Genomic DNA, 115,343 nt, shown 5'->3' with positions numbered 1-115,343 from the left:
CGCACCTCATCGCCATGCGGGAGGGCGAGGTGATCGCCGAGGGGGCGCCGGGAGAGGTCGTGACCGCGGAGCTGGTGGAGCGGGTCTTCGGGCTGCGCTGCCAGGTCATCGACGATCCGGAGACGGGGACGCCGTTGGTGGTGCCGGCCGCGCGCAGGCCGCGGAGCGGCGGGGTGGGCGTACAGGGCAAGGCGTCCGCCGGGGTATCGGTCGGGGGCTGACCGAGCCGACCGCCCGGGGCCGCTCCAGGGAAGCGGACCGTCCCGCGGCTACAGCAGCGACCTGAGCCTCAGCAGATCGCGGAAGCCGGCCTCCAGCCGGACCCGGCCCGAACCCCAGGCCCTGGCGAAATGCAGTTCGCCGTTCACCATCGCCACGAGGTCGTCGCCGGTCATCGCGAGCCGGATCTCCGCCTGCTCCCGGGGCGGGCCGTCGACCGTGTCCAGGACCTGGATCCGGCCATTGGCCAGCCGGCCGGTGAAGGTGATGTCGAGATCCTTGATGTGGCAGCTCAGGGAGCGGTCGAGGGCGGCCGCGCTGCGCACGTCGCCGTCGGCCCCCGCGAGGTTGTCGGAAAGTTTATCGAGTGCGCTGCGGCACTCCGCCATGGTCGCCATTGTGCTCGACGGTACCGCAGGCCTTCGCGGTAGCGTTTCCCGCATGAGCGACTCGATGCCGGGGCCCGGAACAGCGCCCGGAGCGGCCCCCGTGGATGTGGCGGAGGACCCGTTCGCGGGAACCCCGGACGACGAGGGCGCGACCCCGGCCCCGGCCGCGGCGCCCTCTCCCGAACCCGCCGCACCCGCGCCCCTCGGCATCGGACGCACCCCCACCGGCAACGCCGAGGTCGACGCGCGGCTGGAGCGTCTCGCCGATGCGGACCACCTACCGGCGGACGGACACATCGAGGTGTACGAGGATGTACATCGTGGGCTGCGCGACGCGCTGACCGCGCTGGACGCCAGGCCCGCACCCGCACCGGTACCCGCACCGATGCCCTCGTACGACAACAGGAGCTGAACCGAACGTGGCAGGAGTGGCACGACGCCGCCTCGACGCCGAGCTGGTACGCCGTAATCTCGCCCGCTCGCGCGAGCATGCGAGCCAGCTGATCGCCGCTGGGCGGGTGACCGTAGGCGGCAACACCGCGACCAAACCCGCCACCCAGGTCGAGACCAGCGCCGCTGTCGTCGTGATCAAGGACGACAGCGACCCCGAGTACGTCTCGCGCGGCGGGCACAAGCTCGCCGGCGCCTTCGCCGCCTTCGTGCCCCTCGGGCTGGAGGTCGAAGGGCGCCGGGCGCTGGACGCCGGGGCTTCGACCGGCGGCTTCACCGACGTACTGCTGCGGGCCGGCGCCGGTCATGTCGTCGCCGTCGACGTCGGCTACGGGCAGCTCGCCTGGTCGCTCCAGTCCGATGCGCGCGTCACCGTGAAGGATCGGACCAACGTACGGGAGTTGACGCTCGAAGCGATCGACGGGGAGCCGGTGGACCTGGTGGTCGGCGATCTGTCGTTCATCCCGCTGGGTCTTGTCCTGCCCGCCCTGGCGCGCTGCGCCGCTCCCGACGCGGACCTGGTCCTCATGGTCAAGCCGCAGTTCGAGGTCGGCAAGGAGCGGCTCGGCAGCGGCGGAGTGGTGCGCAGCCCCGAGTTGCGGGCAGAAGCGGTACGGGAGGTGGCGCGCCAAGCGTGGGCGCTGGGCCTCGGAGTGCGGGGGGTGACGGCGAGCCCGCTGCCGGGGCCCGCGGGAAATGTCGAGTACTTTCTCTGGCTGCGGGCCGGAGCACCTGAGCTGGATCCCGCGGATGTCGACCGTGCAGTGGCGGAGGGGCCTCGTTGACGACGAATGCGGCACGAACTGTCTTTCTTCTGGCACACACCGGCCGCCCGGCTGCGATCCGCAGCGCCGAGCTGGTCGTGCAGGGTCTGCTCCGCAGCGGCCTCGGCGTTCGTGTGCTGGCCACCGAGGCGGCCGATCTGCCGCTGCCGCCGTCCGTCGAGACGGCCACGGACACCACATCGACGGCCGTGGACGGTTGTGAGCTGCTGGTCGTGCTCGGCGGGGACGGGACGCTGCTGCGCGGCGCCGAGCTCTCCCGGGCCTCCGGGGTGCCGATGCTCGGCGTCAACCTCGGCCGGGTCGGTTTCCTCGCCGAGGCCGAGCGCGACGACCTGGACAAGGTCGTCGACCGGGTCGTCACCCGGGCGTACCAGGTCGAGGAACGCATGACGCTCGACGTCGTCGTGCGCAGCAACGGTGACATCGTCCACACCGACTGGGCGCTCAACGAAGCGGCCGTGCAGAAGGTGTCGCCCGAGCGGATGCTGGAGGTCGTCCTGGAGATCGACGGCCGGCCGGTGACCGGGTTCGGCTGCGACGGGATCGTCTGCGCGACCCCGACCGGATCGACCGCCTACGCCTTCTCGGCGGGCGGTCCGGTCGTCTGGCCCGAGGTCGAGGCGCTGCTGATGGTGCCGATCAGCGCCCACGCGCTGTTCGCCAAGCCGCTGGTGACCTCGCCGACCTCGGTGCTCGCCGTCGAGGTCCAGCAGCACACCCCGCACGGGGTGCTGTGGTGCGACGGACGCAGGACCGTGGAGCTGCCCGCCGGCGCGCGGGTCGAGGTGCGGCGCGGTGCGGTGCCCGTACGGCTGGCAAGGCTGCACCACGCCTCGTTCACGGACCGGCTGGTCGCGAAGTTCGCACTGCCCGTCTCGGGGTGGCGGGGCGCGCCGCACTGACCGGCGGACATCTTCCCGGAGGCGGTGCACATTCCGAAGGTGCACACGGGAGAGTGAACCCTGGAGGGCGGGGTCCGTCGCACATCGGGGCCCGGACCTCGTAAGGTCATGTCCGTGTTGGAGGAGATGCGGATACGGTCGCTCGGAGTCATCGACGACGCGGTGGTCGAGCTGTCGCCCGGTTTCACCGCGGTGACGGGTGAGACCGGCGCGGGCAAGACCATGGTCGTCACCAGCCTGGGGCTGCTGCTCGGCGGGCGTGCCGATCCCGCCCTGGTACGGATCGGGGCCAAGGCCGCGGTCGTCGAGGGGCGGATCACGGTGTCCGACGGCGACGCCGTGGCCCTGCGGGCCGAGGAGGCCGGGGCCGAGTTCGACGACGGCGCGCTGCTGATCAGCCGGACCGTTTCCGCGGAGGGGCGCTCCCGGGCGCATCTCGGTGGCAGGTCCGTTCCGGTGGGGGTGCTCGCCGAGCTCGCCGACGAACTCGTCGCCGTGCACGGCCAGACCGACCAGCAGGGGCTGCTCAAGCCCGCACGGCAGCGGCAGGCACTCGACCGGTACGCGGGCGACGGTGTCGCCGTGCCGCACGCCGAGTACGCGACGGCGTACCGGCGGCTGCGGGCCGTCGTCACGGAGCTCGACGAGCTGACCACGCGCGCCCGCGAACGCGCCCAGGAGGCGGATCTGCTGCGCTTCGGGCTGGGCGAGATCGCCGCGGTCGAACCACGAGCGGGCGAGGACGGCGACCTGGCCGCCGAGGCCGAGCGGCTCGGCCATGCCGAAGCGCTCGCCTCCGCGGCGTCCCTCGCGCACACCGCGCTCGCGGGCAATCCGGAGGACCCGGAGGGTGTCGACGCGACGACCGTGGTCGCTGCCGCCGGACGGTCCCTGGACGCCGTACGCGCCCACGATCCGGCGCTGGCCGCACTCGCCGACCGGATCGGCGAGATCTCGATCCTGCTCGCCGACGTGGCGGGCGAACTGGCCGGGTACGCCGACCAGCTGGACGCCGATCCGCTGCGGCTCGCCGCGGTGGAGGAGCGGCGCGCCGCGCTCACCGGCCTCACCCGCAAGTACGGCGAGGACATCACCGCCGTGCTCGCCTGGGCCGAGGAAGGGGCCGTCCGGCTCACCGAACTGGAGGGCGACGACGACCGCATCGGCGAGCTGACAGCGGAGCGGGACGCGCTGCGCGCCGAACTCTCCGGCCTCGGACAGGCGTTGACCGATGCGCGTACGGGGGCGGCGGAGCGCTTCGCCGAGGCGGTGACCGCGGAACTGGCCTCGCTGGCCATGCCGCACGCCCGGGTCTCCTTCGACATCCGGCAGACCGAGGCGGCCGACGAGGCGTCCGGCATCGAGATCGGCGGGCGGAGCGTGGCTTACGGGCCGTCCGGCGCCGACGAGGTCGAGCTGCTGCTGGCCCCGCACCCCGGTGCCCAGCCGCGGCCGATCGCCAAGGGCGCGTCGGGCGGTGAGCTGTCCCGGGTGATGCTCGCCGTCGAGGTGGTCTTCGCCGGCTCCGATCCCGTACCCACCTACCTCTTCGACGAGGTCGACGCGGGGGTCGGCGGCAAGGCCGCCGTCGAGGTCGGGCGGCGGCTCGCGAAGCTCGCCAGGTCCGCGCAGGTCGTCGTCGTGACGCATCTGCCGCAGGTGGCGGCCTTCGCCGACCGGCAGCTGCTGGTCGAGAAGACGGTCGACGGGGCGGTGACCAGCAGCGGGGTCACGGTCCTGGAGGGCGAGGACCGGGTACGGGAGTTGTCCCGGATGCTCGCGGGCCAGGAGGACTCGCAGACGGCACGGGCCCATGCGGAGGAACTGCTGGCCGCGGCGCGGGCGGACGGGTAGCGGGTTCGACGCGCACAGGTTGCGGGGGGTTGCGCGGCCGGTCGGCGCGCGGCTGTGCCGAGTTGCCGGGGTCCGCCCGGTGGTCTCCCGTACCGGGCGGCCGCCGGGCGGAGCCTGCGGACCGGTGCCTAAGGGCTCTCCCGTAATCCCTGGTGGGCGCGCGACGACAGCTGCGGCACCTCGCCGCGTTGTCGGAACGCCCGAATACATCCAGTATGCGGGCGTCCCTCCGCCTTGCGATGCACCACATCTGACGCCGCGCGCTGATCCACCACGGATTACGGGACAGCCCTTAGCCTGGCCCGTATGGGAGCAGCATTCAGCAGGGCCGCCGTGTCCGGTGCCGTCGCAGCCGCCGTCGCGGGGGGTGTGTACCGGGCGTTGCGGACCCGGTCGCGCAGGGGCTGGCAGCGCACCAACCACGCGGGCCGCACCGTCGATCTGTACGCGGGACCGGCCGTCGCCCTCGGCGCCGCAGCCGGAACCGCCGTCCTTCCGCTCCCGGCTCCCACCAAGTACGCCGCAGCACTCGCCGTACTCGCGGCAGGCGGCTGCGGGGCGTACGACGACCTCGTCGGTGCGGGCGATCCGCGCCGCGGTTTCCGCGCCCACCTGGGGGCTCTGCGGGACGGTGAGGTGACCAGCGGCGCGGTGAAGCTGTTCGGGATCGGGGCCGCCGGGCTCGCCGCCGGTGTGCTGCTCAAGGACCGGCCCGTCGACCGGATCCTCGCCGGGGTCGTGATCGCCGCGACCGCGCACCTCGTCAATCTGACGGACGTACGGCCCGCCACGGCCGCCGTCACCGTGCTCGCCCTCGGGGCCCCGGGCCTGTTGGGCGGCCCGCTCGCCGCCGCGCCGATGGGGGCCGTGGCGGCTCTCGTCGCCGACGACCTGGGGGAGCGCACCATGATCGGGGACACCGGGGCCCACGCCCTGGGCGCCGCGGTCGGGGTCGCCATCGTCGCGGGCCGTGGCCGGGCCGGGCTCGTCGCCCATGCGGTCGGACTCGTCGCGGCGACGGTGTACGGGGACCAGGTCAGCCGGCTCGTCCGGTTGACGGCGGACCGCTGACGGGGAGTCCCGAGCACACGGCCGCGACAACATCGTGCCGCTTCGTCACCCGTGCGAGTGGTACGCCACGACCGGTTGCCCTTGTGTGCACCGCGACAGTGGCCCGACTGTGCCGGAACGTGCGTACGGACTGGCATCCTTGGCGGTGCCATCACCCCTACTAGTGCCGTGACCGGCAAGGTTTTGCCCGGAAGGAGCGTCGTCCAGTGCGTGCGAGGGTGCGTGCTGGACAACGCGACGGGGCAAACCCTGCCGGGAGGGACACAGGGACCCCCGGGAGCCATTCAACGTGTCACAGCTGCGTACGGTCCAAGTCCTGGGCGGCGGCAGCGCGGGCAGCAGCGCCCACGTCAGCTCGCTGGCCGCTGGGCTGGTGGCGAGAGGCGTGCACGTCACCGTCTGCGCCCCGGCCGAACTGGACCACGCCTACGACTTCTCCGGTACGGGCGCCCGGTTCACCCCCGTGCCGCGGCGCAGCGATCCCGCGGCCGTCGCCGCGCTGCGTACCGCCTGTCTGACGGCGGACGTGGTCCACGCGCACGGTCTGCACGCCGCCGTGCGCGCCGCTCTCGCGCTCGGCGGCCGGCGTGTCCCGCTGGTCGTCACCTGGCACGCCCGCGCGCACGCCGAAGGTGCCCGTAGCCGGCTGCTCCACCTGATGGAGCGAAGGGCCGCCCGTACGGCGGCGGTTGTGCTCGGTACGACATCGGACCTGGTCGACCGGGCGCGGCTCCGAGGCGCGCGCGATGCCCGGCTCTCGCCGGTGTCCGCCCCGGTGTCGCCCGCTGCCGACCTCGTCCACGAAAACAAGACGCGGGCCGAACTCGGTGCGGTGGAGCGGCCGTTGATCATTTCCTACGGGAGTCTCGTGCCGCACCACGGGTACGACATGCTGCTCGACGCCGCACGGGTATGGCGCGAAATCGACCCTGTACCGCTGCTGATCATCGTGGGGGAGGGGTGCGAGCGGGCCGCTCTGCAGCGCCGGATCCGGAACGAGGAACTGCCCGTGCGGATCGTCGGCAGCCGCGACGACATCGCGGAACTCCTTGCCGCCGCCGATCTGGCCGTGTTGTCCAGCCGGTGGGAGGCGCGCTCGGTGCTCGCCCAGGAGGCGCTGCGGCTCGGCGTTCCGCTGGTCGCCACCGCGGTCGGAGGGGTGCCCGAACTAGTTGGGGACGCGGCGGAGCTCGTACCGTACGGGAACGCTGTGGCGCTCGGGCGGGCGGTGGTCAGGCTGCTCGGCGATCCGGAGCGGCGTGCGGACCTGGTGGCCGCGGGGCGTGCGCAGGCCGCGAGTTGGCCGACGGAGGACGACACGATCGCTCAGGTTCTCAGCGTCTACGACGAGTTGACACAGCCGCTGGCGGCAGCCCGGACACGGTGAACGGGCCGCTCGTCGGACCGCTCCGGCGCTACGACGTGTGGCGGCGGGCGCGCAGGGCCAGGCTCAGGGCCAGGACGGCCTGGGGGTCGTCCAGATCGGTGCCGAGGAGCTCGCCTATGCGGGCCAGCCGGTTGTACAACGTCTGGCGGTTCAGGTGCAGTTCGCGTGCCGTTTCCGCCTTGCGGCCGGCGTGGGCCAGATACGTCTCCAACGTCGGCAGCAGCGGAGGGCGCGAGGTGCGGTCGTGATCGCGCAGCGGACCGATCGCCCGGTCCACGAACGCCGCCAGATCCGGATGGTCCCGCAGCCGCCACAGCAGCAGATCGATGTCCAGACGCCGGGCGTCGTACCAGGGCCGGTCGCTGAGACCGTGCGCGGCCGTCGCCGTCTCCGCCGCGTGCCGCAGCCCCGCTCCGGCCGCCGCCCAGCCGCCCGCCACACCCACCACCACGACCGGCGGATGCGATCCGGCACGCTCAAGACCGGCCCGCTCCACGCCGGCGCGCAGCGCCGCCGCGACCCGGTCCGCGACCGCCGTGCGCTCCGTCTCCGACCGCAGCCCGAGCAGCACCGGAACCCGTCCCTCCACCGGCCGCACTCCGAGCAGCACCGGCACACCCACAGATGAGAGTTCCTCCAGCACCGCCCGAGCCAGCAGCGCCCAGTTCCCCGACACGGACAGTTCGGGAGCCAGCCGCATCACCACCGGCAGCAGTGGCATCTCACCCGGCTTGAAACCCAGCACGCGGGCCTGCGCCGGCGCGTCCTCAGGCGTGATCCGGCCCTCCGCGAGGTCCGTCAGGAAGTCGCCCCGGCCGCGTGCCGCGAGCTCCTCCTCCTGGCGGGCCTGCATCAGCACGACGGCGAGAATCCCGGCCGCCCGCTCCGCCGCCATCCGGTGCACCGGCACCAGAGGCCCGGACACGGCCAGCAGCACCAGCCTGGCCCGTACCGAACCCGTTCCCGGACCGCCACCCGGCACATCCACCAGCACCGAACCGGCGGGCGGCGACTCACGGGCCGCCCGGCCGCCGCGCATCCCGTCCCACACCTGGAGCGGGTCGGCGCCGACCGGGCCGGACGTGGGTCCCGCCGCATACAGCAACTGGCCGTCCGCCGTCTCCAGAAAGACCGGATTGGCCGCGAAGTCCGCGAGGATGCTCAGCACCTGAGGCACGCCACCGCCGCCGAGCAGAGCCTCCGTGCACCGCCGGTGCACATCCTCGGCCTGCCGCAGCAGCGCGTAGTGACCGTTGACGATCTCGGTGTGGATCTCCTCGGTCACCGTCACGAACGGCACCTCCCGGTGCAGCTGGACCAGCGGCAGACCGGCCGCGCGGGCGGCGTCCACGATCGACGCGGGCAGCCTGCTGAACCGCGGCCCCAGCTCCACCACCAGGGCGGCGATCCCGCGGTCGGCGAGCCTGCGGACGAAGGCACGCTGCTCGGCGGGGCGCGTACCGAGCCCCAGGCCGGTGGTGAGCAGCAGCTCGCCGCCCTTGAGCAGCGAAGCGATGTTCGGGACCTCGCCCGCGTGCACCCAGCGCACCGTACGGTTCAGCCGGTCCGCGCCGGCCACCACCTCCGGCAGCCCGCTGCGCAGCCCCGGCAGCTCAAGGGCCCGCTGCACGGTGATTCCGCCCTGATTGTCCATGGGATCGGACGCTACCCGGGCTTGCGCTCCGGAGACATCACCGGATGGTCACGGACCGGACGGTGAGGCCTTTTTCTCCCGGCAACTCGTCGCGCAGCCAAGCGAATTGAATGACCCCCTGTCGATTGTGGCGTACGCCACAAGGGGTCAGGTCGTGAATGGCGCAGCGAGTGTCTCACGCGCTGCTTGATCTCGCGGCGGGTGAGCAGCTCCGGCTGCGGCCGAGGCGGGGCGGCCGCCGGCCGCCGGAAGCCCTGGATCCCACCCCCGTGTCCTCTTGGCCGTGCGGTGGGCACAGCCGCTGGGAGAGAACACGGGGATGGGCCCCACCCGGCGGTCAGCCGACGTACGCCCCGCTCGCCGTCAGGCGCAGTGCCGTGTCGATCAGCGGCACATGGCTGAACGCCTGCGGGAAGTTCCCCACCTGGCGCTGCAGCCGGGGGTCCCACTCCTCCGCGAGCAGGCCCAGATCGTTGCGCAGGGACAGCAGCCGCTCGAAGAGCTGCCGTGCCTCGTCGACCCGGCCGATCATCGCGAGGTCGTCGGCCAGCCAGAACGAACAGGCCAGGAACGCGCCCTCGTCTCCCTCCAGACCGTCGACGCCCGCGTCCTCGCCCTTGGTGGGGTAGCGCAGTACGAAGCCGTCCTCCGTGGACAGTTCGCGCTGGATCGCCTCGATCGTGCCGATCACACGCTTGTCGTCCGGCGGCAGGAATCCCATCTGGGGGATCAGCAGGAGGGAGGCGTCCAGCTCCCTCGATCCGTAGGACTGGGTGAAGGTGTTGCGTTCCTTGTCGTAGCCCCGGTCGCAGACATCGCGGTGGATGTCGTCGCGCAGCTCGCGCAGCCGCTCCAGCGGCCCTTCCGCGTCCCCGGACTCGATCAGCTTGATGGTGCGGTCGACGGCTACCCAGGCCATCACCTTCGAGTGGACGAAGTGGCGGCGCGGGCCGCGCACCTCCCAGATGCCCTCGTCCGGCTCGTCCCAGTGCTTCTCCAGGTACTCGATCAGCTTGAGCTGGAGGCCCGTCGCGTAGTCGTTGCGGGTCAGGCCGGTCATATGGGCGAGGTGCAGTGCCTCGGTGACCTCGCCGTACACATCCAGCTGGAGCTGGCCCGCGGCGCCGTTGCCGACCCGGACCGGGCCGGAGTTCTCGTAACCGGGCAGCCAGTCCAGCTCGGCCTCGCCCAGCTCGCGCTCGCCCGCGATGCCGTACATGATCTGCAGGTTCTCCGGGTCGCCGGCGACCGCCCGGAGCAGCCACTCGCGCCAGGCGCGGGCCTCCTCGCGGTAGCCGGTGCGCAGCAGGGAGGAGAGGGTGATCGCCGCGTCGCGCAGCCAGGTGTAGCGGTAGTCCCAGTTCCGGGAGCCGCCGATGTCCTCGGGCAGGGAGGTGGTCGGCGCGGCGACGATGCCGCCGGTCGGCGCGTAAGTCAGGGCCTTGAGGGTGATCAGGGAGCGGACCACGGCCTCGCGGTAGGGCCCGTGGTACGTGCACTGCTCGACCCATTCACGCCAGAAGTCCGCGGTCGCGTCCAGCGAGCCCTCCGGGTCCGGCAGGCCCGGCGGCTCGTGGTGCGAGGGCTGCCAGCTGATCGTGAACGCGATCCGGTCACCCGGCGCGACCGTGAAATCGGAGTACGTCGTCAGGTTCTCGCCGTAGGTGTCGACGGAGGTGTCCAGCCAGACGGAGTCCGGGCCCGCGACGGCGACCGTGCGGCCGTCGACCTTGTGCACCCACGGCGTCACCCGCCCATAGCTGAACCGCATCCGCAACTCGGAGCGCATCGGCACCCGGCCGCTGATTCCTTCCACGATTCGGATGACCTGCGGGGCACCGTCACGCGGGGGCATGAAATCGGTCACTCTGACCGTTCCGCGCGGTGTGTCCCACTCCGATTCCAGGACGAGAGAGTCCCCGCGGTAGCGGCGGCGGTTCGCGGACGGCGGCTCCGCCCCGTCCTCCCGCGCCGGTCCCAGGCGCCAGAAGCCGTGCTCCTCGGTACCCAGAAGTCCCGCGAAAATGGCATGCGAATCGAAGCGGGGGAGGCACAGCCAGTCCACTGTGCCGTCCCGGCAGACCAGGGCGGCGGTCTGCATGTCTCCGATGAGTGCGTAATCCTCGATGCGCCCGGCCACGTGCATCTCCAGTCGAACGGCCATGTCGCCCCGTAGGGCATTACTGCGGGTCAAGAGGTCGTCGCAAGGGGTTGTTGTGGGGGAACCTGCGAGCTCGGTACCTCGCCCGGAGCGAGTGTCCGAGCAGGATACGACGCACCGGAATGATCTGCGCGACTGTCTCAGTAACGTCCGTCGAAACGCCTGAGCCGAACGGGTGTGGCGTGAGGGACCCGTGGTGATCACGTGGGGTGATTGTGCGGGGCGTGGCCGGAAGCAGGCCCCCTTCGTCGCTGATACCCTGGTAGCCCGTGGACCGGTGGTCGTTCGCAACAGCAGACGAGGCCCCCGAACCGCAGCGACGGCACCTCCGGAATTCTCCGGACGGCAACGCCGGCACGCACCTCACGATCGCGACCACGGGAGCCCCCTTTGGCTATGCAGCCCACATCCACGACGACCAAGCACATCTTCGTCACCGGGGGTGTCGCCTCTTCCCTCGGCAAGGGTCTGACTGCGTCAAGCCTCGGTGCCCTGCTCAAGGCGCGCGGCCTCCGGGTCACCATGCAGAAGCTCGACCCGTATCTGAACGTCGACCCGGGCACGATGAACCCGTTCCAGCACGGTGAGGTGTTCGTCACCAACGACGGCGCCGAGACCGACCTGGACATCGGCCACTACGAGCGCTTCCTCGACGTCGACCTCGACGGTTCCGCCAACGTCACCACCGGCCAGGTCTACTCGCAGGTGATCGCCAAGGAGCGGCGCGGCGAGTACCTCGGTGACACCGTGCAGGTCATCCCGCACATCACCAACGAGATCAAGCACCGCATCCGCCGCATGGCGACCGACGACGTCGATGTCGTCATCACCGAGGTCGGCGGCACGGTCGGTGACATCGAGTCGCTGCCGTTCCTCGAGACCGTCCGCCAGGTCCGCCACGAGGTCGGCCGGGACAACGTCTTCGTCGTGCACATCTCGCTGCTGCCCTACATCGGCCCGTCCGGCGAGCTCAAGACCAAGCCGACCCAGCACTCCGTCGCCGCGCTGCGCAACATCGGCATCCAGCCCGACGCCATCGTGCTGCGCGCAGACCGTGACGTACCGACCGCCATCAAGCGCAAGATCTCGCTGATGTGCGACGTCGACGAGGCCGCCGTGGTGGCCTGCGTGGACGCCAAGTCGATCTACGACATCCCCAAGGTGCTGCACACCGAGGGCCTGGACGCGTACGTCGTGCGCAAGCTCGACCTGCCGTTCCGCGACGTCGACTGGACGACGTGGGACGACCTGCTGGACCGCGTCCACAACCCCGACCACGAGGTCGTCGTCGCGCTCGTCGGCAAGTACATCGATCTGCCCGACGCCTACCTCTCGGTCACCGAGGCCATCCGGGCCGGCGGCTTCGCGAACAAGGCCCGGGTCAAGGTCAAGTGGGTCGCCTCCGACGACTGCAAGACCCCGGCCGGTGCCGCGAAGCAGCTCGCCGACGTCGACGCGATCTGCGTCCCCGGCGGCTTCGGCGACCGCGGTGTCAACGGCAAGATCGGCGCCATCCAGTACGCCCGCGAGAACAAGGTGCCGCTGCTCGGCCTCTGCCTCGGCCTGCAGTGCATCGTGATCGAGGCGGCGCGCAACCTCGCCGAGATCCCCGACGCCAACTCCACCGAGTTCGACGCCGCCACCTCGCACCCCGTCATCTCGACGATGGAGGAGCAGCTGGCGTACGTCGAGGGCGCGGGCGACCTGGGCGGCACCATGCGGCTCGGCCTGTACCCGGCGAAGCTCGCCGAGGGCTCGCTGGTCCGTGAGGCCTACGACGGCCAGCCGTACGTGGAGGAGCGCCACCGCCACCGCTACGAGGTCAACAACACCTACCGCGCCGAGCTGGAGAAGAAGGCCGGTCTGGTCTTCTCCGGCACCTCCCCGGACAACAAGCTCGTCGAGTACGTCGAGTATCCGCGCGAGATCCACCCCTACCTGGTCGCCACCCAGGCGCACCCGGAGCTCCGCTCCCGCCCGACCCGCCCGCACCCGCTCTTCGCGGGCCTGGTGAAGGCGGCCGTCGCGCGCAAGACGGGCGTCGGGGCCGGCGCCGAGCAGGGCGCCGCGTCGGGCAAGTAGTCCGGCGGTGCACAGGCACTAACGTTGACCGGGGTACGGATCCATTGAGGTCGCGTGCCCCGGTTTCTGTTTTTCGTGGGAGGACGTAGATGGGTTTCCAGGACACGCCCGAGGAGTGGCAGGTCACCGCGACCGAGACGCCCTTCACGGGCAACAAGACCAGCGTCCGCACCGATGAAGTGGTGATGCCCGACGGCACGGTCGTACGCCGCGACTACCAGGTCCACCCGGGCTCGGTCGCCGTACTCGCGGTCGACGAGGAGAACCGGGTCCTCGTGCTGCGGCAGTACCGCCACCCGGTGCGCCACAAGCTCTGGGAGATCCCGGCCGGACTGCTGGACATCCCCGGTGAGAACCCGCTGCAGGCGGCTCAGCGCGAGCTCTACGAGGAGGCGTACGCCAAGGCCGAGGACTGGCGGGTGCTGACCGACGTCTACACCACACCCGGCGGCTGCGACGAAGCCGTACGGATCTTCCTCGCCCGGCAGCTCTCCGAGGCCGACGGGGAGCGTTACGCGGTCTCCGAGGAGGAGTCCGACATGGAGCTGGCCCGGGTGCCGCTCCAGGAGCTGGTACGGGGGGTGCTCGCCGGGGACCTGCACAACAACTGCCTCGTGGTGGGCGTCCTTTCGCTCGCGGCGGTGCTCGCCGGTGACGGGATCGACTCGCTGCGCCCGGCCGAGGCGCCGTGGCCCGCCCGCCCGTTCGAGGTCTGACGGTGCGCTGCCCGGCGGCTCGTAAGGACCGTGCGTGGTCCGGCGGTCCGCGGGCCGGCCGCTGAACGGTTCACCGAAGCCTCCCGATAGGAAAAGATGCTGATCCGATCGGGGGACCTCCGCGCCCCGCTCCACGGAATCCGTCCACTCGCCTGAACTACGCTCGGAATGCCCTGACCGGAGTCCCCGGCGGGCAATGCGTGCAGCGAAGTGGAGCGTGGCCCGTGACGGATCAGGCGGTGGACACCAGCGGCCCGGCCAAGGCGGCCGGAACCGAGGAGCCCTCCGGCGTCGCACCACCCCGATTCTTCGGCCGTGAACGTGAGTTGAAGGCGCTGCGTGCCGACATCGAGCGGGCCGGACTGGACACCCTGGCCGGCCGTAAGGCCGCCCGCGCCCGGGTTCTGCTGATCGCCGGACGCCCCGGCTCCGGACGCACCGCACTCGCCGGCGAGCTCGCCCGCCGGCTGCTCTCCACCGGCGACCACCCCGACGGTCTGTTCCGGGCCCGGCTCACCGAACCCGGCGGCGCACCGGTTCCCACCGAACGCACCGCCCGGGAACTGCTCGACCAGTTGGGCGTGACGGGCCCGCCCGGCGCCGAAGGGGACGAACTCTCCCAGTTGGTCCGCGAAGCGCTCGCCGGGCGCAGCGCGCTGCTCCTCCTCGACGACGCCGTGGACGCGGAACAGGTCGACCCGCTGCTGCCGGACAACCCCGACTGCCTGGTCGTCGCCACCTCCGAGGGCCCGCTGACCGGAATCCCGGGCGTCCGCCCCTGCACCATCGGCGGCCTGGACGCGGGCTCCGCCGTCCGGCTGCTCGCCCGCACGATCGGCCAGGTCAGGATCACCGTCGACCCGCGGACCGCCGAGACCCTCGCCGAGGAGTGCGGCGGACTGCCGACGGCCCTCGTGATGGCCGGCGGCTGGCTCGCCGCGCACCCCATGGCATCCGTCGCCGATGTCACCAAACAGCTGCGCGAGCTCCCGGACGACCCGGAGCAGTCCACCGGCGCCCGCCCGCTGGCCCGCGCCTTCCGGCTGGTCCACGACTCCCTGTCGCCGGCCGCCGCACGGATACTGCGCCTGCTCGCCCTCGCCCCCGCCGGGCTCGCCGACGCCCACACCGCCTCCGCGCTGGCCGGCTGCTCGGTCTCCGCCGCCCGGACGACCCTCGATGACTTCGTGGCCCTGGGGCTGCTGCGCAGCGATGGGGCGGATCAGCCGCAGTACGAGGTGCCCGGCTGCCTCGCCCCGCTGCTGCGGGCGCTGCTGGAGGCCATGGACCGGCCGACGGAGATCCAGCTCGCCAGGGCCCGGATGCTGGAGCGGACCGTACGGCTGCTGCAGTCCTGCCGGGCGGTCACCGAACCCGAGGGTTCCGCGGCCCGCCGCAAGCTCGCCGGGCTGCCGCGCTCGCTGCGCTTCCCCGGCCCCGATGCGGCCGCCGCATGGCTGCGGATCCGTCGGCCGGCCCTGCTCGCCTCGGCCAGGATCGCCGTCGAGGACGGTGAACTCGACACCCTGGCAAGGCGGTTGGTGGCCGCGTTGGTGCGGGCGCTGGCCGTGCACCAGGGCACCGAGGCCGCCGCGCCCGAGCTGTACGGACTGCACGGTCTGGTCCTGGCCGTCGCCGAGCGGTGCGACCTGCCGCGCGAGCGGGCCGCCGCCCTGCTCAACCTCGCGGACCTCGACGCGAGGACCGGCCGTACGCGGGAGGCGCTGACCCGCTACCGGGCCGCGGCGGACGCCGGACGGGCCGCGAAGGATCCGTACGCCATCGGCCGCGCGATGGAATCCGTAGGCGGCGCCTACGCCGAGCTGGGGGACTTCCAGCGGGCCTCCGACTGGTACGGCCGGGCGTTGGCACAGCGGCTCACCCAGGGCGAGCGGGCCGACGAGGCGCGGCTGTACGGGCGGCTCGGCGCCGTCCACACCTACGCGGGGCGGTACGGCGAGGCGCTGCGGAACTGGCGGGCCGCCGCGGCCGGGTACCGCAGGCTCGGCGATGTGCCGGCGCAGGCGCGGGCGCTGAGCGAGGCGGCCCGGGTGCAGGAGTACGCGGGCCGGCCGCGCGAGTCGCTGCGCACCTGCCAGGAGGCCGTTCACTGGGCCGGGCAGGCGGGGGACGTGCGGCTGCAGGCGGCGTTGGAACTGCGGCTGGCCGACACGTTCGACCGGCTCGGCGACCCGGCTGCGGCCAGGCTGCACCGCGGTCTCGCCGACAGATTGCTGGGCGAGGAGGGTGCAGCCTACGAAATCCGTAGTGTGGTGAGTGAAAATTAATGCTTTATAAGGCTAGACAGGGCGAAACCCTTCATTAAACTGGCTCTACCGCGTGTGTTCGCGGTGTCTCCATTTATTCTGTGTATGTCCGGGTATGTAGAACTGTGCCCGGGTAACCCTCTGAGCCAAGGACCGTGATCGACGTGAAGGTCGGCATCCCCCGCGAAGTCAAGAACAACGAGTTCCGCGTGGCGATCACGCCCGCCGGTGTGAACGAGCTCGTACGCCACGGCCACCAGGTCGTCGTCGAGGAGAGCGCCGGGGCCGGCTCCTCCATCACGGACGAGGAGTACATCGCCGCCGGGGCGCAGATCCTGCCCACCGCCGACGAGGTCTGGGCCACCGCCGACCTGCTGCTCAAGGTCAAGGAGCCGGTCGCCGAGGAGTACCACCGCCTCCGCAAGGACCAGATCCTCTTCACCTACCTGCACCTCGCCGCTTCCCGCGAGTGCACGGACGCGCTGCTGGAGTCGGGCACCACGGCCATCGCGTACGAGACGGTCGAGACCGCGAACCGCGCGCTGCCGTTGCTCGCCCCGATGTCCGAGGTCGCGGGCCGGCTGGCCCCGCAGGTCGGCGCCTACCACCTGATGCGCTCGGTCGGCGGCCGTGGTGTGCTGCCGGGCGGCGTCCCGGGCACGGCCCCCGGTGAGGCCGTCGTCATCGGCGGCGGCGTCTCCGGCTGGAACGCCACGCAGATCGCCGTCGGTCTCGGCTTCCACGTCACGCTGCTCGACAAGGACATCAACAAGCTGCGCGAGGCCGACAAGGTCTTCGGCACCAAGGTCAAGACCGTCGTCTCCAACGCCTTCGAGCTGGAGAAGGCCGTCATGGAGGCCGACCTCGTCATCGGCGCCGTGCTCATCCCGGGCGCCAAGGCTCCGAAGCTGGTCACCAACGAGCTCGTCGCGAAGATGAAGCCCGGAAGTGTACTTGTCGACATTGCGATCGATCAGGGTGGCTGCTTCGAGGACTCGCACCCGACGACGCACGCCGAGCCGACCTTCATGGTCCACAACTCGGTCTTCTACTGCGTCGCGAACATGCCGGGCGCGGTGCCGAACACCTCCACGTACGCCCTCACCAACGCCACGCTGCCGTACATCGTGGAGCTCGCGAACCGGGGCTGGGTCGAGGCGCTGCGCCGTGACGCCGCACTCGCCAAGGGTCTCAACACCCATGACGGGCAGGTCGTTTACCGTGAGGTGGCCGAGGCGCACGGCCTGGAGCACGTCGAGCTGAGCTCGCTTCTCGGCTGAGGGTTCCCCGCAGCCTGAAGGGTGTGGGAGGGTCTCCCCCTTCACTTCCCGTCAACCTCACGCGTCCGGCCGGACCTTGCCGAGCAAGGTCCGGCCGGACGCATGTCGGGCCACTGCGCGTTCCTCGTTCAACTCGTGTCGAACGTAACCCTTCTACCGATTCGTGCACCCGTCAGAAGTGCGCCCGGCTGGCTGCGTGCCCTTGACAGGGAGGTGTTCGATTGCCGACACATCGGGCCGGGTCCGGCGGATTGTGTTGCTGCGGAGCGGTGACACGCCATAGAGTCGCCAATCGTCGGCATGGTGCCACGCTGACCTATCGATAAGTTTCCTGGTCACGTCCAAGGAGGTAAGACGACTTGTGAATGAGTCGACAATTACTCCCGGGGGTGTTCAATCAGGGATGCCTGCACGGGGCCGGAGCCCGCACGGGCTGGAGGCTGTCGGCTCCGTCGCTGTCCGCACCTTCGCCACCAATCAGCACATGACGACAGCCCCCCAGATGATGGACGGCCTACACGTGAACGCCATGGCCGGCAACGAGAGTGGCCGAGAGACCGCCCACTTCGCCGACTTCGACGAGGTGCCCCAGGGGCACTTCTACGACCCCGACGCCGAGTACGAGCCCGATCCGGAGTACGCGGCCACCCTCGCGCCCGACGCTGCCCGCCAGCGCCGCGAGCGGATCGGCCCGACCGGTCGGCCCCTGCCCTACTTCCCGATCCCGGGACCGCTGACCGACCACGGTCCCGCGAAGATCATCGCGATGTGCAACCAGAAGGGCGGCGTGGGCAAGACCACGTCGACCATCAACCTGGGTGCCGCGCTCGCGGAGTACGGGCGCCGCGTCCTGCTCGTCGACTTCGACCCGCAGGGAGCCCTGTCGGTCGGGCTCGGCGTCAACCCGATGGAGCTCGACCTCACGGTCTACAACCTGCTCATGGAGCGGGGCATGTCGGCCGACGAGGTCCTGCTGAAGACCGCGGTCCCGAACATGGACCTGCTGCCCAGCAATATCGACCTGTCGGCTGCCGAGGTGCAGCTGGTGAGCGAGGTGGCCCGGGAGTCCACGCTGCAGCGCGCCCTGAAGCCGCTGATGGCCGACTACGACTACATCGTGATCGACTGTCAGCCGTCGCTGGGCCTGCTCACCGTGAACGCCCTGACGGCCGCCCACAAGGTCATAGTGCCGCTCGAGTGCGAGTTCTTCGCGCTGCGAGGTGTGGCACTGCTCACCGAGACCATCGAGAAGGTCCAGGAGCGGCTCAACCCGGATCTGGAGCTCGACGGCATCCTCGCCACCATGTACGACTCCCGTACGGTGCACAGCCGCGAGGTCCTCGCGCGCGTCGTCGAGGCCTTCGACGATCACGTCTACCACACGGTCATCGGGCGCACCGTGCGCTTTCCGGAGACCACGGTCGCCGGTGAGCCCATCACCACGTACGCCTCCAACTCGGTCGGTGCCGCCGCCTATCGCCAGCTCGCCAGGGAGGTGCTCGCCCGGTGTCACGCCGAGTGAGTCTGCCCGGGGCCGACGAACTGTTCCGTACCACCGGGGGGATGGGCCTGCAGGCGTCGTCCCCGGCGGACCGGCGGCGCAAGGCGAACGGCGACGCCCGGGTACCCGGGCCGGCCGGCGAGAGCGATCCCGGGGCCGACGGGTCCGGGGCGGGCGCGACGGAGACCGAGGCTCGGGAGGAGCACTCCGCGGCGGACGCCGACGCGGGGGAGTCACGCAGCCGCGGCGGTGACGGCGCCCGGGGCGCGGTGGCGGCGCAGTCGGGACGCAGGCCCCAGCAGTCCTCGCCGCCGGAACGGTCGGCCACTCGGTCCGCCACGTCGTCGTCCGCACCGGCGTCGGCTCCGGAGGCGGTTCCCGCTCCCGCCGTTCAGCAGCAGCGCAGGCGCGGAGGCGGGCGCGGGGCGAACCGGCGGCCCAGCGGCCGGGAGCGGCACGACGAGAAGATCACCGTCTATGTCTCGGCCGAGGAACTGATGGACCTCGAACACGCCCGTCTGGTGCTGCGCGGGGAGCACGGGCTCGCGGTCGACCGCGGGCGGATCGTCCGCGAGGCGGTCGCGGTGGTTCTGGCGGACCTGGAGTCGCGGGGCGACGCGAGCATCCTCGTACGGCGGCTGCGCGGCCGCTGACCGGTGGGGCGCCGGTAGCCTGCCCGGAGCGCATCCTTCCGACGGACCGGCCCTTCTCGTACGCCCGCCGCCCGTATCCCGCCGTCCCTGGACCCTCATGCCGACGACCGACGAGCCCGCCCGCACCCCTCGCCGCCCCTTGGGCCGCGGCCCGGGCGGCCGGGCCGCGCCGGTGGAGGGCGGGGACGGCGAATCCGTTGCCCGGGCGGTGGCCGATGCGGCAGCGGCCGCCGCATCCGTCGCGCCCGCCGGGCCCGAGGCGCCCCCAACGCCCGCCGAGACCGTCGTACTGGCAACACCGGGCTCGACCCCCGAGCCCGCCGACGACGGGCGGTTCACCGTACGGCTGGCGAACTTCGAGGGGCCCTTCGATCTGCTTCTGCAGCTCATCTCCAGGCACAAGCTGGATGTGACCGAAGTCGCACTGTCCAAGGTCACCGACGAGTTCATGGCGCACATCCGCGCCATGGGGCCGGACTGGGACCTGGATCAGACCACCGAGTTCCTCGTCGTCGCCGCGACCCTGCTCGATCTGAAGGCCGCCCGGCTGTTGCCGGCCGCCGAGGTGGAGGACGAGGCAGATCTGGCGCTGCTCGAAGCGCGGGACCTGCTCTTCGCCCGGCTGCTCCAGTACCGCGCGTACAAACGCATCGCCGACATCTTCAGTGACCGGCTGGAGTCGGAGGGGCTGCGCTTCCCGAGGACCGTGGGGCTGGAGCCGCACCACGCCGAGCTGCTGCCCGAGGTCGTCATCAGTATCGGGGCCGAGGGGTTCGCCGGGCTGGCCGTCAAGGCGATGCAGCCCAGGCCCGAGCCGCAGGTGTACGTCGATCACATCCACGCACCGCTGGTCAGCGTGCGGGAACAGGCCGAGATCGTGGTCGCGCGGCTGCGGGAGGCGGGGGAGATCAGTTTCCGGGTGCTCACCGAGGACGCCCAGGACACCCTCACCGTCGTCGCCCGGTTCCTCGCGCTGCTGGAGCTGTACCGGGAGAAGGCCGTCGCGCTCGACCAGGACGAGGCCCTCGGGGAACTTCTGGTGCGCTGGGCCGGAGGAGAGGGGGCCGAGCCCGTCGTGACGGACGAGTTCGACACCGAGGTGACCGAGGCGCAGGACGTCCAGGAGGATGTGAAGGCATGAGTCAGCAGGACACCACGGGTTCCACCGTCGCGGACCTTGATCTCAAGCCCGCACTGGAGGCCGTCCTCATGGTCGTCGACGAGCCCGCCACCGAGGAGCATCTCGCCAAGGTGCTCGAGCGGCCCCGGAGGGCCGTCGCCGACGCGCTGCGCGAGCTGGCCGACGAGTACGCCGTGCAGCGCCGCGGTTTCGATCTGCGGCTGGTCGCGGGCGGCTGGCGCTTCTATACCCGCCCGGAGTACGCGGCGGCCGTCGAGGGCTTCGTCCTGGACGGCCGGCAGGCCCGTCTCACACAGGCGGCCCTGGAGACCCTCGCCGTGGTCGCGTACCGCCAGCCGGTCAGCCGGTCGAGAGTGTCCGCGGTCCGCGGCGTGAACTGCGACGGGGTCATGCGGACCCTGCTCCAGCGGGGCCTCGTCGAGGAAGCGGGCGCGGAACCCGAAACAGGTGCGATCCTGTACAGGACGACGAACTACTTTCTGGAGCGGATGGGCCTGCGTGGCCTGGATGAGCTCCCGGAGCTCGCGCCCTTCCTCCCCGAGGCGGACGCGATCGAGGCTGAGACGCTAGAGGGTGTGCCGTCGTTCGATCCGGACGCACCGGACACCCCGGATACTCACGCAGACGACAAGACGGAATTTTGATGCGAAGCAGTGGCAGGAACAGCGGAAGCGGCAGCGGCAAGAGCGGCGGCAACCGGAATCCCCGGGGTGCCGGCGCCGGCCGCGACGGCAAGCAGGAGCAGCGTCCCCGTCGGCCCCGGCCCGAGGAGCGCCGCTACGACGTGGGCTCCACCGGAGAGAAGAGCGGCGAAGGACCCCGCAAGGGCCGCGGCGCGGCGGCCCGTGGCGGCGCCAAGGGCGGCCCGAAGCCCGCGCAGTCCGGCGGCAGGAGCGGCGGCCCGCGTCGCCAGGGCGCCCCGTCCCGTCCGCGCGAGCTCGATGCCAAGATCGAGCAGCGCAACCGGGACAGGTACGCGGGCAAGCCCGACATCAGGACGCCCAAGACCCACCCGGGCGCCGAGCAGGAGGGCGAGCGGCTGCAGAAGGTCCTCGCCAGGGCCGGCATGGGCTCGCGCCGGGCGTGCGAGGAGCTGATCGAGCAGGCACGTGTCGAGGTCAACGGCGAGATCGTCGTCGAGCAGGGCATGCGCGTCGACGTGCACAAGGACGAGATCAAGGTCGACGGTCTGACCGTGGCCGCCCAGTCGTACCTCTTCTTCGCGCTGAACAAGCCCGCCGGTGTCGTCTCCTCCATGGAGGACCCGGACGGCCGCCAGTGCCTCGGCGACTACGTCACCAACCGTGAGACGCGGCTCTTCCACGTCGGCCGGCTGGACACCGAGACCGAGGGCATCATCATGCTCACCAACCACGGCGAGCTGGCCCACCGCCTGACCCATCCCAAGTACGGGGTGAAGAAGACCTACCTGGCCGCCATCCAGGGACCGCTCCCGCGCGACCTGGGCAAGCGTCTCAAGGACGGCATCCAGCTGGAGGACGGGTACGCCCGCGCCGACCACTTCCGGGTCGTCGAGAACACCGGCAAGAACTACCTGGTCGAGGTGACCCTCCACGAGGGCCGCAAGCACATCGTCCGCCGGATGCTGGCCGAGGCCGGCTTCCCGGTCGAGCGGCTCGTACGGACCTCCTTCGGGCCGATCCCGCTGGGCGACCAGAAGTCCGGCTGGCTGCGCCGCCTCACCAACACCGAGGTCGGCATGCTGATGCGCGAGGTCGGTCTGTAAGCGCGTCCGCTCCACGGCCCGCGGCCGGTTCCTGCTTTCGATTTTCGAACAGGAATCGGCCGCGGGCCTTTTGCTGTGCCCGTTCCACCTTTATAGTCAGAATGACTATTAAGGAGGCGGGAGTGAGTCTCGCGGATGTCCTCGATCCCCTGCAGCAACCCCTGGTGACGGTCCTCGACACCCCGGTCAGCTGGACCGAGGTGCTCGGCTTCGGCAGTGGGGCGCTGTGCGTCTGGCTCGTGGCCCGCCAGCACCTCGCCAACTGGCCCATCGGCATCGCCAACAACCTCTTCTTCATCCTGCTGTTCGCCCAGTCCGGCCTGTACGCCGACGCCGGCCTCCAGATCGTCTTCATCGCCCTTGCCGCGTACGGCTGGTGGACCTGGACCCACGGGGGTGGACCAGGTGCACCGGACCTGCCGGTGCGACGCACCACCCGCACCGAATGGACCTGGCTGCTCGCGGCAGGGGCGGTGGGGACCGTCGCCCTCACCGTCCTGCTGGACCACGCCACCGACTCGACCGTGCCCTTCTGGGACGCCCTGACGACCGCGCTGTCCCTGACGGCGACGTACGGACAGTGCAGGAAGCTCGTCGAGTCGTGGTGGCTCTGGATCGCCGCCGATGTGGTGTACATCCCGCTGTACGCGTACAAGGAGCTGTATCCGACCTCCCTGCTGTACGTCGGCTTCCTCACGCTGTGCCTGATCGGCCTGCGCAACTGGCAGCGTGATCTCGCCGTACAGCACCGGCCCGTGGAGGCAGCGGCATGAAGCGCTTCGCGCACGGGCTCGTCCTCGGCAAGTTCTATCCGCCCCACGCCGGCCACCACCACCTCGTCCGCACCGCGCAGGACCGGTGCGAGCGGCTGACCGTGCTGGTGTGCGCCGCCTCCGTCGAGTCCGTACCGCTCGACGACCGGGTGGCGTGGATGCGGGAGGTGCACCCGGACGTACGGGTCGTGGGCGCCGTCGACGACATCCGCATGGATCTCCACGACCCGGCCATCTGGGACGCCCACATGGCCGTCTTCACCGAGGCCGTGCCCGAGCCGGTGGACGCCGTTTTCACCTCGGAGTCGTACGGGGAGGAACTGGCGCGCCGGTTCGGCGCCGAATCCGTCTGCGTCGACCCCGACCGCACGGTCTTCCCGGTCTCCGGAACCGCCGTCCGCAAGGACCCGGTCGGCTGTTGGGACTTCCTCGAACCGCCCGTACGGGCCGCGCTCACCCGCCGGATCGTCGTCCTCGGCGCGGAATCCACCGGCACCACGACGATGGCCCGCGCCCTCGCCGACCACTACCGCAGGCGCGGCGGCGTCTGGACGCAGACCCGCTACGTCGCCGAGTACGGGCGGGAGTTCAGCGAACAGAAGCTGGCCGCGCTGCGCGACCGGTGGCCCGGGGCGCAGTGGGAGGACGTCGCCTTCACCACCGAGGACTTCCCGTTGATCGCCGAGGCGCAGAACGCCAAGGAGGAGGCGGCCGCGCGCACCGGGTCGCCGGTGCTCTTCTGCGACACCGACTCCTTCGCCACCACCGTCTGGCACGAGCGGTACATCGGCGGCCGCAACCCGCTCGTCGAGGAGACCGCCGACCGCGTCGCCCATCACCTGTGGCTGCTCACCGACCACGAGGGCGTCGCCTTCGAGGACGACGGGCTGCGCGACGGCGAGGAGCTGCGGCCCTGGATGACCGACCGCTTCCGGGCCGAACTCACCCGCACCGGAAGGCGGTTCATCGAACTCACCGGAACCCACGAGGAACGCCTGGCCACCGCGCTCACCGCCGTCGACACCCTGCTCGCCGCCGGCTGGAACTTCGCCGCACCCCTCCCGGAGCACCGATGAGCGCCGACGTGCCCGCGGGCTACGACCCGTACGCCTTCGAACCCTTCGCGGTCACCGTCGACCTCGCCGTCTTCACGGTCCGCGACACCCGGCTGAACGTCCTGCTCGTCGAGCGGGGCGAGGACCCGTACAAGGGCCACTGGGCACTGCCCGGCGGCTTCGTCCAGCCCCGCGAATCCGCCGAGGAAGCCGCCCGCCGGGAGCTCGCCGAGGAGACCGGCCTGACCGAGGGCACCGTGTCCGCCTTCCACCTGGAACAACTGCGCACCTACAGCGACCCGGACCGCGACCCGAGGATGCGGGTCGTCTCCGTCGCCTACACCGCACTCGTCCCCGACCTGCCCGAGCCCCGCGGCGGGGGCGACGCCGCCAACGCGCGGTGGTGGGACGCCGAAACCCTCGGCCCGCTCGCCTTCGACCACGACCGCATCCTGGCCGACGCACACGACCGCATCGGCGCCAGACTCGAATACAGCTGCCTGGCCACCGCCTTCTGCCCGCCCGAATTCACCCTGGGAGAACTCCAACGGGTCTACGAGACGGTCTGGGGCGTCGAGCTGGACCGGCCCAACTTCCGGCGCAAGGTCCTCACCACGCCCGGCTTCGTCCAGGCCGTGGAAGGATCGCCGCGCCGCACCGGCGGACGGGGAAAACCGGCCGCTCTCTACCGGGCGGGTGCCGCTACCGCCCTGCACCCCCCACTCCTGCGACCGGAAGGAAGAACCACGTGATCGTGACCAGGACCATCACCAAACAGGCCGCCACCGGCGCACTGACCGGGCTCGCGCTCGGCGATGCACTGGGCTTCCCGACCGAGTTCAACAACGTGCCCTCGATCCTCGCCAAGTGCGGGCCGTGGCGTCAGATGCGGCTGCCGAAGCCGGCGATCGTCACCGACGACACCCAGATGACGCTGGCCCTGGGGCGCGGCATCCGTACTGCCATGGACCGCGGGCTGCTCACCCCGCTGCGGCTGGCCCGCCCGGTGCGCGAGGAGTTCGTCGACTGGTACCACTCGCCCGACAACAACCGTGCCCCCGGCCGCACCTGCATGACCGCCTGCCGCCTGCTCGACAGCGACCGGCTCTGGCAGGAGGCCAGCCAGACCGGCTCCAAGGGCTGCGGCGCCAACATGCGGGTCGCGCCGGTCGGGCTCGTGCCGGGGCTGAGCGACGAACAGCGCTCCGGCGCCGCCCAGTTGCAGGCGGCCCTCACCCACGGACACCCGACCGCGCTCGCCGCGTCCGACCTGATGGCACGCGCGGTGTACCTGCTGGCGCAGGGCGCGGAGCCGATGGGACTGATCGGGCAGCTGCGCAGCTACGCTTACGAGAACAGCAGCCGCTACCTCACGCGCTGGCTCGGCGACCTCTGGCGGTACGCGGGCGACTCCTCCCCGGAGCTGTACATCCAGCGCGGCTGGGACGAATGCCTCACCGCCCTGGCCCGCGTCCAGGACGCCCTGCGCGACCCGTCCCCGGAGACCGATCCCTGCGAGACGACCGGCGACGGCTGGATCGCCGAGGAGGCCCTGGCCACGGCCCTGCACTGCTTCCTGCTCTTCCCCGAAGAACCCGTCACCGCCCTGCGCCGGGCCGCCTGCACCCGGGGCGACTCGGACTCCCTCGGCTGCCTGACCGGCGCGCTCGCCGGGGCGCATCTGGGGGCGGGGGCCTGGCCCAAGGAGTGGTCGGAGCGGATCGAGTACCGGAGCGATCTGCTGTCGCTGGGGGCGCTCTGGGACGCTTGATCCATGAGTACGGAAACGACGCACCTGAGAGAGGCCGGGCTGCCGGTCACCGACTTCGGCCCGGTGCTCGCCGAAGAGCGCGACCCGCTGGTGTTCGCCACGGTCTCCGGAGCGCATCTGTACGGGTTCCCGTCCAGGGACTCGGATGTGGACCTTCGGGGGGTCCATCTCCTGCCCGCGGACGAACTCCTCGGGCTGCGCAGGCCCGAGGAGACGCGCTCACGGATGTGGGACAGGCGCGGGGTCGAGATGGACCTGGTCACCCATGATCTGCGGAAGTTCGTCCGGTTGATGCTGAAACCGAACGGCTACGTGCTGGAACAGTTGCTGTCTCCGCTCGTTGTGCACACGAGTGAGTTGCACGCGGAACTGGTGGAGCTGGCGCCCGATGTGCTCACCCGCAATCACGCGCACCACTACCGCGGGTTCGCCAACACTCAGTGGCGGCTCTTCGAGAAGACGGGCGAACTGAAGCCGCTGCTGTACACGTTCCGGGCGCTGCTCACCGGTATCCATCTGATGCGCAGCGGTGAGGTGCGGGCGCATCTGCCGACGCTCCTCGGGGAGGTGGCCGCTCCGGCGTATCTGCCCGAGCTGATCGCCGCGAAGGCCGAGGCCGAGCACAAGGGAGCGGAGGATGCGGACGGGGCCGTGGTGTCCCGGGACATCGAGATACTGCACGGGGCGCTTGACGAGGCGCAGGCGGAATCCAGGCTTCCCGAGGGGGCCGGCGGGTTCGACGGGCTGCACGATCTTGTGGTGCGTGCGCGGTTGACGGGGCGGGCGTCGTTGTCCTCGATCGCCGGACGGGCTTGAATGTCCGCTCGTCCGCGGGGCGCGCCCGCCGGCGGGGCGGGCCGTTCACCCCTGGTCGGGCCGGAGCGCGGACGACCGGCGGGTGCGGATCAGGAAGTCCTCCACGCGAGCCCGGTCCGGCTGTGGGGGGAGCGGGGAGCACTCGGCCGCCTCGTCGTTCTCCTCGGCCAGGCGGGTCATGCGGCGTTCGACCTCCGGCCATGGCACCTCGCCGCGCTTCACCGCCAGCAGCTCCTCCCGGGCGGGCCCCACCTCGATCACGAGCTCGCCCGTGCGCAGCAGATCCCGGCAACTGGTCAGCAGCCGCAGCAAATGCATGGCGTGCTTCCAGCGCGGCGCCCCGTACTGCCGTACGTCCGCCTCCAGCTTCCGGCGCTGGCCCGACGCGTACCGGACGAAGGTCTGATGGGCCAGACGGGACAGGAACGCCCCGCGCAGGGAGAGGAGTTCACGGCCCACCGCGTCGACGTGTTCCACCAGAGGCGAGTGCAGGCACTCCAGCACATTGGGGTTGGCGCGCAGGGCCAGCTCGCAGAAGCGTTCCAGCTCCCAGGAGAACTGCTCCTCCGCCGGGCCGTCGACGTGCGTCGGTGGCTTGTCGAACCGCCAGAACAGCGGGGTCGGCGCGAGGAAGACGCCGCGCCGGTCGGTGTCGCTGCCGTCCGTGGCGAGGCCGAAGGCGCGTGAGCCCATCACGCAGGAGTAGACCGTGTGGTCGCGTACGAGAGTCTCGGCGTCAGGGGTGATCATGCCGGCGAGGTTACGTGGGCGAAAACATGTTGCACCGGAAGATCCTCGGTGTTCCGATCACCACGACGGTGATCGGAAAGGCTCGCCGCGCCGCCCTCCGGTGAGCGCGATGACGACGCCTCCGCACCCCGGAGAACCTCCGCACCCCGGAGAAGAAGTATCCGTTCTGTACACCAGGTTCGAACGCCTGCCGTACCCGGCCCGTATGCGGGCCATCGCCGAACACATCCGCTCCCTGGCCGGACCAGCCGGCCGCACTGCGGGACAGCGAGCATCGGGATGTCGCGGCGGCGGCGCTTCTGGCCGATGTCCGCCGGGCCGGTCAGGCGACCGCTGTGTGACGGCGGCCCCGCCCAAGTGGCAGGAGCCCCGGTTCTGATCGACATTGTCGATAAATCACCTCATCCGGAAAGGCGGAACCATGGCGGGAAGCGACCTCGGCAGCCTGCTGGGCAGTTTGCTGGGCGGTGGCGGCCAGGGCGGTGGCACCGGCGGCGCCGGAACATAACTCTCCGGCCGCCGTCCTTCTCCCGCCCCACCGCCCTGCCCCGTCTCACTGGGAGAGCACCGCGGCCGCCCCTCGCCCCTCCCCTCTAGGCTGATCCCGCAGAAGGATCACGCAGGCGGACAGCAGGCGCGACCCGTACGAAGAAGCGAGGAGCACGACGTGGCGGTACGAGCGGTCCGTGGAGCCGTCCAGCTGGAGCAGGACGAGGCCGGACACATGGGTGAGCGGGTCAGCGCCCTGCTCACCGCCGTCCTGGAGCGCAACAGCCTCGTCGCGGACGACCTGATCAGCATCTGGTTCACGGCCACCCCCGATCTGCACAGCGACTTCCCGGCCGCCGCGGCGCGCGGGATCGGTATCGTCGACGTACCACTGATCTGCGCCCAGGAGCTGGACATCGTGGGCGCCATGCCCCGCGTGGTACGAATCCTCGCGCACGTCGAGACGTACCTTCCCAAGTCCGAGATCGCGCACGTGTACCTCGGTGCCACCGCCGCCCTCCGCAAGGACATCGCCCAGTGAGAACCGCCCTCGTCATCGGAACGGGCCTCGTCGGCACCTCCGCGGCCCTCGCCCTGGCAGGGCGCGGCATCCATGTTCACCTCGTCGACCACGACCCCGAATCGGCCCGCACCGCGGCCGCGCTCGGCGCCGGTACGGACGAGGCGCCCGAGGGCCCTGTCGACCTGGCGATCATCGCCGTGCCGCCCGCCCACGTCGCCTCGGTGCTGGACACTGCCATGCGGGACGGCGTCGCCCGCGGCTACCTCGACGTCGCCAGCGTCAAGGGCGGCCCGCGCCGCGAACTGGAAGCCCGCGGCGTCGACCTCGGCCCGTACATCGGTACGCACCCCATGGCCGGCAAGGAGCGGTCCGGCCCCCTCGCCGCCACCGCGGACCTCTTCGAGGGCCGCCCCTGGGTCCTCACACCGACCCGTGACACCGACACCGAGGTCCTCAACCTCGCCCTGGAGCTGGTCGCGCTCTGCCGCGCCGTCCCGGTCGTCATGGACGCCGACGCCCACGACCGGGCCGTCGCCCTGGTCTCCCACACCCCGCAGCTGATCTCGTCGATGGTCGCCGCCCGGCTGGAGGAGGCCGACGAGACCGCCGTACGCCTCTGCGGCCAGGGCATCAGGGACGTCACCCGGATCGCCGCCTCCGACCCCCGGATGTGGGTGGAGATCCTCTCCGCCAATCCCGGGCCGGTCGCCGACGTACTGGCCGGGGTCGCCGCCGATCTGGACGAGACGGTACGGGCGCTGCGCGGTCTGCAGTCCGGCGACGACGACAAGCGCCGCGCAGGCACCGAAGGCATCGAGGACGTCCTGCGCCGCGGCAACGCGGGACGGGTCCGGGTGCCCGGCAAGCACGGGACGGCCCCCGCCTCGTACGAGATCGTGTCCGTGCTCATCAGCGACCGGCCGGGCGAACTGGCCAGGATCTTCGCCGACGCGGGACGGGTCGGGGTCAACGTCGAGGACGTCCGAATCGAGCATGCCACCGGGCAGCAGGCGGGCCTGGTCCAGCTCATGGTCGAACCGAGCGCGGCCGCCGAGCTGCGCACGGCACTGCGTGAGCAGGGCTGGTCGATACGCCAGTAGACCCGGGGCGGCAGGCCCGGGAGGCGGTTGTCCACAGGGGTGCAGAGGACCGCTCCGACACTCGGTAACCTTGTGCGGGGCGGGTTCGCGCGTCCCCGTCCCGCCCACCCCGTGTACCAGGAAGGTGTCCACCACCGTGGAAACCGCAAGCGCCGCCGCCCGGACGGCCCCGGCCGCAGTGATCGTCGCCATCGACGGGCCCTCGGGCACCGGCAAGTCGAGCACGTCCAAGGCCGTCGCCGCCCAGCTCGGCCTGAGCTACCTGGACACCGGCGCCCAGTACCGGGCGATCACCTGGTGGATGCTGAACAACGGCATCGACGTGCACGACGCGATGGAGGTGGCGACCGCCGCCGCGAAGCCGGTCATCGTCTCCGGTACGGACCCGGCCGCCCCGACGATCACGGTTGACGGCGAGGACGCCTCGGGCCCGATCCGTACCCAGGAGGTCACCTCCAGGGTCAGCGCTGTCAGCGCGGTCCCCGAGGTGCGCACCCGGATCACCGAACTGCAGCGCACCATCGCCGCCGCGGCCGACCGGGGCATAGTGGTCGAGGGCCGCGACATCGGCACCACGGTGCTGCCCGACGCGGACCTGAAGATCTTCCTCACCGCATCGCCGGAGGCGCGCGCCGCCCGCCGCAGCGGCGAGGTCAAGGGCTCCGATGTCGCCGCCACCAAGGAGGCGCTGATCAAGCGGGACGCGGCCGACTCCGGCCGCAAGACCTCCCCGCTGGCCAAGGCGGACGATGCCGTCGAGGTGGACACCACGGAGCTGACCCTCCAGCAGGTCATCGAGTGCGTCGTCACCCTCGTCGAGGAGAAGCGGGCCGTGAAGTGACCCGAGCCACGGGCTCGCCCTCGCGGCGCGGTGCGGCGGTCGGGCGCGGGATCGGGATCGGCCTGATGTACGGGCTGTGGAAGCCCCGCGTCCTCGGTGCGTGGCGGGTTCCCGCCTCCGGACCCGTCATACTCGCAGTGAACCACTCCCACAACATCGACGGTCCGATGCTGATGGGCACCGCGCCCCGGCCCGTCCACTTCCTGATCAAGAAAGAGGCGTTCGTCGGTCCGCTCGATCCGTTCCTGCGCGGAATCGGGCAGCTGAAGGTGGACCGTACGACCGCCGACCGCACCGCCATCACCGACGCCCTCGGCGTGCTGGAGAGCGGTGGGGTGCTCGGGATCTTCCCCGAGGGCACCAGGGGCGAGGGCGACTTCGCCTCCCTGCGTGCCGGGCTCGCGTATTTCGCCGTACGCAGCGGGGCGCCGATCGTGCCCGTGGCGGTACTGGGAAGCACCGAGCGTCGCGGGCGACTGGTGTCGGCACTGCCGCCGTTGCGCAGCCGGGTCGATGTCGTCTTCGGCGACGCCTTCGACGCGGGCGACGGCAGTGGGCGGCGGACGCGGAAGGCGCTGGACGAGGCGACGGTGCGGATCCAGGCGCGGCTGACCGCCCATCTGGACGAGGCCAGGCGTTTCACCGGGCGTAGGTAAGACTTGAGTAGTGGGCCGCGTGGACGTGGCCCATCGATGATGACGCAAAGAGGAACGGACTTCATGAACGACCAGATTCACTCCGACGGCTCGGACCACGAGCACGGAGCGCTTGGCGACGCCGAGTACGCGGAGTTCATGGAGCTCGCCGCGGAGGAGGGCTTCGACGCCGAAGAGGTCGAGGGCGCGATCGGTGAGGCCGGTCACGGACCGCTTCCCGTGCTCGCCGTCGTCGGCCGCCCCAATGTCGGCAAGTCGACGCTGGTGAACCGGATCATCGGCCGCCGCGAGGCGGTCGTCGAGGACAAGCCCGGCGTCACCCGCGACCGCGTCACCTACGAGGCCGAATGGGCGGGCCGCCGCTTCAAGGTCGTCGACACCGGCGGCTGGGAGCAGGACGTGCTGGGCATCGACGCCTCCGTCGCCGCCCAGGCCGAGTACGCGATCGAGGCCGCCGACGCGGTCGTCTTCGTGGTCGACTCGACCGTCGGCGCGACCGACACCGACGAAGCCGTCGTCAAGCTGCTGCGCCGGGCCGGCAAACCCGTCGTGCTGTGCGCCAACAAGGTCGACGGGCAGAGCGGCGAGGCGGACGCCACCGCGCTCTGGTCGTTGGGCCTCGGCGAGCCGTACCCGGTCTCCTCGCTGCACGGCCGCGGCACCGGCGACCTGCTCGACGCCGTACTCGAAGCACTTCCCGAGGCCCCGGCACAGCGCTTCGGCACCGCGATCGGCGGACCGCGCCGGATCGCGCTCATCGGCCGTCCGAACGTCGGCAAGTCCTCGCTGCTGAACAAGGTGGCGAACGAGGACCGCGTCGTCGTCAACGAGCTCGCGGGCACTACCCGTGACCCGGTCGACGAGCTGATCGAGCTCGGCGGCATCACCTGGAAGTTCATCGACACGGCCGGTATCCGCCGCCGCGTCCACCTCCAGGAGGGCGCGGACTACTATGCCTCGCTGCGCACCGCCGCCGCCGTGGAGAAGGCCGAGGTCGCCGTCGTCCTGATCGACGCCAGCGAGTCCATCAGCGTCCAGGACCAGCGCATCATCACCATGGCCGTGGAGGCCGGGCGCGCCCTGGTGATCGCGTACAACAAGTGGGACACCCTCGACGAGGAGCGCCGCTACTACCTGGAGCGCGAGATCGAGACGGAGCTCGCGCAGATCGCGTGGGCCCCGCGGGTCAACGTCTCCGCCGTCACCGGCAGGCACATGGAGAAGCTGGTCCCGGCGATCGAGACCGCCCTCGCCGGCTGGGAGACCCGCGTCCCCACCGGTCGGCTGAACGCCTTCCTCGGTGAGGTCGTCGCCTCGCACCCGCACCCCGTCCGCGGCGGCAAGCAGCCCAGGATCCTCTTCGGCACCCAGGCGGGCACCAAGCCGCCGCGCTTCGTGCTGTTCTCCTCGGGCTTCCTGGAGCACGGCTACCGACGCTTCGTCGAGCGTCGACTGCGCGAGGAGTTCGGCTTCGAGGGCACCCCGATCCACATCTCGGTGCGGGTCCGCGAGAAGCGTGGCCGCAACAAGTAGCACGCAGGTCCCATGGCGGAGCCCCGGACCGTTTCGGATATGAAACGGTCCGGGGCTCCGTCGTACGGTCAGGCCCCTCGCGATTCCGATCCCGGGGGCAGAGCCGCGGGCTGGGGCCGCCCGGAGTGCCGCCCCACTCGCTGCCAGGAACCGAGACCGCTGGTGTGCGTGCTCGCGCCGCTGCCGTGTCCGGTGACCCCGCTGTGTACGGAGAGTCCGACGGAGAGGGCGGCGGAGTGACCGGAGTGGCCACTCAGCGGCACGCGGCTGCCGAAGAACCCGCTGCCGAAGGCCACGAAGCCGAGATTCTCCTCGCCGCTGCGATCACCGGGAAGCGCCCGGAACGACCGGCGGTACTCGGAGTACAGCGCGTCGTAGATCGGGGTGTGGGACTGACCGCCCGATGGCTCCTGCGCGGGGCGCATGGCAGGGATCGGGCTCGGGCGCTGGCGGGAGGAGTCGTATGAGTGCACGTATGTGCCAACGACCCCACTGGCCGTCGGATGCGGGCCCGGCGGAGAAATAGCTGTTCGCCGCAGGTGCGAGAAACCGACGGCCATGATCAGGTCCCGGCCAGCGGCATCGCGGCGGCGACCAGGAGCCCGCCGGCGGCGGCCTTGTCCAGCGCATCGCGCAGCAGGTCCTCGCGGGGCTGCTGGCCGATCGCCCCCGCCGGGGCGGCGAAGACGAGCACGGTCTGCGACTTGTTGGCCGTGGTCCGCCAGCCCTCGGTGACCTGGAGCGGCGCATGCGCCTGCCACCAGGCGACCTGGGCGCCGCCATCGGCGTCCGGCTGGAGCACGGCGTGCAGCTGGCCCATGGCGAGCAGGATCGACCAGCCGTGCAGCATCGGGGGCATCTGATCCATCCGGTGGACCGGCTGGAAGCCCTGCTCCAGCAGCAGCTGGAGGAATTCGTCCCCCCGGCTGCCGTCCGTGCCCGGGCGGGCGATCGGGCCGGTCGGCTCGACGACGAGGGCCGGGTGGACCTCGTCGTCGATCAGGACGAGGCCGCTGGTGATCCCGAGGACGGCCTGTTCGGTGCCGAGGCCCTCCGGGTGCTCGCGGTGCTCCGCGTCGCCACCGGTGATGCTGCGTACCGCGCCCTGAAGCTGCTCCTCGGCGACCTGGACGACCTGCGAGGGGATGCAGGTCGCGTGTGCGAAGGCGAGGACGGCGGTCTCGTCACCGACGAAGAGCACCGTGCTGGTGCGTTCCTGTTCGGAGTCTCCGGGGGTGCGGCAGGAGGTGCAGTCGTAACTGCCTGGGGCGTTGTCGCCGACGAGCAGCCGGTCGGCTTCGGCATCGCCGATCTCGGCGCGTACGTCCTCGCTGACGTCGAGCATGCGCGGCACGGTTGGCTCCTCGAACTCGGTGCGTGAGCCGGGCGGTTCCCGGCTCATGAAGAAGACAACGGGCGATCCGTGGCCGGGGTCACGCGAGAAGGGGAACGTAATCGAACCATCCGGAGCAGAGGGTGAATCCCGGCATCGGAAGGACCGCTTGCGACCTGTTCGTCCGGATTTTCTGCGCGGTGATGTGGTCGACTCGACCATGGAGCAGGTCACCGATACATCGACAAATCGGGAAAACAGGTGAAAGTGGGAGTGGCTGAATCTGGGCGGTGTCCGGAGTGAACCACAAGCCGGCCTTTGCCGTCATGGCAAGTGTCGTTCGCAGCTGACCCGCCGACTCGGGAGATATGCATTTCATGCACATTTCGTTCCTGCTCCACAACGCCTACGGAGTCGGGGGCACCATCCGTACGACGTTCAATCTCGCCGGGGCCCTGGCCGAGCACCATGACATCGAGATCGTGTCGGTCTTCCGGCACCGGGACGTCCCCGCGCTGGGAGCGCCTGCGGGCGTGCGCCTGAACCACCTCGTCGACCTGCGGAAGAAGAGCCCGACGTACGACGGCGACGCCGCCGAACACGCGCGCCCCGCAAGCGTGTTCCCGCGCGGCGACAGCAGGTACCGGCAATACAGCAGGCTGACCGACGCCCGGGTGGCGGACCATCTGCGCTCCATGGACGCGGATGTGGTGGTCGGTACCCGGCCCGGGCTCAATGTGCAGATCAGCAGGCAGACCCGGCGCGGCCCGGTCCTGATCGGGCAGGAGCACCTCACCCTCGACAGCCACAGCTACCGGCTGCGCCGGGAGATCGGGCACCGCTACGCCCTGCTCGACGCGATCACCACCGTCACCGAGGCCGACGCCCGCGCCTACCGGAGCGGGTTCAAGCTGCCCGGCGTACGGATCGAGTCCATCCCCAACAGCGTGCCCGCGCCGGGGATCGCGCCCGCCGACGGCACCAGTAAATGGGTGATCGCCGCAGGCCGGCTGCACAAGGTCAAGCGGTACGACCTCCTCGTCCGGGCGTTCGCCGGCGTGGTCGCCACCCGTCCGGACTGGCGGCTGCGCATCTACGGCGGCGGCGACGCGACGGGGAACGAGCGCCAGGCGCTGCTCAAGCTCATCGGTGAACTCGGCCTGCACAACCATGTGTTCCTGATGGGGCCGGTCAACCCGCTGGAAGCCGAGTGGCCGAAGGGGGCGATCGCCGCGGTCACCTCGGACCGCGAGTCCTTCGGCATGACCATCGTCGAGGCGATGCGCTGCGGACTGCCGGTCGTCGCCACCGACTGCCCGCACGGACCCGGCGAGATCATCGAGGACGGCACCGACGGACGCCTGGTGCCGGTCGGTGACGCGGCGGCGGTGACGGACGCCCTGCTCGGCCTGATCGACGACGACGAAGCACGGCGCCGCTCGGGACGCGCCGCGCTGGCCGCGGCAGAGCGGTTCGACCCGTCGCGGATCGCCGAACGCCACGAGCGCCTCTTCACCGAACTCACCTCCCGAACCCCGCGCGACCGCTCGCACGGCGCTCTGCGCACCACACTGCACCGCGCCCGCGGCACCGTGCTGGACGGGGCGTACGCCCTGCGTTACAAGGCCGCCGATGTCATCCGCAAGGGGAAGCCCGCATGACCGTCTCCACAGAGCGCCCGACACCACGAGCCGACTGCACGGCGAGCGCCGACGGCGCGATCGTCTTCGACCTCCACCTCGGCCCCGGCCCCGAACGGTACGAGGACGGGGAGGCGCCCGAGTTGCTGCTCCGGCTGCGCGGCGCCAAGAACAAGGGCGGCGACGGCACCACCGTACGGCTGCCGCTGACCCCGCTCGGCGAGGGACGGCTGCGAGCGGTGCTGCCGAGCACCGTGGAGCCCGCCGAGGGCCGCTGGGACGTCCATGTGTGTGCGGCGGGCACCGACGACGCCGGGGCCGTGGCCGTGGAGCCCGGCATCAGGGACGTGCGGCTCCTCATGGACCGCACACCGGACACCGGGCGGATCGCGGTCCGTATCCCGTACCCGACCGCCGACGGCCGGCTCGCCGTGCGCTGCTGGATCCGCTCACCGCACGCCGAGGCGGGGCCGGTCACCTTCGACGGGGACGGAATGACCGTGGAGGGCGCGCTGTACGGGACCGCCCTCGGCGACGACGCCCGCGTCGAGGCGCGACTGGCCGGCGCTCCCGACCGGACCTGCCGGGTGCCGGTCACGGTGAAGGAGGGCACGTTCTCCTTCACGCTTCCCCTCGACCGGCTGGACGCCGGTCCGGTCACCGGGCAGCAACTGTGGACGCTCTGGCTGGTCCCCGGGACGGCCGACGCGGCCCCTTCGGAGCGGACTCGGACCGACGGGAAGCCGGCCGGCGGCGTACGGATCTCCCGCATCCTCGACGACGTCTGGGACCGCAGGAACAGCTTCGTCTATCCCGGCCGCAACGCCGGAGAGGGCGTCCGCGCAACTCCCTGCTACTCGGGCGACAACGACCTGTGTGTACGGATCGAACCGGAGCCGGCACAGGCCCGGTAGGCCGTCGGCGCCGATCGCGGACGCAGGCTGTCCGCAACTCCTGGCAGACTCGCCCCATGTTGGAGACCTCGGCACGGCTGCTGCGCCTGCTCTCACTGCTCCAGGCGCACCGGGACTGGGCGGGCGCCGATCTCGCCGAACGGCTCGGCGTCACCCCGCGGACCGTCCGGCGTGACGTCGACAAGCTGCGCGAACTCGGCTATCCGGTCAACGCCAGCCCCGGCACCGGCGGCGGGTACCAGCTCGGCGCCGGTGCCCAGCTGCCGCCGCTGCTTCTCGACGACGAGGAGGCCGTCGCCGTCGCCGTGGGGCTGCGTACCGCGGCGGGCAACGGCGTCGAGGGCATCGGCGAGACGTCCGTACGCGCCCTGGCCAAGCTCGAACAGGTGCTGCCGGACCGGCTCCGTCGCCGGGTGAGCGCGCTGAACACCTTCACAGTGCCGTTGCTCCGCGGGCCCGGTGCGTCCACCGCCGATCCGGGTGTCCTCACCGAACTGGCCGGAGCCTGCCGGGACAGCGAGCGACTGCGCTTCGCGTACCGGGACCACTCCGGCTCCGTATCGCGCCGGAGCGTCGAACCGCACCGGCTGGTGTGTACCGAGCGCCGCTGGTATCTCGTCGCCTGGGACCTGGACCGCGCGGGATGGCGGACGTTCCGCGCGGACCGGATCACCCCCGCACCGCCGCACGGCCCCCGATTCGTCCCCCGAGACGCACCGGCCGAGGATCTGGCCGCCTATGTCTCCAAGGGGATCTCCACCACCGTGTACGCGAGTCGCGCGGTGATCCGGCTGAAGGCCGGGATCGAGCACGCGGCCGAGCGGATCTCTCCGTCCGCCGGGGTGCTGGAGGCGGACGGAGCAGACAACTGTCTGCTGCGCACCGGAGCCGCGAGTCTCGATGTGCTGGTCATCCACGTCATGTTGCTGGGGATCGACTTCGAGGTCGTCGAACCGCCGGAGCTCAATGACGCGATCAGGGTGGCCAGGGACCGGCTGTCCCGGGCCCTGGACTGAGCGCTGCCACTACAGCCGTCCTGTGACCGATGAGTGGACCGATCGGGGACGGATCAAGGGGCGGCCGGATGGTTCGCAGCGACATCGCGGAGGTTCGAGTTGTCCGATATACGGGCGGCGGCGGGCGGCTGCGGGAGCTTCCCCGGTCCGTGGTCCGGATTTTGTGACCAGAAGATAAGGCTGCCATAAGGAAGCGTGAATTCCCGGTGGCATGCTCATTTACGCGGGTTATTCGGCGAGAGAATTCCAGCCGCTCGGCAGTGGGTATTCTTTCTTGTTTTCGGGCCTTCCGTGTGATCGCTTCCTGCCTTGGGTGATTACTGTGTGTCGGGTCGTGGGCCGCATGTTCGGGTGGCGTGATGCGAGCGACAGGCGTGTCGTGATCCTGTGACACAAGCGTGACCGGCAGGGGATGTGAGGATGCCGCGCGGCGGTCGGTGCCCCGGCTTCCGCCGCGGTCCGCGGCCGCCTACGGTGAGAGGTATGGCACCCTTCCCGACCTCTCCGGTCCAGCCCGACGACACACCTGGTGCGTACGTCGGCCTCGCCGTCGACGCGGCCGAACAGCGGGCCCGCAGACAGGGCTGGACCAGCGTCAGATCCCTGCCGCCCGGCGCGATCATCACCATGGAGTTCCAGGCCGGGCGGATCAACTTCGAGGTCGACGATGCCGTCGTCACCCGGTGCTGGGTGGGCTGAGGATTTCTGCGGCCCGGGCCCCGGGCACGCGCGAAGGCCCCGACCGGAGTCGGGGCCTTCGCGGTGCGGGGCAGCGGTTGTGCGTACCGGCCCCACGGCTTCCGGGGTGTTCAGCCGCCGGACATCGGGCGGGCCGGGGCCGTGCCGCCGCGTGGCGTACGGTCCGCGTGCGGTGGGCGGCGGCTGCCGGCCGGGGTGACAGGGGTCCGTTCCGAGCGCACCAGATGTGACGGGGCCGCCGGGTGTGCCCGCGAGCGGGTACCGGCGACCGTGCCCGTGGTGGTCGCCGTGTGTCCTTTGGCGGCGACCGGCTCCAGCGTCGGGGCCTCCGACGCGGCGCCGACCGGTTGCGGGAGGACCGCGGTCCGGGGTCCTCCGGCCGCGACGGGCAGGGAGGGAACGGGACGGCCGCGTCCACGCAAGGCTTCGCGCTGGGCGAAGATCCAGGCCTCGGCCCGGGTGATCAGCGGTTCGACCCAGGGCAGACTCAGCAGGATCAGCAGCCCTGCGGCCCAGCCGAGCAGTACATCGCTGAGCCAGTGCGTGCCGAGGTAGACGGTGGTGAGCCCGACGCCGAGCGAGACGATCGCCGAGACGGCCGAAAGATAGCGCCTGGCCCTCGGGGTGGTCGCCAGATAGGCGAGGATTCCCCAGGTCACGACGGCGTTGGCGGTGTGGCCCGACGGAAATATATCGCCGCCGGCGAAGAGCTCCGCCGAGCCGATCTGGGTCGCGTAGTGCGGGCCGAGCCGCCCCAGGCCGATCTTGACCGCGCCGACCGTCACATTGAGCAGCAGCAGCGAGGCGCCGAGCATCAGCAGGGGCCGCATCGTGTGCTGCCGCCAGGAGCGCCAGCCGAGCCAGCAGGCGACCATGGTGGCGGTGGGGCCGCGCTGGCCGAGCACGATGTAGTAGTCGAGGAAGGCATGGATTTCCGGCCACTGTTGATACGGCCGGAAGAGCATGACCTTCCAGTCCAGGCTCACCAGCCAGGAAGAGGTCAGCACGGCAACGACGATGGCGAGATAGAACGCCAACGTCCCGCAGAAGAGAGCGATGCGGTGACGGCTCATCCGCGGTGGCTCTATCTTCGGCGGCTCCGGCTCCCGGTCCAGGCGGGCAAAGATGTCGGTACGCACCCAATCGACGTTACAGCGAGTTAGTGCGGGAACCGGTCGATCCGGTCTCTTTGTGATGACGATGTGATGTGGACTATGTCTCAGTCGGTCCTTAATTTCTGATCCGAATAAGTGCCTCGATGAGTCTCTGCGCTATTGATTTCGCACTCATTTCGGAAGGGTGTTTGGGTGCGGGCGGAAAAGCGCAGGAGGTGTCGGTATGAATTTCTCCGGCGTCCGGGGAGGCGAAGCGGACCGTATCCGTCCGGTCACCGAGCGCCTTCCGTGCGGGCCCGGCGCGTGCTCGCGGCATGACCCCGAGTACCTTCTGTGCCGGGTGCGGAGGGTCGTCCGTGCAGGTCCGTGCAGGTCCGAGGGGTCCGGAGCGGCGGCCTGGCGTGGCGTACGCCACACTTCACGGGTCATCGAGGTATGAGGTGGACCACGTGTGAGTGCTCCGAACTCGCGTACGCTGACGGATCACTCGCCCGTCGATGCCGGGCCCCGGGACAGCGAACCGCTGCGTTCCCGGCTGGCCCGCCGAGCGCGAGGGACCTTTTGGGAGGTACATGCATGTCCGGGACGACCAGAGCCCGATTCCGGCTGCGCCCAGCCGCCGACGGTGCCAACCGATGGGTCGTCCTCGTCGTTCTCTGCCTCAGCCTGCTGCTCGTCGCGCTCGATGCGACCGTGCTCCACGTCGCCATCCCCGCCCTCACCGAGGACCTGCGGCCCAGCGCCGTCGGGCTGCTCTGGATCGTGGACGCCTATCCGCTGGTCTGCGCCTCGCTGCTGATCCTCTTCGGCACCCTGGGTGACCGGGTCGGCCGACGCCGCATCCTGCTGCTCGGCTACGCCCTCTTCGGCATCGCCTCCGCGGTCGCCGCGTTGGCCGACAGTCCAGGCGTACTGATAGCGGCCCGCGCCCTGCTCGGTGTCGGCGGCGCGATGATCATGCCCGCGACGCTGTCGATCCTCCGCCAGGTCTTCCCCGACCGCCGCGAGCGGGCCGTGGCGATCGGTGTCTGGACCGCGGTCGCCGCCGTCGGCGCCGCCACCGGACCGGTCATAGGCGGCTTCCTCGTCGAGCACTTCTGGTGGGGCTCGGTCTTTCTGATCAATGTCCCGCTGATGGCCCTGGTCCTTCCGGTCGGCCGCCTGCTGCTGCCCGAGTCGCGCGGCAGTGACGACGGCCCGTGGGATGTGCTCGGTGCGCTGATGGCCGCAGCCGGGGTGCTCGGGGTCGTCCTCGGGGTGAAGCGGGCGGGCACCGGCGGGGGGCTGCTGAGCCCGGCCACGCTGGCCCCGCTGCTGATCGGGGCCGTACTGCTCATCGTCTTCGTACGCCGTCAGAAGCGCCGTACGCATCCGCTGATCGACATCGGGATGTTCGCCAGGCCCGCCTTCTCCACGGCGGTGGGCTGCATCGTCCTCGCGATGCTCGCCCTGGTCGGGCTGGAACTGATAGCGGTGCAGTACCTCCAGCTCGTCCTCGGACTGAGTCCGCTGGAGACCGGACTGCGGCTGCTGCCGCTCACCTTCGCGGCCATGGCCGCGGGCGCCACCGGCTCGTACACGCTGCGCCGCATCGGGCCGCGCCGGATGGTCGGCTGGGGATTCGTGCTCACGGCCGCCTCGGTGCTGGTCCTGACGGCGATGGGGCAGCACGACCGCCCCGGCCTGCTGACCGCGGCCTTCGTCGCACTCGGCTTCGGGCTCCAGTCCACGCTCTTCGGGGCGTACGAATCAATGCTCAGCGAGGCACCGGCCGACCGGGCGGGCGGAGCGGCGGCGATAGGGGAGACCTCGTACCAGCTGGGCGCGGGGATGGGTATCGCCCTGCTCGGCAGCGTCATGAACGCCGCCTACACCCCCGGACTCGCGAAACTTCCCGCGGCGGGTGTCCCCGCCGGCGACGGCGCGGCCGCCGCCCACTCGCTCGGGGAGGCCTACCAGGTGGCGGACCGGCTGGGCGGTCCGCTGGGCGAGACGCTGCGCTCCACGGCCCGCCATTCCTTCATCACCGGGCTGCATGTCACGTTGCTGGTCAGCGCGGCTCTGCTGCTGATCGGGGCGCTTGCCGCGCTGCGGCTGCCGCGGATGATGGAGTGCCTGTCGCCGGTTCTCCGCGAACCTCACGAGGCCGACGCGAGCGAGGCGCCGGAGTTCCACGGTCCGCAGGAGGCGCCCGTCGCAGGATGTGCGCAGCGACCGCTCCAGATACCCGCCCGGCGCCGACGACCCGCCGAGGCGACCGGCTCTGGACGGGCGGGACACTGAGCCGTAACGTCGGTACGACGCCATAACTAACACCGCTAGTTTTAGCATCGTCCGAGCCGCCGGAGGCACCCTCATGTCCACCACTGAGTCCTCGAAGCTCCCGCCCTTCGACATCGCAGACCCGATCGGCATCGACGATCTGCTCAGCACCGAGGACCTCGCCATCCGCGAAACCGTCCGCGACTGGGCCACCGACCGGGTCCTGCCGCACATCGCCGAGTGGTACGAGAACGGCGAGCTGCCCGGCATCCGCGAACTGGCCCGCGAACTCGGGTCGCTCGGCGCCCTCGGCATGTCCCTCCAGGGATACGGCTGTGCGGGCGCCACCGCCGTTCAGTACGGACTGGCCTGCCTGGAACTCGAAGCGGCGGACTCGGGAATCCGCTCCCTTGTCTCCGTACAGGGATCGCTCGCCATGTACGCCATCCACCGCTTCGGCTCCGAGGAGCAGCGGCAGCAGTGGCTGCCGGGCATGGCGGCCGGCGAGATCATCGGCTGCTTCGGCCTCACCGAGCCGGACCACGGCTCCGACCCGGCCGGGATGCGTACGTACGCCAAGCGCGACGGCGAGGACTGGGTGCTCACCGGCCGCAAGATGTGGATCACCAACGGCTCGGTCGCCGGGGTCGCCGTCGTCTGGGCGCAGACCGACGAGGGCGGCGCGGGCGGCGGAATCCGCGGCTTCGTCGTGCCGGCCGGCACCCCGGGCTTCTCGGCTCCCGAGATCAAGCACAAGTGGTCCCTGCGCGCCTCGGTCACCAGCGAACTGGTCCTCGACGAGGTACGGCTGCCGGCCGATGCCGTACTCCCCGGGGTCACCGGTCTGCGCGGTCCGCTCAGCTGTCTCAGCCATGCCCGCTACGGCATCGTCTGGGGAGCCATGGGCGCGGCGCGCGCCAGCTTCGAGGCGGCCCTCGACTATGCGAGGACCCGGGAGCAGTTCGGCAGGCCGATCGGCGGCTTCCAGCTCACCCAGGCCAAGCTCGCGGACATGGCCGTGGAACTGCACAAGGGCATCCTGCTCGCCCACCATCTGGGTCGTCGGATGGACGCCGGCAGGCTCCGCCCGGAGCAGGTCAGTTTCGGAAAGCTCAACAATGTGCGGGAGGCGATCGAGATCTGCCGTACCTCGCGCACGATCCTCGGCGCCAACGGGATCTCGCTGGAGTACCCGGTGATGCGCCATGCGACGAATCTGGAGTCGGTGCTCACCTACGAGGGGACCGTGGAGATGCACCAGTTGGTGCTGGGCAAGGCGCTCACCGGTCTCGACGCGTTCCGGTAGACCGGTCCGGCGAGCGCCCTGCTCAGCTCTGGTTGAAGAAGCCGTCGGCCGGCCGGCCGACGGCTTCGCCGTTGACCACCCGGGTGTCCGCCGGGGTCAGCAGGAAGACCCGGGTGGCCACGCGCTCGATCGAGCCGCGCAGGCCGAAGGTCAGCCCCGCGGCGAAGTCCACTACGCGCTTGGCGTCGGCGGGGTCCATGGTCGTGAGGTTGACGATCACCGGGACGCCGTCCCGGAAGAGCTCACCGATGGCCCGCGCGTCCCGGAAGCTGTCCGGGGTGACGGTGGCGATCCGGCGACCCGTCTCCTCGGCCGTCTCGGAGGCCACCTGCACCCGGGGGTCGGTCACCCAGGCCTGACCGGTCCCGGTCTGCGCCCCCTCGGCGTACTCGTCGTCGTAGTACCGCTCGTCGTTGTCCTCTACGAGGCCCAGCCAGGCACTCGCCTTGCGCACCGATCCCATGGACGCCTCCTCTCACCGCGGTTCCGTGGTGTTCCGCATCTTTTTCGTGTCCCTATGGTCGTCCATGATGCGGATCGTGCGCCAAGTGGATAGTCGGCGCGCAGGGGATTCGTGACGGTACTGGTGCAGAAGATGTGGCGGTTCGTCAAGGTTCCTCCTGCATCAGGGGCCTGGAAGAAAGAAAATATGATGCGCCGGTCCGTACGGGTGACGTGAGGGACGTACGGGTGAACCGGACGCTCGATACGATGCACGTCGTGCGTGCGCACGAGCTCGGCGCACAGGTGAACGACTCTCGGGGGATCGTCGTGTTCGGAATCGTCAGGCCCTGTACGCACCGGTTGTCCAAGGGGCTCAGAACCGAGTGGATGGCCCATCTCTGCGGGCTCTGCCTCGCACTTCGCTCGGACCACGGACAGTTCGCCCGGATCGTCACGAACTATGACGGCCTGATCGTCTCGGTCCTGACGGAGGCTCAGTCCGAGCGCACCACCGGATGGCGACGCACCGCGGGGCCCTGCCCGCTGCGCGCCATGCGCACCGCGCCGGTCGCCCGCGGCGAGGGCGCCAGGCTGGCCGCCGCCGTCTCCCTGGTGCTGGCTTCGGCGAAGGTACGGGACCACGTCGCCGACGGAGACGGGCTGTTGAAGCGCCGTCCGGTCGCCGCCGCCGCGCGCCGGGTCGCCGCGGGGTGGGACCGGGCGGGCGCGCGCACCGGCGCACAGCTCGGCTTCGATACGGCACTGCTCGTCGACGCCGTCGACCGGCAGACCGGCATCGAACTGCTCGCCGGCCCCGGCACCCCGCTGCTCACGGTCACCGAGCCCACCGAGACCGCCACCGCGGCCGCCTTCGCCCACACCGCGATACTCGCGGGCAGGCCGCAGAACGCGGAACCGCTGGCCGAGGCGGGCCGGCTCTTCGGACGCCTCGCCCATCTGCTGGACGCCGTGGAGGACCAGGAAGCTGACGCCGCGTCGGGTGCCTGGAATCCGCTCACCGCGACCGGCACGTCGCGGACCGAGGCCCGGCGGCTGTGCGACGACGCGCTACGCGGCGTACGGCTTGCGCTGCGCGACGCGGAATTCACCGACGACAAGCTGGCCCACGTGCTGCTGGTGCACGAACTGCGGCAGTCGGTGGACCGGGCGTTCGGCACCACGGCGTGCTCGCACCGGGCGGAAGGCCTGGTACTGGACGGAACTGTCGCTCCGTCAGGCACGCGGCAGAGCGGGTCCTTCGGCCCACCGCCGGGCAATCCGTACGCACCGGGCCCCGGCAGCCCCGTCGGCCCGCCGCAGCCCCCGCCCGAGCCGCCGCGCGACCGGCGCGGGCTGATCGCGGGCTGCCTGGTGTGGGCGGGGCTGGCCTGCACCTGTCAGATGTGCTGCGGCACCTTCAACGACCCCTGGAGCCATCGGCGCCGCGAGGGGCTGTGTAATGGTTGCGACTGCTGCGAGGCGTGTGACTGCTGCAGCAACTGTGGGGACTGCTGCGATTCGTGCGACTGCTGCGACTGCGGGTGTGACTGCAGCTGCTGAGTGGCGGTTTCCGGCGGCGCGGGCCGGGCGGGACTTCGCGGACCCGGCGGCGGTACTCCGCGGGCCCGGCCCGGACCTGCCCGCAGGCGAACGGTCTGGGCGGACCCCCCGTTCCAGGAGCCGGATCGACTTCTCCCGGTTCCACGCTGCGGGCGCATCTCGGGCTCGCCGAGCCGGTATGGAAGGCTTGAGCGCATGAGTACGGACGCACAGCAGCCACACGGTTCCGAGCAGGCGGCGCAGGACTGGAAAGACTGGCACGAGGCGCGCACCGCCACGGTCGCCGCACCCTACGGACCGCTCTCCCTCACCGGCACCCACTGGCTCTCCGACCACCCGGACGGCCACGTCCCGGGAGTGCCCGGGCAGTGGCGGGAGGACGGCGAGGAGCTGGTGCTCAGCGCCGCCGCCGCGGACGGCCTGACCGTCGACGGCAAGCCCTTCACCGGCCGGATCCGCCTCACCGCCGATCGCGGCCCGATCGACGCTTCCCGCGTCGCGCACGGCGAGCGGCGGCTGGTCGTGCTGAGCCGCGAAGGGCTCTGGGCGGTACGGGACTTCGACCCGGACTCCGCCGCGCGGCGTGCCTTCCGGGCCATCGAGGCCACCCCGTACAACCCCCGCTGGGCGCTGCCGGGCGCGTTCCGCCCGTACGACACCGCCCGTACGATCCGGGTCGAGAACGCCGACGGGGTCGAGCGGGGCCTCGGACTGGGCGGTGAGATCGCGTTCGAGATCGACGGTACGGAATACACGCTGCAGGTCGCGGTCGAGCCCGACGGCTCGCTCTGGGCGGTCTTCGCAGATGTCACCAGTGGGAACAGCAGCTACCGCTTCCGGTTCCTGCGGCCCGCGGCCCCGTCCGAGGACGGCAGTGTGACGGTCGACCTCAACCGCGCGCTGCTGCCGCCCTGCGCCTTCGCGGACCACTTCATCTGCCCCTTCCCGCCGCCCGGCAACACCCTGCCCATCGCAGTCGAGGCGGGCGAGCGGAACCGTATCGACGGCTGACGCACCCCCATTTCGCCCCGGACAACGGCCCCGGCAGCCCATGTGCTGCCGGGGCCGCCCCGTGAGCCCGACAAGTTCAGGCCAGAAGGCCCTCTTGCGCCACAAGTTGACGCCTTGAATACTCCCGATCAGCGCTTGTCAGGAGCACGGCATTCCGGAACGCGGGCATGCCGCCGTGCGAACGACTGCGCCTCACGGGTCCGACCACCCCACAGGCGGACCCTCGATTTCCTTTCGGGAGGAATGAAAAGTGAGGATCAAGCGCACCACCCCCCTCAGCGGCACCGCAAGACGCAGCAGGGCTGTCGCCATCGCCGCAGGCCTGATCGCCGTAGCCGCGCTCGCCATCCCCACGGCGCAAGCCGACACCGCCACCACGTTCAGCGCCAAACAGCTCTCCGCCGCGAGCGACGCCGTGCTCGGCGCCGATGTCGCGGGGACCGCCTGGAGCATCGACCCGGCGACCAACACCCTCGTGGTCACCGCGGACAGCACGGTCTCGCAGGCCGAGATCAAGCAGATCAAGCAGTCCGTCGGAGCCAACGCCGACGCCGTGCGGATCGAGCGCACCGCCGGAAAGCTCAGCAAACTGATCTCCGGCGGCGACGCGATCTACGCCCCCGGCTGGCGCTGCTCCCTCGGCTTCAACGTCCACAGCGGCAGCACCTACTACTTCCTGACCGCCGGTCACTGCACCGACGGCAACCCGCCCTGGTACACCAACTCCTCGAACACGACCAAGATCGGCCCGACGGTCGGATCCAGCTTCCCGACCAATGACTACGGCCTGGTGCGGTACGACAATGCCTCGCTCGCCCACCCGGGCACCGTCGGCAGCGTCACCATCACCGGAGCGGCCAACGCCACGGTCGGCATGTCCGTCACCCGCCGCGGTTCCACCACCGGCGTCCACAGCGGCAGCGTCACCGGCCTCAACGCCACGGTCAACTACGGCAACGGCGACATCGTCTACGGCATGATCAAGACGAACGTGTGTGCGGAGCCCGGCGACTCCGGCGGTCCGCTCTACTCCGGCTCGAAGGCGATCGGTCTCACCTCGGGCGGCAGTGGCAACTGCAGCTCCGGTGGCACCACGTACTTCCAGCCGGTCACCAAGGCACTCAGCGCGTACGGGGTCACCCTGAACTGACGCTCCACCACCCCGGTCCGCCCCTGGAACACGCAGTCGACCGAGACGGAGCCCTCGCCCGAATCCTGGGCGAGGGCTCCCGTTCACCCCACGGCTTTTGAGAGAATGTGGGGCAGGTCGGTCAAGCAGGAGCAAACGGGGGCGGATGCTGTGCCTCCCGGAGGGATGCCCTCCGGGGACCCCCGCAGACACCTCAGGGGGTTCCAGGTCCGTGAAACGCATCGGAGTGACCGGCCATCGCAGCATTCCGGAAGAGGCCCGTGTTCATGTGCTGGCCGGGTTGCAGGCGGCGCTCTGCGGTCTCGAAGGCTCCCTGGAGGCCCTCTCCAGCCTGGCGGTGGGAGCGGACCAGCTCTTCGCCGATCTGGCCCTGGCCCGCGGCGCGGATCTGACCGTGGTCATCCCCAGCGGCGACTACGAATCCAGTTTCGCCGACGCGACCGAACTCGCCCGCTATCAGGCCCTCAAGAACCGGGCGGTCCGGGAAGTCCGGCTGGACTACCCACACTCCACCGACGAGGCGTACTACGCGGCGGGCGCGTACATCGCCGACCACTGCGACCGGCTGCTCGCCGTATGGGACGGAAAGCCGGCCCGAGGCTTCGGCGGCACGGGTGACATCGTGACGTACGCCCGCAACCTGGGCCGTCCGGTGACCGTGATCTGGCGCGAGGGCGTGGAGCGCTGACGCCGACCGGCTCGCGCGGCCGTTCGTGCCCGACCGGGCGAACCGGCACCGCAGATCTGACATACCATCACATCTGATGCCGCGCAAGCCAGTCGGTGTGCTGCGGGGAGACGATGCGTTCGGTCTCGAAGACCGCTCGCGGCCACTGCTGCTCCGTCAATGTGGTCTCCATCGCCACCTGCATCGACTCCAGATCCTGCTCCACCAGCGAGTGCGCCGAAATCAGCGGGTGGTGGCGACGCATCTCGCTCCAGGCCAGACAGGCCGCCGCGGCGGCCGACAGCACTCCCGTCAGAGCGAAGGACTGGGTGACGGAGAACGTCCTCAACAGCGCGAACACCAGGGCGAGCGCCGTCAGTACGGCAATGGTGGTCGACCAGACCAGGGTGGCCCGCCGGGACACCTCCTGGCGCCTGCGGTACCAACTGCGCTGCTCGATCAGCCGGTCCCGTACGTACGTCTCCTTGCGCACGGTGAACGCCTTGTTCCGCAACTCGCGCATGGAGTCCGTGATCAGCCCGCCCGAATCCGCCGTCAGGTCGCGGGGGTCGGTCCACCCCACCTTGCGGAGCTCCTGAAGGCCCTCTTCGAGGCGGTTCGCGAACATCGCCTCCGGGTGCTGGATGCGGGTGTCGAAAGGCGAGCCGTGCACCGAATAGCGCCAGCACATCGACTTGATGAACTCCGCGGCGGACCGGTTGAGTTGCCATTGCGACTTTGCTTTGCGGCGGGCGGTGAGATACGTCGTGATCAGGACGCCCGCATAGGCCAACACGCCGATGATGTCGGTTAGTTGAAGTGCGCCGGCCACCTCTGCGTGCCAGGGCACCGCAGCCGGCATCGCGCCCATGACCAGCAGGATCAGCTGGACGCGGGTGGTGTTCACGGCCTCCCGCTGGCTTGCGATGGCGATCGCGTCCGTGTGGTGGAAGAGCTCCGGCAGATCAGCGTTCCTGAACACCATGCTCTGGAGCGGTCCGGGAATCGCCGTCATGTTCACCCCCGTCTGCGGTTATGGGCATGCTCGTTCGGTGAGTTGGATGGGGTGCATGAGCGTAGAGGTGTGCTGTCGGGCACGGCAATGGACCTGGGGCGGCAACGGCGCTTTTCGGTCCCCGGGAAGGCCCCCTCGTGCGATCCGGGACATTGTGGCAGTGTGGTCCAACTGACCTTGTGGTGAGGCGGGTTGCTGTCCGGCACGTGCCTCGCGACCAACTGACGGGGGACCGGGGATGAGTGAGGCATACGAGGAGAACGCGGATCCGCTGTCCGGCGCTCAACGACGGATCCGCCGAAGCCCTCTGTTGTTCACCACGCCGCTCGTGCTCCTCGGTCTGCTGACCGCATTGCTTGTCTGGGAAGCGGTCCGGACCAACGTGACGGCCGGGGCGCGGACCGAGTGGCCGTGGCGTCTGCAGCTGATGGACGGGCAGGTGCTGGGAAGTCTGCTGGCGGTCTCGATGGGGGCCGTACTGGCCCGGGCGCAGTATGCCCGCACGGTCAGGCCGTACCTGGGCTGGCGGGCCGCCTGGACGAAGGGACTGCTGGCGACGGAAGCGCCTGCGTGGCGCGTCGGAATACTCAACGGCGGCCAGCACATGGCCGTGATCGAATCGTGGGACACCAGGGTGGTCATGAAGGGTGCGGACGACTCCGCCGACGCGCCGTGGAGCAGCGTCTCCGACACCGTGGCCGCACTGACCGAGGCCGGATTCGCCGTCGGGGAGGACTTCCGGCTCATCGGGTTCGGCGCGGGGTTCCCCCTGGTAGGAGCCGTAGGAGGCCATGACACGGTGTTGATGGGCGCGTTCTCCGAGTCCTTCGCCCAACGGGTCCAGTCGCTCTACGTGCGGGTCAGGGTCACGGATGTCGTGGGTGACACCCACGAGCGGACCTTGGACTGCATGAAGGGCGTATGGACCGACAGGGCCGCCCCGGCGGCCGGCTGACGCCCTCCGCGGCGTGTACGGCACTGGCGTGAAAGCGTAGATCGTTGCGGTGCGCTCGCCGGTTGAGGGGGGTAAAGTCGTGCCGCCGGGCACTGTGGTCGTACAGAAACTGGCTGCTTTTCTCCATGATCCGGAAAACTCCCCTCAAGGACGGCCGTGAAGATCTCTGAATCCCCTCGCCCCTTCGCTGTTGCGAAGAAGAACCCGGTGCCGCTCTCCAAGATCGACACCCGCACCGCAGAAGCCACCAGGAAGCTTGGCCGGGTGTTTTCGGCCTCGACCGATCGCCACACCCAGGCATCGACCTTCAGCTCTGCGCTCTGATTCGCGTTGCATGCTGGCTAGACTGAGGGAATGACAGGACCCCTGGTCCCATTCCGCGAAATTGTGCTCAAAGTGCACAGCAGGTGCGATCTTGCCTGCGATCATTGCTACGTCTACGAACATGCAGATCAGAGTTGGCGTACCCGCCCTAAAGCAATCTCTGACGACGTCATCTTCCGGACAGCTCAGCGCCTGGCCGAGCATGCCAAAACGCATGCGTTGCCCTCCGTGTCAGTGATCCTGCACGGAGGGGAGCCTCTACTGGCGGGGCCCACCCGACTGCGGCGCGTCTGCGAAGAGCTCACCTCGGCCTTCGAAGGCATCGCGGAGCTCGACCTCCGTATCCACACCAACGGACTCCAGCTCAGCCCGCGTTATCTCGACCTCTTCGACGAATTCGGCGTCAGGGTCGGCATCTCCCTCGACGGTGACCGGGCCGCCAACGACCGGCACCGCCGCTACGCCGACGGACGCAGCAGCCACCCCCTGGTCCTCAAGGCCGTCGAGCTGCTCCGGCAGGAGCGTTACCGCCATCTCTATCTCGGGCTCCTGTGCACCGTCGACATCGAGAACGACCCGCGCGCCGTTCTCGACGCGCTCGCCGAGCTCGACCCGCCGCTCATCGACTTCCTGCTCCCGCACGCCACCTGGGACGATCCGCCGCCCCGCCCGGACGGATCACCCACCGCCTACGCCGACTGGCTTCTCGCGGCCTTCGACCACTGGCAGGAGCGGGGACGCCCGGTGCCGGTGCGGCTCTTCTCCTCGGTACTGTCCACGCTGACCGGCGGCCCCAGCCTCACCGAGTCCCTGGGGCTCGCGCCCACCGACCTCGTCGTCGTCGAGACCGACGGCCAGCTGGAGCAGGTCGACTCGCTCAAGAGCGCCTACGAAGGCGCGGCAGCCACCGGATTCGATGTCTTCACCCACGCCTTCGACGAGGTCGCGGCCCACCCCGGGGTGCGGGCCCGCCAGCTCGGACTGGCCGGCGTCAGCGAGACCTGCCGAAAATGCCCCGTCGTACGGTCGTGCGGAGGCGGCCTGTACACCCACCGGTACCGCTCCACGGGGCCGTCCGACGCATTCGACAACCCGTCCGTGTACTGCGCCGATCTGGCCGCCCTGGTGCGCGGCATCGAGGCGCGTACGGCGGCGGTCCTCGTCGCGCCCGCGGTGACGGAGCCCGTCGAACTGCTCGCCGCCCAGCAGGACCTCACCCGCACCCTGCTCGCCCTGCTGAACGCCGACATCGGACAGCGCGGCGGCGAGCAGTGGGCGGCCGCCTGGGAGCTGGCCGCCACCATCGAGGCGTCCGAGGAGGGGGCCCGCGGCCTGGACGAGGTGCTGGCGCACCCGTACACCCGCACCTGGCTGCTCGACGCGATGGAGCTGGTCCACGAGCGGCCCGGGGCCGTGCGGGTGGCGCGCCGGATGTCGGCGTGCCTCGCGGCCGTCGTCGTACGGACCGGCCTCGATCTGCCCGCACGGGTGACCTTCTCGGGCGGTCGGATCCTGCTCCCCGGTCTCGGCGAGTTGAGGATCGCGGACGCGGGGGAGGACGGCACGGCGCTCGTGCACGCCACCGAGGACGGCTTCCTCGTCCGGCGGGAAGGCGGCGACGCGACCGAGCGCCGCATCGTACGGCCGGAGGCGGTCGGTCCCGGCTGGCGGCCGTTGCGCCGGATCCCGACGCCCGGCTTCGTGCTCGACGACCTCGACCCGTACCGCGCCTGCTTCTCCCTGCCCGCCGCGGACGCGCTCGACGACCGGGCCGCCGCCGGCCTGGCGGCCAGGATCGGCGAGGCCTGGACGCTCATCGAGGCGAAGGCGCCCGGGCGCACCGAGGAGATGGCCGGCCGTCTCACCACCCTCACCCCGCTGATCGGCCTGGCGCCGGCGGAGCCCTGCGTCGGGCGGCACGGATACGGCGCGCTGGGGATCGCCCCGGACGGCAGTTCCGAGGAACTGGCGTTCGCTCTGCTGCGCGGATTCCGGCGGGCCGAATTGCGGGCACTTCGAGACGTCACGGATCTTTACGCGGCGGACGGCTCCTGGGAACATCGGATGCCCTGGCAGGAAGAACCAGTTCCGTTTTCCCGGTTGCTGGCCGACACCTATGAGCGGATGGCGTTGGCGGCTTTCGACCCGCGCTTTCTGGAGGGCGTACCGCAGGCCCTCGACGCTCTGGAAGGTGCCGCCGAACTGACCATCGGTGGGAAACGGCTGCTGGACCGGATGCGGAAATAGATCTGAGGATCGCATTCCGGTTCGGTCGGGGCCGTCCGTACGCACAGGACAACTGGGAGGAACAGGCGCAGACGCGATTCGATCAAGGAATGATCGACGGAACCTGGGAACGTATGACTGAAAAAAGGCGTTGAATGACCGAACGCCATGGGGGTGGAGCAACGTCCGCTCCGGAATGATGAATTCGCTCGCATTCACTATCACTCCTCGGGTGCGGGTGCTCACACAGGACGGGGGTCGTGTGCACGCAACAACGCAGCAGCGAGCGGCGGACCATCGGCCGTACTTCTTCTTGAGTTATGCGCATACACCGGGGTACGGCGGTGGAACGGACCCCGACATGTGGGTCGAGCGCCTCTTTCAGGATCTCTGCGGCCATGTGATGGCCCTGACCGATCTGCCCGCGGGCGCGCCCGCGGGGTTCATCGACCGCGAGATACGCTCCGGCGAGGGCTGGTCGGAACGGCTCGGTGAGGCGCTCGCCACCTGCCGGGTGTTCGTTCCGCTGTTCTCCCCGCGCTACTTCGCCAGCGAGATGTGCGGCAAGGAGTGGTACGCCTTCGCCCAGCGCGCCATCCACCACATGGCCCGCTCCAACCAGAGCGCCGAGGCGATCGTCCCGGCGCTCTGGGTGCCCGTACCACCGAGCCAGCTTCCGGGACCGGCCGAGCGATTACAGTTCAACCACCGCGACTTCGGCGACCGTTACGTCAGTGACGGGCTGTACGGGCTGATCAAACTCAAGCTCTTCGAGGAGGAGTACGAGCGCGCGGTGTACGAACTCGCCAAGCGCATAGTCACAGTCGCCGACACCATAAGGCTCGGCACCGGCCGCCCCGTCGACTACAGGCTGGCCCCGAGTGCCTTCGGCCGTCCGGACAGCGGAGTGGGCGGACCCCGCCCCATGCAGGTGACCATCGCCGCCCCCACGCGACACGACCTGCCCGAGGGGCGCAACGCCGAGTACTACGGCGACAGTCCGCAGGACTGGAATCCCTACCACCCGGTCGCCGCCCGTCCCCTGGCCTATGTCGCCCAGGACCTGGTGCGCTCACTCAACTACCAGGTCACCGTCTCCTCCTTCGACGAGGAGTCCGGGCACCCGGAGGGCAAACAGCCACCCAGCAGGCCGGAGATCCTGCTCGTCGACCGCTGGGCCCTGCAGGACGAGGAGCGGCGCAGGCGGCTCGCCGCCTTCGACGCCGAGAACCGCCCCTGGGTGACGATGGTCGTGCCGTGGAACCGTGAGGACCCCGAAAGCAGGGCTTCCGAGGCCGAGTTGACCGAGAAGCTCGAACAGACCATGCCGGCCAAGATGAGTCAGGGGCGGGCCTACTGCCGCGTCGCCGCCAAAGGCGTACCCAGCATGGACGCCTTCGGGCGGATCCTGCCGCAGGTGGTCGAAGTGGCGGCCCAGCAGTACCTCAGACACGCGACGGTCTACCCGCCCGCCACCGGCGGCGGACACACCGAACGGACACGGTTGATGGGGCCGATGGCGCAGATGAACGACATCCCCGAGACACACGACCCTGCGACGGATGCGGAGGACACGGATGACGGCCAGTCGTGACGGGCGCATCGTCACCTTCTACTCGTACAAAGGCGGCACCGGGCGCACCATGGCCCTGGCCAACACCGCCTGGATACTCGCGGCCAACGGAAAACGGGTACTGGCCGTCGACTGGGACCTGGAGGCACCGGGGCTCCACCGGTTCTTCCACCCGTTCCTGGACCCCTCGACCCTCGGTGCCACCACCGGCGTCATCGATCTGATCACCGATTACGCGTGGGCCGCGACCAGCCCCGTGCAGCGCGCCGACGACTGGCACCGCGACTACGCCCGCATCCAGCCGCACGCCGTGTCGCTCACACCCGAGGCGCTCGGCTGGGAGTTCCCGCACGGCGGGACCCTCGACTTCGTCTCCGCCGGCCGGCAGAACCGCGAATACTCCGCGACCGTCTCCACCTTCGACTGGGACAACTTCTACGACCGGCTCGGCGGCGGCCATTTCTTCGACGCACTGCGCGACGACATGAAGGCCAACTACGACTACGTCCTGATCGACAGCCGGACCGGCCTCAGCGACATCGCCGACATCTGTACCGTCCACCTGCCGGACGTCCTCGTCGACTGCTTCACCCTCAGCGACCAGTCGATCGACGGCGCCGCCTCCGTCGCCCGGCAGATCTCCGAGCGCTACACCGGCCGCCCCATCTCCATCTTCCCCGTCCCGATGCGCATCGACGAGGGCGAGAAGGAGAAGGCCGATGCCGGACGGGCACTGGCCCGGCTGAAGTTCGACCGGCTGCCACGCGATCTGTCCGGCGACGAACTCACCGCGTACTGGGGCGCGGTGGAGATTCCGTACCGCCCCTACTACGCGTACGAGGAGACCCTCGCCACCTTCGGCGACGAGGCCGGTCTCACCAACTCGCTGCTCTCCGCCTTCGAGCGGCTGACCTCCGTCATCACCGACCAGGAGATCACCTCGATGCCGCAGGTCGGCGAAGAGGTACGGCTGCGCATCCGTGACGCGTTCACCCGGCGCAGGCCCGCGCTGCCCGCCGATCTCTTCCTCAGCTACGTGGCCGAGAACCGGATGTGGGCCGACTGGATCGAATCCGTGCTCACCCGGGCCGGGTTCCGTGTCGTACCGCGCGACGTCTCCGCGGAGCGGGAGACCATGGAACCGGCGGAGATCACCACCGAGAACGCGACCCGCACCGTGGTGCTGCTCTCCAGCGCCTACCTCAAGTCGCAGCGCGCGGTGAACCTCTGGGACCGGGCCGTGGCGGAGGACCCCGGCGGCGGCCGGCGTCATCTGCTGCCGCTCAGGGTCGGTGACGTACGGCTGTCCGCGCCCTACATCGACCGCAACCCCGTCGACCTCTTCCGGCTCGACGAGGTGCACGCCACCGCGGCGCTGCTGCGCGCCCTGGACCGGCCCGTACAGCTCACCGACGCCGTGTCGCCCGGACCGCGCTTCCCCGGCACCGTCCCCAGGATCTGGAACGCGCCGCCGCGCAACCCCGGCTTCACCGGCCGTTCCATGGTCCTGGAGCGGATGCGCGACCAGCTCGGCGGCGGCATGGCCGTCGTGCTGCCGCAGCCGCAGACCCTGTACGGACTCGGCGGCGTCGGCAAGACCCAGGTCGCGCTGGAGTACGTGCACCGCTTCATGGCCGACTACGACCTGGTCTGGTGGATCTCGTCCGAGCAGACCGACGACGTGGTGGCCGCGCTCGCCGAGCTCGCGGTCCGGCTGGGCGCCCAGGGCGGCGACGACATGGCGGCCGCGTCCCAGGAGGCCGTGGACCTGCTGCGGCGCGGTGTGCCCTCGGACCGCTGGCTGCTGGTCTTCGACAACGCCGACGACCCCGAGCGGCTCCGGCGCTACTTCCCGCAGGGCGGCTCCGGACACATCCTGGTCACCTCCCGCAACCAGGCCTGGTCCCAGCACGGCGACGCGCTGCCCGTCGACGTCTTCCTGCGCGAGGAGTCCATCGAACACCTGCAGCGCCGGGCCCCGGGGCTGAGCGAGGAGGACGCCGCCCAGGTGGCGACCGCGGTCGGTGACCTGCCGCTCGCTGTCGAACAGGCGGCGGCCTGGATCGCGGAGACCGCCACCCCGATCGACACCTATCTGGAACAGCTGGCGCAGCAGGCCCCCGAGGTCCTGGCGCTCAACCAGCCGGCCGGCTACCCGGAGCCGGTCGCGGCGACCTGGAACATCTCCATCCAGCGGCTGAAGGAGCGCTCGCCCGCCGCTGTGCGGCTGCTCCAGCTCTGTGCCTTCTTCGCGCCCGAGCCGATCTCGGGGAATCTCCTCTACAGCAAGGAGATGATCGACGCGCTGAAGCCGTACGACGCCTCGCTCCAGGAGAAGCTGGTGCTGGGCCGGGTCATCCGGGAGATCGGCCGGTTCGCCCTCGCCAAGGTCGACCAGGTCTCCAACTCCATCCAGGTGCACCGGCTCGTCCAGGCCGTCATCCGGGCACAGCTCAGCGAGCAGGAGCAGCAGGACGCGCGGCACGCCGTCCACCGCATCCTGGCGGGCGCCCGGCCCGACGACGAGAACGAGCCGATCGACAACCCCGCGAGCTGGCCGCAGTTCGCCACGATCTGGCCGCACCTCGGCCCGTCCGACGCCCGCAACTGCAAGGACCCCGAGGCCCGCAGGCTGCTGATCGACCGGATCCGCTATCTCTGGAAGCGAGGTGACTTCAGGACTGCCGCTGCTCTCGGCGAGGAGCTGCGTGCCCTCTGGAAGGAGACGCTGGGGGAGCGGGACATCCAGTACCTCTACCTCTGTTTCCACCTCGCCAACGTCTACCGTTCACGCGGCCGTTATGTGGAGGCGAGGGAGCTCGACGAGATCACCCTGGCGATGCAGCAGGAGGTCCTGGGCCCGGAGCATCCGCACACGTACATGACCACCAGCAGCCTGGCGACGGACCTCGGCACGCTCGGTGAGTACACCAGGGCCATCGAGCTGGCGACGGAGGCGACCGACGGGTTCAACCAGATCTTCCACGATTCGCACCCGAGGACCCTGGCTGCGGCCAACAACCTGGCGTTCACCCTGCGGTCCATCGGGCAGTACGCCAGGGCCAGGGAGATCGACCAGGACGTCTTCGACAAGCGGGTCGAGGTGCTCGGCGCGGAGCACCCGTACAGCCTCTCCTCGGCCATGAACCTGGCCCGCGACCTGCGTGACGTCGGGCGGTACGAGGACGCGGTCGGCATCCTCAGCCGCACGTACGACAGTTACAAGGCAACGCTCGGCCGGGCCTTCCCCGGCACGCTGAGCGCGGCGAAGAGCCTGGCGGTGTCGCTGCGCCGGGCGGGCAGACTGGAGGACGCCCGCAGGCTCACGGTGGCCACCCGTGCCAGGTACCGGGCCAAGTACACCGCCGCCAACCCGGAGTCGCTGGCCTGTGACCTCAATATGGCGGCCGACCTGTACGCGGCGGGCGAGACCACCGAGGCCAGGAACGCCGCGCAGGAGGTCGTCGACCAGTATGTGAAGGTGCCGGGGGAGAAGCACCCGTACACCCTGGCCGCCCTGAACAACCTCGGCGTCTACCTGTTGGGGGCCGGCGAGGTGGAGGAGTCGGAGCGGGTGCTGACCCGGGTGGTCGCTTCGATGCGGGAGACGTACGGGCCGGAGCACCCCAACACCCTGTTCTGCGTCATGAACCTGGCCAACGCGACAGCCGAGACGGGCAACCTCGACATCGTGCTGGAGACCGAACGGAAGGTGGCCGGACAGCTCAGGGGCGTCCTCGGGGCGCACCACCCGGAGACGCTGGCCATGATGTCGAACATGGCGGTCACGCTCGATGCGATGGGGCGCAAGGACGAGGCGATGCGGCTGCGGGCGGAAACGGTCGAGGAGCTGTCCCGGCAGCTCGGCGAGGACCATCCGATGAGCCGGATCGCCCGGGACGAGCGCCGCTTCGAGCGCGAACTGGAACCGATGGCGGTATGAGCGCAGGGAGCGTCCGGCCGCCGCCGGACGCTCCCTGTTCGTAGGTCACCCGACGGGCTCTCGGCAGGTGGCCGGTTCCAGCAGCCAGTTGAGGATGCTGGGCAGGGCGTGCAGCGCGTCGAAGTGCGCGGCCGCCGGTTCCACCACGACGGTGGAGTTCGGGATGCGCCCGGCCAGCCAGCGCGAGTGGCCCACCGGCGTGAACACGTCCTTCTCGCCGTGCCAGAGCATCACCGGGCCGGTGATGTCCGCGGGGTCGAATCCCCATGGAGAGCTGAACGCGATCGCGTCGTCGATCCATCCCCATGCCGAAGTGCGCAGCCCCTCACGGTAGTTGCGCAGCAGCATGGTGCGGACCCCGGCGTCGTTGACCACCATCCGGTCGGATTCGGTCAGATCCCGGCGCAGATCGTCGATGAGCCGGACCGGGTTCTTCCTGATCACCGCGGACCGCGAGATGAACGACTCCGCGAGTCCGTCCGGATCGGCCGCCGCGGTGGAGTACGCCAGCACATTGGAGGCGGCCATGCCCTCGAACCAGTCGAGGCCGTCGGCATCCCGGGGGGCCAGCCCGACCAGTGCGGCGGTACGGGTGACCCGCTCGGGCATCAGCGCGGCGCAGGCCAGGGCATGCGGGGCGCCACCGGAGCGGCCCACCACGGCGAACTGCTCCAGCCCGAGGTGGTCCGCGATCGCCCGCACGTCCTGGACAGCATCGGCGACACAGCGGCCCGGCAGTCGGTCGGAGTCGCCGTATCCCGGCCGGTCGTAGGTGATCAGATGGGTCTTGCGCTGGTACAGCACCATGCCGCGCGGAGCCGGACCGAGCCTGCTGCCGGGCATTCCGTGCAGCAGGAAGACCGGTCTGCCGCAGGTATCCCCGAAATGCTCCACGACCAGATGCCGTCCATCCGTTGCGCGCATCCGACTACGCACTCCGCGCCTCCTCCGTATGGTGCGGGCACCACGTGCCCGGCTTTTCCCCGCACGATTCGATGATGTCCCATCAGAGCGCTTACCGACACGGCGCGTTGGGAAACGTTGGGGGGTCTTCGGGGAGCGCAGTCGTTCTTCCGGATGGTGTCGGGTGCCGGATGCGGCGTCCTAGCCGTTGCGCGCGGTTGCCAGACCGCCGGCGGCGAGCCGGTCGCCGACATCGTTCACCAATCCCTTGCCCAGATCGTCCGCCCGTTTCAGCAGTCTCTCGAAGTCCGTGAGGCGGCGGAAGGTGTCGGCGTAGGCAGCCTGCTCATGCAGGGGGAGCTGGAGCACCTGGAGCCGTCTGATGTCCACCCGGGACGAGCTGGAGGCGTGCGTGCCGGCCTGGCGTCCGTTGGCCGGTGCACGTAGGCATCCGGCGAGGAAATGGGCATCCAGCATCTCCCGGTCCACGCGCAGGGCGTACAGCTGGGGGCCCAGGGCGATCGGCGGACCTTCGTGAACCCATGCCCTGAACGCGCGAACGACCCCGGCGACCACGATGTCACCCTCTTCGGCCACGGTCTGGGCGGCGCCGGGCGGCAGCAGCCTGCTCGGGGTGCCATCCATCAACAGGTCGGGGACGGTGAGCAGCGGCGTACCGGAATCACCGGGTGGTGCGGCGTCCGACGGCTGCTGGCCCGCATGCAGGGTGAGGGCCCCCGCCTTGACCAGATCCCCCACGGTGACTGTGGTCCGAGGCTCCGAGCCCGTCAGGCCGAGCTTCGACAGGTGCGCTGCCAGTTCGGTCAGCTCACCCAGCGAGTCGGTCAACTCATGCCACGAGGCGGTGAGTTCGACGCCCGTCAGTTCGCTTCCCGACGCGGTGTAGCGGCCCGGGGTGACATCGACCTCGTCGTCCAGCAGGTCGAGAAGAGATACTCGTACGGTGTCCTCGGGCAGTTCCCGATCCGGCCTGTCGAGCCGGGACACGGCGGAGAGCACGAAGGCGGTCAGAGCCTCCCAGTCGGGTCCCTGCTCGCGTGTACCGGGCTTTCCGGCGTGTGTCGCGTCGATCAGGAGTGCGTCCTGGGCGCCCGGACTCGCGGGGGAGTTGTCGGGGGCGGCTCGCAGAACCCACAGCTGGAGCGAGACACTGTGAGGCTGTGCGCAGCCCGGCGGCAGCGCCACCACGGCCCTGAGCAGTCCCGTGCGCAGCAGGGACCCGCGGATGCGGCGACCGGCCTTGCGGGAAGCGACGGCCGGAGGGAGCACGATCACAGCGCTGCCGCCGGGCCGGAGGTGGGCTGTCAGGTGCTGGACCCAGGCCAGTTCTGGCTCGGTCCGGGGCGGCAGGCCGTGTGTCCAGCGCCGGTCGGTGGCGAGTTCCTCATATCCCCAGTCGCGCTCGTTGAACGGCGGGTTGCACAGGGCGATGTCGGCTCGCAGACCGGCGAACGGGTCGGCGCGCAGCGCGTCGGCGGTGACGATCTCCGTGCGGACGTCCCGGCCCTCGGTCGCGAAGTCGAGGCGGGCGGAGGCGAGGGCGGCGAGAGCCGGCTCGCGCTCGCAGCCCAGCAGGACCAGCCCCGGACCGTCATACGCATGCGCCGCGGCCGTTGCCAGGTGCCCCGTGCCACACGCCGGATCGAAGACGGTGAGTCCGCCCTCACCATCGGTGATCCGGGTGTCGAGCGCGATCCGGGCCATCAGCGCGGCCAGCTGAGGGGGAGTGGTGCTGAGCTGTCGTACGTGGGTGTCCAGCCATCGCTGCAGCAGAAACTCGAACGTCTCGCGCGGCCCTTCGTTGCGCCCGAGCCGCGCAGCCGCGCCTGCCAGATCCCTTGCTTCGGCGGGGAGCTTCGAAGCCGTGCCGCGAGCCCGAGGGGCACGCATGCGGCGCGCCGCCGCGGCGATGGCGAGCCCCGACTCCTCCCGGCTGCCGAGCGCCTCGAACCGCGGCCACAGGAATTCGCGGCCTCCGGCGGTCGTCAGCTTTCCATTGTCGCGAAGCCACCGTTCGACTTCGGACAGTGAGAACTGCGGACTGACATCCGTGCCACCGATGCGCGCGGGGAACGAGTCGTGGCGGCGGCGCCAATTGCTCACGGCAGCCCGCCCCACCCCCGCGATCCGGGCGATCTCGGCCAGGCTGACCGGTACGGGGTTTGATGTACTCATCGAGGGGTCTCCGGGGATCCTTGGCGGGCTGGGCGGGTCGGCGTCCCGGTGGCCGCGGTGGATTGCAGGCTACTACGGTCATTGACTTTGTTCACAAGCTCGACTTGTGCTGTCGGTGTGTGAATCGTGTGGAGGGCGGAAGGTGTGGAGGCGTTTGTGCCGGGAATGACGCTGTGTGACCGATATCGACTTCAGTCGGTGCTCGGGCGGGGTGTCATGGGGCAGGTGTGGCAGGGGCGCGATCTCTGCCTGGAGCGGCCCGTGGCGGTGAAGACCATCGCGTCGGAACTGCTGGCCGTCCCTCGCAGCCGCGACGAGGCGATGGCCCGCTTCCGGCGGGAGGCGCGGGCCGCCGCCCGTATCGACCATCCCAACATCACCGCCGTGTACGACGCGTCCATCACGGACGAGACGTGCTGTCTGGTGATGCAGCTGGTCGACGGCACGACCTTGGAGTACCTGTTCGACCAGCAGGATGACCAGCGGTTCGACGTGTCCTCGGCCGCCGCTGTCGCCGCCCAGCTCTGCGCCGGACTGTCCGCCGCACACGCCGCCGGTCTCGTCCACCGGGACCTCAAGACGCAGAACGTCATGGTCCGGCGCGACGGCGTCGTCAAGATCCTCGACTTCGGTCTGGTCAAGTCCCTCGTGGATGCGGACCCGCGACTGACCATGACCGGGGAGGGGATCGGCAACATCCTCTGTGCGTCGCCCGAGTTGCTCTCCGGCCGCGGTCGCATCGACGGCCGCAGCGACCTCTACGCGGTCGGCTGCCTGCTGCATCACATGCTCACCGGGACCCCGCTGTTCTCGACCGACCAGCCTTCCTTGTTGGCCTCCCGCCATCTGACGGCGGTCCCGCCACTCATCGGAGAATCGGGTGTGGATGTGCCGGGTCCGCTCCAGGACCTCGTGACCGGCCTTCTCGCCAAGCGCCCGGAGGACCGGCCGTCCTCGGCGACCGAGGTGTACGCGGCCCTCGCGCCCTACCTTCCGTCCTCCGACCCCGCACTGGCCACCGGCCGGGTTCTGCCCGAGGACCCCCGCCGCCCCTTCGTCGTCCCGCAAGGGCCCCTGCCGCTGTGATCGGTGAGAGGATTGCACCGCTGACCGGGTGCGCCGCGCTGCCCCGGTCATAGGGGTGTGGCAGGCGTCGGCGGCGCCGGAACTGGGGACGGGCGCAATGCGGCGAAGCCTTGGACGGTACGAGCTCACGCGCGAGCTGGGCCGAGGAGGCATGGGCGTCGTGTGGGCGGCGCGCGAGGGCGGGCAGGGCCGTGAGGTGGCGGTCAAGCTCCTCGCGGCACGGGGACGCGAGTCCGAGCCCACGATGCTGGAGCGCCGATTCCTCCGGGAGGCCCGGCTCACCGCGCGTCTCGATCATCCCGGCATCCCGGCCGTGTACGACCACGGCAGCCACGACGGGGAGCTGTACCTCGTCATGGAACTCGTCCCGGGCCGGGCCCTGGATTCGGTGCTCAAGGAAGAAGGCGCGCTCGCAGTCGAGCGCGCCGCAGGCATCGCGGGGAGTGTCGCCGGCGTCCTTGCCTACGCGCACGGTCAGGGGGTTGTGCACCGTGACCTCAAACCGTCCAACCTGATGGTTACTCCCTCCGGCGGGATCAAGGTTCTGGACTTCGGTGTCGCGGCCGCTCTCGACCCGCGCCCCGGCGAAACCCGCTTCACCGCCTCCAACGCCACGCCGGGCACTGTCGTCTACATGGCACCGGAGCAGGCGGTCGGCAAAACCGTGCCGGCCGGCGACCTCTACTCGCTCGGCTGCGTTCTGTACGAACTGCTGGCCGGTGAGCCGCCGTTCACGGACGGCAGCCTGTTCATGCTGTACCACCAGCATGCGAACGAGCCCGTGCCACCGCTCTCCGGTCGCCGGTCCGGTATCCCCGGTGGTCTGAAGGACCTGGTGGGGAGCCTGCTGGAGAAGAAGCCGGAGAACAGGCCCGCCTCGGCGGCCGAGGTCCGGGCGCTGCTGGCGGCGTGGGCCCCGGCACCGACGGTGAAGGAGCTCACGCACCCGCGACTGGCGGAAATCGCCGCCCTGCGCCGTTCCGGCCGCCCTGCCCGTGCGCTGGAGGCGTACCGGGAACTTCTGGACGCCCCCGGCCTCGCTCGCGCGGATTTCCTCGCCGCCCGGGTCGGTGCCGCCCTGTGCACCGGAGACCTCGGCCGCACCCGCGAGTCCCTCGACGAGCTGAAGTCCGTCCTGGCGGGGCAGCGCAGCCTCCTCGGCCCGGCCGATGCGGCCGTACTGGACACGCGTTATGAGATCGCGGTCCTTCTCGTACGCATGGGGGAGTTGCATCCCGCGGCGGAGCTGCTGCGCCGCCTCGCCGACGACGAGGAGCGCATCCTGGACGCGGACGATCCGCGCCGAGGCCGGTCGCGAGCCCTCCTGCGGCGGCTCGACCGCATGTCCTGACGGTACATCAAACTCCGCTTTTGTAAGCTCTGTTCACAGTAATGCGTCCGTGTTACTCTGCGACTGCATCGTTCGGGTGGGAGGCAGGACACTGCCTACGGACGACAGCGGGAGAGACCTAGGGGGAACAGCGCCGATGACGCCGGCAGCCCAGCGCGAGAGCGAGCGGATCAGCACCGAGGAGCTTCCGGAGGAGGGAAAGCTCGTCGAGGTACGCGGACAGTCCTGGGTCGTGGCCCGCGTCGAACCTTCCCCGGCCGGCGGTGAACACGGCGGGCGCAGGGCTGCCACCCTCGTCCACCTCCAGTCCGTCGCCGACGGCCGCTTCGGCGACACCCTCTCCGTCATCTGGGAGGTCGAGCCCGGCCGTCGCGTACTGCCCGCAGGCTCCCTCCCGGACGCCTCGACAGGCCAGTACGACCCGCCGTCGCGCCTTGCCGCATTCCTCGACGCCGTCCGCTGGTCGGCCGTCGCCTCCGCCGACGCCAAGACTCTGCAGGCACCCTTCCGTTCCGGCGTAGCCGTCGAGCCGTACCAGCTGGAACCGGTCTCCCGCGCCGTCGGCGCGCCCCGCGTCAACCTTCTCCTCGCCGACGACGTCGGCCTCGGCAAGACCGTCGAGGCCGGTCTCGTCGCCCAGGAACTGCTGCTGCGCGGCCGCGCCCGCCGCATCATGGTCGTCTGCCCCGCAGGACTCACCCTCAAGTGGCGCGACGAGATGGCGGAGAAGTTCGGCCTGGACTTCACCATCGTCAACTCCGAGCACTGCGCCCGGCTTCGCCGCACCCACGGCACCGCCGCCAACCCCTTCCGCGTGCACCCGCTGACCATCGTGTCCCTGCCCTGGCTGCGCGGTACGAAGGCCCAGCGCCTCCTGGACGAGGTCATCGGCGCCCCCGAGGAGAGCAGCAACGGCGAGCACAAGCGCTACTTCGACCTGCTCGTCCTCGACGAGGCCCACCATGTCGCACCCTCGGCACCCAAGCAGGTGTACGCCGTCGACTCCCAGCAGACCAAGCTGATCCGGCGCCTCGTCCCGCACTTCGAGCACCGCCTGTTCCTCTCCGCCACCCCGCACAACGGGTATCCCGAGTCGTACACCGCGCTCCTGGAACTGATCGACGACCAGCGCTTCGCGCGTGGCATGGACCCCGACAAGGAAGCGCTGAAGGACACCGTCGTACGGCGGCTCAAGGCGACGGTCACCAACGCCGACGGCACGCCCCGCTTCCGTACCCGCTTGACCAAGCCTCTCGTCGTCGACTACACGGACACCGAACGCGAGATCCACGGGCTGCTCAGCTCGTTCGCCGACCTGCGCCGCAAGAAGCTCGTTCCGACGGCCAAGGGCGGCCGTCGCGCCGCAGACCTGGTGACGCTGCTGCTGAAGAAGCGTCTCTTCTCGTCCCCGGCCGCTTTCCTCCACACGGTCCGCGTCTACTTGTCCCATCTTGAGGACACCGGCACCCGGACCCGCACCGCAGCAGCTGAAGTACCCGACTGGCTCGATGACTTCGCGGACATGGTCGCCGACCTGGACGACTTCGGTCTCGTCGACGCCGAGGACGCCGCACTCACCCGCTCCACTTCCCTGACGCCGGCCGAGGACAATCAGGAACTCGACCTTCTCCAGCGGATGGAACGCTGGGCGGTCACTCACGAGGCCGCTGCCGACTCCAAGGCCGAGGCCCTCCTCCGTACGCTCAAGGCCGTCTGCCGCACCGCCGACGGCAAGCACTGGACGAACGAGCGCATCGTCGTCTTCACCGAGTACCGCGACACCCTGGACTGGCTCCTCACCCTGCTGCGCCAGGAGAAGCTCACCGACGACGGCCGCACCGCCGTCCTCCACGGCGGCCTCAGCACCGAGGACCGCGAACGCATCCGCCTCGGCTTCCAGGCCGACCCGTCCACCGACGAGGGCGCGGTCCGCATCCTGCTCGCCACGGACGCGGCCGGCGAGGGCATCGACCTGCAGAACCACTGCCACCGCCTGGTCAACTACGACATCCCGTTCAACCCCAACAAGCTCGAACAGCGAATAGGCCGAATAGACCGCTGGGGCCAGCGCAGGGACCCGGAGATATCCCACTTCATAGGCTCCGGCTGGCAGCAGGCCCAGGCCGGCTCGTACGAAGCGGACCTGGAGTTCCTGTCCCGCGTCGCCAAGAAGGTCGCGCGCATGGAACAGGATCTGGGATCGGTCAACGCCGTCATCGCCGAAGCGGTCCAGCGCCGAATGACCGGCGACACGACGCCCGTCGACATCGAGAACGCCAAGCCGCGCACCATCCAGGGACGCCGCACCGGTGGCGAGGTCGCCCCGGAGCAGAACGTCACCGCCCAGACGAAGCGTCTCGCCGACCAGTACGACGAGACCGTCTCGACCCTCGGCCTGACGCCCGCGAACATCAAACGCGTCGTCGACACAGCCCTCGCTCTGGACCACCAGCCGCCCCTGGCCCCCGACCACAGCCTGGCCGAGGAGTTCGAACCCGGCGAGCTGTACGAGGTCCCACCGCTCTCCGGCACCTGGGAACGAGCGAGCCGCGGTCTCGCCCACAAGCTGCGCGAGGACGAGCAGCGCCCCATCACGTTCGACGCGGCCGTCGCGGCGAAGGGCCGCGACGACGTCGTCCTCACCCACCTCAAGCACCCGCTGGTCGCTCTGTCGACGCGTCTGCTGACAGCCGCCGTGTGGAACGCGGACTCCGTGGGACTGCACCGCGTCACCGCCGTCGTCAGCGACGACCCGGCGATCACGACCACCCTCGTCTCCGCGTACGCCCGCTACGTCCTCGTCGGCAACGACGGCACCCGCCTGCACGAGGAAGTCATCCACGCGGGTGGCTGGTTCGGCGACACCGGCCGGTTCCGCCGCTGGGAGTCCGTACGCACCCAGGGCGACGCGCTCGCGACGGCGCTCACCGAAGGCGCCGAGGCAGCCCCGCACCTCCGGCAAGAACTCACCGAGGCGTGGGGGAAGCTGGCGAAGCCGCTGAACACCTCCCTCGAAGCCCGCGCCCGCGAGCGGGGCGACAGCCTGGTCAAGGCGCTCGCGGACCGGCAGGCGGAGGAGGAACGCCGCATCACCGCCACCCTCGGCCGCTTCGAAACCACCCTGCGCGCCAAGCTCAAGGAGGAGGGCGACGGCTCCAGCGAACAGTTCGCCCTCTTCAGCCGGCACGACATCACCGCAGCCGAACGCCGTCAGTACGAAGACGACCGGGCCCGCTGGCAGCAGCGCCTCGACGGACTGCCCGCCGAGCGCGAACGCGAACTCGCCGCGATCGCCGCCCGCTACCGCGACCCGCGCGCCCACCTCTTCCCCGTTGCCGTCGTCTTCGTGATCCCCGCAAAGGAAGCCCGCCGATGAGCCCTCGCCCCGTCTCACGTGGTCTCGCCGCAGCCAAGGCCCAGGCGCTCGACGGCCGCCGCCAGCACCAGGAGTGGCTCGACCTCACCGAGGTCTCCGGCCCGTTCCTCACCATGCCGGTGCTCCGCCGTCACTGGCCCCAGCTCGACGCCCTGGACAAGGACGAACGGGCCCGCCTGCGCGCCCACCACGCCGACTGGCAGAACGACACCACCGCAGGCCGCGACGAGTGGGTCGCGTACGTCCTGCGCTCCCTCCTCGGCTGGGGCGACGCGCTCACGCTCCGCCAGGGCGAGGACGACGACCTCGCGCTCGACCGCCTCACCCTCCACATACCCGAGCACGGCGCCGTACTCCGCCCCGACTTCGCCCTCGTCGAACCGGGCACCGACCTCGCCACCGAACCCGACACCGCCGCCGCCAAACGCGTCCGCCTCCTCGGCACGACCGTCCCCGCCGGAACCGTCCCCACCTCCCGTGCCGCCGCGGGCAGCGACTGGGCGGCGGCCCCCGCGGACCGACTGGCCCGGCTGCTCCGCCACCACGACATCCCGCTGGGTCTCGTCACCGACGGGCGCTGGTGGTGCCTGGTCTGGGCCCCCATAGGTGGCGTCACCACCACCGCCGTCTTCGACACCATCGGCTGGAACGAGGCCGCCGAACGCAACGTCGTCCGCGCCTTCGTCTCCCTCCTGCGCCGCCGCCGCTTCTTCGAGTACCAGGAGGCCGAGACCCTGGTCGGCCTGCTCAAGGCCGGCCTCGCCGCCGGCGAGGACGTCACCGAAGCACTCGGCATCCAGGTCCGCCAGGCCGTGGAACTCCTCGTCGACGCCATAGGGCGAGCAGACGTACGCGCGATGGACGCGGGCGCACCGGGCCTGCACGCGAACGGAGTTGCCGCCGGCGAGGTCTACCGGGGCGCGGTCGCCGTCATGATGCGCATAGTCTTCCTCCTGTACGCGGAGGAGCGCGGCCTGCTCCCGGCGGACAACGAGGTCTACGCGAAGGCGTACTCCGCCCGCTTCCTGCGCGCCGAACTCAAGGCCCGCGCCGACGCGGAGGGCGAAAGCGCCCTGGAACACACCACCTCGGCCTGGCACCGCCTGATCGCCCTCTTCCACGCGGTTCACGGCGGAGTGGACCATCCCGAGCTGCACCTGCCCGCGTACGACGGCTCGATCTTCGCCCCCGACACGTACGACTGGCTGGAGCTCACCACCCCGCTGCTCCCGATAGACGACCGCACGGTCCTGCACATGCTCCAGTCGGTGCAGGAGGTCCGCGTCGGCACGGGCAAGAACGCCGAAGTCCGCACGTTGAGCTTCCGCGCCCTGGACGTGGAGCAGATCGGTTACGTGTACGAGGGCCTGCTCTCGTACGGCGGCGAGCGGGCCATAGAGGACATGGTGGGCCTGATCGGTCCCGAGGGCCTCGAACACGAGGTGTCGTTGCGGGAGTTGGAGTCCCTGGCGGCGAAGTCCGGCGGGTCGCTGAAGGCGCTGGCGAAAACCATCCACGAGAAGTGGAAGGACCCGAAGCCCCCGGCGAGCGCGGCCAAGCTGGAGAAGCTGCTCGCCCCGGCTGGGGACGAGGTGGAGGCGCGGCGGCAGCTGAACGCCGTCACGAAGAACGCGGCGCTGAGCGAGCGGCTGCTCCCGTTCTTCGGCATCCTGCGCCGGGACCTGCGTGACCTGCCCATGGTCATTCCGAACGGTTCGCTGTACGTCACCGAGTCCTCGCTCCGCAAGAACACCGGCACGCACTACACGCCCAGGTTCCTGGCGGAGGACGTCGTCCGGCACGCGCTGGAGCCCCTGGTCTATGAGCCGGGTCCGTTGCAGACGGCGGACACGGGGGAGTGGCGGCTGAAGTCGCCCGAGCAGATCCTCGCGCTGAAGGTCGCGGACATCGCGATGGGCTCGGCGGCGTTCCTGGTGGCCGCGTGCCGATACCTCGGCGACCGCCTGATCGAGGCGTGGGAGGGCGAGGGCCGCACGGACGCGATGGCGTACCGGGCGGGGCGGGCGGTGGACGCGGTGACGGCGGCGGACGCGGAGCAGGACCCGGTGGTGGTCGAGTCGCGCCGCCAGATCATCGAGCACTGCCTGTACGGGGTGGACATCAACCCCATGGCCGTGGAGATGGCGAAGCTGTCGTTGTGGCTGGTGTCGATGGACCCGACTCGGCCGTTCACGTTCCTGGACGACCGACTGGTGGTGGGGGACTCGCTGCTGGGCGTGGACAGCATGGAGCAGTTGCAGTCGGTGCACATGAAGCCGCAGCGGCAGTCGGACGTGCTGGTCGAGCAGGCCCGGGAGTTGGTGGACGAGCTGACGCGGGAACGCCTGGCGATCACCGCCATCAAGGGGGTGGACCTGCCCGCTCTGAAGCGGAAGCGGGAGCGGCTGGAGGACGTCAACCGGCACTCGCGGCGGCTGCGGTTGGTGGGCGACCTGATTGCGGGCGCGGCGCTGGCTACGTGTGCGTCGGGGCGGGTGGAGTGGTACGCGGCGGATGGCGGCGAGCGGGTCAAGGACCTGTTCCCGCAGGCGGCGTGGATCGTGCAGAAGCTCTTCGCGGACGGGGTCGAGGACGACTCGGAGGTGGTGCGCGAGGCGCGAGCCACGGCGGAAGAGTGGCTGGGGGCGGAGCTGCCGGCGGGGGGACTGGAACGGCGGCCGGTGCATTGGCCGTTGGTGTTTCCGGAGGTGTTCACGTTGGGGGGTGGGTTCGATGCGGTGGTGGGGAATCCGCCGTTCTTGGGTGGGCATAAGGTCACTGCTGCAATGGGGGAGGCGTATCGAGAATACGTGATCGATTACCTCGCAGGCGGGATCAGGGGGAAAGCTGATCTTGTGGCTTACTTTGCGCTGCGCGCTCACGCTTTGCTGAATGTTCACGGTCAGGGTGGATTGATTGCCACAAACACGCTGGCGCAAGGTGACACCCGAGAGACCGGCTTGGATCAATTGGAGACTGCCGGCATCGATGTTCGACGCGCAATTAAGAGTGCTCGTTGGCCATCTAATTCTGCAGCATTGGAATATTGCGCGGTGTGGTCCAGTAAAGCTCCGCTTGGTGATCAGGCGAAGCGAATTCTTGGTGGATTCGTTGTGCCGCAAGGTATTACCACGTCTCTTACCCCCAAGAGTAGAGAGTTGTCGTGGGTCAGATCTGTTGGTAAGGACAGTGCGATTTCGTTCAGTGGTTGCAAGCCGGACAGTACAGGATTCACTGTACCGGAAGCGGAGGCTCGGCTATGGATTGCAGAGGACCCTAAATATTCGGCTGTAGTTTTTCCGTACATCAACGGGCATGATGTTAATAACCATCCCGAACACGGTTCGAACCGTTGGATTATCAATTTCCGTGAATGGAGCGAAGGGGAAGCGCGCTCATACCCGAAAGCTTTTGCCAAAGTCCTCGCTGATGTGAAGCCAGAGTGTGAGCGAAAGAATCAAAAATCGTATGCTGGTTTGATTGACCGTTGGTGGCAGTATTGGCGGCCGCGTGGTGAGATGGTAAGGGCTCTCAGCCAACTTGATCGGTGTATCGTGATTACGGCTGTGAGTAAAGTGGTGATGCCCGTTCTGGTTCCCACGAGCCAAGTCTTCTCTCACACGCTTAACGTCTTTAAATCTAGCGATTGCGCCCTGCTCGCTGTGCTCAGTAGCGCCACCCACTACTGGTGGGCAATCGACCGTGCCTCGACCCTAAAGGGCGACCTTCGATACACCCCCACCGATGTCTTTGACACCCTTGTCCGCCCGCTGCTTACCCCCCGCCTCCGCGCCGCCGGTACCCACCTCGACACCTACCGCCGCGACCTGATGCTCGCCCGAAACATGGGTCTCACCGCCACCTACAACCTGGTCCACAACCCCGACTGTCAGGACGAAGACATCGTCGAACTCCGACGTATCCACGAGGAGATCGACCGAGCCACCGTCGAGGCCTACGGCTGGTTCGACCTCCTGGACGACTCCGGGCAGACCCCGCACGCGGATCCGACCCACGAGACGTTCCCGCTCGACCACGGCTTCCACGAGACCGACCAGGGCACCCGCTACACCATCGGCCTCCTCGCCCGTACCGAGATCATCGACCGCCTCCGCCAGCTGAACCACCAGGCGTACGCCGACGAGGTCTACCTCGGCCTGCACAAGAAGCCGGTCAAGCACCCGGACATGCCGAAGCCTTCCGCCGACGCTATCCGAAAGCGCAACGAGCAGCTCGCCGCACGGGGTGGCTCGGATTTCGGTGACGGCGCCGAGGGCGCCCTCTTCTGAGCCGTCAGCATGACAACAGGCTCGCCCACGCCACCTCAAGTGACGCAAGCGAGCCCGTTGTTCAGTTCAGTAGCCCGACCCGGCGCTACACCGCCGTGAGCACGAATGCCGCCCACTCACGCTGCCCGACTCGCAGCACCGGCCCATTGCCCGCCGCCTTCGAGTCCCGCACGTACACGGCCCCGTGACCGGCAGCCACCTCCACGCAGTCGCCGCCGCCCGATCCGCTGTAGCTGCTCTTGAACCAGTGCAGCTCGTCCGCGTTCTGGGTTACCTGCTCCACGCTCATGTCTCTCCCACCAGCCGTTCGATGAACCGAGCGGACTCCACGCCGTTCAGAGCCTGTGATCGCAGCTTGCCATAACGCATACCGAACGCGCTGACCTCTGTCGGATCGCGGATGACGCACCCAACTTCTTGGGACTCGATGTACCCGAGGTGCATGTGTTCATCCGTCTCCAGCACCACGAACGGCCCGTCCAGGCCCACGTGGAAGCCTGTCCCGGCAGGCATGACCTGAACTTCTACGTTGCGCGTAGCGCCCACTTCCAGCAACCGTTGCCACTGCTCCCGCATGACCTCCGCCCTGCCCACCGGGTTGCGCAACGCCTCCTCGCTCACGATGAACGACAGCTCCGCCAGCGGCACCCGCGTAAGCAACTTCTGCCTGCCCAGCCGCCCCTCCGTGTGCTGGTCGACGACCTCCTCGCTGAACGGCGGGCAGTGCCCGGCGAACACTGCCCGCGCGTACCCCTCCGTCTGCAACAGCCCCGGCACCAGCAGCGGATCGTACGAGAACCGGCTCACCACCTCCGCCTCGATATGCGCGAAGTTGCGGAAGAACTGCGGCAGCTTCGCCCGGTCCACGTCGTCCTGCAACACCTCCAGCACGCCCCCCGCACCCAGCACGCGTTCCGCCGCCTCGGTGAACGTGGACTTCGCCGGCCGTCGTCCCTGCTCGACCGAAGCAACCTGCTCCAGCGAGTAGCCGATGGCCTCTGCCAAGGCCTGCTGGGTCAACTTCGCCCGCAAACGCAGGTGCTGGAGGAGTCTGCCGTACGCGACCCATACGCCCGGCAGATCGTTCTCCTCCTTCGGCTTCACCTTCACCGCGCGCCCGTTCCGCGTATCCCGCACTGCACTCACGCCCTTCCGGCCACCCCACTGCGACTGGACCTGGTTCAACAGGACAGGCCGCTCCGCCGTCACGGCCCCGGACCCGTACAACGCCCGTACAGCGTTCGTCCGCGCCCCGGTTTACCCTGCGGGCAGGTGGCGCATTGCTGCCTTGCGCGCCAAACTTGACGCCAGGTAATCAACGGCATGACGCCGGAAGCTGGAACGTGCGTCAGCGGGCCGATGTCGCCACAAGCCAGTGCCACGATTCGTTTCGGTAGGTGGTGCCGAACTCATGGATCATGATGAAGTCCTCCATCCACCGTCCACGGCCGTGGTACTTCGCCCGGCACGAGCAGGTGCAGTACGGCCCCTCGGCGTTCTTGCAGCGGGCGTTGCACCTCTCACTGGGCCTGTACTCGCGGCCGAGAATCAGATGCCTGTGACGCTTCAGGAGCCTGTTGGAAAGCGTCAAGAAGTGGCCCTTCGGCGCTGTCCAGCAGTTGCGTTGTCCATCCCACATCGGCGGAGTAGCCGTCGGCATCATGGTGCCGATCGCAGCGCGGTGGCCCAAGGACGTCTTGTAGGGCAGCCAGATACGCACGTCGCCCGCGGCCGGGAGGGCGAGGGAGGCCAGGTGCTGCTGCCGCCAAGGGGGAAGCCAGTCGGGGGCAGGAAGCTCGTGCGTCGCCTCCAGCTGGTCGACAGGCGAGTCCTCGGAATCCTTGCCACGTGCACCGCGTACGGGCTGCGCCCCTGTCCCCTTGCAGCGGAGATCGCTGTACGCGGTCAGGAGGTGAGGCGCCACACGACCCGAGCGGGTGCGTTTGACGGGCTGCGCACAGTGCGGGCATAGGTACATATCGTGTTCATACAGCACCTGACGCAGCAACGGACACCCCGCGTCGCGGTCAGCCCGGACTCAAGTGGGTCCAGCCCAACACTGGTACGACGGTCCGAACCGGCATGCCAATGCGGTGACCCGATGCGTGCACCGACGACCGCAGCGTTCAGGACTTGCCCGGCGGCAGCCGTGCCCCGTACCGGTGGCGGTGCTCGGAGCAACGGGCAATCAGTTTGCGGCGGGGTTACCGCCGTACGAGCGAGGTGAACGCAGCCCACTCGCCTCGGCCAACTCGCAGCACAGGTCCGTCACTCGCAGCTTTCGAGTCCCGTACGTAGACCGTTCAATGGGCAGCAGCCACCTCGACGCAGTCGCCGCCACTGGTCCCGCTGTAGCTGCTCTTGAACCACGTGAGTTCCGATGGTCCCGGGACACGGCCCCGGACCCGTAGCACCCCGTACAAGACCCGTACAACCACGTGCCGCACCCGTCGGCTCAGCCCGTACAACCACCACCGCGTACGGCCATCGCACCTGGTCAGCGCTGCCGACGCGGACCCACGATGGCAGGGTGAAGCAACAGGCGATCACCCACGAACCGCACCTGCCCGTACCCGAGTTCAGGATTCAGCTCAGCAGCACCAGACGTGGCGCCCGGCTGGCCCGTACGCTCGCCGTCCAGCAGCTCACCGAGTGGTGCGGCGTCGCGTACGACTCCGACCTCGTGCGGACCGTTGCCCAGGTCACGGCAGAGCTGGTCTCCAACGCGATCACCCACGGCCGCCTCCCCGGCCGCGACTTCCGTCTGACGCTCGTCCTCCTGCCTCACGCCGTCCGTATCGAGGTGACGGACACCCACCCGAAGCGCCTGCCGCCCATCCCGGCAGCGGGACCGGCGTCCGCCGATGCGACATCGGGCCGCGGTCTGCTGCTCGTCGAGGCGTACGCGGATTGTTGGGGCTGCATCGTCCGCGACGCGTCAACGAAGACGGTCTGGGCGGAGGTGGCGGTGGGGGAGTGAGCCGGAGTGAGTCCCAAGCCGATTCGGCTGCTTCTGCCGCTTCGTCCTGACGGCCTGGGGCAACCTGTCCTCCGGCACGCTCCAGGTACTGAAGGCCGCCACCGCCACCTCCGGCTCGTTCACCTGGGCGACCGTGCCGGACCCGGACGGCGGCCGAACGACAGCCACCGACCGCGCTTCGCGAGCCAGGCGACGAACTCGTGGGTGCCGCCGCCGGAGTCGGTGCGGATCAGCGTCTGACGCCCCCGTCGGAGCCGTTTCGGCAGCTGGGTCAGGGCCAGTTTCGTGGCCTCGATGTGGTCGGCGGCGGTGTTGGAGCCCGCGTTGCCGGGCCGCAGCAGACCCACGACTGGCTCGCCGGACCCGCCGCGGCCATGGTCGACGAACCCCATCAGCGGGTGGTGCCCGAACGTCTTCTTCCAGGTCGCGGCGGCGTCCTGCTTCTCGGAGTGCGCCAGGACGAGGACGCCGTCAGCGGTGGCGGCCGAGCCGGGCGGAGGACTCGACGCCTCTACGGGCGATGCGGGGGGCGTATGCCGCGCCTGCGGAGCCATCGACGCCATCCGGGGCGCCGACCGCGATACGCACCTCACGCAGGGTTCGGCTGCAAAGGGGCACGGTGGTGAAGCCGCGCGTGCAGGCGACCTCGGTGACGCTTCGGTCTGCTGTGGGCACCGACGAGGTCGCCGGACGCGGTTCCCCTGTTCCTGTCCTGCCTCGCCGGATCCTCGAACGACCGAACCGCCGCGGGGTGGAGTCACCTTTGTCCTGTGGAGAACAGGGGCCCTAGTCAGGCCCAGCAGCAGCCGCTAGTCTCATTGCAACCGTGAAGGCAGCGGGTTACACGCGGCGGCGACGGGGGCTTGTGAGAAGTGACGCTGAACACTGACGGCCCGAAGGCGGCTGACCAGCTTCGTTCACTGCACGCCTGGTTGACAGATGTCGACGAGTTGAGAGGCCGAGTCGGCTGCAAGGAGAGCCCACCTGAGAAGGGCACGCTCGGACCTTTACTCGAGGCGCTGACGGTGGCCCTCGGTCCCGGCGCCGCGGCGACCGCGCTGGCCACGACCGTCATCGCCTGGCTGCGTACCCGGCGCAGTGAGATACACATCAAGGTGACGCTCCCGGACCGCCGTTCGCTGGAACTCTCTGCCAGGAACGTGGCCGATCTCGACGCGGCAGCCCTACGGCAGCAAGTGGCCGACGTCGCGGTCCTGCTCGGCGTGCAGGACCAGCAAGGAGATGCGACCTTGGAGATCGTCCCACCCGAGCGCCGCGGGGACCGATGACCGATCTGGACGGCGCGGGCGTACAGGTTCTGCTGATCGCCACCGCGACGCACCAGGACGGCGGACTGCCCTCGGTACCCTCGGTCGCCGACAGCTTCAGAGATCTGCGGACGGCTCTGATCGAGCGTTGCGGGGTGCGCCCGGAACATGTGACGGCGGTGCTCGACCCAGCTGACGCCCAGAGCATGGCCCTCGCCGTGGCCAGGGCGACGAAGCGGGCCGACACCGTTCTGCTGGTCTATTTCATCGGGCACGGTCTGCTTACCCCGGGCGGGGATCTATATCTGGCCGCCGGCAACACCGCGGAGCTCACTCCCGGCATGGCCGAGCACCAGGCGTACTCCTTCGCCGCCTTGCGGGAGGCGGTGCTGGCGAGCCGGGCGGCGTCCAAAGTCGTCGTGCTCGACTGCTGTTTCTCTGGGCGCGTGTCGCTCGGCGGCACCTCATTGGTCACCGCTTTCAACGCGGCACCCGGGAACGGGATGTATCTCCTCGGGTCGGCGGAGCTACTGGCCCGCGCTCCGGAGGACGCCGAACACACCACGTTCACCGGAGCGTTCCTGGAGCTGTTGGAGCACGGCGACGCCGAGGGGCAGCAGTCGCTGACCCTGGACGCGGCCTACTACGCCTTGGATCGGAAGCTGCGGGACAGACAGCAACCCGTACCACGGCGGGTGAGCGGAGATCTCTCCGGCAACCTCGTCATCGCGCCGAACCCGGCTTTTCGGACCCGCGCCTCCACACCGGAACGGCAGCCGCCCGCTGACAGCGTCTGCCCCTACCCGGGGCTCGGCCCCTTCACGGTGGACCGGGCCGATGTCTTCGCCGGGCGGACGACGATGACCGAGCGCCTTGTGAAGGCGACGGCGGCGGCCTTCGGCGGACCCGGCCCCCTGATTCTCGTCGGGGCGTCCGGCTCCGGAAAGACCTCCCTGCTCAATGCCGGTCTGCTGGCCGGACTGCGCACCCATGGACTACCCGGCCTGCCCGGGGCGACCGGCTGGCGCAGCCGGCGTCTGACCCCCGGCAAGAACCCGCTCCGGAATCTGGCCGACGCCCTCGCGCCCGAGTCGTCCGACGCCGCAGAGTCGCTGCTGGCGAACGGCCACGCGGCCGAACTTGTGGACCCGCTGCTGGACCACCCGGGGCAACGGCTGGTCATGGTCGTCGATCAGCTGGAGGAGCTGTTCACGCTCTGTACGGACCCGGAGGAACAGACGGCGTTCCTGAGGGCGGTGACCGCACTGGCCCGGCCCGGAGAAGGCCACGAGCCGCGGGCCCTGGTGGTCTTCGCGCTGCGGGCGGACTTCTACGCTCAGGCAGTCGCACACCCCGAACTGCGGACCGTCCTGAGCGAGAGTCAGCTGCTGGTCGATCCGATGGACGCCGACGAACTCCGCGCCTCGATCGAGGAACCGGCGGCCACCACGCAGTTGGAACTCGAGGACGAGCTCGCCCCCCTTATCCTGAAGGACCTGGGCAGGGCGACCGGCGGACGGTCCCCCGCAGAGGCGCTGCCCCTCCTGTCCCACGTGCTGCAGGAGACGTGGAAGGAGCGCGAGGGCCTACGGCTCACCGTCTCCGGTTACCTCGCCACCGGCGGTATCACGAAGGCCGTCGCGACCACCGCGGAGAACGTATACGGACGGCTCAACGCGGCCGGCCAGGAGGCCGTGCGTCTCATGCTGCCCCGGCTGGCCAGGGTGAGCGAGGACGCCGCCGACACCGCGCAGCCCGTCGAATGGCCCGTACTCCTGCACGGGGTGCCCGACGAGACGGTCGCCCGGGACGCGATCGAACGGTTCGCCGACGCCCGGCTGCTCACGCTCGACGTCGACACCGTCCGCATCAGCCATGAGGCGCTGCTGCGCGCCTGGCCCCAGCTGGAGCAGTGGATCGACGAGGACCGTGACGTGCTGCGCGCCCGCCAGCAGCTCGCCTCCGACGCGGCGTCCTGGGTACGCTCCGAACGGGACCCCTCCCTGCTGTACCGAGGGAACCGGCTCGCCGCGATGCGGGAGCGCACCGCCGCCCCGGGCGCCCCACCACTCGGCTCGGTGTCCGCCGAGTTCATGGAGAGCTCCTGGCGTCAGCACACGCGCGAAGGCCGCCGACGCCGTGCCGCGTTCACCTTCTTCGTCGTCCTGGCCCTGCTGGCGACGACCGGTCTGGTCGGCGCCGGGATCTACTGGCGGCGGGCCGACCAAGCCCAACAGCGCGACCTCGCCCGGTATCTGGCCGCCGAGGCCGAGGGCCAGCGTGAGCTCCACCCCGGCCTGGCCAAGCAACTCAGCCTGCTCTCGTACCAGATCGACCACAAAGCCGGCCGCAGCGCCCTCCTCAACAGCCAGCGCACCCCCGGCGTGATCAACGGCGACGATCCGGCCTACGACCTCTCCTACAGCGCGGACGGCCGGGTGCTCGCCATCTCCACCGGCGACTCGATCGCGCTGCGCACGCGGAACGGCGACGAAAGGATCGGCGGCATCCTGTCCGGCCCGATCGCGGTGGCTGCCGACGGCAGCGTGCTCGCCGCGGCCACCTACGACAACGAAGGCTCCACCTCGGCGACCGTACGGCTGTGGGACATCTCCCACCCTGACCGCCCGCGCAAGCTGGCCGCGCCCACGACGTCGGACACGGTCACCGCGCTGGTCTTCGGCACGGACGGGAACACCCTCTTCGCCGGTACGTCAGCGGGCAAGATCCTCCGCTGGGACACCGGTAATCCGACGGCACCGCACGCACTGTCCGCGCTGCGGGGCCACAGCAAGCAGGTCGACTCCCTGGCCGTCTCCCCCAAGCGCGGGCTGCTCGCAAGCGCGAGCGTCGACGGGCGGATACGGCTGTGGAAGGCGACCGGCACCACACCCGTCGCCACGCTGCGCGCGGCGCCCTACACGTCCTACTCCTTCAGACCCAAACGACCCCTGCACCGGATCGCCTTCGACAATGCGGGCGGACTGCTGGCGGCACCGGCCGAGGAACCGAAGAAGAAGGACACCCTCGCGTCCAGTACCGACCTGGCCCTGTGGACGCTCGACGACCCGCGGGCTCCCCGGCAGGTCGTGGCGGCGGACAAAGGTGTGTCGAACGGCTCCAGCAGATGCTCCGACAGTGTGACCTCGATGGCGTTCGCCTCGAAGAGCAAACGGATCGTCGCGAGCTGCGGCGGCGGCTGGAAGACCTGGATCTACACCCACGGAACCGACGCGGTCCTGCCAGGTGCGGAGAACACCGTCTTTGGCTCGGACGGCGGGGCGGCCCTGTTCGTCCCCGGCAACGCCGAACAGCTGCTCAAGGCCACCGACCGCGGTGTCCAGGTCTGGGACCTCTCCAACGGCGCCCAGCCGGGGGCGGTGGGCTTCATACCGCCGGCACCCGGCACCGGAGGCCAGCTGTCCCTCGCGATGGCCGGGAAAAAGCTGCTCCTCGCCTACCAGGGCGTGGGCACGAACTGGCTGCGGGATCTCAGTCTCCGGCATCTGCGATCCAACCCTTTGGCCACGACGGTCGCCCCCGACATGTTCACGGGACAGGACATCGCCCTCAGCCCGGACGGCAAGCTTCTCGCCGACACCGAGGTCTACAAGCAGGGCAAGGAGACGTACGCCAATCTCTTTCTGCGCAGCACCGCCAGCCCGAAGCAGAAACTGGGCATGATCGAGGTGAACAACGGTGTGGGGGCACTGGCCTTCAGCCCGACCAAGCCCCTCCTTGCCGTCTCCGACTACAACGGCCTCACGGCCAGCAACCCCAAGCCCCAGGTCGTCCGGCTCTATGACATCGCCGACCCCCGGCATCCGCGGCGCCTCTCCACGATCGAGACGACCGGGTACGGACTCGACTTCTCCCCGGACGGCAGATCGCTGGTCATGAATGAAGCCGCCGAAGGCGACAGGAAGGCGGCCCGCCCGACCGCGGGCCCACTGGTGCGCAGTTGGGACGTCACCGATCCCGCGCACCCGTCCGCATCGTGGTCGGTGCGCCTGCCCACCGGCACCGACTACGCTCATTTCGCGTTCCGGCCGGACGGGAAGCTCTTCGCGCTCTACGACGACACCGGAACGCTCCGGCTGTGGGACGTCCGCCGTGACCGCCTCGTCGGTTCCCCCGTCAAGGTGTCCATCGGCAAACTCGACGGCCCGCTGGCCTTCAGCCCCGACGGGACCCGCCTCGCAGTGATCGCGCCCAGCGGGGACTACGACCGCCGCCCCGAGGTCTGGGACGTGAGTGATCCGGATTCACCCACCCGGCAGTTCTACATGCCGGCCGCATCGGCCTTCTACTCCCTGGCATTCACTCCCGACGGCAAGACCCTCGCCGTCGTCCGCGCCTCCGCGGGCATCGACTTGTGGGATGCCGATCCGCAGCACGTTATCGCCGACCTCTGCAACGCGGTCGGGGACCCCATCTCCGAGCAGGACTGGAAGAAGTACCTGCCGGACCGTTCCTACCAACCGCCATGCCAATGACGTAGATCACTGCATTTCCAGTTCGATCGTCCCGGGCTTGTAGCAGCTCAGCCCTGCCATGGAGACCCGGCCGGCTCCCCGGCCTCGCACCCGCACGACCGGCGTGCAACCGACCCTGCCCCAGGTTCTGGCACGCGGCGGCCTCATCGACTGCCCAGCTTCGTCCTTAAAAACGAGCCAGGCCCCGCGGGCCGCACGGGTACCCGGGGGCGGACACCGTCTGTGCTGGTCAACGAGCCAGCAGCCCGGGTGGTCTGGTCCTACTTTCCCGCCCGCCCGAAACGCCCACTTCATCTGGGCCCGGAAATCCGCACCGGACCGCGCCTCAGCCGGTCCAACTCCGGCACCCGTGCCCCTGGTGGCACGGACAGCAGCGAGTCCGGTACCGCGCGCTGGCCGGTGCCCAGCAGCCCGTACAGGGTGTCCCGCAGCCGGTTGTTCGCCGCCTCCCGAACCGTGCCCACCAGCCGGGCCGGTCGGCTCGGCCCTGGCAACAGAAACCGGCGCTCGCGCAGCCACCGCATCGAACAGCGACTTCGGGGGCTTCGGTGGTCTGGTTGTGCAGGTGGGATCTGGTGGTTGCCTGCCGCCGGGGGTCTGCAGCCCCCCGGCGGTGTGAACCGGGTCAGCTCAGCCGTGCGTTGGCGTAGACGGCCATCGCATCGCGCTGGTAGGCGGCCAATCCGTCGGCGATCCTGTCGAAGTTCGTTCGGAACTCAGGGTCGTCGACGTAGGTCCGGCCCAGTCCCTTGTACGCGGCCGCGCACGGGGTCCAGAACCGGCACACGCCCTGGTAGTGGGCGTCCGCCTCGGCCTGCACCGCAGGATCGGCGACGGGCGTGCCGGTCACCATGAACTCCGCCATGCGGATCATCTGCGCCGTCACCTCACGCTGCCACTGCTCCATACCCTCGGCGGTCATCCCCGCGATGGCTCGCTGGGACTGCTCCCACTGCTCCGGCCACCGCTCGCGCGCCTCCGCCTCGTGGCGGCCGGGCTCGAATCCCTCGAACAGGTTCTCCGGCCTGTTGATCTTTGCCATAGCGCTGTTGTCCTTGCCTTCCTCCAGTTCGGCGATGGTGCGGCCGACCGTGCGGGCGAGCGTCTCCAGCCGGTCGCGTTCCGCAAGCAGTCGTCGGTGGTGCTCGCGGAGCGCGGCCAGCTGATCCACCTGGCTGTCCAGGACCGCCTGGATCTCGCGCAGCCCCAGGTCCAGCTCCCGCATCAGCAGGATCTGCTGCAGCCGCAGCAGATCGGCCTCCTCGTAGTAGCGGTGCCCGTTGCTCCCGATCCACGCCGGCGGCAGCAGGCCGATCTCGTCGTAATGCCGCAGTGTCCGGGACGTCACGCCGGACATCCGGGCCACATCCGCGATCGACCAGGCCATTGCCCCGCCTCACATCGCCGGGCCGGTCTCTCCGGCCACACCGAAGACGGTAGAAGTTGACGTAGCGGAAACCGCAAGCCGGAACCGGCACCGGATTGCGGAACCACGGCTGCGGCCGTCCGAAGGCTCGACCCGCCGGACCTGACCGCCGCCCGCCAGGTCCGGCGAGTGATCGAGTTCGGAATTGCTTGAAAGTTGAAGTAAGGGCGATCGGTGAGTTACCTTGAAGATTCAAGTTAATGGTCTCGCCCGCCTTCGCGCGGCCCCTGCCATCCGCCCCACGAGGAGCCCCTCCCTTGACTACTCCTGCCACCACCCTGTCCCACCCCGCCGCCGCGCCCGAGAAGGCCCCGGCCGCGCCCGCCCGCGCCTATGACATCGGCCTGCTCGTTCTGCGCCTCGCACTCGGGCTGACCATGGCCGCGCACGGCGCCCAGAAGCTGTTCGGCTGGTTCGGCGGGGGCGGCATCGACGGCACCGGGCAGTTCTTCGCCGCCTCCGGCTACCCCTCGCCCAAGGCGTTCGCCGTCGTGGCCGGGCTCAGCGAGACCCTCGGAGGGCTCGGCCTGGTGCTGGGCCTGCTCACTCCGCTCGCCGCCGCGGCCGTCGCGGGCACGCTTGTCAACGCGATCTCCGTCAAGTGGGGCGGCGGTTTCTTCGCCCCGGAGGGCGTCGAGTACGAGCTCCTCATCGCCCTGACCGCGGTGGCGCTCGCCCTGACCGGCCCCGGCCGGATCGCCGTGGACCGACTGCTGCCCTGGCTGCGCTCGCACCGGGTCGCCTACGGCGTCGCCGCGATCGTGCTCGGTGCCGTCGTGGCCGGCGTCACGCTGCTGCTGCGTCACTGAGGCAGGGCTCCCATCCCTCCGCGTCGCACGTCACCCCATGCCCCGGTGACGGCGATCGTGGTCCGCATGCTGGGGAGCTGTGTCGCACCGGCTGCTCCGGGTGCCCTGCCCGGTGTCGGAACGCCTCTCGGTTCTTGGCGGGAGTGCCGCAGCACTTCTTGTACTTGCGCCCCGAGTCGCACCGGCATCGAGTCGGTCCGGCCCAGGGGTACGGCCGTGTGCGCGGCCCATGGAGGTGACTTCCTGCGCCGGGGCGGACCGCGGCGTCCGCAGCGCCCGTTGCGGGGAGTGGCAGCGGTGTCGACGGGTTTCTCGGCCCTGCGCAGACGCGGGTGGTGAACAGGAGGGCCGCCCAAATCCGCGCAGGGCCTGCCGGCGTGCCCGGCTCCGCCGTCCGGCCCGGGCCCGGCCGGACGGCGTGATCCGACCGGGTCAGTCGGCCCAGACCTCGGCTTCGTCGGCCGGGACGGTGGTAGCGAGCATCAGCTCCTTGCGGGCGGCGACCGTCTTGTCCGGGTTGATGCCGGAGAAGGCCCGGTCGTAGGCGAGGTAGAAGGCGTCCGTGTCACCGGCCGAAGCGGCCTTCTCCCACGCACCGGCGGTCTTCTCCAGCCCTGCGCGGAGCTTGACGGTCTCCGGCTCCTGAATGCTCTTCAGGGCCGTGAGGTGAGTGCCGAGCGCGGAGGCAACGGCTTTGGCCTGCTTCTTGTAGCCGGCCAAGTCGTCCTCGACCTGCTCTGCTTCGGGCTGGTTCGCCCACAGGGCCTCGTAGACGGCGTTAGAGCCCTTCAGGTACGCGAGCTGGTCGGCGTTCAGGGACTTGCTCTTCAGCGAACCGGAGAACGTGCCCGCTTCCTTGGCGTACGTGCAGCTCACGGCCCGATCGCCGGTCGCCCAACTCTCCTTGGTGGGGTAGTAGTAGTAGACGTCGACGCCCTTGGGCAGGGCCCAGGTGTCGGGGGTGAACTTCTGAGCCTCGGCCGGGCATCGTTCGTCGGCGATCTGCGCGGTTTTGTCCTCGCCGGGGTACGCCGACTGCCCGTCGATCTTGAAGTCACCGACGACCTGGCCCTTGTGCGGTTCCTTGCACGGCACGACCTCGACGCTGAACTCCTCGCCCTCGGGTGCCCCGCTGTTCGGGTTGTAGCAGTCGCCGGCCGAGAGAGAGAAGACCGATTGCTGACGAACCACCTTCTTGGCACCGGCCTTTGCGCCGTCGATGGCTTCGGAGCACCCCACTGCTCCGACCGAGAGCAGGGCTACGACAGCGGATATACCACGCAGGGAACGGGACGTGACATCGAGAGACATGACGTAAGAATCCTCAAGCGGAAGAGGTGTGATCAGGTGTGCGCATCGTATGGCATGTCAGTGACAGTGCCGTGTACAGGCGCTTCGCCGTACCGGCAGTGGTTGTGCAGGTGATATCCGGACGAGTTGCCGTCCGGTGATTGCCGAATGGATGAGAAGTGCCGGAGTGTCTTGTGAACTCAGTCAATGACTGACATGCTTGACGTGGTGGCGGCTACAGGAGGGGGCTGTGTTCGTGACTGTCGCCGCGCAGGAGGGGGCCGGCCCACGCCTGACCTGACTGGCGCTCAACAGGGGACGGAAGCCCGGCTCGGGAGCAAGGCTCCGACTCACCGTGATGAAACGAAGCCTGATGGTGGATCAAAAGTGAGGGCTCGTCGGTAAGAGCCCTCCATCTGCCCTGGTCGACGGTGTACGGACACCTCAACGAGGCCAAGGGCCTGCCCCCGCCCCTCCAAGAAGACCGGAATCACGAAGCCTGACCGCTGCTTTGCGGCAGAGGTGAGTTACAACCCGCAGGTGGCCGGTGCACTCGACTTCGGGCATCGACCCCCGCACTGCGGCTTCACCCACGTGTCGGCTGGGCATCGTGGACCCAGCGGTCACAGTCGAAATGGAGTACCTCAATGAGTGCTTACGCCGACCCACTCGTCGACGACGCAACCCCGATGAGCGCGTACGAGGGGCAGGTATGGGACACGCTCAACGAGCACTGGCAGCGCCGCAACGACCGCCGTGGTCTACCGAACTGGGCGAGCGCCGCGCTCGGTCGCACCGGTGAGGTCGCGGGAAACGCCGTGAGACGGGTTGCGGACGCTGTGCCGGAGGCGGTCACGGAACCTGTCCGTCGCGCAGGCGACGCGGTCGCCGACAAGGCCATGCGACCGGCGCTCGCGGCCGCGGCAGCATTGCTCGAGCTGGTCAACGACTGGGCCCTGGAGCTCAACGACCCGAAGAACGTCGAGAAGCTCGCCCGCAAGCGAGGTCTCGAAGTCGACAGTTTCACCGAACTTCGGCAGCAGGACCTCAAAGTCTGCGACCGGTTGCTGACCCGCAACACCCTCAAGTGGCGGACCACCGGCGCGTTCGAAGGCGGCGCCATGGGCCTGCTGGCCATGGTCCCCGTCGCCGGTATTCCCGTCGCGATGACAGCGGACATCCTCGTCATCCAGGTCCTGAGCACGTCGATAGCATCGCGCGTCGCGTACTCCTACGGCTACGACGCCAAAGATCCCAACGAGCAGATCTTCATCCAACGCCTGGTACAGCGGTCCTTCATGGCACAGGCGGCCAAAGCCAAGCCGTTGCGTGATGCCGCACGGGCGGCGGACGCGGTCAAGGGTCGCGTGAAGTGGTCGAACAAGCTCCGCCAGGACCACCGTCTCCTCGCCGCCCTCGAGAAGTTGATGCAGCAGCTCGGCCCGGCCGGCTCCAGGGTGCCAGTTAAAAACGTCGCCAAGGTCGTGCCGTTCGTGGGCGTCCTCATCGGTGCCGGCATGAATTCCGCGGTCCTCGGCAGGGTGGCCGCCGACGCCCAGCGGTACTGCCAGACCCGGTTCCTGTGCGAAAAGTACGGGATGCCGCTGCCGGCCGCACTGGCGACCGACCGGGACGACGACCCCCAGACCGACGCCACGTAAGTGATGGCCGCTGGATCGCCCATGTCACTCCGCGTTGGTAAGCGCACCGCCACCCTCACCGGGGTGGCCGCGGCCCTTGTCGTCCTGTGCGCGGCTGCCTTCTGGTGGTTCCACCACACCGACGACACCCCGTACGCCGTCGCAGCCGAGCCGAAGGTGAGTGTCACCTACCAGGGCGAGTCCCCGTCCAAGGAGATGCGTACCTTCCTGACCGTGTTCGTCCAGCGCCTGGCGGACGGTGATGTGAAGGGAATCGACGCGCTGGCCGACGGCTACCCCGACGGTGCGGCGACGGCCCGGGAGCCCTCGGACTTCCTGCGCCCGCTCGCACCGGCGGCCGGTGGCGGCCCGGTCATGGCACACGCCGAACCGGTGAGCGACAGCCGTTCATTCCTGCAGCGCGTCGAGGCACCGCAGGGCGGTACGTCCGAGGCCGAACTCACTCTGTCCAACGGTAAGCATGTGCACATCCAACTGGCCAGGGAGCACGGTGTGTGGTGGGGCTACGCACTCGCGCCGGCCGACTGATACCGGCCACGGCCCGGGGCCGGATGCTCGTACGGCACGAGCATCCGGCCCTTCCATGTGAGCATGCGTACGCGTGATCGATGAGCCGCTCTCCAGCAGGTTCGTCACCCGCACCGGGGCCCCGTCTCAGACACGGCGTGCCAGGTCCAGCGCCGCCGTGTGGATGAACCAGTCCAGCACCTCGCAGATCTCCTCACTGTGGTCGGTGAAGACCCGGATCGGGAACGACGGGCGCAGCTCCAGCTTCGCCTCCGGCAGGTCGATCCCGTCGATCTTGTTGAGCCGCTGCAACAGCTCCCTGCGGTGTTCCGTGTCGTCGAACGGGCTGCGGTCCTTGAGGTATTGGAAGACGACCTCGACCGTTCCGGTGACCGGGTAGAGCCCGAACGGCCACATCACATGCGGGCGGTTGCTCGTGCCGGCGTCGAGCATGGGGAAGCAACTGGTCTCCTCATGCCTTCCGTAGGTGAGATAGCCACCCTGACGACGCCAGAAGTCGAGTGTCGCCGCCACCCCGGACAGTGCCTCGGGCCAGTGCTCTTCCAGCTGGCTCCGGAAGCGCTCGGCCGCCTCCGCGTTCACGTCGTCCGGCAGGGGATCGAACGACGGCAGCTGAGTGACGTCCTTGCCCAGCAGTGTGGCCAGTTCCGCAGCCGTCAACCGTTGCGACCGGTGTGCTCGGCCCCACGTATCGAACATCACGCCCTCACTCTGCAGCACCTCCCGAGGGGGTTGCTTCTTGCTGCCGTCGGGCCAGCGGAAGGCCGGCGAGATCTTTCCGTCGGTGGTGAGCACGCGGTAGGCGCCGACCACGGTCGAGTTGGAGCCCAGGTAGGCACCGACCGGTACCGGGTGGCTGCCGATGAGTTCGGCTACGTCGCCGTATGTCGTCCACGTACCGCTCGGCATCGCGACCAGCGCAGCCCGCAACTCCGCCCAGCCGGAAGAGTCCTTGTCCGGGGGCCGAATGCCACCGATCGGTCCGGGCCACAACTCCACGGCACGTTCTGAGAGGTGGTCGGCGCGCGTCATGATCTCGGCCTTGCCCCAGCGCTCGGACGAGGCGATCTCCATATTCATCCGCAGGGCGCTGGAGTCGAGGATCTGCTGCTTGCGCTCGAAGGGATGGTTGGACAACTTCGAGTTGTCGCCGGTCAGGGTCAGGTTGCCGAGTGTGTGCACCAGCAGGTCGTGCAGCTCCTGAGGTGTCTGACCGTCCTCGGTCTCGTTCGCGAGCAGGTCGAACCACGCTTGGACCGGCCGTTGGGGAAGGACGTGCTCCACACTGAGGGCTGCCCTGGCGAAGTCGACGGGCTCGCTGGGCCGGTAGCTTTCCTCGAAGCGACGCAGGATGTAGCTGCGCTGCGGTGGGCGACCGCTCCAGTAGAAGGGCTTGCTGCGAATCGCCGCCTGCAGTTCCTCGTCGGTGGGCCAGCGGCGGCGGCGGGCCGAGAGGAATCGGCGTACGGCCTCTGCGGCCGAACGGTCCGTCTCCAGCTCCTTCGGCGCCTCCATGAAGATCCGGTTGAGACCGGTGGTCGACGTCTGGCAGATGAGTCGCCTGACCAGGTAAGACTCGACGTATTGGAGGGCCTCCGCCGCATCGTCCGGAGTGGTGCGCCCCGCGTCGACGAGGTCGAGGAGGTGGAGCGCGAGGGGGTAGTGGGTCTGGCCGCCCCACGCAGCCAGCCGTTCCAGGGCTGCCCGCAGGGGAGCCGACGGCTCACGATGGGGCTCGATGATGCGCAGGAAGCGTTGCCCGCGCTCTGCCAGCCGGGAGATCTCGTGCTGCAGCGAGTTCTCATCGCCGGCGAGCGGCTGGAGCCGTTTTTGCTGCTCCCGGTAGATCTCGCTCTGCTTCGTGATGGCCGCGCACGATCAGGTCCAGCCAGACGAGCAGTTCGAGGTTCTTGGGACCGAGGCTCTGCTGCATGGGCAGCCACAGCTCCTGGTAGACGCGCTCGCCCCGCTTGGGCAGCAGCATGAACACGTAGTTGCGCAGCAGGTCGCTCTGACTGAGCCCGACACCCGTGTTGTTGATCGACTCGAAGATCCGGTACACGTTGTCGCCCGGCTCAGCGGTGATCTCCACGATCGAGAGCAGATCCTTGAGCACGGTCTCGAGGGTGCCGACCCACCCCTCGGGGCCGGTCTCCTGGCCCTCGGCGAGAGCGCCGCGGAAGAACCTGTACGCGGCGCCGATGTTGTCGCCACCGCCGGCCTGCGGTCTGGTTGCGACGCAGGCGGTATACGCCTCCCGGTCCGCCTGGGTCGGCAGCAGGCGATAGTGGTCGGAGCCCTCGTGGAACTCGTTGACAAGGATCTGCCGGTGCACCCTGTCGACGGCCCGAAGGTCCCCGCAGTCCTTGAGGTGATCGCGCAGGGCGGTAAGGCCAGCATCAGAGTCGTCAGCCGCTGCTGGCCGTCGACGACCAGCCACCTCTGCACGCCGCCGGCCTGGATCTGCCCCGGTGCCAGGACGACGGAACCGAGAAAGTGCGGCGGAGGGCCATCCCCGGCCAGATGCTGGTCGACGAGTTCGCCAACATCCTCCCAGAGGCGGTGCAGCTGTTCCCTTCCCCAGCTGTACGTCCGCTGATAGAGCGGAACTTGGAACTGCTTGTCCCCCTGGACGAGCTTGAGGAAGGTGATCTCCTGGGCGCGCATGCGCTTCCTTTCCCTGCCGCCCCTGCCGCCCCTGCCGCCCCTGCCGCCACTGCCGCCACTGCCGCATTGACCGGCGGTCCGGCGTCGGTGCCCCCGAGGCGCGTGCCTCTGTCGTGAACTCTGCAGACGACGTCCGTCGGAGGGTCATGGTTCTGCTTGGTGTGAGAGGTTCGCTGCTGATACGGCTCGCCGTCGCTTCTGAAGTTTAGGCATGAACGGTCTGGTCGCTGCTAGGCATTCCGACACCAGCCCCCGAGGAAGAACTCGCTGCTGCCGCTTGACGCCTTAGAGGAGCTCACAAAATGGGCGCCCGGCTCGCGACGCCTGGCACGCACGCTCGCTGCGTTGCCGAAATGCCCTAGTAGCTCCGCTACGAGGACCTTCCGGCGCCTTGCGATCGCACGCACCAGACGCCGCGAGCTGATCGGACTCCCATTTTGTGAGCTCCTCTTAGCGAGGTGGGATGTCTACCGCCTCGCGACCACTCGCGCCCGAGCCGAACAACAGTCCCTGGGCTGAGGGGCCCGATCGAAGAGGCGAGAAAGGTCAGGGCTGCGCGGTCCGGAACGCGAGATACCGGCTGAAGGCTTCGTGGCTGTCGGGAGTGAAGCGCCACTCCAACAGGGCCGAGTGAAGCTCCGACTCGGTCAGCCAGCCATGCCAGGCGACCTCATCGGGATCGGGGGTCACAGCGTCCGGAACCACGGCTTCATGCACGCCGAGCCAGTGAGGGCTCAAGCCGCTGCGGTTGATGAACGTGAACAGCAAGCGCGGCAGGCCACGGATGCCCAGCTCTTCGGCCAGCTCCCGCGCGGCAGCCTGTTCATAGGATTCGCCGACATCCACGGCGCCACCGACCATGACCTCATAGAGCCCGGGGAAGCGCGGCAGCTGCTCCGACCGCCGATGGACGAGGATCCGGCCACGCTCATCACGACACACCGTCGAGGCGATTCGATGCAGCCAACCCTCCCGGATGGCCTGCCGACGGGTGACCACCCCCAGGACACGATCTCGACAGTCGACACGCTCCACCAGTTCATCCACGAAGCACACCCTGGCAGAACCCACTGACAACGCCGCTTCTCGGCGAGCCGTTCTCGGAACTCGACAACATTCTGGACCCGCTTGATCAACATCTGTTGCCTGAACTCGGCATCAACCGTTCTCGCGTGACACCGACGAAGCCACAGGACCTGACCGAGGGGGCGGAACGATGACGGGCCGCTGCCACCCGCCAGCTGTGCGGACGGGCAGCGGCCCGTCGTACGAACTCAGCCGGCGACCGGGTCGAGCATCGGGCTGCGCCGGCCGCTCCATGAGACCGCCAGCGCATCACGGGCCCGTGTGCATGCCACGAAGAGCAGACAGTGCTCCGCCAGCAGATCCGACTGATGTTGTACGGAGTCCACCTCGGCGGGCGTCACCTGTTGCGCGAAAGGCAGCACCTGGGAGGTCACGCCGACCACGGCCACGCAGCGGAACTCCAGTCCCTTCATGGCGTGCATCGTGGCCACGCGGACCCCGGACGTCCCGGGTCCGGGGTCGTCCTTGACCGCGACCGCGGGTATGCCTTCCCGGCGCAGACGTGAAATGACCGCGTCCACCAGGGTGTTGAAGCGTGCACACACCGCGACTTCGGACGGCTTCACCCCGTCCTGGTCGATCCAGGTCCGGATCTGCTCGACCAGCGCCCTGAGTTCCTCGTCCTGGCTGCCGTGCCCGTGCAGCGCGGGCGTGCGGCCGTGCAGTTCGGAGCGGTAGCCCCGCAGTGAGTCGTGGCCGCCGTCGGCCTCGTCGTCCTCACCGAGTCGGCCCACCGGCTGCCCGTCCAGCAGGGATGCCGACCAGCGCAGGATCTCTTCCGTGCTGCGGTAGTTGAGACGCAGCCGAGACGTACGTCCGCGCACATGGATGCCCAGCGACCGCAGGGAGACCCGGGAGTCGTAGATACGCTGATGGGGGTCGCCGACAAGGAAGATGTCGTCCGACTGCGGCGCCACACAGGCCCGGAGAACCCGCCACTGGGCGGGATGCAGGTCCTGGGCCTCGTCGACCACGACATGACGGTAGCGAGGCTTGCTTTCGGCGAGGACGCGCGCCGCTTGATCGCACAATTGCGTGTACGTCGCCGAATCGCGGGAGGCGAGGTCGCCCGTGAAGCGTTCCATCACGCGCCACAGCCGGGCCCGCTGCACCCGTCCCACTTGAGTGCCGCGCCCCTTTCGTACACAGCGCAGATAGGCCTCGGGCGTACGCAGCCCCTGGGCCAGGATCACGTTGCGGAACTCCTGGGACAGGAACTGTTCCGTCCAGGGCAGGTCCTCACGTGCCGTGGCACGTGCCCAGGCGCTCTTCTCGGCGGCGGCCGACAGCGGTTTGGGCGCGCTGCCACGCGATTCCCGGATGACCCTGGCAGCAAGCGAATCCACCGTTGTCACATCGACGCGACTCAGAAGGTGCGCGTCCGCCTCGCCGAGAAGGAGGGCCAGGCTGTCCCGCAGGGCGGCAGCCATGGCGTTGGTGAACGTGGTCAGCAATATCCGGTCGCTGTCGTGGCCCGTGCGCAGCAGATGACGTACGCGATGCAGGGCGACGACCGTCTTGCCGGTGCCGGGTCCGCCGGTCACCTGGGCCGCGCCGTTGAAGCCGGGGTGGTAGGCATGGCGCCGCTGGGCGGGGTGGAGGAAGATCCGCCAGCGGGTGAGGTCCTCGGTGAGGATGCGCTCCAGTTCGCCGGGGCCGGTGACCTCGACAATGCGGTTGGGGGTGTTGAGGATTGCCTCGGTGAGGGAGACGGCCGGCCGGTCCTCGGCGGTACGGACCGTCTGGCCGCGGGAGGCGATCAGTTGCTCCCACACGTCCTGGACCGAGTAGTCCGCCGCCAGATACTCCAGCACCTCGTACTGGTCGGCGGGCATCATCGGCGGTGCCATGACCGACAGGTCGTCGGCAGTGACGCAGACACGGGCCAGACGCAGGACCTGGTCGTCGATGCCGAGGTCGCGCAGTGCGGTGTCGGAATGCTGCTCGAAGAGGCGAGCAGGAGTGGCGAGCGCCTTCGACTCGAAGTATGTCTCCATCTGTTCCAGGGCCTCGACATTGCGTACTTCGAGGCCTCCGGTGGCGCCGTTGACGGAATAGGCCCGCTTGCACGCCCAGTTGATCGCCTCGTCGTGCGCGGCGACCCGCAGCAGTGTGAACAGATCACTGCCGTCATCGGGAGCGAGAAGTACGCCGCGGTAGAACTTGGTGATGCGGATCGTGCGGATCCGCCGGTCGCGCGCCCGTTCCAGTTTCTCCAGATGCATGCCCTTGTTTGCGTGGAGTTGAGGAACGCTCAGGCTCCGGAACTTCTGGATCGCATCGTTCACCTCTTTCTGCACGGGGCGCTGCAGGGAGATGAGGTCCGCGACGAAGTCGTCGGAAAGGGCGAGTCGGGGCATGAGCGTCCTCGTGTCGCGCGGTGGCCGGCGGTCGAGGAACAGAGTAGAGACTCCGAGTCCTCGGGAGCGGGATGAGGTGCGGAAAGAAATGCTTTGTGAACTCAGTCAACGGCCTATATTATTCGTGCTGTTGTATGCTCGCCAAGACTTCGTGCCCCACCGGCCCGTCCGAAAGGACCCATCGCATGCCGGCCCAGCCCGACCAGGCCACTGTCCCGCACCCGCTCGACGAAGTACCGCAGACCTTTCTCGCCGGCGACTCGTACGGCGTGCGGGACGGACTCGGCACCTACATCCGGCGTGATCTGCTGGGCCCGTGGGACGGTGAGACCGAGACTCTGTCCCGGTCCTCCTCCGGCCCCCGCGACCGGTACCTCGTCGGCATGCTCGGGCCCCGGCCCCACGCCACGACGTCGGACGAGATCGCGCTCGCTGCCGCACAGAGCGCGGACGGGGAGTCGGGGGACGAGAGCGAGGGTGACGACAGCGACCCCCAGGACCGTTTGACCCCGCAGGCGGCCGGCCACATCTGGGCTTCCTCCATGGGGTTGTCCTTCGCCGTACCGGCCTCCGTCGGGACGCTCAGCGTCACCGCCCGCTGGGGCCGCTACACCCAGTCCGAGGACGCCACGGAACACGGCACGACCCGAAAAGTATGGTCGCGCGAGCCGGTCGAGCACCAGGTCGACATCGACGTCACGAGCGTTACCGATCGTACGGTTCCCCTGCCGGACGACGCCGTCGTCCTCGGCGTGCAGGTACGGCAGCACGCAGGAAGCGGAGGCGGCGAGGACCTGCGTATCGTCGAACTCGCCCTGATCAACCGGCAGGAGGACAGCCGTGAGGCGCGCGATGCGCACTGGCTCTTCCAGACCTCCCTGGAGGTCACGGCCTTCCCCGACGATCAGGCAGCGGTCTTCTTCCCGGTCGACGATCCCCTCGATCCGGCCAACCGGGGCAACGCCCCCGAAGACCCCGAGGAGCGGCGCCTGCGTCTCCTTTACCGGGACAGCCTCAGCCACGCCAAGGGCCGCAACGTCGCCGTGCACGCCCACGTCCGCCAGGGCGAGCGCAATGCGCACCGGCTCGCCACCACCTGGCTTCCCGAATACGACGTCAGGGCCACCACCGCGCCGAGCGTGACGGACCAGGACCTGCTCCGCGGCCTGGAGCTCGGCATGGACGAACTCGCCGCGCTCGCGGTACCCGCCCGCCGCAGTGAACTCAGCGCCGCCCTCGCACCGCTCGCCGACGGTTACGGCACCTGGCTCGAACAGCAGCGCCACCAGACACTCTCGCTGCCGGACGATCTACGGGAATCGGCGCTTGCCGCCATCGAACAGGCCCTGGAGATCTGCGACCGCATCACCTGGGGCATCGACAGGCTCGTTGCCGACGACACGGCCCTCGCGGCGTTCCGGTTCGCCAACCGGGCGATGGCGCTCCAGCGTCGTAACACGGCCGTCGCCGCGGCGCGGGCCGGCCGTGAGGACGACCGCGGCTCCTACCAGGAGGCGTACGACGAGGTGTATGCGAGGGGCAAGGAGGGGGCCGGCTGGCGGCCGTTCCAGCTCGCTTTCGTACTGCTCAACCTCGTGTCTCTCACGCAGCCGGGGCACCCGCACCGCGGGACGGGACGCGAGGCGCTCGTGGACCTGCTGTTCTTCCCGACCGGTGGTGGCAAGACCGAGGCCTATCTCGGTCTCGCCGCGTACACCTTCGCGTTGCGCCGCTTGCAGGGAACCATCGGCTCCGGGGCGGAGGCCAGGAGCGGGGAGGCGGGGGTCGGCGTCCTCATGCGCTACACCCTGCGGCTGCTGACCGCCCAGCAGTTCCAGCGCGCCGCGGCGCTCGTGAGCGCTTGTGAAGTGCTGCGCCGCGAGGAGTTCGCGCGGGATGTGCGCTGGGGCGCCACTCCGTTCCGTATCGGCCTGTGGGTGGGAACCTCGGTCTCGCCCAACTGGTTCGACGAGGCCAAGGAACAGATCGCCGGTGCCCGTGAGAGCGCCAGCGACAAGCACGCCCGGGTACTGCAGGTCCTCACCTGCCCGTGGTGCGGCAGTGGCCTGACCGCCCGCTCCCACATGGAGTACGACGAGGCCCGGCGCCGCGTTCTGCTGTACTGCCCGCGCGGTGAGGGTGCGGACCGATGCCCCTTCTCCCGGCTGGAGTCCCCGGGTGAGGGCATCCCCGTCCTGACCGTGGACGAGGAGATCTACCGGCTTGCGCCGTCGTTGCTGATCGCCACCGTCGACAAGTTCGCCCAGCTCCCCTGGAACGGTTACGCGGGCCTGCTGTTCGGCCGGGTCACCGAGATCTGCCCACGTCACGGCTACCGCCACGACGACCTGGATGCCAAGACCGGTTGCGGCAGCCGGCATCATGCCAAGGGCGAACTGCCGGGTGTCACGGCACAGCCGGTCACCCGGTTGCGGCCGCCGGACCTGATCATCCAGGACGAGCTGCATCTGATCTCCGGCGCGCTCGGCACCACGGTCGGCCTGTTCGAGTCCGCCATAGACCAGCTGTGCACCTGGAGTTTCACGGACGAGCAGGGCCGGCGCCACGAAGCCGGACCCAAGATCGTCGCGTCGACGGCGACCACCAAGCGGGCCTCGGACCAGGTGCTGGGCGTCTTCGGCCGCAAGGTGGCCGTCTTTCCGCCCCAGGTCCTCGATGTCGGGGACACCTTCTTCTCCCGGCAGGTCGAGCTCAGCCGCGAGAACCCCGGCAGGCGCTATCTCGGGGTGTGCGCCCATGGCACCCGTCTGAAGGCGGCCGAGATCCGAGTCGCCGAGATCCTTCTCCTTGCCGGGCAGCAGCTGTTCGACGACTACGGCAAGCCTGCCGACCCGTACATGACCCTGGTCGGCTACTTCAACGCCACGCGTGAACTCGCCGGCATGCGGCGGTACATGGACGACGACATCACCACCCGGGTGCGTTCCAACGGGAGCCGCAAAGGGCAGGACACCCTCTCCGACCGCGTCGTCAGCAGGGCGGGGATGCTCACCATCCAGGAGCTGACGTCACGTATTTCCTCCTCCGACATCAGCGCCGCCCTCAAGCGGCTGGAGATCGGTTTCGAACCGGAACGCGACACCTCCGTGCGGCGGCGCGCGTTCCTGCGTGAGTACGCCACCGCGAGGAAGGAGAAGCGTGAGCCCCGTGCCTCGATGACTCCGGTGGTTCGCCAGGCGGTCGATGTCGTCCTCGCCACGTCCATGCTTCAAGTAGGTGTCGACGTCTCGCGCTTCGGACTGATGCTGGTCGTCGGCCAGCCGAAGAACACGGCCGAGTACATCCAGGCGTCCTCCCGCGTCGGCCGCGATGCCGAGCGCCCCGGACTGGTCGTCACCCTCTACAACTGGGCCCGTCCGCGCGACCTTGCCCACTACGAGGACTTCGAGCACTACCACGCCACCTTCTACCGGCAGGTCGAAGCCCTCTCGGTGACGCCGTTCACGCGCCGCGCCCTCGACCGGGGCGCGACTGCCACATACGTCGCTGCGCTGCGCCAGGCGGCCTACGACACGTCCCGGAACCTCGATGCCCACGATGTCGACCTGAGCGGCCCGCTCGCCGCCGACGTCGAACGGAGGTTCCTGGAACGGGCGGAGAGGGTCGGGGGCGACCGGGCTCGCGGATACCTCAGCGAACGTCTGGACCGGTTGAAGGACGAGTGGCGCCGTAAACGCGACGAGAGCAGCGCCGCCCTCGGCTACCGGAAGGAGAAGCGCAAGACCGCCGTCGTGAGCGGACTGCTCCGGCGTGCCGACGGATCTCCGTGGACGGAACTCACCGTCGGCATGTCCATGCGTGAGACCGAGAACGAGATCAACCTGCTGCTGCCGGGCGGCGGCGCGTTCCTCGACGAGTCCTCGGGCGGCGGTCCCGACTGGAACTTCGGCGAGTCCGGCACCGGGACCGGCCTCGACTCGGCAGCCACCGTGGACAGCGACGAGTACGGCGACACCACCACCGGCGGAGCCGGGAAGGGACAGCGATGAGCAGCAACTCCAACCGCCGGGTCGGCGCCGTCCGGCCCAGTCACCTCATGTTCACCGCCGGCGTCGGTGCCCTCGTCGACCTGCCGAACTTCTCGGTCCTCATCAAGGGGCTCGATTCCTGGAGCTACAACGGAATCACCGAGTACGACATCGATGAACCCCGGCTGCGTGCAGCCGTCAACCGCTCCCTCCAGCGCTACGGCCGCGGGCAGATCGAACAGTTGCGGGCAGCGCCCTGGCTGGAGGGCGGCGACAGCGACCCGAAGGGTTGGGCCGCTCAAGGGGTCGGCGTGCCGGTCACTCCCTTCCCGCAGTGGCTGCGCTGCACCGCCTGCAATGTCCTTGCCGCGGTCGACTCGGGTGAGTTCGCCTTTGTCAACTCCAACCCGCGCACCCCGCACGAGGCGAAGTTCGTCCATGACTGCAAGCGAGGCAAGCCCCTCGCGGTCGCGGCCCGTTTCACCCTCGTCTGCACGGCCGGCCACCTCGACGAGTTCCCGTACACCGTCTACGTCCACAACGGACAGGCCTGCTCCAAGACCTCTCGCCCCAAGCTGCGCATGAAGGACCACGGCGGAAACCAGGCCGCCAACGTCACCATCGAATGTGTTGCCTGCGGTGAGAAGCGCAACATCCGCGAGGCGATGGGCGAACGGGGCCGCCGCAACCTGCCGCGATGCCGCGGACGCCATCCGCACCTGGGCACTTACGAGAGCAACGGCTGCGGTCAGGACGCCGTGCTGATGGTCGCGGGTGCGTCCAACCAGTGGTTTCCGCTGACCCTCAGCGCCCTTGCGCTGCCCAAGGGGCAGGGTGGTGACATCGAGAAACTGCTCGACGACCACTGGCCGGAGCTGCAGGGCATCGCGTCCCGCGAGAACTACCTGCTTCTCGCCGGAATCCCGGCGTTCAACTACCTCAATGAGTTCGACGCGGACACGCTGGTCGCGGCCATTGCTGCCCGTAAGGCGGGAGCGGGCAAAGAGGCGCCCTCCGCACCCGAAGTGCAGGCTGATCTGTTCGGGCCCGAGTGGGACGCGCTGTCCGGTCCCGTGCCCCAGCCGAGCGACGACTTCACGCTACGGGAGGTTCCCGACGTACCGGCACCGCTCGGCGAACTCTTCTCCGTCGTACGGCAGGTCGAGCGCCTGCGTGAGGCCCGCGCCCTGATCGGCTTCACCCGGCTCGACGCTCCCGACCCCGAGTCGCCCGAGATCGCGACCCGGGTCGACCTCTCCCGCGCCACGCAGAACTGGGTGCCGGCCAGTGAGGTACGCGGCGAAGGCATCTTCCTGCGGGTACGGGACGATCTGATGGCCGACTGGGTGACACGTATGGAAAGGTCACCGCAGATGGCAGCGCACCGGGAGGCCTTCGGCCGGTTCCGGAGCAATCGCAAGTCGGACCGCAAGACCAGCGACTTCGACCCGTTGTACGGCTGGGCAGGGGCCCGCTACATCGCGCTGCACACCCTTTCCCACACGCTGATCCGCACGATCGCGCTGGAGTGCGGCTACAACTCGGCCTCCCTCGCCGAGCGCATCTACGCGGGCGACGAGCAGAATCCGAGGACGGGCATCCTCATCTACACCGCTGTGCCGGACTCCGAAGGCACTCTCGGTGGTCTGGTCTCCCTTGCCGAGGGGCGTGAGTTCGACCGGATCGTGCGCCGCGCTCTGGCAGATGCTTCCCATTGCTCGGCGGACCCATTGTGCTCGGAGCGGCTGCCGCACGACCCGGCCGACTTCCTTCACGGAGCCGCCTGCCATGTCTGCCTGTTCGTCTCCGAGACCACCTGTGAGCGCGGCAACCGGTTCCTCGACCGCCGTTTCCTCGTGCCGCTCACGGGAGACAAGGATCAGGTGCTCACTCCGGTCGGTCTGCTGCCGTGAGCAGACGCAGGTTCGAAGCCGCCGCCGAGGCGGCGGCTGACGCCCTCGGCCCCTCCCGCACGAAGGACCTCGCCGGGCTGCTGGCCCTGGGGCGCAGCAGAGAGCGGGCTCTCATCGAGCTCGCCACGCCCGGGGTCCGGGAAGCCGTCGCGAAGGTGTACGAGGCGGTGGCGGAGGACTCGCTGCCCGGCTCGGAGGCCGCGGCCTACTTGCGGGGCTATGTCGCGGCTCAACTGCGTGCACGGGACGCGATCCGGGTGAGAACGGTGTGGAGCGGGCCCTCCACGCCTTCGGTACCGATACGGGCAACCGCTCAGGTGCTCGTCGAAGTCATCAACGAGGCGCGGGACGAACTGATCGCCATGACCTATGCGGCCCGTCCCTATCCGGCGCTGACACAGGCCCTGACCGCGGCTGTGGCCAGGGGCGTGCACACACATGTCGTGGTCGAGACGCTGGCCGGTGCTCGCGGTCTGCTCTCGGGCCGGGAGCCGGCCGGCGCGTTCGCATCCATACCCGGACTGCGTCTGTGGCACTGGGTACGCGACCAGGCCGCCGACTCCTACTCGCGACAGCACGCAAAGCTCGCCGTCGCTGATCGCCGTGTCCTCTTTCTGGGGAGCGCGAACCTTACGGAGTCCGCTGCCCGACGCAACATCGAGGCGGGAGTCCTGGTCCGTGGGGGAGACGCACCGCAGCGGTCCGCCGAGCACATCGTGGAGCTTCAGCGCCGAGGGGTGCTTCAGCGTCTTCACCCCTGAAGGCAATGAGCCCACTCGCCGGAGCGACAGGCGGCGAGTGGGCTTCACCGGAGGGGGACTTCCTGAGGACGGAGCTTCGCTGAGCGCGGGGTTCCGCCGCGGCGGAGCGGGGGGCAGGAGAGCGTCGAGCCGAAGGGCGCCCTGGCGCCGGCGGCGTCATCCGGTTTGCGCAGGGCCGGCAGGAGGGTGACGAGCGTGCCCGCCACCGCCCACGCGGACAGTACCAGCAGCGGTCCGGTGACCGCGTTGCCGTTGAAATAGGCGATCGACCGGGCCACCCAGGTGCCCGCCCCGAGTGGCAGTGCGGGGCCGATCGCCCGCCAGAAGTCGAGGAGCATCGGCAGCGGGAAGGCGCCGCCTGCGCTCGGGTTGCCCGCGATCACCACGATCAGGACGCCAGGCCGATGCCGACGATGCCGGTGAGGGTCTGCAGGGCCAGGGTCGGCATGCCGACCGCGAAGACGGTCAGCGCACCGATGACAAGCAGTGCGGCCCGTGGAGTGACGGCGTTCTTCACCTCGTCAGCGAAAGTCATGCCCCCACGGTCCGGGGCTTCGGCCGTTCGTGCAGGTGGGGTTGGGGCGAATGGCTGGCCGGAGCCGTGCCGGGCGAGGACAGGAAGGTGACAGTTTCAGCCACTCGCTGCGGACATCTCAGATGCGGTCATGTGTTCGAATCAGGTCGCTGACCGGCTTCGATGGAGCTAGAGTAATCGAACGGACGTACGATAGGAGTATCGGGCGTATGGCTGAAATGGGGTGGAGGATGGAGGTGCGGCATGGCGGGCTATGCGCATCTGCACGTGGCGTCCGGATACTCCGCTCGCTACGGCGCCGCCCACCCCGAGCACCTTGTCCGGCGGGCGGCCGAGCGCGGCATGACGACGCTTGCGCTCACCGACCGGGACACGGTCACGGGGGCGGTGCGGTTCGCGCAGGCATGCGCCGGGGCCGGTGTACGACCGGTCTTCGGCGTCGATCTGGCCGTCGAGGCTCTTGCTCCTCCGCCTCCGCTTCCGGCGCCGCGGCGCCGCACCCCGGTGCGCGGTGGCGCGCACGTCGTCGAGCCTCCGTTGCGGTTCGTGCTGCTTGCGCAGAACCGGGCCGGCTGGGCGCGGTTGTGCCGCATCACGTCGGCCGCTCATGCCGGGACCGCGGGCGGGGCGGCACCGGTGGTGCCGTGGGAGGCGCTGCGCGAGCACGGTGGCCCCGGTCTGATCGTGCTGCTCGGGCCGCTCTCGGAGCCGGTACGCGCGCTGGCGGCGGGCCGGGAGGACGTTGCGGTGAAGTTGCTGGCGCCGTGGCGGGAGATCTTCGGCAGGGGGATACGGCTGGAGGCTGTCCTGCACAGGCGGTCCGGCACCGGGCCGGGATCGCTACGGGTGGCCGCCCGGACCCTGGCGCTGGCCGACCGTACCCACACCACCGTCGTGCTCTCCAATGCCGTCCGCTACGCCGACCCCGACCAGCACCGGCTCGCCGATGTCCTGGACGCCGCGCGGCTGTTGCGGCCCATCGACCGGCGCCGCCTGGACAGCGGGCAGCGCTGGCTCAAGGACGAGAGGGCGATGGCGGGCATCGCGCAGTTGATCGCCGAATGCGCAGGAGCGGGACCCCGGCGGGCGGGCCGTCTGCTGGGGGACACCGCTGCCACGGCGGCCGCGTGCACCGTTGACCCCGCGGCGGATCTGGGTCTGGGTACGCCGCACTTCCCGGAGGCGGAAGTGCTCGGCGCCGGGCCCGGGGCCGGCGGCGCGGCACAGCTGCTGCGCCAACAGTGCGAGGCGGGTATGGCACGGCGCGGCCTGGACCGCGACCGCGTCGCGCTCGACCGGCTGGACGAAGAACTCGCCGTGATCTCCAAGCTGAACTACGACCCGTACTTCCTCGCCGTCGGACAGGTCGTGACCGACATCCGTGAGAAGGGCATCCGGGTGGCGGCCCGCGGCTCGGGCGCCGGCTCGATGGTCTGCCACGCGCTGGGCATCGCCACCGCCAACCCGCTCGATCACCGCCTGCTGTTCGAACGCTTCCTGAGCGTGCGACGGACGTCACTGCCGGATATCGACATCGACGTGGAGTCCGCCAGAAGGCTGGAGTGCTACGACACGATCTTCGACCGGTTCGGCAGGGAACGGGTGGCGGTCACCGCGATGCCCGAGACCTACCGGGCCCGTCGGGCACTGCGGGACACCGGCCTGGCTCTGGGGATCGCACCGGCAGAGGTCGACCGGATCGCCAAGAGCTTCCCGCATCTGCGGGCAGCGGACATCAGGGGCGCGCTCGCCGAACTGCCCGAACTGCGTCAGCTGGCGGCCGAGGCGGGACGCTACGGGCCGCTGTGGGAGGTGGCCGAGGGGCTCGACTCCCTGGTCCACGGCATGGCGATGCACCCCTGCGGTGTGGTCATCAGCGACGCGACGCTTCTGGACCGGCTGCCGGTGCAGCCCACCCCCCAGGGCGACTACCCGATGGCCATGGCGGCCAAGGAGGAGATCGAGGCGCTGGGCAACATCAAACTGGACGTCCTGGGCGTACGGATGCAGTCCGCGATGGCCCATGCGGTCACCGAGATCGAACGGACTACCGGCAACCACATCGACCTGGACGACCCGCGGCAGGTGCCGCTCGACGACGTCTTCGCATTCAAGATCATTCAGGAGAGTCAGACCCTGGGCCTGTTCCAGCTCGAATCCCCTGGCCAGCAGGACCTCCTGTCCCGGCTGCAGCCCCGCGACCCGCAGGACGTCATCGCCGATATCAGTCTCTTCCGCCCCGGGCCGGTCGCCGGCGGAATGCCCGAGCGGTACATCGCCGCCCGCCATGGCGGCACTCCCTCCTACGTCCACCCGGACCTCGAACCCGTGCTCGCCGACACCTACGGCGTGACCATCTGGCACGAACAGATCATCGAGACGCTGTCGGTGCTGACCGGCTGCGACCGTGCTCTGGCCGAGGTCGCCCGGCGGGCGCTCGGCGACAAGGAGCGACTGCCCCGGATCAAGGACTGGTTCCACCGTCAGGCCCGCGCCCGCGGCTACGGCGCGGAGGTCCGGGACGAGGTGTGGAGGACCATCGAGGCCTTCGGCGCCTACGGCTTCTGCCGGGCGCACGCGGTCGCCTTCGCCGTGCCGGCCCTGCAGAGCGCCTGGCTCAAGGCGCACTACCCGGCGTATCTGCTGGCCGGGCTGCTCGAACACGACCCCGGTATGTGGCCCAAGCGTGTCCTCGTCGCCGACGCCCGCCGACGCGGCGTTCCCGTCCTGCCCGTCGACGTCAACCGCTCCGGGGCGCAGCACACCGTGGAGCGGGCCGACGGGGAACGATGGGGCGTACGGCTCGCGCTGTCCGCGGTGCGCGGCATCAGCAAGGCGGAGTGCGCCCGGATCGAGGAGGGCCGGCCGTACGGATCGCTGTCGGACTTCTGGCAGCGGGCCCACCCCAGCAGGCCGGTCGCCGAACGCCTCGCGGAGATCGGCGCCCTGGGGTCTCTCCACGACGGCCGTCTCACGCGGCGTGATCTGCTCCTGCAGATCGCCGAACTCCACCGGCAGTCCCGAGTCAGGTCCGCGGGCAGGGGCCAGTTGCCCATCGACGCCGACGCGGCCGGAGGGGCAGAGCCGAGCGGACTGCCCGAAATGACCGGGCGCGAGGCTCTGAACGCAGAACTGAACACGCTCGGCATCGACGTCTCCAAGCACTTGATGGAGCATCACCACCGCCTGCTGCGCGAGATCGGCGCGACCGACTCGGCACACCTGGCGGCAGCCCGGGCAGGTCAGCAGGTCCTCGTCGCCGGGGTACGGGCCTCGACCCAGACCCCGCCGATCGCCAGCGGCAAGCGCATCATCTTCGTCACCCTGGAGGACGGCTCCGGCCTGGTCGACCTGGCCTTCTTCGAGGACTCCCACCCGGCCTGCGCGCACACCGTCTTCCACAGCGGGCTGCTGCTGGTCCGCGGCACCGTCCAGGTGCGCGGCACCCGCCGCACCGTCGTCGGCACCATGGCCTGGGACCTGGACCGGATTGCCGCCGCCCGCCGCGACCACGGCCCCGAAGCCGCTCTCGCCCTCCTCGGCGCCGACCATCCGCACCCGACCCCCGCGCAGCCGCGGCGGACCCTGGTCGATGGCACCACGGGGGCTCGGCTGCACCCGTACGCCGACCTGCGGCCCGCCGGCAGCCGTTCGGCCGACCTGAAGAAGCTCGGTTACACCAGCCCGGGGAGCGCAGGATGACCACGCGTCAGCGGCACATCGCCCACCTCCATCTGCACGCCGCGCTGAGCGAGGATCAGTACGACGACGTAATCGAACTGGTGTCCGGTGTAACGCCTCACGTCCAGGCCATCCCGCCCAATGCCGTTCAACTGGACTTGACTTCGGCGCTCAGGTACTTCGACCTGTCCCCCTATGACCTGGTCCAGATGGCGAAGCTCAGGCTGAAGGCCCTCTATGACATCGACAGCAGCGCCGGGCTCGCGGGCAACCGCATGCTGGCGGCCATGGCGGCCGATGCGTCCGCACCGGGGGACACCACCTGGGTCCCATCCGGCCAGGCCGCCGAATGGCTGTACCCCCGCCCGGTCACCGCACTGCCGGGGATCGGCCGTGCCACGGCGGCCACCCTCAACAGGTACGGTCTGCACACCATCGGCCAGGTCGCCGACGTACCCGCGGCGACTCTGCAACGCCTTCTCGGTGCGGGACCCGCCCGGCTGCTCGCCGAGCGTGCCCGAGGTCGTGATCCCCGCCCGGTCACCCCACTGGCACCCGCGCAGCACCTGCTCGCCGACCTCGTGCTGGACCGGGACTGCCTCGACCCGGCGCTCCATCACCGGGCCGTCCTGGGGCTCGCCGACCGGATCGGCCAGCGCCTGCGCGGCGAGAGGCAGGTCGCCGGCCGCCTCACCCTCACGGTGCGGTACGCCGACCGCAGTTCCACCACGCGTACGCGTCCGCTGCCGGAACCCACCAGCCATTCGCCCGCCCTCGTCACGGCCGCCCTGGGCCTGCTGGCCTCCCTCGGGCTGCAGCGGGCCCGAGTCCGTGCCTTCGCGATACGTGCCGACGATCTGAGGCCGGCCGACGCCGCTCACCGCCAACTCTCCCTGGACTCCGGTGACGACCGTGCTCGCGCCACCGAAGCGGCCGCGGACCGAGCCCGCCGCCGCTTCGGCCCAGGAGCCGTGTACCCCGCCGCTCTGGCCCCGGGAACCGCCGGCCGTGAGCCGTGATTGCCGGGGCGGCTAGCGGCTTGAACGGTCCCTTGATCTCGAACTGTTGATGATCCATCAGTCTTTGCCGACGCGTAACTTCCCACGCCACCTTACTCACGCGTAATTTGGCCTGCACACACAGAACGTCAGCAGTCACCACTTGTGGTCCGGGCCGCAGGGCGCACAGACATCGCAACTCCCTTGAGCCGCAAGGAGACCACCCGATGCTGCCCTGGACCCGTGCGCCGCGTACCCCACGTACGCGGAGAACCCTCGCCGCACTGCTCCTCGCAGTCGCCGCAGTCGCCACCCCCACGGCCGCTGCCGCTGCAGCCACCCCCACCGCCACCTCCCGTGGCTGGAACGACTACTCCTGCAAGCCCTCCGCAACCCACCCCCGCCCCGTCGTCCTGGTCCACGGAACCTTCGGGAACTCGATCGACAACTGGCTGGTCCTCGCCCCCTACCTCGTCAACCGGGGCTACTGCGTCTACTCGCTGGACTACGGGCAGCTGCCCGGCGTGCCGGTCTTCAACGGCCTCGGCCCGATCGACGAGTCGGCCGGCCAGCTCGCCGCGTTCGTCGACAGGGTGCTCGCCTCCACCCGGGCGTCCGAGGCCGACATCGTCGGCCATTCCCAGGGCGGCATGATGCCGAACTACTACCTGAAGTTCCTCGGCGGGGCCGCCAAGGTGAATGCCATGATCGGGCTCGCCCCCGACAACCACGGCACCACCCTCCTCGGCCTGACGAAGCTGCTGCCGTACTTCCCGGGAGCGGAGGACCTGCTGAACGCCAACACGCCCGGCCTCGCCGACCAGGTGGCCGGATCCCCCTTCGTCACCAAGCTCAACGCGGGCGGCGACACCGTGCCCGGAGTGCGCTACACGGTCATTGCGACCAGGTACGACGAGGTCGTGACCCCGTATCGCACGCAGTTCCTGGACGGGCCGAACGTACACAACGTCCTGCTCCAGGACCTGTGCCCGGTCGACCTCTCCGAGCACGTGGCGATCGGCACCGTCGACCGGATCGCGTACCACGAGGTGGCGAACGCCCTGGATCCGGCACACGCCACCCCCACCACCTGCGCCTCGGTCATCGGCTAGCCCGGCGGCGGACAAGCGGTACGAGAGGCCCGCCCCGGTGTCCCGGGCGCTCCGGGAGCGGGACCTTTCGTGCCGTGCGGGGCGTCGTTGTCAGTGGTGGATGGCACGATCGACTCATGACGACGATCGACTGGGATTCCGCGGCCGACTCCTTCGACGAGGAGCCCGACCACGGGCTGCTCGACCCGGCGGTCCGGCATGCCTGGGCGCAGCGGCTGGAGAGCTGGCTGCCCGGCGAGCGCTCCGAGGTGCTCGACCTGGGGTGCGGCACCGGAAGCCTCGCGCTGCTCGCCGCCGGGCAGGGGCACCGGGTCACCGCCGTCGACCGGTCGCCGCGCATGGTGGAGCAGGCGCGGGCCAAGCTCGCCGGCACCGGCACCGGGGTGCTTCTCGGGGACGCGGCCCAACCGCCGGTCGGCAAGCAGCAGTTCGATGTGATCATGGCCCGGCATGTGGTGTGGCTGCTGCCCGATCCGGTGGCGGCCCTGCGTCACTGGTTCACCCTGCTGCGGCCCGGCGGCCGGCTGATCCTGATCGAGGGCGTCTGGGGCGCCGTCGGTCTCTCCGCGGAGCGGCTGACCGGACTGCTCTCGGAGCTCACCGAACACATCCATCACGAGCGGCTCTCCGACGATCCGGCCCTGTGGGGCAAGCACGTCGACGACGAGCGCTACGCCCTGGTGGCCCGTGCCGAACCGCCGCGCAGGCATACCGAAGTCGTCGATGTGCATCTGATCCTCCGTCGCGGCCCCGACGTCCTGCTCGCCCGCCGGGCCAATACGGGGTACGCGGACGGGCTGTTCAACGGCCCGTCCGGACACGTCGAGGACGGTGAGGACGTCCGCGCGGCGGTGATCCGTGAGGCCGCCGAGGAGATCGGTGTCGAACTCGGCCCGGACGAGCTGCGGGTCGCCCTGGTCATGCAGCACCGCGGCCCCGGCGGCAGGCCCCGGACCGGCTGGTTCTTCGAGGCGGAGTACGACCCCGGTCGCCCGCCGTACAACCGCGAACCGGAGAAGTGCTCCGAGCTGGCCTGGTTCCCGCTGGACGCCCTCCCGGACGACATCGTCGCCTACTGCCGGGCCGGACTCGACGGCTACCGCGCGGGGGAGCACTTCCTGATCCACTGGCACGAGGACGGCGACACCGTGGCGTACCAGCCGCACGGTATCCGCCGCGCCGTCCCGCTGCCCGCCGGCGGAGCCGGCACCGGCGGGGTGCACCACATCGAACTGTGGGTGCCCGATCTGCCGGCGGCCGAGCACGGGTGGGGCTGGCTGCTCGGCGAGCTGGGCCATGTCCCGTACCAGCACTGGGAACACGGCCGGAGCTGGCGGCGCGGTGACAGCTATGTGGTGGTCGAGCAGTCACCCGACCTGACCGGGAGGACGCACGACCGCCGCAGCCCCGGACTCAACCATCTGGCTTTCCACGTCCGGGACCGGGCCACCCTCGACGCTCTGGTGGCCAGAGCTCCGGAGCACGGCTGGCGGCAGCTGTTCCCGGACCGCTACCCGCATGCGGGCGGGGACGAGCACATCGCCGCCTATCTGGAGGACCCGGCCGGGTACGAGGTGGAGCTGGTCGCCGGAATCCCGCAAGCCCGCCCGGCACCCGAGGACCCGGCGCCGTACACCGATGTATGGGCACGGCGCCGGGACTAGAGGACTCATGAAGATCTTGCCGGGCGCGCGTGCCCCGGCACCGGACGTGTCCGACCGCGATCAGACAGGCGATGAGCCGGGCGGGCCCTCGGACAGGCCCGGGGGCCTGTCCGAGGGGGTGCGGCCCTCACTCACAGGGTGCGCTCAAGGCGGTCGGCCATCAGCTTGACGAAGCGCGACGGGTCGCCCAGCTCGCCGCCCTCGGCCAACAGCGCCAGGTCGCGAAGGAGTTCGGCCGTCTCCTCCAGGCCCGGGCCGGCATCCTCGCCGCGTTCGGCGTGCGCCCGGTTGAGGCCGCTGACCAGCGGGTGCTCCGGGTTGAGTTCGAGGATGCGCTTGACCTGGGGGACGGGCTGGCCCATGGCGCGGTACATGTTCTCCAGGGCCGGCGTCACGTCGTGCGTGTCCGAGACGATGCAGGCGGGCGAGACGGTGAGGCGCGAGGAGAGCCGTACCTCCTTGACGGTCTCGCCGAGCCGGTCCGTCATCCAGGTCAGCAGTTCCGCGTACTCCTGCTGCCGGTTCTCGCGCTCGGTCGCGGCCTCCTTCTTCTCCTCCTCGGTCCCGAGGTCGACCTCGCCCTTGGCGACGGACCGCAGCTGCTTGCCGTCGAACTCGGGCTCGGCCTCGACCCACACCTCGTCGACGGGATCGGTCAGCAGCAGCACCTCGACGCCCTTGGCCCGGAACGCCTCCATGTGCGGGGAGTTCTCGATGGCCTGCCGGGACTCACCCGTGAGGTAGTAGATGTGCTCCTGGCCGTCCTTCATCCGCTCCACGTACTGCCGCAGCGTGGTCGGCTCGTCCTGGTCGTGGGTCGTGGCGAAGGAGGCCACACCGAGGATGGCGTCGCGGTTCTCGAAGTCGCTCAGCAGCCCCTCCTTGAGGACACGGCCGAACTCCCGCCAGAACGTGGCGTAGCGCTCCGGGTCGGCGGACATCATGTCCTTGACCGTCGACAGCACCTTCTTCGCCAGACGCCGGTGCATCAACTGGATCTGCCGGTCCTGCTGGAGGATCTCGCGCGACACGTTGAGCGACAGGTCCTGCGCGTCGACGACGCCCTTGACGAAACGCAGATACGGCGGCATCAGCGCTTCGCAGTCGTCCATGATGAAGACGCGCTTCACATAGAGCTGGATGCCGCGCTTGTACCCCTGCATGAACAGGTCCTGGGGCGCGTGCGACGGGATGAAGAGCAGCGCCTGGTACTCGAAAGTTCCCTCCGCCTGCAGCCGGATGGTTTCGAGCGGAGCGATCCAGTCGTGGCTGATGTGCTTGTACAGCTCGTGGTACTCGTCGTCCTTGACCTCGTCGCGCGAGCGCGCCCAGAGGGCCTTCATCGAGTTGAGGGTCTCGGGTTCACGCGGGGCGGCGTCGGCCCCTTCTCCGGTGCCCGCGGCGTCGTCGGCCGGGGCCTCCGCGGCCATCCTGACGGGCCAGGTGATGAAGTCCGAATACCGCTTGACGATCTCCCTGATCTTCCAGGGGGAGGTGTAGTCGTAGAGCCGGTCGTCGGCGTCCTCCGGCTTGAGCCGGAGGGTGACCGCGGTGCCCTGGGGAGCACTGTCGACGGTCTCGATCGTGTACGTGCCCTCGCCGGTCGACGTCCAGCGGGTGCCCTGGCTCTCGCCCGCGCGCCGGGTCAGCAGCGTGACCTCGTCGGCCACCATGAAGCTGGCGTAGAACCCGACCCCGAACTGGCCGATCAGCCCTTCGGCCGCGGCGGAGTCCTCGGCCTCCTTGAGCTCCCGCAGGAACTTCGCGGTGCCAGAGTTCGCGATGGTCCCGATGAGCTGGACCACTTCATCGTGTGACATACCGATGCCGTTGTCCCGCACGGTCAGCGTACGGGCCTGTTTGTCGGTCTCGATGTCGATGTGGGGGTCGGACACATCCGCGCCGAGCGAGTCGTCGCGGAGCGCTTCGAGTCGCAGCTTGTCGAGCGCGTCGGAGGCATTGGAGACGAGTTCGCGCAGGAACACGTCCTTGTTCGAGTAGATCGAGTGGATCATCATCTGCAGAAGCTGGCGCGCTTCCACCTGAAACTCGAACGTCTCAGTGGGCATAATCCGTGATTCCTTCTCAGGTCACCGGGTGGGGAACTGACCTGAGCACTGTAATTCAGTTGGCGGACACTGCGGCAGCGGCCGCAGTGTCCGCCCGGGCCCTGTGGCCGGTCAGGTCAGCAGCGCCGCGAGGCCCTCTGTGCGGGCCAGCTGTTCCAGCTCGTCCAGGGCTCCGAGGGCCGCCCCGGCCGCCGCCGGATCGCGTTCGGCGAGACCGCTCTCCTCGAACTCGTCCTCGTCCAGCCGGAGCACGGACGTGCCGTCCCCCGACACCCACAGATCCAGGTCCAGGTCCTCGACCAGCAACTCCCCGTCCAGCAGCACGGCGGGACGGGTTACGTCGCAGTACCAGCCCTTGAGTTCACCCGCTCCGGTACGGACCTCCTTCACGGCGAACCAGCGATCGCGCCAGTAGTGCTCGATGAACACATCGCCGGGCTCGAAGCGTACGAAGCCGAAGTCCCGCACCCCGGGCGCGGCCCACGGTGCACGCACCGTCACCCGGGTGCCGTCGTCGCGGACCACGTCCGCCGGGTAGCGGATCTTGGTCCGTCCGGCCTTCATCAGGGCGACCGTCAGCGTGGTCTCAGCCGAGCTTGCGGACATACCGCACCTCCGTGGCGCAGATCTCGTAGCCGAACCACCGGTTGACGGCCAGCATCGGGGCGTTCTCCGCGTCGTTTCCGGTGTACGCGTCCGTGTACCCGGCGGCGCGCGCCCGGTGCAGCGAGTCGTTCTTGGCGAGCTTGGCCAGGCCCCGGTTGCGGTACGCCCGGCGGGTGCCGGTCATCCCCGACATGTAGCGGGTCAGGCCGTCGGTCTGCGCCGCGCTGAACGCCGCCACCTCTCCGTCGACCACCACGACCGAGGTGAGTTCGTGGTCGAGTCCGGGATGGCGCCAGATCTGCCGGAGCCAGTCCTCGTAGTCGGACAGTTCGGCCGGGGTGTCGCTCGGTTCGTCGGCTGTGGACTCGGCGTCCGCCTCGAAGAGCGGGCGCGGATCGTCGGCGAAGTCCGCGCCGGTGCGCAGCTCGACGCCGGCCGGGGGATCCTGCCGCGGCGGCAGCGAGCCGCGGGCCAGGTCGAGGCGGAGGAAATGCGCCGAACGGCTCGGCGTGTAGCCGCGCTTCTCGGCGAAGGCGCGGTTCGACGGGGTGTCGAGCACCCAGCTGTAGAGCGCGAGCGCGCCCTCCCGCGCCAGGTACTCCTCGGCCGTACTCAGCAGCAACCCACCTGCCCCGCGACCGGTGCGGTCCGGATGCGTGTACGGATTGCAGAATGCCTGGCCGGGTTCGGGGCTGTCGTGGACGAGACCGACCTGTGCGGTCCCGATGAGCTCACCGTCCTCCTCGGCGACCAGCAGCCGGTAGCGCTTGTCGGGATGGGCGGAGGCCAGATCGAAGGTGACCTGCTCGGGAGTCGTCACCATGTAGGGCAGTGCGGCACGCCGGACCTGCACCCAGGCCTCCGCGTCGGCGGGCAGGAAGTCGCGAACGAGGACAGTCATGGGCAGGACGCTACGCGTGGGCGCGTACCGGTCGCCCCTGATTTTCCGGCGGTGGGGGACAATCGGCGGGTGACTCTGAAGATCGCTCTTGATCCGGATGCCGGTACCGCCCCGTACGAGCAACTGCGGACGCAGATCTCCGAACTGGCCCGCTCCGGCGCGCTGCCGGTCGGTTTCAGACTTCCGACCGTACGCGGCTTCGCCGAGGAGCTCGGCCTCGCCGCGAACACCGTCGGCAAGGCGTACCGGGCGCTGGAGGCCGACGGGGTGATCGAGACCCGTGGCCGCCACGGCACGTTCGTCGCCGCCGCCGGTGATGCGGCGGAACGTCATGCGGCCGCCGCCGCACAGGAGTACGCGGAGCAGGCGCGGCGGCTGGGCCTGTCGCGGGCCGACGCACTGTCCCTGGCCGAGGACGCGTTGCGGGCGGCGTACGAGGCGCGGTGAGGTGGGGGTGGGGGCGGGTCCGGAGCCCCGGGCCCGGGGCCGTCCGGCGGTGTCGGTTCGTTCTCCGTCGCCGGACGGGCTTGAACGGCGGCTCAGAGCCTGTCGGGTGACCTCTGATCGGGCGTCCGCGCCCGCTCCCCGATCGAAGGTCACCCGACAGGCTCTCAGAGATACAGGCCCGCGTCCGCGCCGGAGTCCTGCTTCGGTACCGACGCGGGGCTGCTGCCCCGCCGCAGCGCGTACAGCTCGGCGAGCGTGGCCCCCTCGCGGCCGAGCCCTTCCTCCGTACCCAGCCAGGCCACCGCCTCCTTGCGGGTCAGTGAGCCCACCTCGATCCTGGCGAGGCAGCGGCCGGGCCTGACCACGGCCGGGTGGAGCCGCTCCAGGTCCTCGTTGGTGGTGACCGCCACCAGCACATTGCGGCCCTGGCCCAGCAGTCCGTCGGTGAGGTTCAGCAGCCGGGACAGCGCCTGGCCCGCCGTGTGCTTGGCCTCGCCACGGATCAATTCGTCGCAGTCCTCCAGGAGCAGCAGCCGCCAACGGCCCTTCGCCGTGCCCTCTTCCTCACCGATCGCGATGTCCATCAGATAGCCGACGTCGTTGAAGAGCCGCTCCGGATCGAGCACGCAGTCGACCTGGCACCAGTCCCGCCACGAGCGCGCGAGCGTGCGCAGTGCGGACGTCTTGCCGGTGCCGGGCGGGCCGTGCAGCAGGAGCAGCCGGCCGGCGATGTCGTCGGGGGTGACCTTCATCAGCCGGTCCATGGCACCGGCCACCGGTGCCGTGTAGTTGTCGCGGACCTCGTCCCAGGTGCCGGCGGCGATCTGCCGCGTGGTGCGGTACGGGCCGCGGCGCGGGGACACGTACCAGAAGCCCATCGTCACGTTCTCGGGCTGTGGTTCCGGTTCGTCCCGGGCGCCGTCCGTCGCCTGGCCGAGGATCCGCCGCGCAAGCTCCGGGCTGGTCGCGGTGACCGTGACGTCGGCGCCGCGGCTCCATCGCGAGATGAGCAGCGTCCAGCCGTCGCCCTCGGCGAGGGTGGCGCTGCGGTCGTCGTCGCGGGCGGCACGCAACACCTTGGCCGCCGGGGGCAGCAGAGTGGCCCCGGCCTTGACGCGGTCGAGGGAGGAGCTGTGCGAGTACGGCTGCTCGCCCGTCGCGAAGCGGCCGAGAAACAGCGCGTCGACGACATCGGACGGGGAATCGCTGTCGTCGACGGTGAGCCGGATCGGCAGAGCGGACTCAGGGTTGGCAGACATGGCGCCCATGATCCGGCACGACGGCATCCGGCGCATCCACGTTTCGTCACCTTCCTCCCCGCTCGAGGGGGTCGATCGCGGACATGACGCGACCTCAGGGGGACGCGCAGGAGAACTCATTGGAGGAACTTGGCATGGACACTTCCGGTGGGGGTGTGCGTACTGCTACCACGGACACGGCAGACCGGCGGAGATCCTGCCGGTCGGTCCAAGGGAGGTTCCATGAAAATGTCCAGACTCGTGGCGTTCTCGTCCTCGCTCCTGCTCGGTGCCGTACTCGCTCTGACCGGAGCGGCCACCGCCAACGCCGCCACGTCTGTCCGGGCCGTCGACTACGTAGCCCTCGGTGACTCGTACTCCTCGGGTGTCGGAACCGGCAGTTACGACAGTGCCAGCGGGGACTGCAAGCGCAGCACCAAGGCCTATCCCGCACTCTGGGCCGCCGCCAACTCGCCCTCGTCCTTCGCCTTCACCGCTTGCTCGGGTGCCCGCACGAGTGATGTCAAGGCCGGTCAGCTCGGCCCCCTCAACTCCTCGACCGACCTCGTCTCGATATCCGTCGGCGGCAATGACGCGGGTTTCGCCGATGTCATGACCACCTGCGTGCTCCAGTCGGAGGCCACCTGCCTCAGCCGGATCGCCACGGCCCGCAGCTATGTCGACACCACCCTGCCCGGCAATCTCGACTCGGTGTACTCGGCGATCCGCGCCAAGGCGCCGTCCGCGCGTGTCGTCGTCCTCGGTTACCCGCGCTTCTACAAGATCGGCGGCAGCTGTGTCGTCGGTCTGAGCGACAAGGTGCGCGGCGCGATCAACGACGCCGCCGACTACCTCAACGCGGCGACCGCCAAGCGCGCCGCCGACCACGGCTTCACCTACGCCGGTGTCAGCGGGAACTTCACCGGGCACGAGATCTGCTCCGGAAGCGCCTGGCTGCACAGTCTCAACTGGCTCAACATCGGTGAGTCGTACCACCCCACCGCGGCCGGACAGTCGGGCGGCTACCTGCCCTCCTTCGCCTCGGCCGCCTGACCCCCCACCCAGTGCCTGCGCCGGGCCCGTCGGTCGGCCGACGGGTAGGAGGCCCCCCGTCCGCAGGGGTCTCCGTCCGGCACTCTGCCGACCCGAGCCGGTGAACCACTTCCGTTCTGTCCAACTCGCCCTGGAATCGGGCGGATTCGGATTGGAGTCGTCAACCTCCGTATGTGTGTGCTCAATCCTGCGACCGGGATACACGAGTGTCGTCGCGGGGGGATAGGGTTAATCTGCCCGGGCCGGGTGCCCTCGTACGGGTGGGGAGTGACATGGAACAGATAACGGTGCGCAGCAGGCCTCGTGTGCCTGCCATCACATGCGGGAGCAGTGCGACGAGTTCGCGCCTCGACCGCCATCTCGCGGTGCTCGGCGGACCCGTCGTCCCGCAGCGGGAGTCCGCGGAGGCGACGCTGCTGATGCGCGAGCTCACCTCGCGTGACGCCGCCCATCGCCATCGGAGCAAGAGCGCGCGGGTCTCCCTCTTCGCGCCGCTGCGTCGACTGCGCCGCTCGCTCTTCGGCAGCCGCCACTGACCCGACGGCCCGTCGCGACTGCCCAACGGTCCATCGCCCGGGCTCTCCCCGGCCAGGGTTCATCGTCCGGCTCCCCCCGCTCGGGTCGGTCGGACCACCTCACCGTCCCGGCGCTGCGCTGCTGTCCGCTCTCCCGTCTCCCCGGAGCCCGCAGTAGCGCTTCGGTGTGCACCGCGCTGCACCGGTGGGCGCGGCACGTCACGGTCATTCGCCGCCGCGCGCGTAACGCCGTACGGCCAGCGGCACGAACACCGCGAGGAGCGCCACCGACCAGGCGAGCGTCCCGGCCACCGGATGGGCGACCGGCCAGGCGGCGTCGGCCGCCGGGGACGCGTTGCCGAACAGTTCGCGGGTGGCTGAAGCCATCGCGCTGATCGGGTTCCACTCCGCGACCGTCCGCAGCCAGCCCGGCAGGTTGTCGGTCGGGATGTACGCACTCGACAGCAGCGGCAGGATGAAGGTCGCGCTGCCCAGTTGGCCGGCGACCTCCTCGTTGCGGATCAGCAGGCCCAGCCAGCAGCCCAGCCACGACGTGGCGAACCGCAGGAGCAGCAGCAGCCCGAAGGCGCCCAGGGCGGCGAGCGGGCCGCCCTCGATCCGCCAGCCGACCGCGAGTCCGACCAGGATCAGCGGAATCATGCCGATGGCGGTGGTCAGCAGATCTGCGGCGGTCTGACCGAACGGTACGGCGGGCCGGCTCATCGGCAGCGTACGGAACCGGTCCATCACCCCGCGGTCACAGTCCTGCGAGGCCTGGAACATCCCGACCATGATGCCGTTGGCCGCCGTCGACGCCAGCAGGCCCGGCACCAGGAACGCGCGGTACTCCTGGCCGGGCATGGCCAGGGCGCTGCCGAACACGTAGCCGAAGAACAGCAGCATCGTGATCGGCATGGTCTGGGTCAGGATCATGACGCCCGGCGCGGCCTTGATCCGCTGCAGATGGCGGCCCAGCATGGCCAGGGCGTCGGCGACCGGGGTGCTCGTGGCCGGTGTGAGGGCCGGCTCGTGGGCCGGTGCGATGCCGCTCATGCTGCCGTCTCCTTCAGGGGCGGGGAGGTGCGGCCGTCGTTGCGGCCGGTCAGGCGGAGGAAGACCTCGTCGAGCGTCGGCGGGCGCAGGCTCGCGTCGACCAGCGGTACGCCCGCCGCGTCGAGTTCGCGGACGATACGGGGGAGGGTGAGCGTGGTGTCGGTCGCGACGGCGCCCACGGTGCGGCGCTGGTGGTCGAGCAGCGGTTCGGTGCCGGTGAGCTGATCGAGGACGGCTGCCGCCGGGACCAGTGCCGATTCATGGGAGACGACGACTTCTGCGTAGCTGCCGATACGGGCCTTCAGCTCGGTCGGGGTGCCGCGGTGGGCGGTCCGGCCCCGGTCGATCAGCACGATGTCATCGGCCAGCTGATCGGCCTCCTCCAGATACTGCGTGGTGAGCAGGACGGTCGTGCCCCGGCCGGCCAGCTCCCGTACGGCCGCCCAGATCTGGTTGCGGCTGTGCGGGTCGAGTCCGGTGGTCGGCTCGTCCAGGAACAGCACCCGGGGGCGGGTCAGCAGACTGGCGGCGAGGTCGAGGCGGCGGCGCATGCCGCCCGAGTAGGTGCGGGCCGCGCGGTCTGCGGCCTCCGTCAGCTCGAAGCGCTCCAGGAGCTCGTCGGCGCGGGTGCGCGCGGCCTCGCCGCGTAACCGGAGCAGCTTCGCGAAGAGCCGCAGGTTCTGCCGGCCGGACAGCTCGCCGTCGACCGAGGCATTCTGCCCGGTGACGCCGATCGCCGCGCGCACCGCACCCGCCTCGCGCACCACGTCGTGGCCCGCCACCCGGGCGCTGCCGCTGTCCGGGGGCGTCAACGTGGTGAGGACCCGGACGGCGGTGGTCTTGCCCGCGCCGTTCGGCCCCAGTACTCCGCAGACGGTGCCCTCGGCGACCGCGAGATCGAGTCCCCGCAGCGCGTGGACATCGCCGTAACGCTTCTCCAGGCCTTCACTAAGTACAGCGTACGTAGTTTCCATGCGGCCCACCATAGCGCACTACGTACGGTGTACGTAACTAGGATGGTGAGCGAGGTGATGATCAATGGTGGGGCGACCCGCTGTACCCGAAGTGATCTGGGCGCGCCCCGAACGTGCGGGCCGCGGCCCCAGGCCCGCGTTCAGTCGCGCCGACATCGCGGCGGCCGCCGTCCGTATCGCCGATGCGGACGGCTTCGACGCGGTATCCATGCGGAAGGTCGCGGCGGAGCTCGGCTGCGGCACGATGTCGCTCTACAACTACGTGCCACGCAAGGAGGACCTGTACGAGCTGATGCTCGACGCGGTGAGCGCCGATTACGAGTTCCTGGAACCGTCCGGCGAC

Annotated in this window: 86 protein-coding genes and 6 pseudogenes (2 of these 92 only partly in view); 62 read left to right on the top strand and 30 right to left on the bottom strand. The window is 69.8% G+C overall.

Features of this window, described 5'->3' with window-relative positions:
- Positions 1–221: the final stretch of an ABC transporter ATP-binding protein gene (locus ACZ7L9_RS23265; RefSeq protein WP_471417661.1), read on the top strand. 622 nt of this gene lie to the left of the window's left edge; only the last 221 of its 843 coding nucleotides appear in the window; its start codon lies off the left edge, out of view; the stop codon is at positions 219–221.
- A gap of 48 nt (positions 222–269) precedes the next feature.
- Here the strand turns inward: ACZ7L9_RS23265 and ACZ7L9_RS23260 are convergent, their stop codons facing one another.
- Positions 270–617, bottom strand: coding sequence for a sterol-binding protein (locus ACZ7L9_RS23260; RefSeq protein ID WP_471417659.1), 348 nt, complete (start codon positions 615–617; stop codon positions 270–272).
- A gap of 43 nt (positions 618–660) precedes the next feature.
- On the opposite strand from ACZ7L9_RS23260, the gene ACZ7L9_RS23255 reads away from it, so the two are divergent.
- The 6 genes from ACZ7L9_RS23255 to ACZ7L9_RS23230 all read left to right on the top strand — a co-directional run bounded on the left by ACZ7L9_RS23255 (position 661) and on the right by ACZ7L9_RS23230 (position 7,057).
- Positions 661–1,020: a hypothetical protein gene (locus ACZ7L9_RS23255; protein WP_471417658.1), complete on the top strand. Its 360-nt coding sequence runs from the start codon at positions 661–663 to the stop codon at positions 1,018–1,020.
- A 7-nt stretch (positions 1,021–1,027) separates the two neighbouring features.
- Positions 1,028–1,843: a TlyA family RNA methyltransferase gene (locus tag ACZ7L9_RS23250; RefSeq protein ID WP_471417656.1), complete on the top strand. Its 816-nt coding sequence runs from the start codon at positions 1,028–1,030 to the stop codon at positions 1,841–1,843.
- Positions 1,840–2,745, top strand: coding sequence for an NAD kinase (locus ACZ7L9_RS23245; protein ID WP_471417654.1), 906 nt, complete (start codon positions 1,840–1,842; stop codon positions 2,743–2,745). Before ACZ7L9_RS23250 ends, ACZ7L9_RS23245 begins: the two co-directional genes overlap by 4 nt.
- Positions 2,746–2,853: 108 nt before the next feature.
- Complete coding sequence (gene recN, locus ACZ7L9_RS23240; RefSeq protein ID WP_471417652.1) at positions 2,854–4,599, top strand: DNA repair protein RecN; 1,746 nt, start codon at positions 2,854–2,856, stop codon at positions 4,597–4,599.
- Between the two features lie 306 nt (positions 4,600–4,905).
- On the top strand, positions 4,906–5,670 hold the full coding sequence (locus ACZ7L9_RS23235; protein ID WP_471417650.1) for a hypothetical protein: 765 nt from the start codon (positions 4,906–4,908) through the stop codon (positions 5,668–5,670).
- 289 nt (positions 5,671–5,959) lie between these two features.
- Positions 5,960–7,057, top strand: coding sequence for a glycosyltransferase family 4 protein (locus ACZ7L9_RS23230; protein WP_471417648.1), 1,098 nt, complete (start codon positions 5,960–5,962; stop codon positions 7,055–7,057).
- A 28-nt stretch (positions 7,058–7,085) separates the two neighbouring features.
- On the opposite strand, the gene ACZ7L9_RS23225 is transcribed toward ACZ7L9_RS23230, so the two are convergent.
- Positions 7,086–8,711 carry a PucR family transcriptional regulator gene (locus tag ACZ7L9_RS23225; RefSeq protein WP_471417646.1) on the bottom strand — a complete coding sequence of 542 codons (1,626 nt, stop codon included), beginning with the start codon at positions 8,709–8,711 and terminating at the stop codon, positions 7,086–7,088.
- Positions 8,712–9,048: 337 nt separating this feature from the next.
- Positions 9,049–10,851, bottom strand: a complete 1,803-nt coding sequence (locus tag ACZ7L9_RS23220) for a glycoside hydrolase family 15 protein (protein WP_471417691.1) — start codon at positions 10,849–10,851, stop codon at positions 9,049–9,051.
- Between the two features lie 417 nt (positions 10,852–11,268).
- Here ACZ7L9_RS23220 and ACZ7L9_RS23215 point away from each other — a divergent pair, with 417 nt between their 5' ends.
- The 14 genes from ACZ7L9_RS23215 to ACZ7L9_RS23150 all read left to right on the top strand — a co-directional run bounded on the left by ACZ7L9_RS23215 (position 11,269) and on the right by ACZ7L9_RS23150 (position 26,674).
- On the top strand, positions 11,269–12,954 hold the full coding sequence (locus ACZ7L9_RS23215) for a CTP synthase (RefSeq protein ID WP_471417644.1): 1,686 nt from the start codon (positions 11,269–11,271) through the stop codon (positions 12,952–12,954).
- Between the two features lie 89 nt (positions 12,955–13,043).
- The gene (locus ACZ7L9_RS23210) at positions 13,044–13,670 is read left to right on the top strand and encodes an NUDIX domain-containing protein (RefSeq protein WP_471417642.1); all 627 of its coding nucleotides are present in this window, start codon (positions 13,044–13,046) and stop codon (positions 13,668–13,670) included.
- A gap of 224 nt (positions 13,671–13,894) precedes the next feature.
- A complete protein-coding gene (locus ACZ7L9_RS23205; RefSeq protein WP_471417640.1) occupies positions 13,895–15,958 on the top strand; it encodes a tetratricopeptide repeat protein in 2,064 nt (687 codons plus the stop codon).
- Between the two features lie 143 nt (positions 15,959–16,101).
- The gene (ald, locus tag ACZ7L9_RS23200; RefSeq protein WP_471417689.1) at positions 16,102–17,217 is read left to right on the top strand and encodes an alanine dehydrogenase; all 1,116 of its coding nucleotides are present in this window, start codon (positions 16,102–16,104) and stop codon (positions 17,215–17,217) included.
- 403 nt (positions 17,218–17,620) lie between these two features.
- Positions 17,621–18,739 (top strand): ParA family protein, encoded by a 1,119-nt coding sequence (locus ACZ7L9_RS23195; protein ID WP_266745359.1) that lies wholly within the window; start codon positions 17,621–17,623, stop codon positions 18,737–18,739.
- Positions 18,736–19,371: a hypothetical protein gene (locus ACZ7L9_RS23190; RefSeq protein ID WP_471417687.1), complete on the top strand. Its 636-nt coding sequence runs from the start codon at positions 18,736–18,738 to the stop codon at positions 19,369–19,371. Before ACZ7L9_RS23195 ends, ACZ7L9_RS23190 begins: the two co-directional genes overlap by 4 nt.
- 97 nt (positions 19,372–19,468) lie before the next feature.
- Positions 19,469–20,512, top strand: coding sequence for a segregation and condensation protein A (locus tag ACZ7L9_RS23185; RefSeq protein ID WP_471417638.1), 1,044 nt, complete (start codon positions 19,469–19,471; stop codon positions 20,510–20,512).
- Positions 20,509–21,156, top strand: coding sequence for an SMC-Scp complex subunit ScpB (gene scpB / locus ACZ7L9_RS23180; RefSeq protein WP_471417636.1), 648 nt, complete (start codon positions 20,509–20,511; stop codon positions 21,154–21,156). Before ACZ7L9_RS23185 ends, scpB begins: the two co-directional genes overlap by 4 nt.
- Positions 21,156–22,259: a pseudouridine synthase gene (locus tag ACZ7L9_RS23175; RefSeq protein WP_471417634.1), complete on the top strand. Its 1,104-nt coding sequence runs from the start codon at positions 21,156–21,158 to the stop codon at positions 22,257–22,259. The genes scpB and ACZ7L9_RS23175 overlap by 1 nt, the downstream gene beginning before the upstream one ends.
- Before the next feature lie 122 nt (positions 22,260–22,381).
- Positions 22,382–23,032 carry a nicotinamide riboside transporter PnuC gene (pnuC, locus tag ACZ7L9_RS23170; protein WP_471417632.1) on the top strand — a complete coding sequence of 217 codons (651 nt, stop codon included), beginning with the start codon at positions 22,382–22,384 and terminating at the stop codon, positions 23,030–23,032.
- Complete coding sequence (locus ACZ7L9_RS23165; protein ID WP_471417630.1) at positions 23,029–24,108, top strand: AAA family ATPase; 1,080 nt, start codon at positions 23,029–23,031, stop codon at positions 24,106–24,108. Before pnuC ends, ACZ7L9_RS23165 begins: the two co-directional genes overlap by 4 nt.
- On the top strand, positions 24,105–24,839 hold the full coding sequence (locus tag ACZ7L9_RS23160) for an NUDIX hydrolase (protein WP_471417628.1): 735 nt from the start codon (positions 24,105–24,107) through the stop codon (positions 24,837–24,839). The genes ACZ7L9_RS23165 and ACZ7L9_RS23160 overlap by 4 nt, the downstream gene beginning before the upstream one ends.
- Positions 24,836–25,858 (top strand): ADP-ribosylglycohydrolase family protein, encoded by a 1,023-nt coding sequence (locus tag ACZ7L9_RS23155; protein WP_471417626.1) that lies wholly within the window; start codon positions 24,836–24,838, stop codon positions 25,856–25,858. The genes ACZ7L9_RS23160 and ACZ7L9_RS23155 overlap by 4 nt, the downstream gene beginning before the upstream one ends.
- A gap of 3 nt (positions 25,859–25,861) precedes the next feature.
- Positions 25,862–26,674: a nucleotidyltransferase domain-containing protein gene (locus ACZ7L9_RS23150; protein WP_471417624.1), complete on the top strand. Its 813-nt coding sequence runs from the start codon at positions 25,862–25,864 to the stop codon at positions 26,672–26,674.
- 45 nt (positions 26,675–26,719) lie between these two features.
- Here the strand turns inward: ACZ7L9_RS23150 and ACZ7L9_RS23145 are convergent, their stop codons facing one another.
- Positions 26,720–27,424, bottom strand: coding sequence for a nucleotidyltransferase domain-containing protein (locus ACZ7L9_RS23145; protein WP_471417622.1), 705 nt, complete (start codon positions 27,422–27,424; stop codon positions 26,720–26,722).
- A gap of 667 nt (positions 27,425–28,091) precedes the next feature.
- Between ACZ7L9_RS23145 and aroH the strand changes: the two genes are divergently transcribed.
- From aroH to der, 5 genes are all read left to right on the top strand, one after another.
- Entirely contained in the window at positions 28,092–28,454 is a 363-nt protein-coding gene (gene aroH, locus ACZ7L9_RS23140; RefSeq protein WP_471417619.1) for a chorismate mutase, read from the top strand.
- A complete protein-coding gene (locus ACZ7L9_RS23135) occupies positions 28,451–29,536 on the top strand; it encodes a prephenate dehydrogenase (protein ID WP_471417618.1) in 1,086 nt (361 codons plus the stop codon). The genes aroH and ACZ7L9_RS23135 overlap by 4 nt, the downstream gene beginning before the upstream one ends.
- A 124-nt stretch (positions 29,537–29,660) precedes the next feature.
- On the top strand, positions 29,661–30,377 hold the full coding sequence (gene cmk / locus ACZ7L9_RS23130) for a (d)CMP kinase (RefSeq protein ID WP_471417616.1): 717 nt from the start codon (positions 29,661–29,663) through the stop codon (positions 30,375–30,377).
- Positions 30,374–31,033 carry a lysophospholipid acyltransferase family protein gene (locus ACZ7L9_RS23125; RefSeq protein WP_471417613.1) on the top strand — a complete coding sequence of 220 codons (660 nt, stop codon included), beginning with the start codon at positions 30,374–30,376 and terminating at the stop codon, positions 31,031–31,033. Before cmk ends, ACZ7L9_RS23125 begins: the two co-directional genes overlap by 4 nt.
- 63 nt (positions 31,034–31,096) lie before the next feature.
- Positions 31,097–32,566: a ribosome biogenesis GTPase Der gene (der, locus tag ACZ7L9_RS23120; RefSeq protein ID WP_471417612.1), complete on the top strand. Its 1,470-nt coding sequence runs from the start codon at positions 31,097–31,099 to the stop codon at positions 32,564–32,566.
- A gap of 68 nt (positions 32,567–32,634) precedes the next feature.
- Here der and ACZ7L9_RS23115 read toward each other — a convergent pair whose 3' ends face one another.
- Together ACZ7L9_RS23115 and ACZ7L9_RS23110 are read right to left on the bottom strand one after the other, a co-directional pair.
- Positions 32,635–32,991 carry a hypothetical protein gene (locus ACZ7L9_RS23115; protein ID WP_471417610.1) on the bottom strand — a complete coding sequence of 119 codons (357 nt, stop codon included), beginning with the start codon at positions 32,989–32,991 and terminating at the stop codon, positions 32,635–32,637.
- 137 nt (positions 32,992–33,128) lie between these two features.
- The gene (locus ACZ7L9_RS23110) at positions 33,129–33,920 is read right to left on the bottom strand and encodes a hypothetical protein (RefSeq protein ID WP_471417608.1); all 792 of its coding nucleotides are present in this window, start codon (positions 33,918–33,920) and stop codon (positions 33,129–33,131) included.
- A 356-nt stretch (positions 33,921–34,276) separates the two neighbouring features.
- On the opposite strand from ACZ7L9_RS23110, the gene ACZ7L9_RS23105 reads away from it, so the two are divergent.
- The 4 genes from ACZ7L9_RS23105 (at position 34,277) to ACZ7L9_RS23090 (ending at position 38,168) form a co-directional block, all read left to right on the top strand.
- On the top strand, positions 34,277–35,560 hold the full coding sequence (locus ACZ7L9_RS23105) for a glycosyltransferase family 4 protein (RefSeq protein ID WP_471417606.1): 1,284 nt from the start codon (positions 34,277–34,279) through the stop codon (positions 35,558–35,560).
- Positions 35,557–36,453, top strand: a complete 897-nt coding sequence (locus ACZ7L9_RS23100) for a transferase (protein WP_471417604.1) — start codon at positions 35,557–35,559, stop codon at positions 36,451–36,453. Before ACZ7L9_RS23105 ends, ACZ7L9_RS23100 begins: the two co-directional genes overlap by 4 nt.
- A gap of 56 nt (positions 36,454–36,509) precedes the next feature.
- A complete protein-coding gene (locus ACZ7L9_RS23095) occupies positions 36,510–37,469 on the top strand; it encodes a helix-turn-helix transcriptional regulator (protein ID WP_471417602.1) in 960 nt (319 codons plus the stop codon).
- Positions 37,470–37,952: 483 nt separating this feature from the next.
- Positions 37,953–38,168: an I78 family peptidase inhibitor gene (locus ACZ7L9_RS23090; RefSeq protein WP_471417600.1), complete on the top strand. Its 216-nt coding sequence runs from the start codon at positions 37,953–37,955 to the stop codon at positions 38,166–38,168.
- 110 nt (positions 38,169–38,278) lie between these two features.
- On the opposite strand, the gene ACZ7L9_RS23085 is transcribed toward ACZ7L9_RS23090, so the two are convergent.
- Entirely contained in the window at positions 38,279–39,307 is a 1,029-nt protein-coding gene (locus ACZ7L9_RS23085) for a phosphatase PAP2 family protein (RefSeq protein WP_471417598.1), read from the bottom strand.
- A gap of 552 nt (positions 39,308–39,859) precedes the next feature.
- On the opposite strand from ACZ7L9_RS23085, the gene ACZ7L9_RS23080 reads away from it, so the two are divergent.
- Positions 39,860–41,566 (top strand): MFS transporter, encoded by a 1,707-nt coding sequence (locus tag ACZ7L9_RS23080; protein WP_471417595.1) that lies wholly within the window; start codon positions 39,860–39,862, stop codon positions 41,564–41,566.
- Between the two features lie 73 nt (positions 41,567–41,639).
- The gene (locus ACZ7L9_RS23075; RefSeq protein WP_471417593.1) at positions 41,640–42,851 is read left to right on the top strand and encodes an acyl-CoA dehydrogenase family protein; all 1,212 of its coding nucleotides are present in this window, start codon (positions 41,640–41,642) and stop codon (positions 42,849–42,851) included.
- Positions 42,852–42,873: 22 nt separating this feature from the next.
- On the opposite strand, the gene ACZ7L9_RS23070 is transcribed toward ACZ7L9_RS23075, so the two are convergent.
- Positions 42,874–43,314: a cell division protein SepF gene (locus tag ACZ7L9_RS23070; protein ID WP_471417591.1), complete on the bottom strand. Its 441-nt coding sequence runs from the start codon at positions 43,312–43,314 to the stop codon at positions 42,874–42,876.
- Positions 43,315–43,622: 308 nt separating this feature from the next.
- Here ACZ7L9_RS23070 and ACZ7L9_RS23065 point away from each other — a divergent pair, with 308 nt between their 5' ends.
- The 4 genes from ACZ7L9_RS23065 (at position 43,623) to ACZ7L9_RS23050 (ending at position 47,704) form a co-directional block, all read left to right on the top strand.
- Positions 43,623–44,855, top strand: a complete 1,233-nt coding sequence (locus ACZ7L9_RS23065; RefSeq protein WP_471417685.1) for a DUF5685 family protein — start codon at positions 43,623–43,625, stop codon at positions 44,853–44,855.
- A gap of 195 nt (positions 44,856–45,050) precedes the next feature.
- The gene (locus tag ACZ7L9_RS23060) at positions 45,051–45,866 is read left to right on the top strand and encodes a DUF1684 domain-containing protein (protein WP_471417589.1); all 816 of its coding nucleotides are present in this window, start codon (positions 45,051–45,053) and stop codon (positions 45,864–45,866) included.
- 250 nt (positions 45,867–46,116) lie between these two features.
- Entirely contained in the window at positions 46,117–47,016 is a 900-nt protein-coding gene (locus ACZ7L9_RS23055; protein ID WP_471417587.1) for an alpha-lytic protease prodomain-containing protein, read from the top strand.
- 211 nt (positions 47,017–47,227) lie between these two features.
- A complete protein-coding gene (locus ACZ7L9_RS23050; RefSeq protein WP_471417584.1) occupies positions 47,228–47,704 on the top strand; it encodes a hypothetical protein in 477 nt (158 codons plus the stop codon).
- Positions 47,705–47,771: 67 nt separating this feature from the next.
- Here ACZ7L9_RS23050 and ACZ7L9_RS23045 read toward each other — a convergent pair whose 3' ends face one another.
- Entirely contained in the window at positions 47,772–48,698 is a 927-nt protein-coding gene (locus tag ACZ7L9_RS23045) for a DUF4231 domain-containing protein (protein WP_471417582.1), read from the bottom strand.
- A 238-nt stretch (positions 48,699–48,936) separates the two neighbouring features.
- Here ACZ7L9_RS23045 and ACZ7L9_RS23040 point away from each other — a divergent pair, with 238 nt between their 5' ends.
- The 5 genes from ACZ7L9_RS23040 (at position 48,937) to fxsT (ending at position 57,719) form a co-directional block, all read left to right on the top strand.
- A complete protein-coding gene (locus tag ACZ7L9_RS23040; RefSeq protein WP_471417580.1) occupies positions 48,937–49,653 on the top strand; it encodes a hypothetical protein in 717 nt (238 codons plus the stop codon).
- A 156-nt stretch (positions 49,654–49,809) separates the two neighbouring features.
- Positions 49,810–49,977: an FxSxx-COOH cyclophane-containing RiPP peptide gene (locus tag ACZ7L9_RS23035; protein WP_471417579.1), complete on the top strand. Its 168-nt coding sequence runs from the start codon at positions 49,810–49,812 to the stop codon at positions 49,975–49,977.
- Positions 49,978–50,007: 30 nt separating this feature from the next.
- On the top strand, positions 50,008–52,224 hold the full coding sequence (gene fxsBH / locus ACZ7L9_RS23030; protein ID WP_471417577.1) for a radical SAM/SPASM protein FxsBH, inactivated beta-hydroxylase extension form: 2,217 nt from the start codon (positions 50,008–50,010) through the stop codon (positions 52,222–52,224).
- Positions 52,225–52,441: 217 nt separating this feature from the next.
- Positions 52,442–53,797, top strand: a complete 1,356-nt coding sequence (gene fsxC, locus ACZ7L9_RS23025) for an FxsC protein (protein WP_471417683.1) — start codon at positions 52,442–52,444, stop codon at positions 53,795–53,797.
- Positions 53,781–57,719, top strand: coding sequence for an FxSxx-COOH system tetratricopeptide repeat protein (gene fxsT / locus ACZ7L9_RS23020; RefSeq protein ID WP_471417574.1), 3,939 nt, complete (start codon positions 53,781–53,783; stop codon positions 57,717–57,719). Before fsxC ends, fxsT begins: the two co-directional genes overlap by 17 nt.
- Before the next feature lie 45 nt (positions 57,720–57,764).
- On the opposite strand, the gene ACZ7L9_RS23015 is transcribed toward fxsT, so the two are convergent.
- Together ACZ7L9_RS23015 and ACZ7L9_RS23010 are read right to left on the bottom strand one after the other, a co-directional pair.
- Entirely contained in the window at positions 57,765–58,643 is an 879-nt protein-coding gene (locus tag ACZ7L9_RS23015; protein ID WP_471417572.1) for an alpha/beta fold hydrolase, read from the bottom strand.
- 180 nt (positions 58,644–58,823) lie between these two features.
- Positions 58,824–60,818: an N-6 DNA methylase gene (locus ACZ7L9_RS23010; protein ID WP_471417570.1), complete on the bottom strand. Its 1,995-nt coding sequence runs from the start codon at positions 60,816–60,818 to the stop codon at positions 58,824–58,826.
- A gap of 165 nt (positions 60,819–60,983) precedes the next feature.
- On the opposite strand from ACZ7L9_RS23010, the gene ACZ7L9_RS23005 reads away from it, so the two are divergent.
- The 4 genes from ACZ7L9_RS23005 to ACZ7L9_RS22990 all read left to right on the top strand — a co-directional run bounded on the left by ACZ7L9_RS23005 (position 60,984) and on the right by ACZ7L9_RS22990 (position 70,920).
- Positions 60,984–61,904: a serine/threonine-protein kinase gene (locus ACZ7L9_RS23005; RefSeq protein ID WP_471417567.1), complete on the top strand. Its 921-nt coding sequence runs from the start codon at positions 60,984–60,986 to the stop codon at positions 61,902–61,904.
- A 97-nt stretch (positions 61,905–62,001) separates the two neighbouring features.
- On the top strand, positions 62,002–63,255 hold the full coding sequence (locus tag ACZ7L9_RS23000) for a serine/threonine-protein kinase (RefSeq protein ID WP_471417565.1): 1,254 nt from the start codon (positions 62,002–62,004) through the stop codon (positions 63,253–63,255).
- 136 nt (positions 63,256–63,391) lie between these two features.
- Complete coding sequence (gene drmD / locus ACZ7L9_RS22995) at positions 63,392–66,631, top strand: DISARM system SNF2-like helicase DrmD (RefSeq protein WP_471417564.1); 3,240 nt, start codon at positions 63,392–63,394, stop codon at positions 66,629–66,631.
- Positions 66,628–70,920 (top strand): Eco57I restriction-modification methylase domain-containing protein, encoded by a 4,293-nt coding sequence (locus tag ACZ7L9_RS22990; protein ID WP_471417562.1) that lies wholly within the window; start codon positions 66,628–66,630, stop codon positions 70,918–70,920. Before drmD ends, ACZ7L9_RS22990 begins: the two co-directional genes overlap by 4 nt.
- Before the next feature lie 85 nt (positions 70,921–71,005).
- Here the strand turns inward: ACZ7L9_RS22990 and ACZ7L9_RS22985 are convergent, their stop codons facing one another.
- The 4 genes and pseudogenes from ACZ7L9_RS22985 to ACZ7L9_RS22970 form a co-directional block, all read right to left on the bottom strand.
- On the bottom strand, positions 71,006–71,209 hold the full coding sequence (locus ACZ7L9_RS22985) for a DUF397 domain-containing protein (RefSeq protein ID WP_471417560.1): 204 nt from the start codon (positions 71,207–71,209) through the stop codon (positions 71,006–71,008).
- Positions 71,206–72,024 (bottom strand): helix-turn-helix domain-containing protein, encoded by an 819-nt coding sequence (locus ACZ7L9_RS22980; protein WP_471417681.1) that lies wholly within the window; start codon positions 72,022–72,024, stop codon positions 71,206–71,208. The genes ACZ7L9_RS22985 and ACZ7L9_RS22980 overlap by 4 nt, the downstream gene beginning before the upstream one ends.
- A gap of 244 nt (positions 72,025–72,268) precedes the next feature.
- On the bottom strand, positions 72,269–72,844 hold the full coding sequence (locus ACZ7L9_RS22975) for a hypothetical protein (RefSeq protein WP_471417558.1): 576 nt from the start codon (positions 72,842–72,844) through the stop codon (positions 72,269–72,271).
- Between the two features lie 280 nt (positions 72,845–73,124).
- Positions 73,125–73,334 (bottom strand): annotated as a pseudogene (locus ACZ7L9_RS22970) (DUF397 domain-containing protein).
- Positions 73,335–73,450: 116 nt separating this feature from the next.
- Here ACZ7L9_RS22970 and ACZ7L9_RS22965 point away from each other — a divergent pair.
- The gene (locus ACZ7L9_RS22965; protein WP_471417556.1) at positions 73,451–73,900 is read left to right on the top strand and encodes an ATP-binding protein; all 450 of its coding nucleotides are present in this window, start codon (positions 73,451–73,453) and stop codon (positions 73,898–73,900) included.
- Positions 73,901–74,055: 155 nt separating this feature from the next.
- Here the strand turns inward: ACZ7L9_RS22965 and ACZ7L9_RS22960 are convergent.
- Positions 74,056–74,373 (bottom strand): annotated as a pseudogene (locus ACZ7L9_RS22960) (transposase); the annotation flags it as partial.
- Positions 74,374–74,772: 399 nt separating this feature from the next.
- On the opposite strand from ACZ7L9_RS22960, the gene ACZ7L9_RS22955 reads away from it, so the two are divergent.
- Together ACZ7L9_RS22955 and ACZ7L9_RS22950 are read left to right on the top strand one after the other, a co-directional pair.
- Positions 74,773–75,189 (top strand): effector-associated constant component EACC1, encoded by a 417-nt coding sequence (locus ACZ7L9_RS22955; RefSeq protein WP_471417553.1) that lies wholly within the window; start codon positions 74,773–74,775, stop codon positions 75,187–75,189.
- Positions 75,186–79,664 carry a caspase, EACC1-associated type gene (locus tag ACZ7L9_RS22950; protein ID WP_471417551.1) on the top strand — a complete coding sequence of 1,493 codons (4,479 nt, stop codon included), beginning with the start codon at positions 75,186–75,188 and terminating at the stop codon, positions 79,662–79,664. The genes ACZ7L9_RS22955 and ACZ7L9_RS22950 overlap by 4 nt, the downstream gene beginning before the upstream one ends.
- Positions 79,665–79,694: 30 nt before the next feature.
- On the opposite strand, the pseudogene ACZ7L9_RS22945 reads toward ACZ7L9_RS22950, so the two are convergent.
- The 3 genes and pseudogenes from ACZ7L9_RS22945 to ACZ7L9_RS22935 form a co-directional block, all read right to left on the bottom strand.
- Positions 79,695–79,865, bottom strand: a pseudogene (locus tag ACZ7L9_RS22945) (IS630 family transposase); the annotation flags it as partial.
- Between the two features lie 92 nt (positions 79,866–79,957).
- Positions 79,958–80,182, bottom strand: a pseudogene (locus tag ACZ7L9_RS22940) (hypothetical protein); the annotation flags it as partial.
- A 107-nt stretch (positions 80,183–80,289) separates the two neighbouring features.
- Entirely contained in the window at positions 80,290–81,051 is a 762-nt protein-coding gene (locus ACZ7L9_RS22935) for a MerR family transcriptional regulator (protein WP_471417549.1), read from the bottom strand.
- 296 nt (positions 81,052–81,347) lie between these two features.
- On the opposite strand from ACZ7L9_RS22935, the gene ACZ7L9_RS22930 reads away from it, so the two are divergent.
- Positions 81,348–81,899: a DoxX family protein gene (locus ACZ7L9_RS22930; protein WP_471417548.1), complete on the top strand. Its 552-nt coding sequence runs from the start codon at positions 81,348–81,350 to the stop codon at positions 81,897–81,899.
- Between the two features lie 432 nt (positions 81,900–82,331).
- Here the strand turns inward: ACZ7L9_RS22930 and ACZ7L9_RS22925 are convergent, their stop codons facing one another.
- Positions 82,332–83,210: a septum formation family protein gene (locus tag ACZ7L9_RS22925; RefSeq protein ID WP_471417545.1), complete on the bottom strand. Its 879-nt coding sequence runs from the start codon at positions 83,208–83,210 to the stop codon at positions 82,332–82,334.
- A gap of 626 nt (positions 83,211–83,836) precedes the next feature.
- Between ACZ7L9_RS22925 and ACZ7L9_RS22920 the strand changes: the two genes are divergently transcribed.
- Both ACZ7L9_RS22920 and ACZ7L9_RS22915 read left to right on the top strand, forming a co-directional pair.
- Positions 83,837–84,850, top strand: a complete 1,014-nt coding sequence (locus ACZ7L9_RS22920) for an EcsC family protein (protein ID WP_471417543.1) — start codon at positions 83,837–83,839, stop codon at positions 84,848–84,850.
- A 21-nt stretch (positions 84,851–84,871) separates the two neighbouring features.
- On the top strand, positions 84,872–85,378 hold the full coding sequence (locus ACZ7L9_RS22915) for a hypothetical protein (RefSeq protein ID WP_471417542.1): 507 nt from the start codon (positions 84,872–84,874) through the stop codon (positions 85,376–85,378).
- Between the two features lie 126 nt (positions 85,379–85,504).
- Here ACZ7L9_RS22915 and ACZ7L9_RS22910 read toward each other — a convergent pair.
- From ACZ7L9_RS22910 to ACZ7L9_RS22900, 3 genes and pseudogenes are all read right to left on the bottom strand, one after another.
- Positions 85,505–88,045 (bottom strand): annotated as a pseudogene (locus tag ACZ7L9_RS22910) (GmrSD restriction endonuclease domain-containing protein).
- Positions 88,046–88,591: 546 nt separating this feature from the next.
- The gene (locus ACZ7L9_RS22905) at positions 88,592–89,092 is read right to left on the bottom strand and encodes an NUDIX hydrolase (RefSeq protein ID WP_471417539.1); all 501 of its coding nucleotides are present in this window, start codon (positions 89,090–89,092) and stop codon (positions 88,592–88,594) included.
- 227 nt (positions 89,093–89,319) lie between these two features.
- A complete protein-coding gene (locus ACZ7L9_RS22900) occupies positions 89,320–91,491 on the bottom strand; it encodes a UvrD-helicase domain-containing protein (RefSeq protein ID WP_471417537.1) in 2,172 nt (723 codons plus the stop codon).
- Positions 91,492–91,676: 185 nt separating this feature from the next.
- Between ACZ7L9_RS22900 and drmA the strand changes: the two genes are divergently transcribed.
- Genes drmA through drmC form a run of 3 tightly spaced genes read left to right on the top strand, consistent with a single transcriptional unit; the run spans position 91,677 to position 98,154 of the window.
- Positions 91,677–95,501: a DISARM system helicase DrmA gene (drmA, locus tag ACZ7L9_RS22895; RefSeq protein WP_471417536.1), complete on the top strand. Its 3,825-nt coding sequence runs from the start codon at positions 91,677–91,679 to the stop codon at positions 95,499–95,501.
- The gene (gene drmB / locus ACZ7L9_RS22890; protein WP_471417533.1) at positions 95,498–97,393 is read left to right on the top strand and encodes a DrmB family protein; all 1,896 of its coding nucleotides are present in this window, start codon (positions 95,498–95,500) and stop codon (positions 97,391–97,393) included. The genes drmA and drmB overlap by 4 nt, the downstream gene beginning before the upstream one ends.
- Entirely contained in the window at positions 97,390–98,154 is a 765-nt protein-coding gene (gene drmC, locus ACZ7L9_RS22885) for a DISARM system phospholipase D-like protein DrmC (protein ID WP_471417531.1), read from the top strand. Before drmB ends, drmC begins: the two co-directional genes overlap by 4 nt.
- 44 nt (positions 98,155–98,198) lie before the next feature.
- On the opposite strand, the pseudogene ACZ7L9_RS22880 reads toward drmC, so the two are convergent.
- A pseudogene (locus tag ACZ7L9_RS22880) lies at positions 98,199–98,632 on the bottom strand (hypothetical protein); the annotation flags it as partial.
- Between the two features lie 300 nt (positions 98,633–98,932).
- Between ACZ7L9_RS22880 and ACZ7L9_RS22875 the strand changes: the two are divergent.
- The 4 genes from ACZ7L9_RS22875 (at position 98,933) to ACZ7L9_RS22860 (ending at position 106,144) form a co-directional block, all read left to right on the top strand.
- Positions 98,933–102,391 (top strand): DNA polymerase III subunit alpha, encoded by a 3,459-nt coding sequence (locus ACZ7L9_RS22875; RefSeq protein ID WP_471417529.1) that lies wholly within the window; start codon positions 98,933–98,935, stop codon positions 102,389–102,391.
- Complete coding sequence (locus ACZ7L9_RS22870) at positions 102,388–103,389, top strand: DNA polymerase Y family protein (RefSeq protein WP_471417527.1); 1,002 nt, start codon at positions 102,388–102,390, stop codon at positions 103,387–103,389. Before ACZ7L9_RS22875 ends, ACZ7L9_RS22870 begins: the two co-directional genes overlap by 4 nt.
- Before the next feature lie 206 nt (positions 103,390–103,595).
- The gene (locus tag ACZ7L9_RS22865; protein ID WP_471417525.1) at positions 103,596–104,480 is read left to right on the top strand and encodes an esterase/lipase family protein; all 885 of its coding nucleotides are present in this window, start codon (positions 103,596–103,598) and stop codon (positions 104,478–104,480) included.
- A gap of 116 nt (positions 104,481–104,596) precedes the next feature.
- Positions 104,597–106,144, top strand: coding sequence for a trifunctional class I SAM-dependent methyltransferase/NUDIX hydrolase/VOC family protein (locus ACZ7L9_RS22860; protein ID WP_471417523.1), 1,548 nt, complete (start codon positions 104,597–104,599; stop codon positions 106,142–106,144).
- Positions 106,145–106,275: 131 nt separating this feature from the next.
- On the opposite strand, the gene htpG is transcribed toward ACZ7L9_RS22860, so the two are convergent.
- From htpG to ACZ7L9_RS22845, 3 genes are all read right to left on the bottom strand, one after another.
- Positions 106,276–108,213, bottom strand: coding sequence for a molecular chaperone HtpG (htpG, locus tag ACZ7L9_RS22855; RefSeq protein ID WP_471417521.1), 1,938 nt, complete (start codon positions 108,211–108,213; stop codon positions 106,276–106,278).
- 111 nt (positions 108,214–108,324) lie between these two features.
- Positions 108,325–108,819, bottom strand: coding sequence for a ribonuclease FAU-1 family protein (locus ACZ7L9_RS22850; RefSeq protein WP_471417519.1), 495 nt, complete (start codon positions 108,817–108,819; stop codon positions 108,325–108,327).
- Entirely contained in the window at positions 108,800–109,720 is a 921-nt protein-coding gene (locus ACZ7L9_RS22845; protein ID WP_471417516.1) for a GNAT family N-acetyltransferase, read from the bottom strand. Before ACZ7L9_RS22845 ends, ACZ7L9_RS22850 begins: the two co-directional genes overlap by 20 nt.
- Positions 109,721–109,789: 69 nt before the next feature.
- Between ACZ7L9_RS22845 and ACZ7L9_RS22840 the strand changes: the two genes are divergently transcribed.
- Positions 109,790–110,167, top strand: coding sequence for a GntR family transcriptional regulator (locus ACZ7L9_RS22840; protein WP_471417514.1), 378 nt, complete (start codon positions 109,790–109,792; stop codon positions 110,165–110,167).
- A 164-nt stretch (positions 110,168–110,331) separates the two neighbouring features.
- Here the strand turns inward: ACZ7L9_RS22840 and ACZ7L9_RS22835 are convergent, their stop codons facing one another.
- On the bottom strand, positions 110,332–111,462 hold the full coding sequence (locus ACZ7L9_RS22835) for a DUF5925 domain-containing protein (protein ID WP_471417512.1): 1,131 nt from the start codon (positions 111,460–111,462) through the stop codon (positions 110,332–110,334).
- Between the two features lie 186 nt (positions 111,463–111,648).
- Between ACZ7L9_RS22835 and ACZ7L9_RS22830 the strand changes: the two genes are divergently transcribed.
- Both ACZ7L9_RS22830 and ACZ7L9_RS22825 read left to right on the top strand, forming a co-directional pair.
- Positions 111,649–112,458: an SGNH/GDSL hydrolase family protein gene (locus ACZ7L9_RS22830; protein WP_471417511.1), complete on the top strand. Its 810-nt coding sequence runs from the start codon at positions 111,649–111,651 to the stop codon at positions 112,456–112,458.
- A gap of 272 nt (positions 112,459–112,730) precedes the next feature.
- Complete coding sequence (locus tag ACZ7L9_RS22825; protein WP_471417509.1) at positions 112,731–112,994, top strand: hypothetical protein; 264 nt, start codon at positions 112,731–112,733, stop codon at positions 112,992–112,994.
- Positions 112,995–113,198: 204 nt separating this feature from the next.
- Here ACZ7L9_RS22825 and ACZ7L9_RS22820 read toward each other — a convergent pair whose 3' ends face one another.
- Positions 113,199–113,951, bottom strand: a complete 753-nt coding sequence (locus ACZ7L9_RS22820) for an ABC transporter permease (RefSeq protein ID WP_471417679.1) — start codon at positions 113,949–113,951, stop codon at positions 113,199–113,201.
- Between the two features lie 71 nt (positions 113,952–114,022).
- Positions 114,023–115,000, bottom strand: a complete 978-nt coding sequence (locus ACZ7L9_RS22815) for an ATP-binding cassette domain-containing protein (protein WP_471417507.1) — start codon at positions 114,998–115,000, stop codon at positions 114,023–114,025.
- 64 nt (positions 115,001–115,064) lie between these two features.
- Here ACZ7L9_RS22815 and ACZ7L9_RS22810 point away from each other — a divergent pair, with 64 nt between their 5' ends.
- Positions 115,065–115,343: the beginning of a TetR/AcrR family transcriptional regulator gene (locus ACZ7L9_RS22810; RefSeq protein WP_471417505.1), read on the top strand. The gene runs 429 nt beyond the window's last position; 279 of the gene's 708 nt are visible here — the first part of the coding sequence; it begins with the start codon at positions 115,065–115,067; its stop codon lies beyond the right edge, outside the window.

This window comes from Streptomyces sp. NPDC111516 (genome assembly GCF_055635345.1).
This window is presented reverse-complemented; position numbering and strand designations above follow the sequence as displayed.

What these genes read in the sequence shown, in the direction of transcription:
- ACZ7L9_RS23260 (WP_471417659.1), bottom strand. Translation starts at nt 617, where the DNA reads ATGGCGACCATGGCGGAGTGCCGCAGCGCACTCGATAAACTTTCCGAC.
- ACZ7L9_RS23255 (WP_471417658.1), top strand. Translation starts at nt 661, where the DNA reads ATGAGCGACTCGATGCCGGGGCCCGGAACAGCGCCCGGAGCGGCCCCC.
- recN (WP_471417652.1), top strand. Translation starts at nt 2,854, where the DNA reads ATGTCCGTGTTGGAGGAGATGCGGATACGGTCGCTCGGAGTCATCGAC.
- ACZ7L9_RS23235 (WP_471417650.1), top strand. Translation starts at nt 4,906, where the DNA reads ATGGGAGCAGCATTCAGCAGGGCCGCCGTGTCCGGTGCCGTCGCAGCC.
- ACZ7L9_RS23225 (WP_471417646.1), bottom strand. Translation starts at nt 8,711, where the DNA reads ATGGACAATCAGGGCGGAATCACCGTGCAGCGGGCCCTTGAGCTGCCG.
- ACZ7L9_RS23215 (WP_471417644.1), top strand. Translation starts at nt 11,269, where the DNA reads ATGCAGCCCACATCCACGACGACCAAGCACATCTTCGTCACCGGGGGT.
- ACZ7L9_RS23210 (WP_471417642.1), top strand. Translation starts at nt 13,044, where the DNA reads ATGGGTTTCCAGGACACGCCCGAGGAGTGGCAGGTCACCGCGACCGAG.
- ACZ7L9_RS23195 (WP_266745359.1), top strand. Translation starts at nt 17,621, where the DNA reads ATGCCTGCACGGGGCCGGAGCCCGCACGGGCTGGAGGCTGTCGGCTCC.
- ACZ7L9_RS23185 (WP_471417638.1), top strand. Translation starts at nt 19,469, where the DNA reads ATGCCGACGACCGACGAGCCCGCCCGCACCCCTCGCCGCCCCTTGGGC.
- scpB (WP_471417636.1), top strand. Translation starts at nt 20,509, where the DNA reads ATGAGTCAGCAGGACACCACGGGTTCCACCGTCGCGGACCTTGATCTC.
- ACZ7L9_RS23175 (WP_471417634.1), top strand. Translation starts at nt 21,156, where the DNA reads ATGCGAAGCAGTGGCAGGAACAGCGGAAGCGGCAGCGGCAAGAGCGGC.
- ACZ7L9_RS23165 (WP_471417630.1), top strand. Translation starts at nt 23,029, where the DNA reads ATGAAGCGCTTCGCGCACGGGCTCGTCCTCGGCAAGTTCTATCCGCCC.
- ACZ7L9_RS23160 (WP_471417628.1), top strand. Translation starts at nt 24,105, where the DNA reads ATGAGCGCCGACGTGCCCGCGGGCTACGACCCGTACGCCTTCGAACCC.
- ACZ7L9_RS23150 (WP_471417624.1), top strand. Translation starts at nt 25,862, where the DNA reads ATGAGTACGGAAACGACGCACCTGAGAGAGGCCGGGCTGCCGGTCACC.
- ACZ7L9_RS23145 (WP_471417622.1), bottom strand. Translation starts at nt 27,424, where the DNA reads ATGATCACCCCTGACGCCGAGACTCTCGTACGCGACCACACGGTCTAC.
- der (WP_471417612.1), top strand. Translation starts at nt 31,097, where the DNA reads ATGAACGACCAGATTCACTCCGACGGCTCGGACCACGAGCACGGAGCG.
- ACZ7L9_RS23115 (WP_471417610.1), bottom strand. Translation starts at nt 32,991, where the DNA reads ATGCGCCCCGCGCAGGAGCCATCGGGCGGTCAGTCCCACACCCCGATC.
- ACZ7L9_RS23105 (WP_471417606.1), top strand. Translation starts at nt 34,277, where the DNA reads ATGCACATTTCGTTCCTGCTCCACAACGCCTACGGAGTCGGGGGCACC.
- ACZ7L9_RS23100 (WP_471417604.1), top strand. Translation starts at nt 35,557, where the DNA reads ATGACCGTCTCCACAGAGCGCCCGACACCACGAGCCGACTGCACGGCG.
- ACZ7L9_RS23095 (WP_471417602.1), top strand. Translation starts at nt 36,510, where the DNA reads ATGTTGGAGACCTCGGCACGGCTGCTGCGCCTGCTCTCACTGCTCCAG.
- ACZ7L9_RS23090 (WP_471417600.1), top strand. Translation starts at nt 37,953, where the DNA reads ATGGCACCCTTCCCGACCTCTCCGGTCCAGCCCGACGACACACCTGGT.
- ACZ7L9_RS23080 (WP_471417595.1), top strand. Translation starts at nt 39,860, where the DNA reads ATGTCCGGGACGACCAGAGCCCGATTCCGGCTGCGCCCAGCCGCCGAC.
- ACZ7L9_RS23075 (WP_471417593.1), top strand. Translation starts at nt 41,640, where the DNA reads ATGTCCACCACTGAGTCCTCGAAGCTCCCGCCCTTCGACATCGCAGAC.
- ACZ7L9_RS23070 (WP_471417591.1), bottom strand. Translation starts at nt 43,314, where the DNA reads ATGGGATCGGTGCGCAAGGCGAGTGCCTGGCTGGGCCTCGTAGAGGAC.
- ACZ7L9_RS23060 (WP_471417589.1), top strand. Translation starts at nt 45,051, where the DNA reads ATGAGTACGGACGCACAGCAGCCACACGGTTCCGAGCAGGCGGCGCAG.
- ACZ7L9_RS23045 (WP_471417582.1), bottom strand. Translation starts at nt 48,698, where the DNA reads ATGACGGCGATTCCCGGACCGCTCCAGAGCATGGTGTTCAGGAACGCT.
- ACZ7L9_RS23040 (WP_471417580.1), top strand. Translation starts at nt 48,937, where the DNA reads ATGAGTGAGGCATACGAGGAGAACGCGGATCCGCTGTCCGGCGCTCAA.
- fxsBH (WP_471417577.1), top strand. Translation starts at nt 50,008, where the DNA reads ATGACAGGACCCCTGGTCCCATTCCGCGAAATTGTGCTCAAAGTGCAC.
- fxsT (WP_471417574.1), top strand. Translation starts at nt 53,781, where the DNA reads ATGACGGCCAGTCGTGACGGGCGCATCGTCACCTTCTACTCGTACAAA.
- ACZ7L9_RS23015 (WP_471417572.1), bottom strand. Translation starts at nt 58,643, where the DNA reads ATGCGCGCAACGGATGGACGGCATCTGGTCGTGGAGCATTTCGGGGAT.
- ACZ7L9_RS23010 (WP_471417570.1), bottom strand. Translation starts at nt 60,818, where the DNA reads ATGAGTACATCAAACCCCGTACCGGTCAGCCTGGCCGAGATCGCCCGG.
- ACZ7L9_RS23005 (WP_471417567.1), top strand. Translation starts at nt 60,984, where the DNA reads ATGACGCTGTGTGACCGATATCGACTTCAGTCGGTGCTCGGGCGGGGT.
- ACZ7L9_RS23000 (WP_471417565.1), top strand. Translation starts at nt 62,002, where the DNA reads ATGCGGCGAAGCCTTGGACGGTACGAGCTCACGCGCGAGCTGGGCCGA.
- drmD (WP_471417564.1), top strand. Translation starts at nt 63,392, where the DNA reads ATGACGCCGGCAGCCCAGCGCGAGAGCGAGCGGATCAGCACCGAGGAG.
- ACZ7L9_RS22990 (WP_471417562.1), top strand. Translation starts at nt 66,628, where the DNA reads ATGAGCCCTCGCCCCGTCTCACGTGGTCTCGCCGCAGCCAAGGCCCAG.
- ACZ7L9_RS22985 (WP_471417560.1), bottom strand. Translation starts at nt 71,209, where the DNA reads ATGAGCGTGGAGCAGGTAACCCAGAACGCGGACGAGCTGCACTGGTTC.
- ACZ7L9_RS22950 (WP_471417551.1), top strand. Translation starts at nt 75,186, where the DNA reads ATGACCGATCTGGACGGCGCGGGCGTACAGGTTCTGCTGATCGCCACC.
- ACZ7L9_RS22935 (WP_471417549.1), bottom strand. Translation starts at nt 81,051, where the DNA reads ATGGCCTGGTCGATCGCGGATGTGGCCCGGATGTCCGGCGTGACGTCC.
- ACZ7L9_RS22925 (WP_471417545.1), bottom strand. Translation starts at nt 83,210, where the DNA reads ATGTCTCTCGATGTCACGTCCCGTTCCCTGCGTGGTATATCCGCTGTC.
- ACZ7L9_RS22920 (WP_471417543.1), top strand. Translation starts at nt 83,837, where the DNA reads ATGAGTGCTTACGCCGACCCACTCGTCGACGACGCAACCCCGATGAGC.
- ACZ7L9_RS22915 (WP_471417542.1), top strand. Translation starts at nt 84,872, where the DNA reads ATGTCACTCCGCGTTGGTAAGCGCACCGCCACCCTCACCGGGGTGGCC.
- ACZ7L9_RS22900 (WP_471417537.1), bottom strand. Translation starts at nt 91,491, where the DNA reads ATGCCCCGACTCGCCCTTTCCGACGACTTCGTCGCGGACCTCATCTCC.
- drmA (WP_471417536.1), top strand. Translation starts at nt 91,677, where the DNA reads ATGCCGGCCCAGCCCGACCAGGCCACTGTCCCGCACCCGCTCGACGAA.
- drmB (WP_471417533.1), top strand. Translation starts at nt 95,498, where the DNA reads ATGAGCAGCAACTCCAACCGCCGGGTCGGCGCCGTCCGGCCCAGTCAC.
- ACZ7L9_RS22875 (WP_471417529.1), top strand. Translation starts at nt 98,933, where the DNA reads ATGGCGGGCTATGCGCATCTGCACGTGGCGTCCGGATACTCCGCTCGC.
- ACZ7L9_RS22870 (WP_471417527.1), top strand. Translation starts at nt 102,388, where the DNA reads ATGACCACGCGTCAGCGGCACATCGCCCACCTCCATCTGCACGCCGCG.
- ACZ7L9_RS22865 (WP_471417525.1), top strand. Translation starts at nt 103,596, where the DNA reads ATGCTGCCCTGGACCCGTGCGCCGCGTACCCCACGTACGCGGAGAACC.
- ACZ7L9_RS22860 (WP_471417523.1), top strand. Translation starts at nt 104,597, where the DNA reads ATGACGACGATCGACTGGGATTCCGCGGCCGACTCCTTCGACGAGGAG.
- htpG (WP_471417521.1), bottom strand. Translation starts at nt 108,213, where the DNA reads ATGCCCACTGAGACGTTCGAGTTTCAGGTGGAAGCGCGCCAGCTTCTG.
- ACZ7L9_RS22850 (WP_471417519.1), bottom strand. Translation starts at nt 108,819, where the DNA reads ATGTCCGCAAGCTCGGCTGAGACCACGCTGACGGTCGCCCTGATGAAG.
- ACZ7L9_RS22845 (WP_471417516.1), bottom strand. Translation starts at nt 109,720, where the DNA reads ATGACTGTCCTCGTTCGCGACTTCCTGCCCGCCGACGCGGAGGCCTGG.
- ACZ7L9_RS22835 (WP_471417512.1), bottom strand. Translation starts at nt 111,462, where the DNA reads ATGCGCCGGATGCCGTCGTGCCGGATCATGGGCGCCATGTCTGCCAAC.
- ACZ7L9_RS22830 (WP_471417511.1), top strand. Translation starts at nt 111,649, where the DNA reads ATGAAAATGTCCAGACTCGTGGCGTTCTCGTCCTCGCTCCTGCTCGGT.
- ACZ7L9_RS22825 (WP_471417509.1), top strand. Translation starts at nt 112,731, where the DNA reads ATGGAACAGATAACGGTGCGCAGCAGGCCTCGTGTGCCTGCCATCACA.
- ACZ7L9_RS22820 (WP_471417679.1), bottom strand. Translation starts at nt 113,951, where the DNA reads ATGCTGGGCCGCCATCTGCAGCGGATCAAGGCCGCGCCGGGCGTCATG.
- ACZ7L9_RS22815 (WP_471417507.1), bottom strand. Translation starts at nt 115,000, where the DNA reads ATGGAAACTACGTACGCTGTACTTAGTGAAGGCCTGGAGAAGCGTTAC.